We start from the raw sequence: 115,343 nt of genomic DNA on the forward strand, positions 1-115,343 counted from the left end.
GTGAGAATTTCACGGGTGATACCAAAGAGTTTGAAATCAATACATATCACAACAATCTTGGTACATGGGATAATAGCATCCGCTCGTTCAAGCTTAAGAAGGGTTATATGGCAACACTTGCCAATAATGCTAACGGTACGGGCTACAGTCGCGTATTTATTGCTGCTGATGAAGACCTTGAAGTTCCAGTAATGCCAGAGGGAATGGAGAAGTTTGTGTCGTTTGTTCGTGTATTCCGCTGGAACTATACTTCTAAGAAGGGTAAAGCCAATGGTTATGGTGAGAAAGATATACTTAATATCACTTGCAACTACGATTGGAACGTAGGTGGTAAGAGTGATGATCCCGATGTGGAGTATTCGCCTATTCGACAGAATCTCGGATGGCCGTCATGGAACGACATTAACTCAAAGTCTGGTGTAACCCATTTGCTTGGCTGTAACGAACCTGACCGTCCTGACCAAGCCAATGCATCAGTAGATGCTGTGATTGAGATGTGGCCAGAGATGCTTAAGAGTGGATTGCGTCTTGGCTCACCGGCTCCATCGTCTGTTTGGGTATGGAATGGTGATTTCTTCAATCTCATCGAACAGTTGGGATATCGTTGCGACTTTGCTGTAGCACATATCTATGAAGAAAATAAGAACGGTGCTTCGCTTGTAGACCGTATAAAGACACTCTCAAACAAAGGTAAGGGGCGTCCGGTATGGATTACTGAATGGAATAATGGTGCAAACTGGACCAATGAGTATTGGCCTACAGCTAAGGGACCGAAATGTGATGCCAATTCCAACATTATATATAATGAGGATGGTTCAACTACAGAAATAACTCGTCCGCTCTCTAAAGCGAATGCAGAAAAACAGCGTCAGTTTATGGCTGAAGCATTACCTGCACTTGATAAGTGCGACTTGCTTGAGCGTTACTTCGAATACGATTGGGTGCAGGATTGTCGTGCTCTTGTTCTTGGTGGTGAGTTGACTCCTGCAGGTAAGGTCTATGGCGATCATAAGGCAGCCCTCTCTTATCACAAGATGGAGCGTCCGTGGGAGGAATGGAAAATATGTCCTCCGTTCCCAATTATGGATATAGATAATGACTACCGTAATATTACTGTACGCTGGTACGACCACAATGGTGAGACTGGTAAGAAGTACATCCTTGAGCGTCGAATGGACGACGAGACAGATTTCACTACATGCCGTGAGTTTATTCTCGGTACCGACTATGAAGCAGGTGCAACTGTCAAGTTTACTGAAGCTATACCATGCATTTCAAAAGTGGAATATCGTATCAAGGCTATTTCGTACAAGGATACAGAGTCTATCTATTCTCGTGTAAAGACATTTGTACGTGATGCAGCCATCGCTGCTCCTACACTTAAAGGCGAGGCAATCTCTACAAAGATTATAAAACTCACTTGGAACAATGTGGATGGAGCTAAGGCATATCGTATAGAACGTTCTGTAAAGAATACAGAAGGATTTGAGGTTGTTGCTGACAATCTCAATAAAACAGAATGGCAAGACGTTAATCTGCAGCCCAATACAACATACTTCTATCGTGCCTATTCACTTAACTCGGCTGCTGAGCGTCCTGTTTCTGAAGTTGTTGAAGTTAAGACAAAGGCCTTCGGTATACCAGAAGATATGTATCAAGTGCGTATTTCGGCTGGTTCGGGTAGTGCGTCATTGCGTTGGGCATTTGCTTATGATACGTTTTACCGCATAATGCGTGCTGACAAATCTGATGGCGAATTTAATGTGATAGCCGAGAAGGTAGATGCCACAAGTTTTATAGACAGCAACCTAAAGAATGGACAGACGTACTTTTATAAGGTGCAGCCGTGGAATGAAGCAGGTTCGGGTAATGAGACAACTGTACTTGAAGCTACTCCACAGGCTGGCAAATATTTGCACCTCGCATTCGATGAAAATGAAGGTAGTGTTTCTTACGACGAGTGGGGACCATATGATGGAACTTTCCTCAACTCGACAGTATTTACAGAAGGACGCAATAGTGGTTATGCTGCTAAACTAACAAAGAACAGTAAGGCATACATCGACCTTGGAAAGGGAACGGTGAGTCGCCTTGAAGACTTTACTATTGCCACATGGATAAAGCTACCTGGTGGTAAAGGACGTGTATTCGACTTTGGTTCTGGTACTGGTATATTCATGATTGCCGCAGCTGGTGGTTCAAATATGAAGTATAAGATAACATGTGCTAAGGGTGCATTCGACTTTACTGTACCAATGAAATGGTCGACAACTGAATGGAATCATGTAGTCATTACACAGCAAGGTGCCGAGATGAAAGTTTATCTCAATGGAGAACTTGCTGGTGAGGGTGATAACGCAAAACTTATTTACCCGAAGGATATGGGTGAGACAACTCAAAACTGGCTTGGACGTTCGCAGTGGGCACAGGATGCATATTGTGATCATGTTTATGACGACTTCCGTATATATGACCGTGCTATTTCTAGTGACGATGTAAAGACTCTCTATGCCGATGGCGAGTTGACGTTCAACGATTCTTCGACTGGTATCGAAAGCTTTAAGAAAGAAACATCTTCAGTGAAGGGTATTTACAATCTTAGTGGAATGAAGGTGAATAAGCCTGGCAAGGGTCTCTATATCATTGATGGAAAGAAAAAACTTTTGCGTTCCAAATAGGAATCTTATCCTCTTTTGAATTTTTTATAGCAACAAGAACAATATTGATTTACACAAGATATTTGTAAATCAATATTGTTTTTGTTTTCTGTTTCTCATTCATGTTCACATGCTAAAATATTGTTCAAATGATGTTATGTATGTTCGGTTTGGGCATATGTCGTTCACACTCTGTGGCGAATGTAGAGCAGTTGGTGGTCCCTTCGTTCGATAAGTTCGAATGAAGGGACGCTTATTATATTGTCTGTAAGTAATAATGAATATTTCTTACATCATGACCAAATAATAAATGTATTTTATACAAACTTTAGATATTCAGCTAATGTCCTTAGATTATTTCGTCAGGCCAAGGACAAGGCTTACCAGTTTTCTTAAATGATGGACGCTGAGCGTCAACTTTTCTTAAATAATCGCCCAACTCTTTTGACAGGCGTTTAACTATATCAGGATGTGAGCTTGCCACATTGTGTTCCTCGCTTATGTCGTTAGGTATGTTATATAGTTCCTTCTTGCCAGTATCGTAGTTGTATACAAGTTTCCATTCGTCCTTTCGGATGGCACAGTTTAGATTGATACCAGGACCATTATTACCCCAGATGTTAGGGAAGTTCCATATCAATGCTCGACCCTTAGATGTATCCCCAGTCTGTCTAAGCATTGGAACCATAGAAATACCATCGATAGGATTAACTGTTTTATACTTTCTTATACCAGCCATCTCAAGGATAGTAGGATAGAAATCCTCAATCATAGTGTACTTATCGCATTTAGATGAAGGTTCAGTAACACCAGGCCAATCTACAATCATCGGTTCACGAATACCTCCCTCGTACAGTGAGCATTTGCCACTATTCAAAGGATAGTTCTGATGATACAATTCCCCATCGCGCCATTTAGGGTTGGTTGCCAATCCGCCGTTGTCACTCATAAAAATAATTATAGTATTATCAGCCTCTCCACTTTTATCAACCCAGTCCATTAAGTCGCCCAAACTCTTGTCCATGCCTTCGATAAGCGAAGCGTATGCAGCCTCCTTGTCCGATAATCCCTTGCGTACATATTTAGAGAAGAAGCGTTCGTCGCGATCTACAGGGATATGTATTGCGTAGTGTGACATATATAGGAAGAATGGCTGGTTGTATTTCTTAGCCTTGTTAAGAGCCCCGATAGCCTCTTTTGTAAGAGCCTCAGTTACGAAAGTTCCGGTACCCCAATACTTCTCCAGTCCTGGGATAGACATCAAAGAGGTAGGTGTTCCGTCCTTCTTATGGCCGTAGTTAAGTTCGCTAAGATATGTAGCAAGACCTCCAGCTGCATGTCCAGCGATATTAACCTCAAATCCCCAGTGTGTTGGATTTTCTCCTGGAGTGTCCATTGCACCAAAGTGAGCCTTTCCGCAATGTATTGTATGATACCCATTCTGTCTTAACAAGTCGACGAAAGATGTAGCCACATAAGTATTAGGAGTGCCTTCAACCTGCGACACGCCATTTATATTCCAGTCGGGACAATTCACTACATCACTTGGAAAGTCAACCGACTTGTCTCTTTCCAAAGTCCAGTTGGTAACTCTGTGTCGAGCATTATTGGCGCCAGTAATTAAGCTGCAACGTGATGGCGAACTAACACTTGCCGCATAGGCCTGAGTGAACATCATGCCCCTCTTTGCAAGTCGCTCCATGTTTGGCGTTTCGTACACCTCATTATAGTGAGTTTTTTGTGTCCAGAAAGGCAGCGAAGTATCCTGCCAACCCATATCATCCACAAGAAAGAAGATGATGTTAGGTCGTTTGTTCTGTTGTGTTGAGTTTTGTTGGCCAGTGCCGTTAGCAGCATCTACGTTAGATGCCACAGCCATCATTGTGGCAAGACTTAAAATTGATTTGTTCATAGGTATATAGGTTTTGTTTGTTTATTATTCTTCTGAATTTACAGATGTAGTTGTTCGTTGCAGTATTGCAGAACCGCAGGTCTGTGAGTGATGAATATCACAGTACGACTGTTATTGTCAAGTATGTTTCCAAGCAGCCTACATTCCGTATCACCGTCAAGAGCCGATGTCGCCTCGTCGAATACCATAATATGTTTGTCTCGTAGCAATGCCCTTGCAATGGCAATGCGTTGAGCTTGTCCTTCCGACAATCCGCCGCCTTGTTCTCCGCATTTAGTAGACAGACCATCAGGTAGTGAGAATACAAAGTCGGCACAACTCATCAACAATGCCTCCTTCATTTCCTCATCAGTAGCCGAAGGTTTACCCAGCCTAAGATTTTCTCGTATTGTTCCGCTCATAAGTGTATTGCCTTGAGGCACATATACAAAGTTGCAGCGCATTCGTGGCGACAGCGTATGTTCTTCCATGTCATTATATAATACTATTCTGCCCTCTTTAGGTTTCATCAGAGCCAATAGCATACGCACAAGCGTAGTCTTGCCAGCCCCCGTTTCTCCAAGGATTGCCGTACACGAACCAGGTCGGAAGTCGAACGACAAATTGGATATAACATTCTTTGTTCCGTCTTCGTATTTATATGTTACGTTTTCTAGGCGTATGCCGCAAGGAGCACCAACCGTTATGGGTTCGCCTTGCTCCTCAAGAGGTTCAGCTGCCAATTCCATAAGACGTTCAGCTGCAGTGAATACGCTCACGAAAGCAGGAGCAAGTTTAGTAAGATTTCTTGCCGGACTCTGTATCTTGTTTACCAATTGCAGAAAAGCAGTCATTCCACCAAATGTAAGTGTGCCAGCCGACATTCTTAGTGCAGCCCAAAGGAAAGCAATGAGATATCCCAATGCAAAACCGAAGTTGATAATAAAGTTGGAGAAGATAGAGAACGATGTGCGTCTCACCACATTCTCTCTAAGTTTTGCCTGAGTGTTCTCAAGCCGTTGCACCATATCGTTGCAAGCCTCAAGTGTCTTTATAACCATACGGTGTTGTATAGTCTCTTGCATCACAGCCTGAACTCTACTGTCCGAGTCTCGTACCTCGCGTGTAAGGCGTCGCATCTGTTGCATATATATCTTGCTTACTGCAAGAAACAATGGAATTATAGCCACGAGAATCACAGCCAGTGTCTTGTCCATTGCGAACAGACAGAAAAAGGCGCCGATGAACATCATCAGTACCGAGAGTGTGTTAGGTATGGTCTCTGTCAGGAATGTCACAACGTTCGACACGTCAATCTCAAGTCGGTTAAGTATATCTCCCGAGTGATGGTGAGCCTTGCTATGCCATTCCGACTGCATGATACGGTTTAGCATTTGTTGTTGCATACGGTTTTGCGCGCGTATGCCAAGAATGTTTCTCACCCAAACACCAGAAATATTAATAGCAAAATTGCCCAGAATAAGAGCAGCCATAATACCTACTGCCCAGTATATAGAGCCTGTGTCGGCACCCGACGCCACATCAATGGCATGCTTTACCGCCCACACCTGAGCCAGACTCAACACCACATCGGCCACACCGATAAGAGCGTTGAGCACAGCTTGCAACCGATTGCCTCGCCAAGCCTCCCACAGCCAAGCAAGTATAGTGCGTGTGGGATATTTGGTTTTTGGTATTTTAAGTAGCGTGTTTAGTTTTATCATAATATGGGTCAGTTTTAGGTTTAGTGGCAGAATACTAAAAGACGAGATGTCGCTTTATCTCTTGTCGGCCCCCCACATCATCTTGTCTCTAAGTGATGAGAAGTAGCGTCTACCGTTTGGCTTTACAATTCTTGTCACAAATGGAGCCTTGCTTATTGTTACAGTCGATCCCTCGTGCATAGTGTAGCTTCTGCCGTCCACCGCAACAAGATAGTTGTGCGATCTTGACTCTACCTCAAGAGTCACCGTCGACGAGTCGCTTATCACGATAGGTCTAATGTTTAGGCTATGCGGCGCCACAGGTGTAAGACACAAAGTACGGGTTTGCGGTACGATGATAGGACCTCCGTTAGATAGCGAATAGGCTGTCGACCCTGTAGGTGTTGATACAATCAGTCCGTCGGCCTGATAGTTTACAAGGAAACTGCCGTCAATACTTGTATGTATGCCAATCATCGATGCGATGTCTCTTTTCAGCACAGCAATGTCGTTCAATGCATAGTGGCATCCGTCAAAGTCGCCTCCATTTGTAGATATCTGTATGGCTGTGTGCTCCTCTATGTTATAGTTGCCTTCAAGTACAGCCTGCAATGCCGTCTCCACTTCTCCAGGCAACACATCGGCAAGAAATCCGAGACGTCCCATATTTATGCCTATAAGTGGAATCGACTTAATGCCAACCCTCACTGCCGCTTTAAGAAAGGTTCCATCGCCTCCCATTGATATCACGTAGTCGGCATTGAAGTCATCGCCTTCGAATGTGCCTACCTCGCCAAGTTCCTGATTCTGTTCAGCAGTAAGGAAGTCGTAGAATGTGCGGTCGAATATAATGCTTGCTCCCTTGCTGCGAAGGAAGTCGAGCACACGCATCAGCGATTGCGACTTGCGTGGCTGGAACGAATTGCCGAATATGGCGAATGTCAGATGCTTATTTGTCATTACAGATATGTCTATTGTTTGTTATCTAATTACAAAAGTACAGAATTTATAGCATATTTGAAAAAAAATGAGTAAGTTTGCAATAGTTAAAACAATAAAATTGCAAACTTATGGCACGATTCTATTCTTTGAAGAAGAAAGACGAGGACAATGACAAGATAGCCGATCCGTTCAACGTTCTTCGTCCCAAGGTAAAAGAAAAGGAGAAACCAACAATTAAAAAACACGATATGGCAAAGGTATACGAATTTCTTGCCAACGGCTTCGAGGATATCGAGGCGTTGGGCCCAGTAGACGTATTGCGTCGCGGAGGATTGGATGTTAAGACTGTTAGCGTCAGTGGCGATTTGATGGTATCATCGGCCCACGGTGTACAGGTCAAGGCTGATATGCTGTTTGAGGATGTCAACTTCGATGATGCCGACCTTCTGCTTATTCCTGGCGGTATGCCAGGAGCTAAGAACATCGACGAGCACGACGGTGTGCGTCGTGCATTGGTGGCACATGCTGCTAATGAAAAGTTGATAGGTGCCATTTGTGCAGGTCCTATGGTGTTGGGTCATTTAGGGTTGTTGCGTGGCAAGAAAGCCACATGCTATCCTGGTTTCGAGGATCAACTCGACGGTGCCGTATATACTGCTGCTCCATTCACTATTGACGGCAACATCATTACTGGCAAGGGCCCTGGTGCCACACTTGCCTATGCCTACGCATTGCTTGGTCAGTTCAAGGGTGAGCGTGTAGTGGAGGAGATGAAGAAGGGTATGATGTATTATTAACGACAAAATTCTTAGTAAGGTGGATTATATAATAATAGTAGCTGGTGGCAAGGGCTTGCGTATGGGCGGCGACCTTCCCAAGCAGTTCTTGCCTATTGCAGGCAAACCAGTGCTTATGCACACCATAGAGCGTTTCTACCATTACAATCCCGAGTTGGGTATCATCCTTGTTCTGCCACGCGAGCAGCAAGACTATTGGCGCCAACTATGTGTCAAGTACCATTTTTCAATCAATCATAAGGTAGTTGATGGTGGAGCCACACGCTTTCATTCTTCGCAGAATGGAGTATCAGCATTGCCCGATGATGCCAATGGTGTTGTTGGCATACACGATGGTGTTCGTCCGTTTGTGTCCGAAGAAACTATTGCCCGTTGCTTCGAGGCTGCCCGCAAGCACGGAGCTGCTCTTCCCGTATTGCCTGTTACAGATACTCTTCGACGTGTAACCGATGACGGAGGCTATAATGTTCAGCGCAACAATTTCCGCACCGTGCAGACTCCACAGGCTTTCGATATACAGTTGCTTAAGCAAGCCTTTCGTCAGCCTTATAGCGATGCCTTTACCGACGACGCATCTGTAGTAGAGGCAATGGGACTTAAGGTTACAATGGTGGATGGCAATCGCGAGAATATCAAGCTTACAACTCCGTTCGACTTGCTTCTTGCAGATATAATCAGCAAGAAGAATTAGGAATTACGAATTAGGAATTAGGAATTGTCGGCTACGCCGATTAGGAATTATTCAATTAGGAATTAAGAATTCGCAACTCAACAATTCATAATTCAAAACTCAATAATTCAAAATGCGCAAAGCGCACAATTCAAAACTCAAAACTCACAATTCAAAAATACCAAAGGCAATAACTCACAATTCAAAACTCAACATTCACAATTCAAAACTCCCAAACTTGGACATTCTCTCTCAAGACATAATGTTTCTGCCTGGCGTCGGACCGCAACGTAAGGAGATATTCAACCGCGAGCTCAACGTGCGCACATGGGCCGATTTGCTCGAGTACTATCCATATAAATATGTGGATAGAAGTCGCATTTATGCCATACACGAACTGACAAGCGATATGCCGTTTGTACAGATACGTGGTAAGATACTGTCGTTTGAGGAGTTTGAGATGTCGGCACGCAAGAAGCGTGTTGTTGCTCATTTTACAGATGGTCGTGGTGTGGTAGACCTTGTGTGGTTCTCCGGAGCGCAGTATGTGTACAAGACGTATAAGGTCAACGAGGATTATATAGTCTTCGGACGTCCTACTGTGTATGGTGGACGTTTCCAGTTCTCTCATCCCGAGATAGATCGTGCCTCCGACCTTAAGCTTTCCGAGATGGGCATGCAGCCATATTATACCACAACCGAGCTTATGAAGAAGCGCGGACTCACATCACGCTCGCTCGAGAAGGTAGTCAAGGCTATGCTTCAGAAGATAACCACACCTCTTGCCGAGACTCTACCCGATTTCATCACACGTCGCCTTCATCTTATGTCGCGCGATGCAGCCATGCGTTGTGTTCATTATCCCAAGAATGCCATAGAGATGAAGCAAGCGCGCGAGCGTCTCAAGTTTGAAGAACTCTTCTACGTACAACTCAACATTCTGCGTTATGCCAGCGACCACCGCCGCAAGTATCGTGGCTACATATTCAATAGGGTAGGTGCCGACTTCAACCGTTTTTATTCCGACAACCTCAAGTTCGAGCTTACCGGAGCCCAGAAACGTGTTATGCACGAGATACGCAACGACATGTGCTCGGGCCGTCAGATGAATCGCCTGTTGCAGGGCGATGTAGGTTCGGGCAAGACACTCGTGGCTCTAATGACTATGCTTATAGCCTTGGGCAATGGATTTCAAGCCTGCATCATGGCGCCTACCGAGATTCTTGCCGAGCAACATCTCGACACCATACAGGCTTTTCTTAAGGGCATGGACATACGTGTTGAGTTGCTCACAGGTGTAGTAAAGGGCAAAAGGCGCCGCGAGGTGCTTGAGGGATTGCTCTCGGGCGATGTAAAGATACTTGTAGGCACGCATGCCATACTCGAGGATACTGTGCGTTTTCAGCGACTTGGCGTAGCAGTTATCGACGAGCAGCACCGTTTTGGTGTTGCCCAACGTGCACGCCTATGGGCCAAAAGCGAGAATCCTCCACATATACTCGTGATGACAGCTACGCCTATACCGCGCACTCTTGCCATGACCATATATGGCGACCTCGACGTTAGTGTGATAGACGAGTTGCCGCCAGGACGCAAGCCCGTGCAAACCATACACCGATACGACAACCAGATGACTACTCTATACAACGGTATTCGTCAGCAGATACGTCTTGGTCGACAGGTATACGTGGTTTATCCGCTTATAACCGAGAGCGAGAAGAGCGATCTGAAGAATCTTGAGGAAGGTTATGCCGCCCTGTGCGATATATTTCCCGAGTTTCATATCAGTAAGGTGCACGGCAAGATGAAGTCTGCCGAGAAAGATGCCGAGATGCAGAAGTTTGTCAGCGGCGAAACACAGATACTTGTAGCAACCACCGTTATCGAGGTAGGCGTAAATGTGCCCAACGCATCTGTTATGGTTATACTCGATGCCCAACGCTTTGGCCTCTCCCAGCTACATCAGCTGCGTGGACGTGTAGGCCGTGGAGCCGAGCAAAGCTATTGCATACTTGTTACAACATATAAATTGTCCGATATAACGCGCAAGCGCATCGACATAATGTGCGATACCAACGACGGGTTCCGCATAGCCGAGGCCGACCTCAAGCTGCGAGGTCCAGGCGATCTCGAAGGTACACAGCAGAGCGGTATTGCCTTCGACCTTAAGATAGCCGACATAGCACGCGACGGCCAGCTTGTTGCACTTGCACGCCAGGAGGCACAAAAGATAATAGATGCCGACCCAACATGCACCTCAAACGAGTATGCCATGCTGTGGCGACGCCTGCGCCAACTGCGCGACACCAACATCAATTGGGCTGCCATATCCTAACGTTAAAAACGCTAATTCATTAAGAATGAACTCGTTTAATTGTTAAATCTGTTACAAAAACTGTTAACGTACCATTGTTTTTGCAATAATGTGCAATATTTTCTGTAATTTTGCATTGCAATTACAAAAATGCTATCCTGGCATTACAAATGATGTTGAACTTTTATTCTTGTTCAACGACCACCTTTTGAAGGAATGATATACTTGTTCCAATTAAAAAAGAAGTCTAACGAAATGAATTTGAAGAAAACTATTAAAACATTTGCAATATCTCTCATGTTGGCTGTTGCTGCAGTGCCCGCACATGGACAAGACCTTCTTGCCAGACAAGCACCAGTTGACCGCAAGATGGCAGCCGTCGACACTATTATGCTTCGCAGCATATCTGTGAGAGAAGAATCAGAATCACCAGCATCCGAGCTTTATGCCAATTGGGACAACCGTTACGCTCATCGCGCTACCGAGCTGCCCGAGAATTACCGCATAGACCTACGTCATTTCTGCATGCCCACCACGAGCCGTGTAATAACCAGTAATTTTGGTTCGCGCTGGGGACGTCAGCACAAAGGTCTTGACATCAAGGTATATATCGGCGACACTATCCGCGCTGCATTCTCAGGCAAGGTTCGTATTGTGCGTTACGAGGGTGGAGGTTATGGCAAGTACATTGTCATCCGTCACAACAATGGTCTTGAGACTATATACGGCCATCTATCCAAGCAGTTGGTTCAGGAGAACCAAGAGGTTCGCGCTGGCGATGTTATAGGTCTTGGTGGCAACACAGGACGAAGCACAGGTTCTCACCTACATTTCGAGACACGTCTTTGCGGCGTAGCTCTTAACCCAGCTCTTATGTTCGACTTCCGCGAGCAAGATGTAACGGGCGATTATTATGCATTCAGTCGTTCCACATACGATGCCGAATCGGCTACAGCCACACGTTTGCGTGGCAAGCAAGACGGTTCTACTATGGCTCGTGAGAATTCCGACAACGACTTTGCCACAAACAAGCGCATGACATCAGGTCTTACCGACCAGGTGCAGTATCACAAGGTTGCCAAGGGCGAAACGCTTGAGGCTATATCCAAAAAGCGCGGTGTGTCTATCGAGAAGATTTGCAAGCTCAACCATATCACAAAGACAATGCGTCTGCGTCCAGGTCAAATCCTGCGCTACTCGTAACCTCTTGAGGCCTAGCGTCGATATGGTTCGTGCAATAACGATTTTACCATTTGTATTAGAATCTGGCATCAGACGAGAAGCGTGAGCTCCTTTCTGATGCCTTTTCTTTATCCATTTCGCGGGTTAAAAGCGTAAAACATGGCGAAAAACTTTGCTAATTCACAAATAATCAGTAACTTTGCACCCGCAATTACGGCATGGTGCCGTTTTTACGAAATTATTGTATAACCAAATAAATAAAAAGAAAACAAAATGATTATTGTACCAGTTAAAGATGGTGAGAACATCGAAAGAGCTCTCAAGAAGTTCAAGAGAAAATTCGAAAAGACAGGTGTTGTTAAGGAGTTGCGCGCACGCCAGCAGTACAACAAGCCTTCTGTTTTGAAGAGACTCAAGATGGAGCACGCTATCTATGTTCAGCAGCTCCGCGCTAACGAGGAATAATATATATTCCTTTTAGCTATTGTTCAACAACTAACAGACCATGCGTCGCTCCCTCTCTAACAAAGGCGTCGCATCGTGTCGGATGGACCAGGAGGTGTACAAACACTTAGACATATAATCATTTATAGATATTAAGTCCAGCATGCGACACGTCGTGTGCATGGTATCAGCGAGATGGCAAAAGATGCTTTCCCCTCTCTAAGGGTGCGTCTTTTGCCATCTTTTTTTTTCATACGTACCCCACACCGATTTATCTTGCACGCATTAGCCTATAGAAGCCTTTACCGTGTTGTAAATAAGGTGTAAGATGGAGTGTTAAGGGTTGGGTGTTATTGACAGCAAGCAAAGGTTCGTTTGCTAGCAAGCATAGATACGTTTGATAGCAAGCAAAGATACGTTTGACAGCAAGCAAAGGTTCGTTTGATAGCAAGCATAGATCGAATTTATATGTTATCAACGTCTTATACTGTCATTTAAAACGCTGCAATAATACATTTTTTGGGGTTCATCCGATATTTGGAGTGACACAAGCTGGAGGTTATCGTGGAGGTTGGCGTCTTGATGTTCGTATAATAGACGTATAATTTATAGCTCGTATAATGAACGTATAATTTATAGCTCGTATAATGAACGTATAATTTTACTTGTAGTTCTTTTGTATGTAGTTCCCACAGAATGCACAGACCACACAGAAGCCTACGGGCTTAAGCTCTTCGAATCCACAGAATGGTCTACGCTTCGCGAGACAAGAATCCACAGAAATGATCGCTTGCGCCGCCATAGGCGGCGAACCATGCTTAACCTCGGCGACGCTACACAAGCAATCAATTCTGTGCCTTCTGTCGTATGACGCGCAGCGTCTATACGCTCTGTGGATTCCAAAACCTTAAGCCCGTAGCCTTCTGCTTTCTATGTTAAAATCCAAATGTTTTGACCATTATTTTCATTTTAAGCTGAGATTTTATATTCTGGGGTATAAAGCTGGCGGTTTCTGGCCATGGCAGTGACCAAATGCACGAGTTTGTTCTTCACATTGTTCAGTGCAACCTGCTTCTTCTTTCCACGTTCCACGAGACGCATATAGTACCTTGCAATAACAGGATTGAAGTTCACGGCAGCCAGTGCAGCCTGCGTCAGCATGGACTTTATCTGACGGTTCGCCATATAGTGCACACGAGGATCTGAATGCACGCTGGTGCCCGAATCCTTGCCGAATGGGGCTATGCCGTAGTAGCAGGCAATCTTCCTTGAATCGTAGTTGAAACGACGGAAGTTGTCGGTGTATACCATCAGACAGACAGCATTCTGCGTTCCTATACCAGGCACCGAGGTCACGATTGTGAACACCTCGGTGAGTTCCTCGTCTGACTTGATGAGCTCGGCGATTCGCTTGTCTATTTTCTCTACTTCCTTGTTGAGTTCAGACACGATATGCCTTCCGCTCTGCGAGATCATTGTCTTGACAGGAGACTTCTCCATTGTGAGTTTCTTCTCGCCTCTGCGCACTTGAAAGCTGCATCTGTGTCTTATAACCATCTGACGATACAGAAACAGTTCGCGCAGTTGTGCAAGTGACTCGCTAAGTGGCTCGTACATAATGGCTCTGTCGTAATTCCTCATTGCGTATTCGGCAATCATCGAGGCGTCGGCGCGGTCCGACTTCAATCGTCTGAGACCTGATGCATCCTTGATGCTCTTGGCATTCTCAAGCCACATGTCGTAGCCTTTACCATAGAGAAAGTTGCACAGTCCCTTGCTGTAGTCGCCCGTATTCTCTCCACAGAAGAGCCACAGGGAAGAGTCGATGCCGTAGGAATTCTGCTCCACCCACTTGACCAGTTGCTTGTAGCCAGACACAGTTGTCTTGAACTCGTTAAACATTCGTGCAGCTGTTTCTGTCAGTCCATCTGCAAAAATGATAGCCACATCAACTTTTTCTTTCGAAAAATCAACTCCAATAAATAAATTCTTCATATCTTTGTACGATTTTAGTTATGTAGAATTGGTCAATAGTTGTATGGACTAACACTCTAACAAGGCTCAGAGCCGATAACTTTCTATCTGGTCTTTGCAACTATGTCGATGAGGTCCGAAACAGAACATAGTCTTCAGACTTGTGCGATCTTTGGTTTACCTCTTCGACAGACCGATTCTACCTTTTTACAACAAAGGTACGAAACTGTCTTTAGCAATCATAGTTTTACCTTGATTATTTAGCCTAATTGCTTTCTTCTGCAAACTTAGAGTGTGNCTTGTGCGATCTTTGGTTTACCTCTTCGACAGACCGATTCTACCTTTTTACAACAAAGGTACGAAACTGTCTTTAGCAATCATAGTTTTACCTTGATTATTTAGCCTAATTGCTTTCTTCTGCAAACTTAGAGTGTGGTCTGTGCATTCTGTGGGAATTACAAGCAAAGGAGATACAAGTACAAGAGCCTATCCCCGATAAACTGCAATTTACAATTCTATCACTCCAAATTCCGGATGAACCTTATTTAATTATTGTGGTTGTTTGGCTTTTAGTATAAGTGAAAGCAAAAAAAACCGAGCCTCGCAAACAGCGAGACCCGGCTATATTTGTTCGAGTTTTTTTAACTCTCTTGTTATTAGAGGTTAGGGTTCAACTCGTTCCACTTCTCAACAGCAGGAACGATGCCAAGCTCTACAATCTCATCGCGCATCTTGCAGAGGTGCTCGTACGACTTAGCGAGGCTTGCCATCTCCTCCTCAGTGCCAGCAGGCTCTGTGAAGTGAACACCAGTCTTGTCGATAGTAGAAGGCATAGCCATCATTACGTTCTTGAAGCCGCACTTGTCGCAGTTTACATAGCAACCTGCTGGCAATGTGAACTTCTCGCCACCCATAGCAGCCTCAATCATCTTAACAGCGTTGTAGGCAGGGCTCTGGAATGAAGAGCGGCCACGAAGCTTGATGATGTTAGAGCCACCCTGTACTGTGTGGTGCTTGATCTCCTCCCAACGCTCGTCAGAAAGACCCATCTCTGAGAGAGGTTTGCCGTCTACCTTAACCTGCGAAGCAAATACAGCCATCTGCTCGCCGTGGCCACCGTATGTGTGAGCGCCAGTTACCTTGTCCTGCTGTACGCCGAACTCAAGGGCGAGAGCCTGCTGCAAACGTGTAGAGTCAAGAGCAGCAAGTGATGTGAGCTGGTTTGGCTTCAAACCAGAGTGGATAAGGGCTGTAAGGGCTGTAACGTCAGCCGGGTTGAAGATAACAACAACGTGCTCTACGTCCGGGCAGTACTTCTTGATGTTGTCGCCGAACTCGGCAGCGATCTTGCAGTTACCCTTCAAGAGGTCCTCACGTGTCATGCCGTCCTTACGAGGAGCACCGCCAGAAGAGATGATGTACTTAGCGCCTGTGAAAGCCTCCTTAGGATCTACTGTATAAGAGAGGTTAGCACCAGGGAATGCGCATTGCTGCATCTCGTCGAATACACCGTGTACACCCGGCTCGTAGATGTCGTAAAGACAAATGTTAGGAGTAAGACCGAGCATAAGAGCGCTCTGTACCATGTTTGAACCAATCATGCCGCCTGCACCGACGATCAAGAGTTTTTCGTTACTTAAAAATGCCATAATAAATAAGCTTTAATTATTTATGTTTATATAAATTATGATATACTTTTTTAGCCATGCCTCTTGTTTGAGGTTGGCACTGCAAAGATACATTTTTTTTTATTTACTGCAAACGATATACCGTTTTTAAAGTGTTGTTAAATCTTAATTTTTGATACCTTTTTATCGTTTTGTAATGTCAAGTTAGCACAATCTTGCCGTCGTGGGCTTCTGCCTTTGTCTTTCCGCCTTTGCGCAACTTGCCAAATAGTATCTCGCGCATAAGCAGAGGTTTGAGCATAGAGTCGACAGTACGATCTATCTGACGTGCTCCGTATTCGCGTGTGAAACCCTTTTCGAGCAACAACTCTTTGGCACTGTCTGCCACTGTAAGCTCCACATTCTTTTGTTGCAGTTTGTCGGTTAGTCGGCGTAACGACTTGTCGAGTATAAGTTGTGCCATATGGTTGTCCATATCGTTGAATACCACGATGTCGGTAAGGCGGTTGATGAATTCGGGCTTGAATGTCTTCTTCACCTGCGACATCATAGCCTCGCCTTTTGATGTGTTGCTGGCAAAGCCTATGTTGGCTTGCGACGCATGCTGTGCACCAGCATTTGATGTGAGTATGATAACCACGTTGCGGAAGTCGGCTTTCTGGCCACGGTTGTCCGTAAGCGATGCATAGTCCATTATCTGTAAAAAGATGTTGTATATATCGCTATGTGCCTTTTCAATCTCGTCGAACAGCAGCACGCAGTTGGGTGTCTTGCGTATGGCATCGGTAAGCAATCCGCCATCCTCGTAGCCCACATATCCGGCAGGCGAGCCTATTAGCTTGGATACGGCATGCTTCTCGGCATATTCGCTCATATCAAACCTAACGAGCTTAACGCCCAGTTGTGCAGCCAACTGGCGTGCCACTTCGGTTTTGCCTACACCAGTAGGTCCTACAAACAGCAGACTTGCCATAGGTTTAAGCTCGTCGCCAAGTCCGGCTTTAGCCATTTGCACAGCTTCCACAACGCTGTCTATAGCCTTGTCTTGTCCGTATATCTGTGCTCGCATATTGTCGGCAAGCGTCAGCAATGTGTCGTTCTGTTGGGTGCGAAGCGCCTCGGCGTCAATCTTGCACATTTTTGCAAGAATGTTGTTAAGCAGGTTGTTGTCAACAGTTTGTCGTTTCTGTGTAGTTAGAGGATGAGTTTCGCGGTAGGCTCCAGCCTCGTCGATAAGGTCAATAGCCTTGTCGGGCAGAAAGCGGTCGCTAATGTGTTTGGCTGTAAGCTCCACTGCGTGCTCTATGCAACCCTTACTATACTTTACGCCATGAAACTTCTCGTAGCTGCCTTTAAGACCATTGAGTATTGCCACAGCCTCGTTGAGCGAAGGCTCAGGAATATCTATCTGTTGGAATCGGCGTACAAGCGACTTCTGCTTGGCAATGTAGCGGTTGTATTCCTCGTATGTGGTAGAGCCAATAAAGCGTATGGCACCATTTTCGAGATAAGGTTTGAGCATATTCGAAGCATCGAGAGCCGAGTCGCCATTGCGTCCGGCTCCAACAAGGTTGTGAATCTCGTCTATATATAATATGGCGTTGCCCTCGGCAGAAAGGCCGTCCATTACCTGCTTGATGCGCTTTTCGAAATCGCCTCTAAACTGTGTGCCCGCCACCATAGTGCCCATATCCATCATATATACCTTGGCACCTTTAAGTCGTTGGGGCACATCGCCACGCTCAATCATCGCAGTAAGTCCGTATACAAGAGCAGTCTTGCCCACTCCAGCCTCGCCAACGTGTAGTGGATTGTTCTTGTCTTTGCGGCACAACACTTGTATTGTTCGCTCCAGTTCGTTGTTTCGTCCTATTAGCGGATTGTGCTGAGTATATGTATCGTTAAGGCAAGTAACGAGCTGTCGCCAAGGAGCGTTGTTGAAGTCAAGTTCCTCTGTTTCGTCAATAGGCTCGTCAGTAGACACGTTGTCATCGTAATAGCACAGCATGGCTTCAAATAATTGTGCTTGCGATGAGCCAATCATGTCGTGCAAGATATATGCGGCAGAAGAGTCGTCGAGCATAAGCATAGCCGCCACGATATGTGGAATGTCTATGGTGTCTACCTCGGCATTCTGCGCCTGCTTCATTGCCAACGACATCATCTGTGTAAACTGTTCGGATCCCTCTATGGAATAATGTGCGTCGTCGGGCACTCTCTCCATCTGTTCTAATGTCTTTTGCAGATAGTTCTGCATGTCTTGTATCTGTACGTTAACCTCGGATAATGAGTAGAAGAAGGGCAGTTGTTCGGTTATGGCATATAGCACGTGTTCGGGTGTAAGGAACTCGTGTCGCATTGTACCGCACAACTCTATTGCTCGCTTAATGGCTGAGGCTGTGAAATTGCTATTTTTCAAAGTCTTGTGTGTGTTATGTCGTGTTAGTGTATATTCTTATTAAAATAATGGTTCCCTATGCTATTCGGGCTTGCATTCAAGTCGCAAAGGAAAGTTGGCCTCGCGGGCCATAATTGTAGCCTTGCGCACCTTAGACTTGGCTATATCGTAGCTGTATACGCCAACGGTTGCGCTGCCATGATGGTGAACATCCAGCATTAAGGTCTCGGCTTCGGTAGTAGACTTAAAAAACACCGACTTGAGAATGTGCACAACAAAGTCCATTGTGGTGAAGTCGTCGTTGTATATTATCACCTTGAATCGTTGTGGCTCTCGTATTTTTGTGTCGGTGCGGTCGCGTAGTGATGTCTGTTGGTTTGACATATCTTAGTGTATATTTGTTATAAATAATAAGACGATGATATATTTGTGCATTAATAGTCGGACGACACAATCTTCATGTATTCGTCGTAGCTGATGTGTCGGCCACCCATTGACTTAAGATGTGGTGTCTCAAACTGGCAGTCTATAAGTTTGCCGCCATTCTGCTGCATAAACCTTGCAAGATGTATAAGGGCTATCTTGCTGCCGTTAGGCACGAGCGAGAACATACTCTCGCCGAAGAAGCTTGAGCCTATAGCCACACCGTATAGTCCACCTACCAGTTGGTCGGTATGCTCATCCCACACCTCCACACTGTGTGCAAATCCTTGTTGGTGTAGTCTGGTGTAAGCCTCAATCATGTCTTTGCCCAACCATGCACCCTGCTCGTTGTAGCGCAGTTGTGAACAATTGTGTATTACGCCATCAAAATCGTTGTCGATAGTACATGTGTATTGTTCGGCATGCTGGTTGAGGAAGGTTCGCATAGAATGCGACACGTGTATCTCGTCTGGGAATATTACAAAGCGGTTCATAGGGCAATACCAATGTATCTCGCGACAGTCGCGAAAGGAATACCATGGAAATATACCGTTGGAGTAGGCAAGCAGCAAACGGTCTGTGCTCAAGTCGCCTCCTACGGCAAATAGTCCATCCGAATCGCCAAGCCTTGGATTAGGAAAAACTAAGCGTTTTTTGTCGAGTCTGTATATCATACTGCAAATTTATAAAAAAACGACATCTTATTATTGTTTTATTCGTAGAAATCAACCTCATTACGTCGGGCAAGATAGACAAGGCACGCAACTCTTTTACTATTCGTTCAATGTCCAGCGTGTTCCGGGATTATCAGACAATACACGCATGCTTAGCTTGCCTTTACGGCAAGTGAGCACTGCCACTGTGGCATCCTTCTTATTGTATCCGCCTCCTACATATACCGGATAGCGGCATCCGTCAACACCATTTGGATAGAACTTGGCATTATGGGTGTGTGCGGCAAGTGCCACATTGAATGGTGCATGGCTAAGCATAGGACCCCATAAATCTGTGCAAGGACGATAGTTGTCGGTATTGCCGAATATGGGTATATGGCTTATAAGTACGTGATTGCGTGCCGACTTGAACTCACGACTCGACAATTCCTTCTTGATAAACTGCACTTGGTCGAGTCTTAGTTGAGTAAAGTCGTTCAGTCCGCCATATACAGGTATTATTACTTCCAGAACAATTGGTCCATAATCTCGTAACGCTTCTCCATGTTAGGGTCTTCCTTAACAAATGTGTTGGCGTCGATCTGCAGAACCGGAGCTATAGCTTTGCCGTTGGTTGTAGGTCATTCGATGAGGCCAAGACCATTAGGGTTGCCATTCTTAACGAAGTTGACGTAGTAGTTGCTGAAGATATCTGATATTGTGTAATCCTCAGGTTGCCAGTCGTACACGCGGTTAGTTGGCAGTGTACCCATGGCATACTCAATATCGGCAGAGTGAACTGCGCCAATATTCTTTGGAGCGGCAGGTGTGTCTGAGGTCTTATCCTGAACACCGCCAGCAAGACCTGCAACCTTGTCCTTCAATACCATGTCAGGACGTGGGTGACAATAACGGTAGCGATATACTGGCTGTCCTCCAGTAAGCTTGTGCATATTGCCCCACTTCCATGTAGAATAGTCGAGGAAGATGTCACCGGCAAGATTGTTGCCTGGTTGTCCCATAACGTCGGCATCTGTGTTGAGGCCATAGAGCTTGAACAGTTCGTCGGTAGCATCGCCATAGATAGCGCGTGCTGCTTCTTTCATATTCTCGATTGTGGCTGGCTTGCCACGCAGAATGAACATGGCATTCATCTCCTGATTGTTGCCACCTATAAGCAATGGCACCTTAGTCTGCTCGCCATTGGCAAATACATCGTAGGGCTGCTTTGTCCAGAAGTATCCGTCGATGTTGTATGTAGGTACACTCTTTACACCTGCCTTCTTCATAAGCTCCTCGGCAGAGAGCGAACGCAATTCCTTAATATTCTTGCAGCCAATTTTTTTCGTCATTTCTAAGCCCTGGGTCTCAGCCTCCTTAAGTGTGGCAACCTTCTTTGTTCCAATAACCGAACCGCTTGAACCCATTGCCTGGGCGAACAATCCTTTGCACAAAGGTGATGCCATAAGCGAGCTAACCGACATTGAGCCTGCCGACTCGCCTACGATAGTGATACGGTTAGGGTCGCCACCGAATGCTGCTATATTATCTTTTATCCATTTGATGGCAGCCACCTGATCGAGGAATCCATAATTGCCCGAACCCTTATACGATGTCTCCTTAGAGAGTTGCGGATGTGCAAAGAATCCGAATATGCCCTCGCGATAGTTGGCTGTAACTGATATGATGCCCTTGCGTGCCATAGCATCGCCTGCATATCTTGGCTCACTGCCGCTACCGCACATCAGACCACCACCATTGAAGTATATAAGTACAGGCAGATGCTCGTTCATTGTCTTTGCTGGTGTCCATACGTTAAGGTACAGACAGTCCTCACTCATCTTCTTAGTACCAAAGTTCATGTCGCCGAATAAATTCTCCTGCATAGGGTTTGGCCCATATTCTTTAGCTTGGCGTATGCCTTGCCATTTCTCTACTGGCTGTGGAGCCTTCCAGCGAAGATTGCCTACTGGAGGTGCTGCAAAGGGAATGCCCTTGAATGTTTTTATACCCGACTCGTTGATGCCCTCAAGTGTGCCTTCGGCAACGTTTACTCTTGTGGGTTGTTGTGCAAACAATACTCCTGTGAGCAATGTAAGCATAAATGTCAGAAATGATTTTCTCATACGTATAATGACTTTTATGTTTAAATTATATCTTTTCGTAGTTATCTGTTCAACTCTCAAATACTGCTTATTTAGTTACAATCTACAAATTTACTCTTTTTCTGTTACAATCTACTATTTTATCCTTCTTCAGTTACAATTTACCTATACCTTATATATTTTTTAAATTAAAATTGTCTTTAGTTTTTTAGAAGGGTGTGCCAAAACTTGCATATTGCTTATTTCGGCACTCCCTTATTTGTGCTTTATTATTTCTGCTCAGGCAAGAGGCTTGGACGTACTGCCTCTGTAACCTTGCCCTCAATATTTACTGTTGATGTAAGAGGCTTCATGTCGGCTGCGTTTTTGGCAACCATAACTGTGTACTGACCGCCCTCAACCTGCCATTGGCTTGCTGTTTCGTTGAACGAAGCAAGACTTTCGTAAGGGATTGTCATTGTTATCATCTCACTCTCGCCTGGGTTCAGCTTGCGTGTCTTGGCAAATGCCTTAAGCTCGCGTACTGGCTTGTCCATATCCTTGCCAGGTGCCGATACGTAGGTCTGAACAACTTCCTTGCCGGCTACCTTGCCTGTGTTCTTTACTTCTACCTTTACGGTGATGTCGCCCTTGGTGTCGGTTGTTACCGATGGCTTGCCATACTTGAAGTTGGTGTAGCTGAGGCCATAACCGAAAGGATAAGATACTGGCACATTCTTCACATTGCTCTTGATAGGAAGCGTATTTTTGAGGTTCTTAAGCAAAACCATTCCCTCAAGGGCTGCGTTGCGTGTTACTACTGCATGAGCTTTAAGGTCTGGATTGTTGTCGGCTACATATCCTTTAAAGCGTGGTGTCTTAAGGATGTATTCGAGGATGTGCTTAACGTTGCGGTCGATAATCTCCATTGAGAGATGACCGTTGAGCACAGCCTTCTTTAGTTCTTCGCGCTGCGATAGTTTGCCAGGCATAAGCAAGTCGTTGCCTGCCTCCATCTGCAAGGTAGCACCTTATTATAAGATGTCATGACTGTCCAGGGCTGTGCTTCCTTTACAACAATCTCGAATGGCTTGAGATATATTTCGCGGAATGTACGCGGAGTACCGATAACGTTGTTGCTTGTACGGTTGGTCTCCTGGTTGTTAAGGGCAAAGTGCTTTAGCGATGTGCCTACACCATTGCTCTGTACTCCATTTACCATTGCTGCACAAATTTTGCCTGATAGTAGTTGATCTTCAGAGTAGTACTCAAAGTTTCTTCCGTTCAATGGATTGCGGTGGATGTTGGTGGCTGGTGCAAGCAATACGTCTACACCATAGTGTTTTACCTCATCACCCATGGCTGCGCCAATCTGTCCTACAAGATCTACATTCCAAGTAGAACTCATAACTGTCTCTATAGGAAAATGGGTGCAGTAGAAGGTCTTGAATGTGCCTTCGCGTGTAGGTTTGATACGGAGTCCGGCAGGACCGTCGGCAACAACAGTTGCGGGTATTCCCAATCGTGGAATTGCGTTAAGCTGACCGGCTGCACCTGGAACAAGTTCGGCTGAAGAACCGATTGTCGCTGTGGCATCGCTCTTTACGTTGCCTGCCGATCCGATGAGAACGTTTAGCTTCTCGTCGAGAGTCATAGCGTTAATCACTTTTTCAATTGGGTCGACTCCAAGCTTGGGAGTTTGAGCGCTTGCACTTATAAATAATGTGGATGCGCATAGGGTTAAAAATTTTGCCTTTAGCATAGGTTTGGGTTTTGTTTTTTGTCTGGTGCAAAGTTACGAACAATATCGACTCACTTTACCTTTGTGTAAGTGCTAAAGTAAACTTTCTTGAAAGTTAAAATATTGATAACCAAACTGTTAGCAAAAACAGATTAATAATAAAAGTAAACTCCTGAACCTCCAATATTATACTCGAAAACTACAAAAAATATCCGCACACTCAACCTATAGCCTGAATTTGATAATAGGTAAGCATGATTTTAATGGTCGTATATAATATTTAAAAGTTCTATTCCGTGACACGGAACGGCCGTTCCGTGTCACGGAATGCGCGTTCCACGTCACGGAATGGCCATTCCGTGTCACGGAATAGAGATTTTAATTGTGGTTTAACGATTTTAGTTGACCACTCTAAGTATTATTGATAATACAAGTTGACTCAGTTATTACTTATTTATAATTCACGTTGACTTATTTAATTTTAGTCATACTTATAGTTGACTACTTATGCCTATAGTCACAAATAAAATTACCCTTCATATCTCCGCAAAGAAACATGTTGGGGGATAATGTGTTTATTCCAATAATCTATGTGGTTTAATTGTTTTAGCCTATCACTTTATGTGTGGTTTAACGATTTTAGTTGACCACTCTAAGTATTATTGATAATACAAGTTGACTCAGTTATTACTTATTTATAATTCACGTTGACTTATTTAATTTTAGTCATACTTATAGTTGACTACTTATGCCTATAGTCANGCGAACGAACTTTAGGCGGTTATTGCGGCGGTGTCCCACCTCTTCCCATTCCGAACAGAGAAGTTAAGCCCGCTTGCGCCGATGGTACTGCAATGCAATGCGGGAGAGTAGGTGGCTGCCTTCTTTAGTTGAGGTCTTCAAGGTCTAACGACTTTGGAGACCTTTTTTTTATGTCCTTATTCTTCCTTTTACACGCGTTACACATTATTATATACGTACCTTATATTATATATATAGTATGCGTTCTTTGTATGCGTTCTTTTAATTGTCTTTTTAATCATGTAATTTATATGACTTGTGACATGTAATGAAACATCTTATTGCTTTTTTATAGGCTCTTACTTGGTACAGCAACTTGCAGTATTATATCCAAATGCTAACAATTCCTTTGTCAAACAGCTTTTTTAATGTTTTTGTTTTGTTCTTTGCTATTTTTAGCGTATTTTTGCATATTCATATTAGATTGCGTAATTGCAACCATATAAAAACAAATCACTATGCAAACAAGATGTCATCTTTCGGTTCTCGCCCAAAAGCAGGCAGAGAAGTATGGAGAGCGCGAAGCCTTTACATATAAGGACTTTGGTGGCTCTGCGTGGAAAACCATGAGCTACAATAGTTTCTCTCAGTTGGTGAAGCAAGCAAGTAACGCTTTGCTCAACCTGGGTGCTAAGCCGCAGGAGACAATTGGCGTATTCTCTCAGAACGCCATACAGTATCTCATAACCGACTTTGGTGCATACGGTGTGCGTGTTACATCGATACCGTTCTATGCTACTTCTTCTGAACAGCAGATTCAGTATATGATAAACGATGCTCAGATACGATTCCTATTTGTTGGTGAACAAGAACAGTATGACAAGGCTCATCGTGTATTTGGACTATGTCATTCGCTCGAGCGTATTATTATTTTTGATCGTTCTGTACGAATCTCCACACATGATCCTGCAGCTCTATACTTCGATGACTTTTTGAAGTTGGGTGAAGGATTGCCACGTCAAAGTGAAGTGGAGAAACTTTATCAAGAATCCAATGACTCTGATCTCTGTAATATCCTATACACTTCAGGTACTACTGGTGACCCGAAAGGTGTTATGCTGACTTACGGACAGTATTCAGCAGCTTTAAAGGCTAATGATGAGGTTGTGCCTATATCTGAGAAAGACCGAATAATAGAGTTTTTACCAATCACTCATATCTTTGAGCGTGGTTGGTCGTATCTGGCCTTCTCTGAGGGTGCACATATTATTATTAATACAGATCCTCATGAGATACAGCAGTCAATGCGCGAAACTCATCCAACATCAATGTCGTCGGTACCCCGTTTCTGGGAGAAGGTATACCAAGCTGTAAAAGACAAGATAGATCGTTCCAACCCTATGCAGCAGAAATTATTCCGTCATGCTTTGGAAATTGGCCGTAAGTATAACCTAGAGTGCAAGAGCCGCTGCAAGCGTCCGTCTCCAATGCTTGCTATGGAGTATAAGGTGTTTGATAAGATGGTATTACGTCTTGTACGCAAGCAGTTGGGTTTGGAGAATGCCAATATATTCCCGACAGCCGGAGCTGCTGTTTCGCCTGAGGTAGAGCGTTTTGCTCATTCCGTTGGTTTGAACATGGTTGTTGGTTATGGTTTGACCGAGAGTCTTGCCACAGTAAGTTGCGACCGCGAGAATATGCCTTACACAATTGGTTCGGTGGGACGTCCAATTAATGGAATTGATGTGAAGATTGGAGATAACGACGAGATTCTGCTTAAGGGTCCTACTATTACAGTTGGTTACTATCGACGCGATGCTGCTAATAAAGAAGCGTTTACAGAGGACGGTTACTTCCGTACTGGTGATGCAGGCTATATTAAAAACGGTGAACTATTCTTGACCGACCGTATAAAGGACCTGTTCAAGACCAGCAATGGCAAGTATATCGCTCCGCAAATGATAGAATCGCTGTTATTGGTTGATAAGTTTATAGATCAAGTTGTGGTGATAGCCAACGAGCGCAAGTTCGTTTCGGCTCTTATAGTTCCAGAGTTCCGTCTTGTCGAGGAGTGGGCAAAGGACCACGGTGTAACTGCAGACAGTCGCGAAGCATTGTGTGCAGATCCTAAGGTGCACAAGATGATGATGGAGCGTATACAAACATTGCAACAGCAGCTTGCAAGCTATGAGCAGATTAAGCGATTCACGCTTATTGCTCATCACTTCTCTTTGGAGTCGGGCGAGCTTACAAACACGTTGAAGATACGTCGTCCGGTAATTTACAAAAACTTCAAGGACGTAATCGACAAAATGTACGAATAGTAGTTTTATATGATAACAGCCGATCAACTAAAAGATGTAATTGAGCGTGCCGATGCGCTCAACCATTATCTTAATATAGACCAAAAGAAGGTAGAATTTGAAGAGGAGCAGTTGCGCACACAGGCTCCCGACTTCTGGGACGATCCAAAGCTTGCAGAAGAGCAAATGAAGAAGGTAAAGTCTATTGAGAAGTGGATAAAGGGCTATGAGCAGGTGCGCCGTCTTGCCGACGAATTACAGCTTGCCTTCGATTATCACAAGGAGGAACTTGTGACAGAAGAAGAGGTGGATGCAGACTATAATGCTGCAATTACTGCTATAGAGAACCTCGAATTGATGAACATGTTGCGCCAGAAGGAAGACCTTATGGACTGTGTGTTAAAGATAAACTCTGGCGCAGGTGGTACCGAGAGTCAAGACTGGGCACAGATGCTTATGCGTATGTATATGCGTTGGGCAGAGGCGCATGGCCATAAGGTTACAATTTCCAACCTTCAGGAAGGCGATGAAGCCGGAATAAAGAGTGTGACAATGGAGATAGAGGGTGGCGAATATGCCTACGGCTATCTCAAGAGCGAGAATGGAGTACACCGTCTTGTGCGTGTGTCTCCCTTTAATGCGCAAGGCAAGCGAATGACATCGTTTGCTTCGGTTTTCGTTTCGCCACTTGTAGATGATACTATAGAGGTATATGTAGATCCTTCAAAGGTATCATGGGACCTTTTCCGTTCGGGTGGCGCCGGTGGACAGAATGTCAATAAGGTTGAGACTGGTGTTCGTTTGCGCTATCAATATACTGATCCTGATACAGGCGAGGAAGAAGAGATTCTCATTGAGAATACCGAAAGTCGTAAGCAGCTTGAGAACCGCAATAATGCTATGCGATTGCTCAAATCTCAACTCTACGATCGTGCTATGAAGAAGCGTCTTGAGGCCCAGGCCAAGATAGAGGCAGGCAAGAAAAAGATAGAGTGGGGCAGTCAGATACGCAGCTATGTGTTTGACGACCGCCGCGTTAAGGATCACCGTACTGGTTATCAGACTGCAGATGTGGACGGTGTTATGGACGGTAAGATAGACGGATTCATAAAGGCATACCTTATGGAGTTTCCAGTTGTCGATGCTTAAGCGTCGACAACTCATAATTCACAACTCAATAATTCAAAATGCGCAAAGCGCACAATTCAAAACTCAAAATTTATATAACTATGAGCCAAAACAGTAGAATAAAGCGTGAAAGATACGCTAAGAAGCAAGAAAAAGAAGGAAAGAAAGTAGTGGAGTACATCGTATGGGGTCTTATAATCCTCGGTGTGGCATTTGCTGTTTGGACCTTCACACAGGCATAAAACACACACTTTTCATTTCAACATTAATAAAAAGACACACATTATTTAATATATAAATAATATGAGTGGATTAGAAATTGAACGTAAGTTCCTTATAAAGAAAGGCGGCTCCTGGAAAGAAGCCGCCTTTTCTTCAAGCCATATCAAGCAAGGCTATATGCCGTGCGAGTCGGCTACAGTAAGAGTTCGTACTCGTGACGACCGTTCGTGGCTTACCATTAAGAGCCATAGCGACCGTACTGGATTATCGCGTTATGAGTTTGAAAAGGAGATAACCAACGACGAGGCCAAGCATCTCTTTGAGCTTTGTCGTGGTGGTGTTATAGACAAGCGTCGTTGGTTGGTAAAGAGTTCTGACGGACATCACACGTTTGAGGTAGACGAGTTCTTCGGCGACAACGAAGGACTTGTGATAGCCGAGGTTGAGCTTTCGTCCAAAGACGAGCCGTATACAAAGCCGTCTTTCATTGGTGATGAAGTTACAGGCGACCGCCGTTACTATAATTCGCAGCTCCTTCGCAATCCGTATAAGAACTGGAAGTAATTTTCCAGTGTATGCACAATCGTTTAATTGACGTTAATATATTGTTCGTGTAATGTTCGTTATTAGCCCGTTCATTACACGAACAATTCTCGTTTTACAGCAAAGCCTTAATCTCCGCGTCAATATCCTTTATCTGTACGTCGCGCTTAACAACGTTGCAGTTCTTGTCGAGCAAGAAGAAGGTTGGAATCTGTCCCACATTATACAATTGCAGCACCTTCTGTGTATTTTCGTCCACACGTGTAGACACCCAAGGCAAGGCTGCTGTCTGAGTTTTCCAGAAATGCTCGTCCGGGTCAACCGAAACCTGATATATCTCGAATCCTGCAGCGTGATACTTGTTGTAAAGTTCGCGCAACATCATAATGCGCTGCATCGACTTCTCGTTGGCAAAGAGATGGAAGTCGAGCAAAACAACATTGCCCTTCAACGACGACAAGCTGCGTTGCACACCCTTGTTGTCGGCAAGTGTAAAGTCGACAATGCCAGTTGTCTGAACCTTAGAGGCATCTATAGTAGTGCCTGCCATTCGGCTTTGTAAAAGGCGCACGTCCTTCATTCCCTCAATAGCTATGTTGTGTAGATTCTCGCCACGCTCCTCGTTAGGATAGAAAGTGTCCCAACTTGTAGCCACAGCAGCAAATACCTTTACATCTTCTGCCGACGAGCGCGGATTGAAGATAAGCAGCGACTGTCCACCAGCATACAGAGTTTGGAACAATGCAAAGTAAGACGAGGCCTTCATTGGTTCCTTGAAGATATACTGTGTCTTGACAATGCCCTTATAATTCTCTATCACTTTGTTTATGCTGTCGTTCACGGCATCAGCGCCAAGCTGCGGATTGTTGGCAATCATATTTATCTGGCTCTGCAATTGCATCTGCATAATAGCCAACTCTTTAATGCGGGTACAGTCGTCCGAACCGCTCACCTCATACTGCGAAGCCATGCTTGGATACTGTGCCTTTACATTTACAGTCTCGGTAGAGTCGATAGCGATGTTGATAATTTGTCCTGCAATACGCAGACGATAGAACTCAGGAGCAGAAGGAGCTTTGCCGTCGAACGAGAAAGATCCATCGGCAGACAATTTTACCGAGTCTACCTTAACAGGTCCGTTAAGACTCATGTTCTCAAAATAAAGAGTAGAGTCGGCAGCGTTCTCGATTGTTCCGTCTACATGAAACTTGCGTTCGTTGCATGCCGTAGTTCCAATGATTGCCAATGCCGCAACGACAAGGGCAACGTGATGTTTGATTGATTTGATATTCATCTTGTTTTATTGTTTTTCTTCTTAGTTCACTTTCAACTTGCAAAGATACTGCTTTTTCCTATATACTTTATTAAGTATAACCAATAAAATTGGTATTATAAGATGTTTTGTTAAATGTACACAACAGTCTAATCCCTCACACTCTCTCCGCTATCCAATATCCCACAGCCACGGCCACAAATCCAAGCATCACGCTGCCACCCGTATATAGTAATGTGGCAAAGGCGTGTCCGCCACGCATAAGCGAAAGGTTCTCGTTGCAGAATGTGGAGAAGGTAGTGAAGCCTCCGCAAAGTCCAGTAGTAAGCAAAAGCTTAACCGAGTCGTTGCCAATATTGCCACGTGCCGACATGCCATAGAACAAGCCTATGAGCAGACAACCTAAGAGATTGACCGTCAGCGTGGGATAAGGAAAGATGCCTGGCATATTGTCCTGAACCAATTTGGATACAATAAAGCGCAATGCAGAACCCAGTCCGCCGCCCAGCGCCACAAAAATAATAGACCGTATCATTAAACAAATTTGTAGTTTTATAATTCAGCCTGCAAAGTTAAGTAGAAATTTAAACAAAAAAACAAAAATATCACGGCATTGTTCGTTTATCCCATTGAAAATGACTAACTTTGCTACCATATTTAATTTTTTGATGTTATTATAACGATTTAGATGAACGTAATTACAAAGACAGTATCATTGCCTGATGGCAGAACCATCAGCATTGAGACCGGGAAAGTGGCAAAGCAGACCGACGGAAGTGTTGTACTGCGTATGGGCAACACCGTACTTCTCGCCACTGTTTGTGCCGCAAAAGATGCAGTTCCCGGAACAGATTTCATGCCTTTGCAGGTAGACTACAAAGAGCAGTATGCAGCAGCAGGCCGTTTCCCTGGCGGTTTCACAAAGCGTGAAGGCAAGTCAGGTGACAACGAGATCCTTACATCGCGTCTTGTTGACCGTGTGCTCCGTCCGCTCTTCCCGTCTAACTACCATGCAGAGGTATATGTGCAGATCATGCTTCTCAGCGCCGATGGCGTTGATCAGCCTGATGCTCTCGCAGGATTTGCAGCTTCAGCCGCAATGGCTTGTTCAGATATCCCATTCGAATGCCCCATCTCTGAGGTGCGCGTAGCACGCATCAACGGTGAGTATGTTATCAACCCAACCTTCGAGCAGATGAAGGAAGCCGACATGGACATCATGGTAGGCGCTTCTGCCGAAAATATCATGATGGTTGAGGGCGAGATGAAGGAAGTTTCAGAGCAGGATATGATTGGCGCCCTCAAGGCTGCCATGGCTGCTATCAAGCCTATGTGCGAGCTCCAGACCGAGCTTTCTAAGGAACTTGGTACTGATGTTAAGCGCGAGTACTGCCATGAGGTTAACGACGAGGAGTTGCGTGAGCAGATTCGCAAGGAGACTTACGACAAGTGCTACGCTATTGCTGAGGCTGGCGACCACGACAAGAAGTCGCGTGAGGAAGCTTTCGATAAGATTCTCTCTGACTTCCAGGAGGCTTATGATGCAGCTCATACAGAGCTTACACCTGAGGAGCTTGACGAGAAGCACGCAGAGATGGTGCGCTATTATGCCGACGTTATGCGCGACTCTATGCGCCGTTGCATCCTCGACGAGGGCAAGCGTCTCGATGGTCGTAAGACTACGGACATCCGTCCTATTTGGTGTGAGGTTTCTCCATTACCAATGCCTCACGGAAGTTCTATCTTCACACGTGGCGAGACACAGAGCCTCACTACATGTACTCTCGGTACAAAGATGGACGAGAAGCTTGTTGACGATGTATTGGAGAAGGGCTATCAGCGCTTCCTACTTCATTATAACTTCCCTCCGTTCTGTACTGGCGAGGCTAAGGCTCAGCGTGGTGTTGGACGTCGCGAGATAGGTCACGGCCACTTGGCATGGCGCGGACTTAAGGGTCAGATTCCTGAGGATTTCCCTTACACAGTACGTTTGGTAAGCCAGATTCTTGAGTCAAACGGCTCATCATCTATGGCTACTGTATGTGCCGGCACACTTGCTCTTATGGATGCTGGTGTACCTATGAAGGCTCCTGTATCAGGTATCGCTATGGGTCTTATCAAGAACCCAGGCGAGGAGAAGTATGCTGTGCTTAGCGATATCCTCGGCGACGAGGACCACCTTGGCGACATGGACTTCAAGACCACCGGTACACCCAAGGGCTTGACCGCAACACAGATGGATATCAAGTGCGACGGTTTGAGCTTCGAGATTCTTGAGAAGGCTCTTATGCAGGCTAAGGCTGGCCGCGAGCACATCCTCAACTGCATGCTGGAGACTATCTCTGAGCCACGTGCCGAGATGAAGCCACAGGTTCCACGCATCATTCAGATTGAGATTCCTAAGGAGTTCATCGGTGCTGTTATCGGCCCTGGTGGCAAGATTATCCAGCAGATGCAAGAAGATACTGGAGCTACAATCACTATCGACGAGGCAGATGGTGTAGGCAAGGTACAGATATCTGCTCCTAACAAGGACGCTATCGATGCTGCTCTTGGCAAGATCAAGGCTATCGTTGCTATCCCTGAGGTAGGCGAGGTTTACGAGGGTACAGTACGTTCTATCATGCCTTACGGTTGCTTTGTTGAGATTATGCCTGGCAAGGACGGATTGCTCCACATCTCTGAGATTGACTGGAAGCGTCTTGAGACAGTTGAAGAGGCTGGCATCAAGGAAGGCGACAAGATCAAGGTTAAGCTTATGGAGATTGACCCGAAGACTGGCAAGTACAAGCTCTCTCATCGTATCTTGCTCCCGAAACCAGAAGGGTACGTAGAGCGTGAGCGTCGTCCTCGTGGCGAAAGAGGTGATAGAGGCGAGCGTCGCCCACGTGGCGAAAGAGGCGAACGTCGTGACGGACGTCGCGAAAACCGTGAGCATCGTGAACCTAAGGACTTCAACGACTCACTCGACCACAACAACGACATCTAATCTAACTGATTAGAGCACATATAAAAATAAAGAATCCCTGCATTGCAGCTCATAGGTTGCGATGCAGGGATTTTTTATGCTATTATTTTACTAAAGTATTACCTGAAGTCAGCATAATATATTAAATGCTCAAGTAATATATATTAAATGACCAAATATATTCAACGGCACAAAGTAAATTATATTAAATTGGCAAGTAAATTGTATTAAATGGCAAAGTAAATTATATTAAATTGGCAAGTAAATTATATTAAATTGGCAAGTAAATTATATTAAATGGCAAAGTAATATATATTACTCTTTTCCCGCTAATTGCCTTGTGCCTTTCCGTGTACAAGGTGGCGCATTTCGTGTCCACCCCACATAGCATCATTCTTATATACAAACCCCAGTGATGTATAAAGTCTTTCGGCATTAGGATTGTTCTTGTCTACAAGCAGAGCAGCAGGCAAACCAAGCTCGGCAGCATACTCTACAAAATGCTTTAGCAGCTTAGAGGCAATGCCACGCTTGCGATATTCAGAGTAGACAGCAAGCGAGTCGAGGTAAAACTCGCCCTCCTGTGTCTCGTCATCCATATTGGTGTAGTCCATATTAAGACAGCTTAGAGCCTCCTCCTGAAAACGTCGGCGCAGACGTCGCAAGTCCTTACCATCGTAACCTACAATGGCACCGGCAACCGGAGCATAGTCAAGGTTGCCATTAGTAGCCTCGTCGTCAAGCGCAACAAAGGCGTTGCGCCAGCTGTACTGCGAGTCGTCCATAAGCACAAGCTTTACCATCATCTGATAGAAATCGTCAAGAGTGTGGTCCTTGCCTGCCAGAAACTGGCAGCAGTCTTCTGTCATTGCCGTCATTATCAGTTGCGCAATGTCGGCTGCATGTGCCGGAGTAGCTTTTGTAATAGTCATAATAAATAATGTAATATTAATTTGTTGTTGTTATAGTTTGACGTGCCTAAGCCAGGCGTTAGTTCTTCATATTCTAAATACTTGCAACGGCTCATTCAATATTTATCAAGAATCTTCTTTATCTTGCCCGCTCTCGATTGTGCCTTAGCCTTGGCCGATGGCATTATTAGTTTGAACAGGCCAAGCAGATTAAATCCATCCGAAGGTTTGGGCAGTCGTGCCACCTCCATCTCCTTCTGCATAGCCTTCTTCATATCAAAGCTCATTCCAGGCGCCGTAACCACCACATCATTAAGCACCACCTCTTGCGGAATAAGGAACAATGTGTCTTGCTGTAGTTCGGTAGCGTTCACGCGGCGTTGCATATAATGCTTCTTCGAAACCGTTGCGCTGCTGAAAGGCAACTGCGTATGAAAGCGTCCTGTATAATCGGTAACAACACGCTGCCCGTTGTTGGTGCTTACAACGACACCCGCAATAGGCACACGTGTGTCCATGTCGGCTACAACCGGCATCTTCTGTGCTCTTGCCGCTAAGCAGCAACACATCATGGTGTATATGGCGATTATCCTATTCATACTGCAAAAATAACGAGAAACCCCAACACGGCAAAGCCCTTTATTCTTTATTAATATCGTTTCCGATAGTTTCACCTATACAAGTCCATCCTATATGTATTTAAGCCTTGCTATCCGGCTTAGGCAATAAGTAAACACTCATAAACCACTGAAAAAGAGAAAAAAGCGTGCAAAACTTGTTTATATGGATTTAAATCCTTAACTTTGCAAAAGAAATAAATTTTATTGGCACGAGAGAATGAGGATTTCGACACTAAGACCAATGTCGGAATTCTTGTTTTTTTTATTGCCTAAGCGAAAAAACAATAACTAACAAAAACAAGTATTTTATTATGGCTTACATGTCACAAGAAGGCTACGACAAGCTCGTTGCCGAACTCAAGCAGCTCGAATCAGTAGAGCGCCCTAAGGCATCGGCAGCCATCGCTGAAGCCCGTGACAAGGGCGACTTAAGCGAGAATGCCGAATATGATGCTGCCAAGGAAGCACAGGCTCATCTCGAAGAGAAGATAAACCGTATCAAGCTTGCTATAGCCGAGGCAAAAATTGTAGACACATCACGTCTGAGCACAGACAGTGTACAGATTCTCTCTAAGGTGGAGATGACCAATCTTACCAACAAGGCTAAGATGACATACACAATCGTAAGCGAGAGCGAGGCCAATCTGCGTGAAGGCAAGATTTCTATCACTACTCCTATTGCACAGGGTTTGCTCAACCACAAGGTGGGCGACGAGGTAGAGATTAAGATTCCGCGTGGCACAATCCACTTGCGCATCGATAAGATCACTATTGAATAATAACTAAAAGAAGGAGGAACCAATCATGGACATTTTCTCTAAAATTGCTGCGGGCGAAATTCCCAGCTACAAGTGTGCCGAGAGCGACAAGTTCTACGCTTTCCTCGACATCAATCCGTTGGTAAAGGGTCATACCCTGGTTATACCACGTCGTGAGGTAGACTATATCTTCGATATGGAAGACGACGAGCTCGCCGAGTATCACGTCTTTGCAAAGAAGGTAGCTATAGCCATCAAGCGCGCATTCCCGTGCATTAAGGTGGGCGAGGCTGTGCTCGGACTTGAGGTGCCGCATGCGCACATACATCTTGTGCCAATGCAGTCGGAGAAAGACATGATTTTCTCTAATCCTAAACTCAAACTCTCTGAAGAGGAGTTTAAGGAGATAGCCGATAAGATTTACAGCGAGTTCAAGAAGCTGTAAACACTTCAATAAAACACCAAATAGGGTGTATCAAACCGTAAGCATATGGTTCTGATACACCCTATTTTTTATATATACCATACTCAGAATTACTAATTGTAAGTTTCTTTTCAAAAAAAATAGACGATTGTTTCGTTCTTTTAAATTTATTTCCATACATTTGCATATTGTTAAGTTCTTATGGGGTTAAGTGCCCTTTTAATACCTTAATATATAGAGAGTGGTCTTTTGTCAGTACTTTAAAGATTATCTTATCAAAACGTTACAACCATAAACAATAATAAAATGAAGAGAAAAAAATTACTAATTGCAGCAGGCTTGGCACTAAGTGCCGCTTGTTATGCTCAAGACAATGTTACCGTGAACACAGCTTCGGGGCAAAAGGTCTACAAGATGGACGACATCGAGTCAATCACGTTTGATGGCGCTACCATGAAGGTAAACAAGAACTCGAAGGAGACAGAGACCATTAACATTGCCGAAATTACCAACATCAGCTTTGATGTGTCTACAGGCGTAAACGGACTTAAGGTTAAGGACGAGAATCTCTTGATAAGCGTAAAGGCTGGCAGCAACATTATTGAGATTGGCGGCTACGACAACTCAAAGAACTATTCTGTTGATATTTTCAACACAGCCGGTGCCAAAGTGTTAGGCTATGCCAATTGGCGTGGCGAGCAACTTAACATCTCATCTTTGTCGAAGGGTGTCTATGTGCTCAAGATTAACAACACAACTTTAAAATTCAGCAAGTAAACATGAAGAAATATCTACTCCTTTTGTTAGCCGCCTGCCAGGGTATGGCGGCAATGGCGCAGTCGCCTGCATACAAGCTTAAGATTAACATGAAGAACGGCACCAAGCTTAGCGTAATTACCGACGAGGTTGAGGCCATCAAGTTTGCAAAGCTTGGAAAGGTTCAAGCCAAGCTTAGCCAGAGATACGTCACGTCTACATCTCTTGGTGTAAATATCGATATCGAAGCCAATGCCAGCAAGGTGAAGGCAGTTTGCGTTCCAGCAAGCCAGACCATTGAGGATCCTAAGGCTTACATTGAGGCCAATGCTACGGTAGAGGCTTACGATTCGTACAAGAAGGCTTTCGATTTCCTTACCCCAGAGACCGATTATGTTGTTTATGCCTTGGCTTACGACGACAACGGCATTGCAAGCGAGGTGTCTTCATTGAAACTTACAACTGGCAAGACAGCCGACGATCCGTTTGTTGTCAATGCCAAGAATATTACTACCACAACGCTCGACTATGTTGTTACACCCAAGGATGACAATGTGCAGTATGTAGTGCAGACCACAGGTATGGACATGTACAACACATGGTGTAATGAAGGCGAGAACAACGGCGACGTGTTCCAGCACTTTGTTAAATACTGGAAGGCTATGGGCAATATGTATGGCGAGACATGGCAGCAGCAGATAAAATATGATGCCAAGAAAGGTACATACGATTCGGAGGTCGACTATAATACACAGAAGACATTGCTGTGGGATGCCGACCAGGTTATCATTACTTTCGGTGTGACAAAGGATGGCGAACTAGTTACACCTATACAGACAACAAAGGTAAGAACCCTTGCTCCTGTTCCTTCAGACAACAAGATTAAGCTTACATTGAAGACCAATGCTTGGCGCAATGTTGTCATTACTGCCGATGTAAGCAATAGCGACAAGTATATTGTGAATGTGCAGAGCGCGGCTGGTGCCGATGCGCATATCCAGTCAGGCGACCTTGTAAAGTGGTTGCTCAATAGTGGTACCGACTACTCTAACTATGGCAAGAGTGGCAGCCAGGATTGGGAGTTCTCGCCAAACAAGGGCGGACAGAAATATTATGCCATTGGCATAGGCATCGATGATAATGGAGCGCCTACTACCGAGCCTACAATAATCGACTTCGTGTTGCCTGAAGGCGGTTTCTAAGCCTATACAGCGACACTTATCATAAACAATAAATATACAACGAAAAAGTTAATATGAAGAAATTGCTATTGTTGACGATTGCCGCACTTATGTCGGTAATGTCGTTTGCGCAGGAAGTCAGCGACAACGTCATAAAGATATTTACATCCGACGGTATTACAACACCTATTCTCAGCAAGGATATCAAGGACATCACATTCGAGGAGATTACACCGCTGAGCATGGATATAGAGATAAGCAACGTGCAGCAGAACTCTCTGGATGTGGCTTTTGATATGCCTGATGGTTGCAAGTACTGGCTTATGTGTGTAACCAAAGAGGAACTTAAAGGTACTGATAAAGAGGTGCGCATGGCTATCAAGTCTAAGTACAACGACGAGTTTGACGAGTCAAAGTTCTTGCGTATCCCTAACCTCGATGCTGGTACAACCTATTATTTCTACGCATTGTTGTTTGACAAGGATGGTGTGCCTGCTGGCATCTCCAAGGCTTCTGCCACAACTAAATCGGCTGCCAAGGACCTCTTTACCATCAATGTTACCGATGTAACCAAGACATCTGCTACCGTAACCTTCACACCGAAGGACAACACCATGACCTACTACTATTTTGTGGTACCAGAGTCAAGTCGTGAGCAGATGATCGACCAGTATGGCAGCATACAGAAGTCGGACCTTGAGTATCTTAAGTATTGCGCCGAGTCGGCTGACTATGACCTCGACTTCTTCCTCGGTCAGATTCTTGTAAAGGGTACTGTCTCTAAGGATGCTCGAGACATCACTCAGGGCAATCTTACGCCTAACACCGTATACTATGCTTATTGCTATGGCATGAATGCCGACGGCAATTGCACTACCGACGTGTATGAGATTAAATTCACAACCGACGACGTAACCCCTTCGGACAATGTTCTTTCTTGCGAGGTGGTAAAAACCTACTCGAATGGTTGCGATGTTAAGGTTACAGCATCCAACAACGACCCTTACATTGTTGAGGCTCAGCCTAAGGCAGCATGGGACAAGTCCCTTAGCAATAACGACAACGATGCTGTAAAGGCTGCCGGCGAGATTCTGCGTGTGTCGTATAGCGGTTATGCCGACAACTATACTGTTACTGGCAGCTATGAGGGCAAGAAGGAAGTTGGCAGTTCCAACACCGAATACGTCCTCATTGTATGTGGCTACGATTCAGGTGTAACCACAGATGTGCAGGTTGTTCCGTTCAAGACACTTGCCGAATAAATAAAAAAATAACGGAGTTAAAAGGTTTATTCTACAACAAACCTTTTAACTCCGTTATACGTATTAGCTTGTATTTCCACTATGTCGGCATCAAGCTTTGTTAGGTCAATGCTGGCATATTGCTGTACGGTGTAGTATTGTGGCACGCTTCCTTGGTCGTGATATACCTGCAATACCACCCTTTTTCTATTGTCTGCATCTACCGAGCGCGACAGCTCAACAAGACCAATCGATTGACGGTTGTCGCTCTCTGTTGTGCCCGACTTAAGCAACAGCGACAAATTGATGAATGTCTTGTTTTTGGCTATCCACACACTCTCGATACCAAGAGGATCGGTACACATATTCTTTACATCTTCTTGTTTTACTACACCTATTACTGGCACTTGTGTCACGCCACGTGCTTTGACTGTTGTGCTGCCGTCAAGAGCCTTGTCATAGTAGAGTAGGGCACGATACACTGTGTCTGCCTTGTCAGTCCACTTGGTTGTGAATTTGCTTGCAAACTGCAAGCTTGATCCATCGTCGAGTGTGGCATATGCCACAGCCTTGTTGCTGTTGGTGTGCAGCAAAGCCAGTTCGGCTGTTATGTACGAGTATTCACTATCGCCCGTGTCGTAGCCCTCGTTTTGGCACGAAGCCATGCCTATTAAGGCCATCAAGAGTAAAGCCTTAAACGCGAATCGCGTCGCAGAAGTAGATAGGCTTCTGTGGCGCGATTCCTTGTATAAAGTATTGTCCATTCTATACATATTTATATATATAGGGTATTATTGTTGGAAATATCTTTCATTAGATAACGCTCATCTGGTTGATAGCCGGGTTGGCATACATCTCCAGCATACGCTCACGTAAGAAAGCAGTGTCGGCATTTGGCAGATCATTGATTTTAGCCAACTGACCTTTCAAATATTTCTCGAATGCCATGCGGTCGGCTTCTGTATAATGGCTTGCCATATTGTTGTTGCCACGCAGAAGGTCGAGAGCCACATAGTTGGATGGATACAAGTGGTAGCCACGCCATATCTCGTGGTCGATGTGTTTAGCCACGGCAGCATAGAAATCGTTCTTGGACATATCAGCTGGCAGCGAGTCAATCCACTCGTCAATACATGGAGCGCATTGGTAGTGTATATGTCCCTTATAGCCCATAATACCAGTCTTCATGCTGATAACATCGTCCATAGATCCCTTCTTCCAGTTAGCCACATCACGTCTCAACTGCATCTCGCGTGCTTTTAGCCAGTCGCACGGATCAAACTCGTAGCTTATAGCAAGTGGCACAATGTGTAAGGCCTTAAGGCGTTCGGCTATATTGCCTTCGCCACCCATTGTCATCATCTTTAGTATAGCTTCCTGTGTACGGTCGTCTGAGTTCTTGGCACGTCCCTCACGTTGTGCAATCCATATATTGTCGTTTTTCTCGGCAATTACGAAGTGCATATAGTCGGACAGTCGCTTTGAAGACATGAGCATTTGTCGCATAGGCAGGCTGCGTTCTACGATGAACGACTTGTTTAGGCGTACTATGTCCTTAACCCATGGCAATTTAAGCAAGTTGTCGCCAATGGCAATCTCGGTTGTAGTATCGCTGCCCGCGTCAATCAACTCAACATGCAGCAATGCCGAGTCGAGTACAATGTCTCGGTGATTGCTCACGAAGGTATGGCGCTTCTTAATGTCTATGCTGCTGAAGTCGGAACTGATACCAAGGCTTGCCTTAGCCAACAGATTCTTAAGGAAATCATAGCAGAAAGCCTTTTGGAAGTCAAGGTTTGTGCGACACTGATGCATCTTCATGCCTATTGCCTCCTTGGGCACTCCAGGATAAAGATAGGCAAGAACCTGCAAGAACTGTTCGTTCTGCAACAATCGGTCGAACACTTCGGGCAACTCTGTTGACTCGAAAGGTCGAATGGCGTCAAACTGATGAATATCCATGTTCTGAATTACGAATTAGGAGTTAGGAATTACGAATTAGGAGTTACGAGTTAGGAATTAGGAATTGGAGATTGTGCGCTTTGCGCATTTTGAATTCATGAATTTTGAGTTGATAAACCAACTCCTAATTCTTAATTTTTAATTCAACATTGCGGCTCTGCCGCAACAATTCCTAATTCCTAATTCTTAACTCCTAATTCTTTAAAACTGGTTCTCAACGATGTCTGTCATTACATCCTTGATGTCGAGACCTGCTGCGCGCACCTGCTGTGGTATAAAGCTTGTAGGCGTCATACCCGGTGTGGTGTTAATCTCAAGCATGTTTAGCACATCGTTGCCCTCATTATCCTTGGTAATGATGAAGTCGATACGGATGATGCCGTTGCAGTGAAGAATGTCGTATATGCGGCTAACTTCCTCGGCAACACGCTTTGCGGTGTCTGGGTTTATGCGAGCCGGGGTTATCTCTTGTACCTGTCCGTTGTACTTGGCATTGTAGTCGAAGAACTCGTTCTCGGTAACAACCTCAGTAGCAGGGAACACCACGCTCTTGGTCTTAGTCTTGTAGCAACCAATTGAAATCTCTGTACCCTTAAGATACTTCTCAATCATCACCTCGTCGCTTTCCATAAATGCAACACGCAAGGCAGGAGCCAACTGGTCGGCATTCTTAACCTTAGACACTCCGAAGCTTGAACCATCGGCAGCAGGCTTTACAAAGCAAGGCATGCCAATCTCTTTCTCGATAAACTCTTCGCTATACTTTTCTTCCTCGCCACGGCGCAAGAGCAAGCTCTTGGCAACGTTTATGCCCCAACCACGCAGGTAGTTGTTTAGCACATACTTGTCGAAGGTCATAGCCTCTACAAGTACACCCGATGTGCTGTAAGGAATGTGCAACAGCTCGAAGTAGCCTTGCATAACACCGTTTTCGCCCGGTGTGCCATGTATGGTAATATAGGCATAGTCGAAGACTACAGCCTTGCCGTCATGTACGAACGAAAAGTCGTTCTTGTCAATCTTGGCGGTATTTCCGTCAGGAAGGTTTACGTGCCAGTCTTGTCCGGTTTTTACCACTACAAGATAAACGTTGTAGCGCTCCTTGTCGAAGAAAGAGTAGATACCCTGTGCCGAGCGTATAGACACGTCATGTTCTGATGAATCGCCACCGCATACGATGGCAATGTTACGTTTTAATGTTTCCATTATCTTATTATATAATGAGTATATATTATTCATTGTTGAATGTGTCGCGGGTTGTTCCGCCTATATATCCGCGCCATTTCTCAACAAGCTTGGTAAGGTCTTCAGGCCAATCGCTTGTAAAGTCCATCTGCTTCTTTGTTGTAGGATGTACAAAGCCCAGTGTGCGTGCGTGCAGAGCCTGGCGCGGGCATATCTTGAAGCAGTTTTGTATGAAAGCCTTGTATGTGGCAGATCGTTCGCCACGCAATATCTCCATGCCTCCGTATCTTTCGTCGCCAAATAGCGGATGTCCGATATGCTTCATATGTGCACGTATTTGGTGTGTGCGTCCGGTCTCGAGTCTACATTCAATAAGTGTTACATAGCCAAAACGCTCAAGCACACGCCAATGGGTTACAGCCTCCTTGCCAATACCCGAGTCGGGCGACATTACAGTCATGCGCAATCTGTCTTTAGGATCGCGTGCAATATTGCCCTCTATGCGTCCTTCGTCTTCGGATAGGTTGCCCCAAACAAGAGCGTTATACGATCGGTGTGTAGTCTTATTAAAGAACTGCAATCCAAGCTCGCTCTTTGCATGTGGAGTCTTTGCTATTACGAGCAGTCCGCTTGTGTCTTTGTCGATGCGGTGAACCAAGCCCACTTCAGGGTCGTTAGGATCGTAACTCTTTAGGTCGCGCAGATGCCATGCAATGGCATTAACAAGAGTACCAGTAAAGTTGCCTGCACCTGGATGCACCACCATGCCAGCCTCCTTGTTTACTACCATAAGGTCGTTGTCCTCGTATACAATATTAATAGGTATATCCTCTGCCACAATACTTGTATCGTGTCGTGGTCGGTCGAGCATAAGTGTAACCACATCTCCAGGTCGCACCTTATAGTTGCTCTTTACCGGTCGGCCTCCAACATGTACAAATCCCGAGTCGGCAGCTGTCTGTATACGGTTGCGTGACGAGTGTGGCAACTTCTCGCACATAAACTTGTCTACACGCAAAGGAGCCATGCCTGGGTCGGCTACAAAGCGGAAATGCTCGTATAGTTGGCCGTTCTCATCGGCATCGTTCAGTTCGGCTGTATCCAGCTCGTTGTCAAATTCTTCTATATCCTGTATCTGTTCTGTCATAATTCGATAATCTATTGGTCATTAATCGGGCCTTGCACCTCTTTGAATTCATCCACATCACCACCCTCATTCTCTATTATGCCTTCCTCGGCAGGGTAGGGTGTGTCTATGTAGTCGATGTCTTCTGTAGAGTCGCGCTGTCCGTTGCCTACTTGTATCGTAACCCAATCATCTATCGATACCTTATTGCCTGCTACTAAGTGCCTGCCCTTAACAGTTATGCCGTATACCCAGTCTTTCTCACCGTCGATATATTCGGGTTGTGTAAGTTTGAAGCCCATAGCCGACAATTTGGCCATAGCCTCACGCAGTGAACTGTTGTCAATAATGTCGGGTATAGTTAGTGTAGGCGTGTGCGAAGCATTGACAATAACATATACAATATGTCCCGACTTCACATGGTCGCCTGGCTCGGGTGTCTGCTCAAGAATGCAGCCCGGCTGAAGATTGCGTACGTATCCCGTATCGCTTACCACTATTTGCAGTCCCGACTGCTCAAGCAGGTAGCGGGCATCCTCAAATGTCTTTTTGCGCACGTCGGGAATAGATATGGACTCACCGTGGTGAGTGTATATGTCAAGGCCGTATTTAACGCCGATACATGCCACTACCACTACCGCTATCATGGCGCATATATTGCCAATGAGGTAGCGGCTTTTGAATTTCCTGAAGAAATCAGATAGATTCATACTTTGGGTTTTCGTATTTTGCTATCTTGCAAAGTTACGATTAACATCGGAATATACAAAAAAATAGGATAAAAAAGCGTCGCCGTAACGATATATTTTGTAATTTCGCACGAAAATGCAAAGGCTTACTACATTATGAAATATATAGGCAAGAAAATATTTATAGGCATCCTGCTGTTTGTTGTGCTGCTGATTGTTGGCTTTGTGGTATGGATGCTTGTACCACCATCTGCCAGCTCATTGCTTCGCAGCACTGTGGTTGTAGAACAGAAGGTATGGCATGAGGTGTGTGTAGACGGCAAACCTCTGCTCTACTTTGAAGGTGCCCAGGGCGATACTGTGTTGCTTGGGGTTACTGCCAATCGCGATTCGGCAGTGCATAGACATCGTATGGCAGGCTGTTGGCTTAATGGTTATACAGCCATACCTTGGTGCAGAGGGCGTATTGTCACCGCTTACCATGCAGTGCAACAGCTGCCTAAGGTTAAGGACGATTCTACCATTGTGCTACTATGCCGTGCCTCAATAGTCGATCAGGCTAATAGGTTGCGCTCGCAACAATCCGAACTAAACTATTATCTGCGTGTGCACGGAGTGCAAGACAATGGCTATCAGACCATAGCCGGTATAGCTTCTCGCGTTGGTACGTCATACAATGACGTGTTGCGTGCAAGACATTTGCTCGACAGCATTACGTCGGTAGGCAAACATCATTTGGCACTGCGTACAGTTGTAAGCTATACGGCAGTCTACCGCAACGATAGCGGACATGTAGTGCGCACTCCACTCAACATTGTTTCAACAGGAAAGAAACATCACACAATGACGTTACAGACAGTCGATACGTCTACTCCCGACGGTGTAACACCTCTACATATGTTGCCTTGGAGCTGCGACAAAGAGCGCGATATACGTGCTGTTGGTTATCCTGGTTTGGGCGAAAGCGGACTCGATTGTGACACTATTCAGCCTCTTGTTATTCCAGGTAGACGTATAAGCGGATTTAGACACGATTTGCCGAGGGTGCTTGTGTCAGATGGGTCGCCAGTTTTCACAACTAAGGGACAGTTTGTGGGTATTGTGGCAGGTGGCTCGATTGTTAGAGATTGGTAAACAAAAAACAAACCTATCATTAAAATGAAATTCTTAAAAACAACATACTTATTAGTCTTACTGCTCGCTATAACCGCTTGCCGCGACATTGCAACCGATGGTCAAGCCGTGGTGCGCAACGGCAACACTACATATCGTGGCGGTATAAAGGATGGTAAGTATGACGGTTACGGACAACTGTCTATAGGCGACAGCATAGTTTATGCAGGCGAGTGGCGTATGGGCAAGCGTTGTGGCAAGGGTGTAAGTCACGACTCTTTGCATCATCGCATTGTAGGAATATGGCGTGCAGACACACTTGTAAGTGGAACATGGACCGACTCTACTGGTACCTATTCGGGTGAGATGAACCAAGATGCTATAGCACAAGGACATGGTTCGTTTGCCGATCCCAACCGCAATCTGTATGTTGGAAGCTGGAAGGATGGCAAGCGCACTGGTTTTGGCTTTGACATAACAAGCAAGCGACATGTGCGTGCTGGCGAATGGCGTGCCGACCGATTCCTTGGCGAACGACTTGAATATACCGCAGACCGTATATACGGTATCGATATATCACGCTTTCAGCATGACAAAGGTCGCCGACACTATCCAATTGACTGGAGCAAGATACGTATATCGCATTTAGGCAACATATCGCGCAAGCATGTTACAGGAAAGGTAGACTATCCTGTGTCGTTCTGTTATATCAAGTCGACCGAGGGTACATCAATCCGCAACCGCTACTATCGGGCCGACTACCTTTCAGCACGTGGACGTGGAATAAAGGTTGGAGCCTATCACTTTTTCTCTACACGCACACCGGCATCGGCACAAGCAAGATTCTTTATTAAGAACTCCATATTCCGTAAGGGCGACCTTCCACCCGTGCTTGATGTGGAACCTACGCATCAGCAGATAAAGGCAATGGGTGGACCTGATGCTCTATTTCGTGCTGTGCGCACATGGCTGCGTATGGTAGGCGAGCATACAGGCACTAAGCCAGTGCTTTACATATCACAGAGTTTCGTTAACCGTTACCTGTCTTTGGCTCCCGACTTGAAGCGCGACTACAACATTTGGATAGCCCGTTACGGCGAGTACAAGCCCGATGTACACTTGGTGTATTGGCAGCTATGTCCTGATGGACGAGTCAGTGGTATACGTCTTGAGGTAGACATTAACGTGTTCAACGGTTACCGCAACGAGTACAACGAATTCTTGTCAAGAGAGTGCATAAAGTAAAACATATAAACAAAATACATATGAAAAAAAGACTAACCTTTCTTGTGGCTTTGCTCATAGCAGCAGCCACCTCTTTCGCTGCTCCGGTGATGCCGGGATTTAAGAAGACCTTACCTACAACCAATGGCAATGTTATAACTGCTGAGTTGCAGGGTGATGAGTTCTTGAGTTGGTGGGAGACTGCCGACGGCAAGCGATATACTCTATCTGATGATGGCAAGTGTTTTGTTGATGCCAACTTTGATACTCTTCAACACAAAGCCAGCATAATGCGTGCACCATTGGTTAAGGGTGGCATAGGTGGCGACCACATCACTTATACAGGAACGAAGAAAGGCCTTATCATTCTTGTCGAGTTTGCCGACAAGAAGTTTGACAAGGCTCACGACCATGCCTACTACGATGCTATTGCTAATCAGTCGGGTTTTACAAACGACGAGGGGTACATAGGTTCTGTTCACGATTATTACAATGCTCAAAGCAATGGGCAGTTCGACCTTACCTTCGATGTAATAGGTCCAGTTTGCGTAAGCAAGGGATATGCCTATTATGGTGCCAACACATCATCGACAAAAGATGTCAAGATGGGCGAGATGCTTAAAGAGGCTTCGGATATGGCAGCTCCAAAAGTAAACCTTGCCGACTATGATTGGGATGGCGACGGTATTGCCGACCAAGTGTTCTATCTATATGCAGGATTGGGCGAGAATGCATCTGATGACCCTAATACCATTTGGGCGCATATGTACTATATGCGCAATCGTGGCGGCAAACTTACTTACAGCACTGGCTCGATAGACCGATATGCATGTGCCAGTGAATTGCTGGGTGTACTAAACAAGGATGGATATACGGGTGATACACGTGCATCAGGCATTGGTACTATATGCCATGAGTTCTCTCACTGTCTTGGATTTCCCGATACCTACGACACTAACGGACAGAAGCAGTATGGTATGGGTTATTACGACCTATTGTCGAACGGCAACTACCTTGGCGAAGGATTCACACCGCCCAACTTCACTGCATGGGAGCGTATATATGCTGGATGGGTAGAGCCTATAGTTCTTGACAAGGCTGCTACGATAAAGTCAATGCAGTCGTCTACCGACTATGGACGTCCATTTATTATGTATAATGATAACAATCCCGATGAGTACTATCTCTTTGAGAACCGTCAAAAGACAGGTTGGGACTGCAAACTCTTTGGCAAGGGATTGATGATAACGCATGTAGATTATCTCAAGAGCCGCTGGACATCAAATAATGTAAATGCCACCGGAAAAGACCATCAGCGCATGACGATATTCCATGCCGACAATGAGGCTACTAACAATGTGGTGTCTAAGATACGTGGCGACCTTTATCCTTATGTCAATACAAAGACTGGCTCGGTAATAAATAATAAATTGACCGATACGTCTGCACCAGCAGCAATGCTGTGGAACAGTAACGACTCGAAGAAGGGAACCTCGTTCATGGGTAAGCCCATTACCGAGATAACACGTAATGATGATGGCACTGTAAGTTTTCTTGTAAAGGGTGGCGACGACAACAATATCGTTGACAATAGGAACCTGACAGGTATAGTGTCGTTGAGAACAATCGACAACAAGACTGCCGACAGTCGTGTTTTCTCTATTGATGGAACATTGCTTGGCACCGACATCAATGATATGCCGCACGGCTTGTACATTGTTGGAGGACGTAAGGTTGTGAAGTGATATTAGCGTGGTACGGCTACAAGCCGTACCACTTAACTGTTGACTCTATAAGTAGCTATTTAGTACAGACTTACCTATATAATTGTTGTTTTTTTTAGCCTTATATGCAAACGTTTTCATCGAAATTCGTTATTTTGCATCTTGATTTATAACACGAAAGCAATTTTTTTCCTAATTTTGTATCCGAAATACAATAAAAACTCCTAATAACGTATACGCACAATGGTGCGTAGATATTTAATTTACAATCTAAAAATACTCAATATATCTATATGAACATTAAATTCAAATTGCCATACCATACCACGTATGGTGACGAACTATTGCTGAATATCGCCCCATCGCCTGAGGACGATAATTTGGCACTAGACATGAGTCAGTTTAAGGTGCTTGCCATGACCACACACGACGGCGCAACATGGACATTAGACACAACTCTTGATTCGAAGGATGCCTCACGCTACGACTATTTCTATAGTGTGCGTGGTATTCGTGGAATAAAGTGTTCGGAGTGGAAAACCGTGATGCATCGTCTTGACCTTACTGCAGCCAAGGCAAACACGTACGAAGTGAATGACAGATGGACCGACTTCCCAGGCGATACTTATATGTACAGCTCGGCATTTACCGACTGTGTAAACCGTCGTGCCCAAATACCAGCACAGTCTACAAACTATGCCACAACCTTACGTCTTGTGGTGCGTGCTCCGCAGTTGCGCTCTGGTATGCGCTTGCATCTTGTTGGAGCACAGGCAGCATTAGGAGACTGGGATTTATCCAAGTCGTTGCCTATGACAGAGCATAGCCACAACGAGTGGTATGTCGACATAGATGCATCGCTTCTGTTTGCCACATCTAAGCGTGGCAGCAAGAAGGCTTATGATGATAGTTCAGAAATTGAGTTTAAGTTTGTTGCCATTGGCGACAAGAACGAGATAGAGTGGGAAACTTGCAACAACCGTATTCTCGCCGTTGAGCCTTTAAAGCAAGGCGAACTTCGCAGCATTGCTCTTGATCAAGCCTTCTTTGCCCTTTACGACGAGAAGGTAGCCGGAACACTTATTCCAGTGTTCTCGCTCCGTTCGGAAGGTAGCTTTGGTGTAGGCGACTTTGGTGACCTTAAGCTGATGATTGACTGGGTGGCAAAGACACACCAGCGTTTGCTTCAGGTATTGCCTATCAACGACTCTACATCCACACATACATGGACAGATTCGTATCCATATTCTTGCATCAGCGTCTTTGCATTGCATCCGCAGTACTGTGACCTACGCCAGTTGCCAGCTATAGATGACAAGGTTGAGGCTGACCGTTTTGAGATGTTGCGCGAGGAACTTAATGCCTTGCCACAGATTGACTATGAGCGTGTGAACAACGCTAAGATAAAATACCTGCAAATGTTGTTCAAGCAGGAAGGCAAGAAGGTTCTTGAATCTGAGGATTTTAAGTCGTTCTTCAAAGCTACAAACCATTGGCTTGTACCCTATGCACAGTATTGCTATCTGCGCGACAAGAACGGCACATGCGAATTTGATAAGTGGGAGGACCACAACCAGTGGAATGAAGCCGATCGCGATGCTTTGTCTAATCCGCAAAATAAGGCATTCGAGGATGTTGCGTTCTTCTATTATGTGCAGTATGTGCTCGACCGCCAGATGCGCTCTGCTCATGATTATGCACGTGCACGTGGCGTAATACTTAAGGGCGATATTCCTATCGGTGTAAACCGCAACGGTTGTGATGTATGGCACGAGCCAGAATACTTCCATCTCGACTCGCAAGCCGGTGCTCCACCAGATGCATTCTCGGTAAATGGACAGAACTGGGGATTTCCTACATACAACTGGGAGCGCATGATTGCAGACGGTTGTCAGTGGTGGGTGCGTCGCTTCCAGAATATGCAGCAATACTTTGATGCCTACCGCATCGACCATGTGCTTGGATTCTTCCGTATATGGGCAATACCTACCGATTGTGTACACGGATTGCTTGGCCAGTTCCAACCGGCTCTTGCCATGAGCCGTGATGAGATACAGGGCTATGGGCTCAACTTCCAGGAGGAGTTGTTTACCAAGCCGTTCATAGCCGACTGGGTGATTGACCGTGTGTTTAAGGAACATGCCGAAGAGGTGAAGGAGAAATATTTGCAGCATGATCACGACAACATATTCTCTTTGAAACCTGAGTATGACACCGAGCGCAAGATAGAGGCTGCCTTTGAGGGTAAGACCACAGACAAGGACATATGGTTGCGCGACGGACTCTATGCAATGGTTGAGGATGTGCTCTTTGTGCGCGACCGCCAGAATCCTAATATGTTCCATCCACGCATCACAGCCCAGCTCAACTTTATGTATGAGGCTTTGTGGCAGAACGACAAGGATGCATTCAACCGCCTGTACAACGACTACTTCTATCGTCGCAACAACGACTTCTGGTATCGTGAGGCTATGAAGAAACTTCCATTGCTCTCGCAAGCTACACGCATGCTTGTATGCGCCGAAGACCTTGGTATGGTGCCCGACTGTGTACAATGGGTAATGAACGAATTGCGCATACTAAGTCTTGAGCTTCAGTCGATGCCTAAGGATCCAAGTGTAGAGTTTGGACATCTCTCGCGCAATCCATACCGCTCGGTATGTACATTGTCAACCCACGATATGCCTACGCTGCGTCAGTGGTGGGACGAGGACTATGACCGCACGCAGAAGTATTACAACAGCATGCTCTATCGTGGTGGCGCCGCTCCTCATCCGCTGCCGGGTTGGCTTGCACGCGATATAGTGTCGCGTCAGCTTACATCGCCATCAATGCTGTGCATCTTATCATTACAAGATTGGTTTGCAATTGACGAGCGTATACGCCTTGCCGATGCCAACGCCGAACGTATAAACATTCCAGCCAATCCTAAACATTACTGGCGCTATCGCATGCACATGACGATAGAGCAGCTTCTTGCCGACCGCGACTACAACGACCAGGTTAAGGAACTTGTGGATGAGGCAGGAAGAAAGTAATATATAATCAATTAGTTAATAAATAAATCATAGCCTTTTCCTCAATCCACAAAACATACAGCTCCCCTCCATATGGGGAGGGGTTGAGGGTGAGGCTTTTTTGTAATTTATGAAATTTCGTACACTCCTTCTATCCCTTCTTACTACTTGTACAGGTAATAGTGCCTTGGCGCAAACCTTTAATGAAGTGGTTTATTCGCCCAAGTCAACAACCTTCTCGCTTACAACATCGCCCGATGTAAAGAAGGTGGATGTTGTAATCTCTGATAATGACAGCGACACCGCACAGCAACTTGTAAAATCGATGAAGCGTGTGGGTGCTGGCAAGTGGAAACTTACGGTTAAGAACGATCTCAAGGGTAAGTATTATGTATTCAGCGTATATAATCAAGCTCAACCCGACCATACTCCAGGTGTATTTGCCAAAGCTGTAGGTGTTAATGGTAAGCGTGGAGTCATTGTTGACCTAAAAGACACCGACCCTGATGGTTGGGCTGATGATGTGCGTCCAGAACTGAAGAACCCTTGCGACCTTATTATCTATGAGATGCATCATCGCGATTTCTCTATGGATATGTCGTCGGGCATAAAGAACAAAGGTAAATTCCTTGCCCTTACCGAACCGGCTGCAATCAGTCATCTGCGTCGACTTGGTGTTAATGCCGTGCATATTCTGCCCTCGTTCGACTTTGCTTCAATAGACGAGTCGAAGCCTGATGTGGCACAATACAACTGGGGCTACGATCCTCTCAACTACAATGTTCCAGAAGGATCATATTCTACTAATGCTGCCGACCCTAAGGCACGCATACGCGAGTTTAAGCAGATGGTACAGGCATTGCATAAAGCTGGCATTCGTGTAATATTGGATGTTGTGTACAACCATACATTCGACATAAATGGCTCAAACTTCCAAAAGACTTATCCCGACTATTTCTTCCGCAAGAATGCCGAAGGCAAGTATAGCGACGGCTCAGGTTGTGGCAACGAGACTGCATCTGATAAAGAGTTGATGCGCGAGTTTATGAAGGAGAGTGTGGCTTATTGGGTTAACGAATACCATATCGATGGTTTCCGTTTCGATCTTATGGGCGTTCACGATATAGAGACAATGAACGAGATACATGATGTGGTTGCCCAAATCGATCCTACCATATATATATATGGTGAGGGTTGGAGCGCCGGCTCATGCGCCTATCCGCAAGACAAGCTTGCAACGAAGGCCAATACATGCGAGCTTAATGGCATTGGAGCCTTTAGCGATGATATGCGTGACGCTTTGCGTGGACCTTTCTCTGATGATACTAAGGGCGAATTCCTTGCTGGTGTTCCTGGTCAGGAGGAGAGCATAAAGTTTGGTATTGCTGGAGCTATAAGTCATCCGCAGATAGACATGACAAAGGTGAACTACTCTAAGGTGCCTTGGACCAACGAGCCGTCGCAAATGGTAGCCTATGTCAGTTGCCACGACGACATGTGTCTTACCGACCGTCTGCGTTCAAGCATACCGTATATAGGCGACGACGAACTGATACGTCTCGACCTACTTGCACAGACAGCCGTGCTCACATCGCAAGGTGTTCCGTTCATTCTTTCTGGCGAAGAGATGCTTCGCGATAAAAAGGGTGTGCACAACTCATACCGCTCTCCAGACTCTATCAATCGTCTCGACTGGAACAACCTAAAGCGTTATCCGCAAGTGTTCGACTATTATGCTGGTCTTATATCTCTACGCAAGCAGCACCCAGCATTCCGTATGGGCTCTGCCGATGAGGTGAGAAAGAACCTTTGTTTCCTTGAGGCTCCTGAAGGAGTGGTGGCCTATCAGCTTAAGAACAATGCTGGAGGCGACTCATGGAAGAACATTATCGTAGTGCTTAACTCGCAGAAGACTCCACAGACTGTAGATGTTCCTGAGAATACATACACTATGGTAGTAGCCAATGGCAAGGTAGATGCCAACGGTATAGGGTTGTTAAGTGGCAAGACACTAACAGTGGCACCGCAGTCTGCACTGATTGTGCACGATTAAGCAAACTCTCCCATGCAGCAAATCGACTTTCCCTCCCCGTAGGAGAGGGGAAAGCGAAATGCTCTATAGGGTGGAATTATTAGTTGTACTACATTTATACTTAAATGATATAATTGTTAGTATGCTATATTATAAATTAATTAATATCCATATTTAATCAATCTCTCAATTACTTTTATATGAATATCAAGAACATACAGCTTTCCTCCTTAAGTAGGAGGGGTAAGGGAGTAGGACTTCTCTTCTCCTTATTTCTTACAACTCTTTCTATGAATGCAGCCAATAAAATAGATCGCATCGAACCTGCTAACTGGTTTGTTGGCATGAAGAATCCGCAGGTGCAGCTCATGGTGTATGGCAAGGATATACGCTCGGCAGAGGTGTCGACCGATTATCCAGGTGTGCGTATTGACTCGCTTGTACGCCTTGACAGTCCTAACTACCTATTAGTATATATGAACGTAAAGGATGCCCAGCCAGGAACGATGAATTTGCAATTCCGTGCAGCTAAGGGCAAGACCAACGTCAAGTACGAGTTGAAGACACGCGACATGAGTGGTGAGGACCGTAAGGGATTTACCAATGCCGACGTTCTTTACATGCTTATGCCCGACCGTTTTGCTTCGAGTGGTAAAAACCTCAATGTAAAGGGGCTGAACGCATATACCGTAAATCGCAATGAGCCATCATTGCGACATGGAGGCGACCTTGAGGGTATACGCCAGCATCTTGACTACTTTGTAGACCTTGGAGTTACAGCCCTTTGGTTTACACCAGTATTGGAGAACAACTCGCCCGATCACGGCAAGCAGAGTACCTATCATGGTTATGCTACAACCGACTATTATCGTGTAGACCCACGCTTTGGCTCAAATGCCGATTATCGTAAACTTGTTGATGAGGCTCACAAGAAGGGACTAAAGGTAGTGATGGATATGATTTTCAACCATTGTGGCTTTGAGCATCCTTGGGTTAAGGATATGCCGTCGAAGGATTGGCTTAACACCCCCGAATGGCTTTATCCCGAGAATCAGAAGAATGCCGTTAAGACAAAGACAATGGATGGCGACCAAATGACCAACGACAAGTATCTGCAGACAAGCTATAAGCTCACACCAGTGCTCGACCCATATGCATCCAAGGTGGATATGCACGAGACTGTGGATGGATGGTTTGTACCTACAATGCCCGACCTTAACCAGCGCAACCAGCATCTTATGACTTATCTCATACAGAACTCGGAGTGGTGGATTGAGACAGTGGGTATCGACGGCATACGTATGGACACCTATCCATATGCCGACCGCAAGGGTATGGCACGCTGGATGGAAGTACTCAACGATGAGTATCCTAACTTTAATACAGTAGGCGAGACTTGGGTAACAGAGCCTGCCTATACAGCAGCATGGCAGAAGGATTCGCCACTTGCTGAGATAAACTCCAACCTCAAGACTGTCATGGACTTCTCCTTCTTCGACAAGCTCAATCAAGCTAAGCGTGAGGAGACAGACGACTGGTGGAATGGATTCAACCGCATATACAACTCGCTATGCTACGACTATTTGTATGTAGATCCATCGTACGTAATGGCGTTTATAGAGAACCACGATACCGACCGCTTCCTTGGTGAGGGTCAGGACTCGCTCGCTCTCAAGCAGGCACTCGCCTTGCTCCTTACCGTAAACCGCATACCACAGCTCTACTATGGTACTGAGATAATGATGAACGGTACAAAGCAGGTAACAGATGGTAATGTACGTCGCGATTTCCCTGGTGGCTTCCCCGGTGATACCCGCAATGCTTTCAACAAGGCTGAGCGCACAAAGGCAGAGCAGGATATGTACCGCTGGACCAGTCGTTTGTTGCATTGGCGTCAGGGCAACGATGTTATAACAAAGGGCAAGCAAACCCAGTTTATCCCAGTCAAGGGCGTATATGTTGTGGCACGTACACTTGGCGACAAGGCTGTTATGACCGTAATCAATGGCACATCTAAGGCTGCCACTATGCCTGTTGAACGTTATGCCGAGATTATAGGCGATAGAAAGGAAGCTACCAACATACTTACTGGTCACAAGATAGACCTCACTAAAGACGTTAAGTTACAGCCAAGAGGTGTAATGGTGTTGAGTATGTAGGTATGAGATAATGAGAATAGAATTATAAGTTGTCAATACAATTATGAGCATTATAAAGAAAACAATTGTAAGTGCTGTATGCGGAATGGCATTATTGCCTCTCGCCGCATCTGCCCAGGGATGGCCTTCGCAGTATAAAGGTGTTATGTTGCAGGGGTTCTATTGGGATAGTTTTGAGGATTCGCAGTGGACAAAGCTCGAAAATCAGGCCGATGAGTTGGCTCCATACTTCAAGTTGGTATGGATACCGCAAAGTGCCTATTGTGGAGGCAAGTCAATGGGCTATAATCCCCTCTATTGGTTCAGTAATTATAACTCATCGTTCGGTACAGAGGCTCAGCTTCGCTCTATGATAGGCACATTCAAGCAGAAAGGCATAGGTACAATAGCCGACGTGGTTATAAACCACCGTGGTACGCTGAAGAATTGGTTCGACTTTCCCGTAGAGACTTACAACGGCAAGACCTATCAGATGTATTCTACCGATGTGTGTGCTAACGATGATAGTGGCAAGGCTGCTACTCAAGCCCAAAAGCAGGGGGTAAGTCTTAGTCAGAACAATGATTCGGGCGAAGACTGGAGTGGTATGCGCGATCTCGACCACAATTCTGCCAATGTGCAGAGTTGTGTGAAGGATTATCTGCATATGTTGCTCAACGACTTTGGCTATGCTGGTTTCCGTTATGATATGACAAAAGGCTATTCGGCAAAGTTTACTGGTATATACAATACTGATGCCAAGCCAGAATATTCGGTAGGCGAGTATTGGGACGGCAACAAGTCGGTGCTTATGAACTGGCTCAATGGTACTAAGGTTGACGGCAAGATACAGTCGGCCACGTTCGACTTTGCTATACGCTATACCATTCGCGATGCAGCCAACAATGGCAATTGGGCTAAACTGGCAAATGGAGGATTGGCAACCAATGATACATACAAGCGTTATGCTGTGACCTTCATCGAGAACCACGACACAGAGAAACGTTCGGATAGTGCACAAGACCCTATACGTAAGGATACGCTTGCTGCCTACGGTTATCTGCTTGCGGCATCGGGCACTCCTTGTGTTTTCTATAAACACTGGATTGACCATAAGGCCGACCTAAAGAATATGATTCTATTGCGCAACCGTGCAGGAATTCATAACGAGAGCAAGATGTCGAAGATAAAGGCAGAGACAGGTCTTTACGTTTTCTCGTCTACTGGTACAGATGGTGAGTTGTGCGTGGCTGTAGGTTCTAAAGCCAACAAGTATACAGCTCCAGCTGGATATGCGTTAGCAGCCGAGGGCTATCATTGGCGCTACTTTCTCGATACAAAGCAGGAAACAGCATGGCCATCGCTGCCATCGGGCGTCTATTACAATGAGCCTGAGGTTACGTTGCGTGCCATTTCTGCCGCATCAGATGCACGTGTAGTATACACACTTGACGGTTCGGAACCTACGGTTTCAAGCGCACAGGTGGCTAATGGCGATAAGGTGATATTGCCTTCTGGTAACATCACTCTTAAGGTAGGTGTGCTTGCTGGTGGCAGAGTGTCGGGTGTTGTGACACGTACATACGAAATTCGCAAGTTCTCGCCATATCAGATGACTGTATATGTCAATACAGACAAAGTAGGTTGGAACAATTGTTACTTCTGGACATGGGGTGGCGATGGTACACATGGAGCGGCTTCGGGCAAGTGGCCTGGCGACAATCATACTACAACAACCGAGGTTAATGGTAAGAAATGGTATAGTCATTTGTACAGCATCAACTCGGCTAATGACTGTGTAAGCTTTGTGTTCGCACAGAAGGATAAGGTGCAGACTGTTGATGTGTCAGGCATTACCAGTACGTCTTATTTTGAGGTTCTTGCAGATAAGGACAGTGAGGGACACTATCTTGTTAAGGATGTGACAAAGGATTATAACACCGCCATTGCTGGCATAACTGTAAATAATACCAACCTTCGTCCTACAACAGTAGTGTCGCTTGACGGTCGCACGCTGCGCCGTTTCTGCGAACATAAGTCTACAGCCGATGCCTTGAATGGACTGGGCAAAGGCATATACATTGTTAATGGTAAGAAGGTTGTTGTTAAGTAATATAGCATTGCTTAAACACAAAAAAAACTCTTGTGGCTAATGACCTTCGGGTCTTATAAAAGGTTTGACGGATGAATATCGAGAACAATAAATCGACATTCATCCGTCAAACCTTTTGTGCTTTAATTTGTAAAATCTTAATGTTGTACTTATACGACACACAAAGCATTCTTCACGATGGAAAAATACTAACTAACTATGATGAAAAATGAATATGTATTCTTCGACCATCGATAACGTTATCATAAGCCAACGATAGCATATTCGTAAAATTATGGAGGTAGATAACATTGCTTAGAATCGAGTCTTATCCCAAAAAAACAATTTATTTTCTACAATAATAATATAAAAGCTGCGTTATACTAACGTGTTTAAACGCTTAAGAATAATATTGACAATGATGCTTACGCTTGTCTCTGTGTGGAGCCATGCGCAGTACGACGTGTCTTTTAGCCATTACTTCGACTTGGAACCTTCGTACAACGCTGCCGCTGTGGGCAAGCAGTCTAAGCTCAATGTGGCAGCTGCCTATGCCATGGATCTTGCTGGGTTCAAGCGCAATCCGCAGACAATGTATGTCGGAGCGGATTTGCCGTTCTATTTTCTCAAGTCGTATCATGGAGCGGGTATACAATTGATGAATGACAAGTTGGGACTATTTACCCATCAGCGCCTTGCGTTGCAATATGCTTTTAAGGTCAAGCTATTTGGCGGAACTTTGTCAACGGGTGTTAGTGCCGGATTGTTGAGCGAAAGCTTTGATGGAACAAAGGTCGACCTCGAAGACTCAAGCGACCCGGCTTTCTCGTCTTCCAAACTCGACGGCAACTCAATAGACCTTGGTGCCGGACTGTATTACACACGCGGTCCGCTATATGTAGGACTGTCGGCACAGCATCTCAACTCGCCGCTTATCAAGTTGGGCGAGACCAACGAGCTGAAGGTGGATGCTACATATTATCTTACCGGTGGCTACGACATACGTCTGCGCAACCCATACCTCACAATCAAGCCATCCTTCCTCGTGAGGACAGATGGAGTGGCATGGAGAGGCGACATAACCGGACGCCTTGTCTACACCAACGACAAGAAGATGATGTATCTCGGTGTAGGCTGCTCGCCAACCAACTCGGTAACGGTACTTATCGGCGGCAACGTTCATGGCGTGATTATGGGCTATTCGTACGAAATGTACACGTCGGCAATAAATCCAGGCAACGGCAGCCATGAGCTATTTATAGGTTATCAGATGGATCTCAATCTGACCAAGAAGGGCCGTAACCTTCACAAGAGTGTAAGAACATTATAACATAAATATAGATGAAAACAAGTAAATGCATATTATCTCTAAGCCTTATGATGGTGGCAATGCTGCTTACCGGATGCTTCGGCGGAAAGATGGCTTCGTCGGCAAGTCGTGGCGGCGAGGTGGTAGGCGTGGGCGGACGCTCGTTTGTGGAGCCTACACCATACGGTATGGTGAGGGTTAACCGTGGCTATCTGCACATGGGTATAGACAAGCAAGACTCGCTTTGGGGTAAACAGACGCCAGTTAAGGATGTGTCAGTAGACGGATTTTGGATGGACGAAACCGAGGTGACCAATTCTAAGTATAAGCAGTTTGTTACATGGGTGCGCGACAGTATAGTACGCACTCGACTCGCCGACCCTAAGTATGGAGGCGATGAGACATATATGATAACAGAAGACAAGAATGGCGACCCTATCACTCCTCAAATCAACTGGAAGAAGCCTCTACCGCGCAAGCCCAATGAGGACGAGTTGCGAGCTATCGAAAGTGTGTACACACGCAACCCTATTACAGGCGAGAAGATGCTCGACTACCGTCAGATGAACTATCGCTATGAGGTGTACGACTATAAGGCAGCTGCCTTGCGCCGCAACCGACTGAACCCAGAGGAACGCAATCTTAATACCGACATCAAGGTTAATCCTGATGAGGTGGTTATGATTTCAAAGGATACTGCTTATGTGGACGATGAGGGTCGTGTGGTGCGCGAGACCATAAACCGACAGCTGAGTGGTCCGTGGGATTTCCTCAACACTTACATTGTGAATATCTATCCTGACACGACATGCTGGGTAAACGACTTCCAAAATGCCGAGAACGAGACTTACCTGCGCAACTACTTCTCAAACCCTGCCTACAACGATTATCCAGTGGTTGGTGTGACATGGGAACAGGCTAATGCCTTCTGCGCATGGCGTACCGACTATCTGTTGAAGGGACTTGGCCCAGAGGCACGATACGTGCAACGCTACCGTCTGCCAACGGAAGCCGAATGGGAATATGCTGCAAGAGGAAAGTCGGGAGCCGAATTTCCATGGGAAAACCCAAGTGTAAAGAGTGGGGAAGGATGTTTCTTTGCCAACTTCAAGCCTGCGAGAGGCAACTATACCAAGGATGGCAACCTAATAACGTCAAAGGTAGGTATATATGGGGCCAACAGTAATGGCCTGTTTGACATGGCAGGCAATGTGGCAGAGTGGACAAGCACTGTATACACAGAAGCTGGAGTTGAGGCTATGAACGATCTCAACCCTACTTTGCAGTACAATGCGGCACTTGAGGACCCTTATAGATTGAAGAAGAAGAGCGTGCGTGGAGGTTCGTGGAAGGACCCTGAGTCGTTTATACGTTCGGCATGGCGCACATGGGAGTATCAAAACCAGCCGCGTTGTTATATCGGATTCCGCTGTGTGCGCAGTCTTGCAAGCACATCGAGCGAGAAGGTAAAGGCAAGAAAGAACAAAAAATAAATAATAAGCAAAACCAACTATGACAGTTTATAGTAAGTTCAACATAGTCTATCATCTGCAGAAGTGGATGGATAGCGTTCCTGGACAGACATTCCTCAACTACGCTTATAGCTGGGGTGCTTCGGTCGTGATTCTCGGTACACTCTTCAAACTTACCCACCTTCCAGGTGCTAACATCATGCTGTTTGCCGGAATGGGTACTGAGGTGTTGGTGTTCTTCCTGTCGGCATTCGACCGTCCATTTGATAAGACTCAGGATGGTAGAGATCTGCCTACCCATATCGATGAGGAAGAGATAGACCACGAGGAAGCTGAGGCTGAAGCCGAGTATAACGCTAGACACAATGGCGCCACAACTCAAGGTGGTGTGGCTGTTGGTGGTACTATAATAATAGGTGGTGCCGCAAGCAATGGTGGCGGAGTATCACAATCGACCGATGCTGCAAATGCACAGCAAGGCATAACGGCTATTGATACTGGAGCAACAGTTTCGGTACAGGCAGCAGCTCAGATGGCAGCAGGTCAGGAAACAGCTGCACAGCTTGCAGATGCCCAGGCTGCTTATCTTGAGCAACTGAAGAATCTGACCGAGACCTTGCAGAAGGTGTCAGAGCAGAGCGTACGTCTTACACGCGACAGCGAGGAGATGGAAAACCTCAACCGCACGCTTACCGGAATATGTAAGGTGTACGAGATGCAGCTTAAGGGTGCAAGCCAGCAGATTGGTACTATAGACCAGATTAACGACCAGAGTCGCAAGATGGCTCAGCAGATAGAACAGCTCAATAGCATCTATGCACGCATGATAGAGGCTATGACTGTTAACATGAACTTGAAAGTGAAAGAGTAAATGGCAATAAAGAAAAGACCGGTTTCTCCTCGCCAAAAGATGATAAACCTCATGTATGTGGTGCTTATGGCGATGCTTGCGCTGAACATCTCGTCTGAGGTGCTCAACGGATTTTCTATTGTCGAGGAGAGCCTGAACCGTACTACAGCCAACTCGTCGAAAGAGAACGAGGTTCTGTACGACAACTTTGCCGAGCAGATGAAGGCTAATCCGGCAAAGGTGAAGGAGTGGTTTGACAAGGCTACGGCTGTTAAGCGCATGAGCGACTCGTTATACAACTATGCGCAAGAGCTTAAACTTAAGATTGTGCTTGAGGCTGACGGTAAGGACGGAAACGTGCTTAACATAAAGAACAAGGACAATCTTGAGGCGGCAAGTCACGTAATGCTGGCACCAGGCACGGGGCAGGGACACAAGCTTTTCAAAGCCATCAACTCCTTCCGTAACCGTATTCTTGCTATGGTGAGCGACCCTCATCAGCGTAGCATTATCGAAAGCAACTTAACAACAAAACTTCCTAAGAATGCCCATACTATGGGCAAGAACTGGGAGGAGTATATGTTTGAGGATATGCCGGTGGCAGGTGCCGTGACGCTTCTGTCCAAGTTGCAGAGCGATGTGCGTTATGCCGAGGGCGAGGTGTTGCATACATTAGTGTCCAATATAGACATGAAGGACATACGTGTAAACAAGCTTTCGGCTTTCGTAATACCCGAATCGCGTACTGTGATTAGTGGCGACCAGTTCTCTGCGCAGATTGTAATGGCAGCTGTAGACACAACCCAGCAGCCCGAGATATACGTTGGCGGACAGCGCATTAACAATGGATTGTACCGATTTACAGCAGGAACTGTGGGCGAGCATCAGTTTGGCGGATACATAACAATGCGCGATGGTGCGGGCAACGTTATACGCCGTGACTTCACTCAGAAGTATACTGTAGTGGCACCAAGTGCCACAGTATCTGCCGATCTTATGAATGTGCTGTACGCTGGATACGACAATCCTATCAGTGTAAGTATACCAGGTGTTCCGCTCAATGCAGTACAGGCTTCTATGTCAGGAGGCTCGTTCCGCAGTATAGGTATGGGCAAGTATATAGCTCGTCCGTCTACTGTTGGCAGCGACGTAACCATAAACGTTGCAAGCAACGATAACGGCAAATCGCGACAAATGGGTAAGTTTACGTTCCATGTGCGCAAGTTGCCTGATCCTGCTGCTTATATAACAGTAGGTACCGACCGCTTCCGTGGTGGTGGCTTGGCAAAAGCATCGCTTATGGGTGCACATGGTATAAAGGCTGCTATTGATGACGGTATACTTGATATACAGTTTAAGGTGGTTAGCTTCGAGACCGTATTCTTCGACAATATGGGTAACGCTGTGCCAATGGCTTCGGCAGGTGACAACTTCTCAGAGCGTCAGCGTGACACATTCCGTAAGTTGTCAAGAGGCAAGCGCTTCTATATATCGCGCATTACGGCTGTAGGTCCTGATGGCATAACACGCAAGCTCAATGGCTCGATGGAAGTGATAGTGAAGTAGATTTACAATATATAAATAGGAAGACAAATGAAAAAAATACTGACAATACTGCTTGCCGCATTTCTTTGCGCTGACGTGGCTACGGCACAGCCGGCTGCGCGTCGTCGTGAGCAGGCACAGCAGCAACAGCAAAAGGATCAGGGGCTGAGTGTGCGTGCGCAGATATCTTTTCCAACACAGAAAGCAATGGACGAGGATGTAACATGGCGTCGCGACCTGTACCGTGAGATAAGTCTGACAGATGATGCCAATGCTGGTCTCTACTATCCTGTGGAGCCTGTTGGTTCGCAGATGAACCTCTTCACCTATATCTTTAAGTTGGTGTTGCGACGTGCCATTCCTGCCTACGAGTATCGACTTGATGGCAGCGAAGTATTTGATGAAGCATCGAAGATAAATCTTAAGTCGTTCCTCGACAATTATCATATATTTTACGAGCGTACCGACCGCGGTATACGTATTGACGACAGCGACATACCATCACGTGAGGTTACTGCTTATTATGTAAAGGAGTCGGCTTATTTTGACGACCGCAATGCAGCATTCCACACAAAGGTGTTGGCTCTCTGTCCGATACTCAAACGCGATGATGACTTTGGTGATGGTGGTACATCCTATCCTCTGTTTTGGATTAAATACAACGACCTTGCACCGTTCCTTACCAAGCAGACAATCATGACGTCTAATCTCAACAACGCTGCTGTGATGTCAATGGACGACTTCTTTACGAAGAATATGTACAAGGGTAAGATTTATAAGACTACAAATATGCTTGGCAAGACCCTTGCACAATATTGTCCAAACGACTCGGCTATGGCAAAGGAGCAAAAGCGTATTGAGAAGCAGCTCGTAGACTTTGAGCAGAATGTTTGGGGTAAACCCGAACCCAAGGACTCGCTTGACAGTATAGCACGTATGGACAAGAAGGCTGCAAAGGCATTGGCTAAGAAGAATCGTCGTGCTGGTGGCTCTAAATCGAAGACATCTACAACAAAGGTTAGAAAATCGCGTCCTCAGGGCGGCTCGTCTTCATCGCCATCAGGTTCGGCACGTGTAACGGTTCGTCGTCAACGTCATTAAGTTGGATTATTAATATAAAAACTAAAAAGGTATGAGAAAAATTTTTACTGCAGCTATTGTTGCTGCGACAATGCTGTTCTCAACAAGCAGTGCACAAGCACAGGTTAAGTTTGGTTTGAAGGGCGGTCTTAACGTAACCAACATGAGTCTTAACTCAGAGGTGTTCGATGCCGACAACCAGACAGGTTTCTTTATAGGTCCTACTGTTAAGTTTACACTCCCAATCGTAGGCCTTGGTATCGACGCGTCTGCTCTGTACGACCAGCGTGACGCAAAGATTACTGTTGAGGATAACGGCGCATCGGTTGAGAGTAAGATTAAGAATCAGTCCATCAATATTCCAATCAACCTTCGCTATGGTGTTGGACTTGGCAGTACAGCCAGTGTTTACCTCTTTGCTGGTCCGCAGTTCGGCTTCAACGTAGGCGATAAGAACCAGTCGCTCTTCAAGGACATGGGTGAGTGGCGCCTTAAGTCATCTACATTTAGCGTTAATGTAGGTTTGGGTGCAATGTTGCTTAGCCATCTTCAGATCTCAGCCAACTACAACATTGCTTGTGGCAAGACTGGTGAGACAACCGTATCGAGTGCTCTTGGCGAGCTAGCACAAAGTGCAGCAAAGAAGAGAGGCCGTGCCAATGCTTGGCAGATAGGTTTGGCTTACTATTTCTAAACAAATCAAAAGCTATTAGTGGAGGTCGGACGCCATATCGTCAGACCTCCTTTTTGTATATACATATTATATATTATGCACTATGTAGACGTCATATTGCCCCTGCCTCTTGAGGGTACCTTTACATACAGCTTGCCGGAAGCAATGGCCGACAAGGTGTGTCTTGGCGTGCGTGTTTTGGTACCTTTGGGCAAGTCGAAGACGTACACGGCTATGGTTGTGCGTGTGCATGAGGATGCGCCCGAATTTAAAACACGCGATATATTGCAGGTTATAGACACCGAACCCGTAATGCTTGAACGCCAGATGAGGCTATGGCAATGGATTGCCACATATTATATGTCGACACTGGGAGATGTGTTTAAGGCGGCATTGCCTGCCGGACTGAAGGCTGAGGAAAACTATAGACCAAAGACAGTACGTTGCGTTACGCTACCTGCTAATCTGCGTTCGGAGCAGTCGTTGCATCTGGTTATTAGTATATTGTCGAAAGCTATAAAGCAACAGCAGACGTTTAACACGTATCTACAGCTGTCGCATTGGGACAATATCGATGGCGAAACATCGCCAGAACATATACAGGAGGTGGCTTGTGATGAATTGCAAAATGCTGCAGGAGCATCGGATGCCGTGTTGAGGCAACTCATCAACCGCAAGTTTCTTGAGGTCTATCATCGTGAGGTAGGGCGTATTGGTGGTGGAGGAGAGGCTCATCCTGAGAATATACAACCACTTAGTGAGGCACAGCAGGATGCTATGAACCAGATAAGGACACAGTTTATGGCAAAGAATGTGGTGCTATTGCACGGTGTGACGTCGAGTGGTAAGACCGAGATATACATTCATCTTATTCAGAAGGCTATAGACGAGGGCAAGCAGGTGCTGTATCTACTGCCCGAGATAGCCTTGACTGTGCAGATGACACGACGCTTGCAGCAGGTGTTTGGGTCGCGACTCGGCATATACCATTCCAAATACAGCGACGCCGAGCGTGTGGAGATATGGAAGAAGCAACTGTCTGACGAGCCATACGATGTTGTGCTTGGCGCACGTTCGGCTGTGTTTTTGCCATTTACACGACTTGGGTTGGTAATTGTTGACGAGGAACATGAAACCTCCTTCAAACAGCAAGATCCAGCACCGCGATATCATGCCCGTTCGGCTGCTATCGTATTGGCGCGAATGTGTGATGGCGCAAAGGTTCTCTTAGGCACAGCAACTCCGTCAATGGAAAGCTATTATAACGCAAGCATGGGCAAGTACGGATATGTTAGGCTTACAACCAGATACCGTGATGTTGCTATGCCCGAGATAAGGGTGGTAGACACAAAGGATTTGTATCGTCGCAAGATGATGCAAGGAATGTTCTCACCTGATTTGCTTGTTGCCATACGAGCAGCCCTGAAGGACAAGAAGCAGGTTATACTGTTTCAGAATAGGCGTGGATTTGCTCCAATGGTAGAGTGCAAGATGTGCGGATGGGTGCCCAAATGTAAGAATTGTGACGTGTCGTTGACGTATCACAGGTCGATGAATCTCCTTACGTGCCATTATTGCGGATATACTTATGCCGTGCCAAAGCAATGTCCCAACTGCGAGAGTACTGAACTGCTTGGGCGTGGATATGGTACGGAGAAGATAGAAGACAGGGTGCACGAGTTTTTCCCCGAGGCACGTATTGCACGAATGGATCTTGACACCACACGTTCGGCAGGAGCGTACAGTCGTATCATTAACGACTTTTCGGCAGGACGTACGGATATACTTATAGGTACTCAGATGGTATCGAAGGGACTCGATTTCTCTGGGGTCACGGTTGTGGGTATACTCAATGCAGACACAATGCTCAATTATCCTGACTTCAGAGCATATGAGCATGCTTTCCAAATGTTGTCGCAAGTTAGTGGCAGAGCAGGTAGAAGAGATGAACGTGGACTTGTCATATTACAAACAAAAAGTGCCGATTTGCCCGTGATACGTCAGGTGGTGGACGGTGACTTTGCATCTTTTGCTCGTGACTTGCTTGAGGAACGACGTATGTTCCGTTATCCGCCCTATTGGCATTTGGTGTATGTATATCTGCGACATCGCACCGAGCAATTAGTAGAGAGCGCCGCTATAGAATTGGCTTCGAGATTAAGACAGGTGTTTGCCGACCGTGTATTGGGCCCAGACAAGCCTTCGGTTGCAAGAGTCAAGACCGAGTCGATAAGAAAGATAGTGCTTAAGCTAGAACTCGGTATCGATCTTCAGCTTGCACGGCGTTGCATGTATGAGGCTCGAGCGGCACTTATGCAAGACAAGCGTTATGCCACAATGACGATATACTTTGATGTAGACCCGCTGTAATGCGTTAAGAATTGCTAACAAATAGCAATCGTGTGTAGTAAAATGCGTAATTTAGCAGTCCAATTAAAGCTATGTCTTAATAACTGTAAGCAAATAAACAATAAGTATCATATAATAATGAACGTAAAGACAATTATTTTTGCACTCTCGCTGACTGCAGCTATGTCGGCAAGTGCACAGACTTCAAAGGGCATCGATCTTGCCAACATGAACAAGGCGGTTAAGCCCGGCAACGATTTCTACGAGTATGCCATTGGTGGTTGGCGTAAGGCTCATCCACTTGATGCCGAGCATGCACGCAATGGTTCATTCATCGACCTTGAGGAGATGAATCAGAAACGTATTCTCGGACTTATCAACGAGTATTCGTCTAAACCGCAGACTAAGGGTACACTTGGTCAGAAGATAGGTACACTCTACAACTTGGCTATGGACAGTGTTCGTCTTAACAATGATGGTGCAGCTCCACTAAAGCCAATTCTGAAGAAGATAGCCGATATTTCAGACCGTCGCGAGTATCAGCTTGTTGTTGCTCAGCTTGATGCACGTGGTATTGGTTGTGCGATGTTTGGTGTTGGTGTAGGTGCCGATATGAAGGATGCTGCCAATAACCTCGTTGGTGTTGGCCAGGGCGGATTGGGTCTTGGCGAGCGTGACTACTATCTGTCTGATGATGCTCAGGTTAAGGCTGTGCGCGAGGCTTATGCTAAGTACTTGAAGCAGATTTTGGTTTTGGCTGGCAACGACGAGGCTACTGCACAGAAGAAGGCTGACGCCACTATGCGTATAGAGACTCGCCTGGCTAAGGCAAGCAAGAGCACTGTTGAGATGCGCGATGTTCAGAGCAACTACCACAAAATGACATACAATGCACTTGTAAAGGATTTTCCTGGAATAGACTGGGGCAACTACTTCTTGATTCAAGGTTTCCCGGCATTCTCTCACGTCGATGTTGGTCAGATAGAACCAATACATGAGGTAGAGAAGATTCTTGCAGAGGAATCGCTCGACGACCTTAAGGCATATGCCGAGGCTCATGCAGTATCGTCATCTTCTGCTTATCTTGATGACAACTTCCGTAAGGCAGACTTCGAGTTGAGCCGTGTTATGTCGGGTGTTCAGCAGGACCGTCCACGCTGGAAGCGTGCTACAAGTCTTGTTAGCGGCGTACTTGGCGAGGCTATCGGTAAACTGTATGTTGAGAAGTATTTCCCTGCAACAAGCAAGGAGATGATGCTTAAGCTTGTTAAGAACTTGCAGATTGCTCTAGGTCAGCGTATTGACGAGTCTACATGGATGTCGGCTGCTACAAAGGCACAGGCTAAGGACAAGCTCGACAACTTTATTGTGAAGATAGGCTATCCTGACAAGTGGCGCGACTACAGCGGTCTTAATGTAGATGAGTCGCTCTCTTTGCTTGAGAATATGGGTAATATTTCAGAGTTTATGTCTAAGGACTACATCTCTCGTAAGGTGAATAAGCCTGTAGACAAGGCAGAATGGCAAATGACACCTCAGACTGTTAATGCCTACTACAACCCTACAACTAATGAGATTTGCTTCCCGGCCGCTATCCTTCAGCCACCTTTCTTCGATCCTAATGTAGACGAGGCTGTAAACTATGGAGGTATTGGTGGCGTTATAGGACACGAGATGTCGCATGGCTTTGACGACCAGGGTTCACAGTTTGATAAGTATGGCAACCAGAAAGACTGGTGGACTGCTGTTGACAAGAAGAACTTTGAGGCTCGCACAAAGGTGCTTGCAGACTACTTCTCTAATGTGGAGGCTCTGCCTGGAAAGAAAATCAATGGCAAGCTTACTCTTGGTGAGAACATTGGTGACAACGGTGGCTTGAATATCTCATTGCGTGCTCTTGAGAATGTGCTCAAGGATAATCCTGCTGCAGCAAAGACAATTGATGGATTTACCCCAGAGCAGCGTTTCTTCCTATCATGGGCTACTGTATGGGCTGGCAATGCTCGTCCTGAGTTTATCGACCGTCAGATAAAGACCGATCCTCACTCTCCAGCAGAGGCTCGTGTCAATGCAGCTTTGCCGATGATTGATGCTTGGTACAAGGCTTTCAATGTTAAAAAGGGCGACAAGCTTTTTGTTGACAAGAAGAAGCGAGCACACATTTGGTAATATATACAAAAGAAGGTTTGTAAATATAAAATAACTAAAAACTCGTAGTACATCCCCACATAACGTACAACGAGTTTTTAGTTTTTTTTTAATGGTTGTAGTTTTGAACATGTGCAACACATGTTGAGCAGCCAAGCCACCTGCAACCACAGTATGCACCACAGCAATGCACCAAATCAGTCGATGTCCTTGAGCGGAATTATTTGCGGCATAGCATGGAAAGGGCGCGTAAGCAGAGCCTACACAAGCAATACGCCCAACATCAGCGCAATGACAAGCCAGTAGCTTTTAGGTCCAGTGCATGTCGAAGGCAAACCATGCGGCGAGATAGGCTGCCACCTCAATGGAGCTAAGTGGATCCAAAAGTAGAGATTTATTTGTTCATCAAATATTTGAAGATATGCATACCGGAACTAAAGAGGAGTTCTTGCTTACTTCTGAACTAATGTTATTGCAGCATCTCAGATGATAATATAAGGCGTTGACAATATATTAATTTGTATCTTTGCTTGCTATCAAACGAGTCTTTGCTTGCTATCAAACGAGTCTTTGCTTGCTATCAAATGAGTCTTTGCTTGCTATCAAACGGGTCTTTGCTTGCTATCCCATCTATCATAGCGTTTCGCCTTGTAAAGAATGTTGTAGCCTTTGCATGGTATAGCTTGCATGTTTGTGAATTTTTCAGAAACATGTGCCTCTTGTATTGATATGATTCCTGATACTGTATCCATTTATATGCAAAAGTATAATAATTTACATAAAACAATAGCTGTATTTGCCTATAAAACCCCAATATGGTTGATTTATCTCAATTATAGAGTAAAAAATCATCTTTTATAAAACTTTTTCTTCAAAACTCTTGCACGGTTGAATTATTTGTTATACCTTTGCATCCGCTTTCGAGAACGAACGAAACCTCAAGCTAAACGAGTTAAGTTCGTGTTAAGATTGCATTAAGAAAGAGTTCTTTGAAAAGATTTACATAAACAGACAAGTAGTACAAGAAGCAAATATGATAAACTTTGGTTTTGATTATTTGGGTAAAATACGAACCGTTAATCTTTATAATAAGGTTAAAACTTCAATAAAAATGGAAGCTCGTTCTGGACAGATACAAACAAACAACACTTGCTTCGGCAAGGGTTGGTAAAAGATATTTTACAATGTAGAGTTTGATCCTGGCTCAGGATGAACGCTAGCTACAGGCTTAACACATGCAAGTCGAGGGGCAGCATGACGATAGCTTGCTATTGTTGATGGCGACCGGCGCACGGGNTGCGCCGATGGTACTGCAATGCAATGCGGGAGAGTAGGTGGCTGCCTTCTTTACTTGAGGTCTTCAAGGTCTAACGACTTTGGAGACCTTTTTTTATGTACTTATATATCGAATTGAATGTAAATAGAAATAAAACCATTATCTTTGCAATGTGTTTTGTTTTCAACAGACATGAATTTATTTAGTCATCACTATTTTAAACGATGTAATATGAAAAAAACTCTACTTATGATTTTCGCGCTTGCTGGCACAATAGCTGCGAGTGCACAGACAATTAATTTTGAGATAGATGGTTTGAAGTATGAAACAACATCTGCAAATACTGCACGTGTGACAGAAGTTGCAACGTCGGAGTTTACAGTTGATGTTCCTGCTACAGTTGAACATGATGGCACTACCTATACTGTAAACAGTATTGGTGAGGAAGCTTTCTATTATAGCAAAATAACAAAATTGACATTGCCAGAGACTGTAGATTCTATCTATAAAAGAGCATTTGCCACAACACAGTTTGCTGAAATCAAGCTGCCATCAAAACTTGTTTATATTGCTGACTACGCATTTAACTCATCAAATATAGAGAATCTTGTAATTCCTGCCTCTGTCGATCACATCGGTTATGGAGCCTTCTTCACATGCAAGAAGTTGAACACTGTGAAATTTGAAGGCAATGTGAAAACAATGGATTCCTCGATATTCTATCACACTCCTGTGACTAAGGTAATATTGGCTGATGACATGACTAAGATTCCAACCAAGATGTTCCTGAAGTGTGACAAGCTCGCTGAAATCAATTGGCCTGCAAATCTTGAGAGTATTGGTTCTGGAGCTTTCTACGATTGTGTAGCCCTTAAAACTTCAGCTTTGCCAGCAACTGTCAAGGAGATTGGCGACGAAGCTTTCCTTAACTGCTCAAGCATCACTTCTGTTAACTTGCCTGCTGCACTTGAAAAGCTTGGCTCTTGCGCTTTTTCAATGACTTCAATCAATGATTTGACTATAGACAGCAATAATGCCAATTTCAAGCTTGTTGACGGTGTTCTCTATTCTAAGGATGGTCGTCTACTCTACCTTGTTCAGATGAAGGGCTTGAAGAATGTGAATGTTGCAAGCCAGTGTATCGGTATCAATGGCGGTGCATTCTGGGGTAGCGAAGTTGAGACTGTAACTTTGCCTAAGAGCATGCTTGCCATCGACGACTATGCTTTCTGTCAGTCGGCTTTGAAAAGCATCAATTTCCCAAGTTCGTTGGTGTTTGTTGGTGAGCAGGGTTTTGCCTCTACAAAACTTGCTGGTGAATTGCGTCTGCCAGTTAACATGCCTATCGTAAGTGATGGGGCGTTTTCAGGAAACAAGGGCATTACATCTGTCGTGATTCCTTCGCTTGTAAAGTATGTTTACGCTCATGCTTTCCACAACTGCAACAATCTTGCTACCATCACTTGCGAGGGCTCTAAGGCTCCTGAATTTGTAAATGTGTATGAAGACTATGACAGTCCATTCTACAATATTATGGCGACAGAGGTTAACATACCTAAGGGTTCTGCTGATAGCTATAGAAGCGAGTACTGGACCGACTATCTTGCATTGAATGAGAGTGACAATGCTGTACTTGCAGTTGTGTCAACAAGTCCTGAGAGCGGAGCCACTTTCTCAGAGAAAGATTTCACTGCTGCCTTTGACATTACCTTCGGGGAGCCTGTGACCATCGTTGAGGAGCATCCTGATGCATATCTTCGTGTGAGTGCAATTGGTGGTAATCCACTTTTGTCGGGTAATGTTCTTCAGCCAGATGATGTCTGGTATGTCACCTATCCTTTGGCAAGCAAGGAAACTGTACGTATTTGGGCAGCTGATAACGATTCTTACACTATGTCTTATGCAAGTGAGGCAGACAAGGAGTATACACTCGTTGTGCCTGCTGGCATCGTTAAGAATGCTGCTGGCGAACTTAACGAGCAGATTGTTATCAGCGTGAAGGGATATGACCCAAGTACTGGTATTGCCGACGCTACAGTTGCTCCTTCAGTTGCAACAGAGGTTTCGCGCTATAATGTTAATGGCATGAAGATTGGTAAGAACCAGAAGGGTATTGCTATCGTCAAGATGTCTGACGGTTCTGTAAAGAAAGTATTGGTTAAGTAATAAGAAATTATATATTTATTTTAAGGCGGTGTAAGGGCTAAGGTTCTTACACCGCCTTTTTTATCCTTAACTAATTTTTGTTAATTAATATCCTTGATATTTTGTCATTAAAATTAATCGTATTACATTTGCGGTGTATTACTATAGTAGTACACTAATAAGTATATTATTGTTTAATAACAATCAAAACATAATGTTATGATAGAATTAAAGAATGTGACGTTCGGTTATCCAGGAACAATGCGTGATATCTATGAGGATTTTAGTATTTCGCTTTCAGAAAACAAAATATATGGACTTCTTGGGAAGAATGGTATGGGCAAGTCTACGCTGCTATATCTTATTTGTGGACTTCTGCGTGCATCATCTGGCAAGATAACTGTAGATGGATATGATGCGCAGTTGCGTCGTCCAGAGATGTTGAGTGAGATAATGATTGTGCCTGAGGAATTTGAGCTTCCTAAAGTGACGCTTGATGAATATGTCATGATAAATGCTCCGTTCTATCCACGTTTCTCGAAGGATGTGCTCGTAAATTGCCTGCAAAACTTTGAGTTGCCTCTTTCGCTTCGTCTTGACCAACTCTCAATGGGACAAAAGAAGAAAGTGTATATGTCGTTTGCACTTGCTGCAAATACGAAGTATCTGCTTATGGATGAACCTACCAATGGATTGGATATTCCCTCAAAGAGTCAGTTTCGCAAGGTTGTGACAAGCTGCATGAGTGAAGACCGTACTATAATAATCTCCACTCATCAAGTGCATGATGTAGAGCAGTTGCTCGACCATGTTCTTATTGTAGGCACAGACAAAATCTTGCTCAATGCCTCTACAGCCGATATAGCCGATGGCTATGTGTTTGAGACACGCCGTCAAGGAGAGGACATGTCAGATGTAATCTATTCGGAATACGGTGTGCAAGGCACTCAAGTGATAGCCAAACGTGGTGACAAGGAAGAGACTCCTATAAATCTTGAGATGTTGTTCAATGCTGTGGTAGGAGGTAAGTTATAGTATGTGTATATCTTAGCATTAATCATTTAAAACAAATATCATTATGTATAAATCATTTAAGTTCAACAATATGTGGCGCACTTTCCAGTGGATGCTTTTCAGCAACAGGCGTCAGCTTATTACATATTTTATAGGTATCATTATAGCAACATTTGTAGGTGGAGAGTTACTGGTCTTGGATTTCAATCATTCCAATATTGCCGCTCGTGATTTTTATTTTCAAGAAAACTATAATGCTGCAAGTCTATATCTTGTTTATTTGTTTGCATACGGTTTGTGGATGTTGTATGGAGCGAATCAGATGTTTGACTTTATGGAGAGTAAGCAGTCAGCGATAACTTATTTGATGCATCCAGCAACAGTAGCAGAGAAATATGTAGCCCGTTTAGTATATGTCTCACTTTTGTGGGCGATGATAGGTGGAGTAGGATTGCTTGTGGGTGATTTTCTGCGTTGGATTATTAATGTTGTGACATTAGGTAGTCATACACAGATGGCAATAGTGTATTTCTGGGAACAAATACTAAAACCACTTGCTTTGGAATTATGTGGTGATAGCAGTGTGCGGGTAGGAATTTCTTTGGTAAGTATCATTTGTGTATGGATGTATACATTCTATATTCTTGGCAGTGCTGTGTTTAGACGCTATCGTTTGTTGTTGACCACTGCAACACTCGTGTTTGTAATGGTATGCCTTATAAATAGTGATATTATTAATGAAGGAAGGGTTGCATTAACTTATGTCATATTTATTGTATTGTCGATAGCCAATATCGTAGGTTCTTATATGCTTTTCAAGCGGATGCAGGTTATCAACAACAAGTGGTTAAATATATAAAGTGTATCATTATGCAGTTCAACAACGACAAACCAATATACCTCCAACTTGCCGACCGTCTTTCCGATGACATTGTTGACGGAAAATACAATGACGATGACCGTGTGCCGAGTGTGCGCGAGTTTGGCATGTGTTTTGAAGTGAATACTAATACAGCGATGAAGGCATACGATATGCTTTCGCGCGACAATGTTATATACAACCGTCGCGGTCTTGGCTATTTTGTCACTCCTGGCGCCCGCGAGAAGATAATGGAGTCGCGTCGCAATGAGTTTATGACCTCTGTGTTGCCCGATGTTTTTCGCCAGATGCGTATGCTCGGCATTGGCATTGAAGAATTTACTAAGAAATGGAGTGAAAGTAGTAAGTAATGAATAAGGTTTATAAGTAGACTAAATAAGTTGAATATGGAAATAGAGAATCAGTATGTAAAGCAATATCCCGACCTCATGTCGGGCAAGAAGATAATGTATGTACACGGTTTTGGTTCGTCGGCACAGTCGGGTACAGTGGCAATGTTGCGCACTTTGCTGCCCAACGCAACCGTTGTGTCTCGTGATATCCCGCTTCATCCACAGGAGGGAATTGAGATGTTGCGACAGATGTGCGAGGAGGAAAAGCCCGACTTGATAATAGGCACATCGATGGGCGGAATGTATACAGAGATGCTTTATGGTTACGACCGCATTGTGGTGAATCCTGCGTTTAAGATGGGCGATACAATGTCGAAGTTTACTGGCAAGCAGGTGTTTCAGAATCCGCGCCAGGATGGAGTGCAGGAATTTATGGTGACCAAGGGACTGATAAAGGAGTATCAGGAGATGACAACGCATAATTTCGCTTCGGTCACTGATGAAGAACGAGGACGTGTGGTTGGATTGTTTGGCGATGCAGATCCCATTGTTAATACATTCGACTTGTTTTTGGAGCATTATCCCACAGCGATACGTTTTCATGGTGAACATCGTTTGACAGACAAGATAGCAATGCATTATCTTGTACCTATAATAAGATATATCGACGATCGTCAAAGTGGCAAAGAGCGTCCAGTGGTATATATCGATATTGAGACATTGCGCGACAGCTATGGCAAGGCAACTGCATCAATGCACAAGGCATACGAGATGCTTATAGAGAATTATAATGTGTATGTGCTTGCTCCGCAGTCTACCAACAATCCGCAAGCTATGGTAGACGATGTTAAGTGGGTGGAGGAATATCTTAATGCACCAGCTTGGGGACGTGTGATATTCTCTAACGAACGCCAGTTGCAGTATGGTGACTATCTTATAGCTCCCGAAGCTCAGCCTGAATTTATGGGTACAACAATAGAGTGGGGAAGCGATGAATTTAAAACTTGGGAAGAGATAATCACGTTCTTTGAACGACTTTGTGGTCAATAAACCATGGTTTAAACGAAAAACCGTGTAATGGTCGTACTATTGTATCTACCATTACACGGTTTTTATGTATTCTTATTTAGCGCGGAAACGTTCTGCCTGCTGTTTTATAAGCTCAACATCGTTGAAGTAGTCAATCTGCATAGCCTTGCGTACCTCATCCATAGTTTGAGCAGCAGTCTCACGTGCAGCCTCTGTGCCCTTCTTCAGAATATTATAGATTTCGGGTATATCCTGCTCGAATTCATGGCGACGTTGGCGCATAGGCTCAAGCATCTTGTTGAGTACATTGTTAAGGAACTTCTTTGTTGTTCCGTCGCCAATGCCACCATGCACATAATGCTCTTTCAGTTCGTCGAGAGTCTTGTATTCAGGCCAGAACTCAGCGAAGTCGTCGGGAGTGCTGAATGCCTCAAGATAAGTGAACACAGCATTACCCTCAAGATTGCCCGGTTCGTCCATGCTCATGCGTGGTGCACCGTTCGACATCTTCTTTACTTTCTTCCATACATCGGCAGCCGAGTCGGAAAGATAGATGCAGTTGCCAAGCGACTTCGACATCTTCTCCTTGCCATCGGTTCCTGGCAGACGACGTGCTGTGGCAATCTCAGGAAGCATAATCTCTGGCTCTACAAGCACCTCTCCGTAAGTCTGGTTGAAACGGCGCACAAGCTCACGAGTAACCTCAATCATCGGTTCCTGGTCTTCGCCAGCAGGCACTGTTGTAGCCTTGAACAGAGTGATGTCGGCAGCCTGGCTCACGGGATAGCAGAAGAATCCGAGCGGAATGTTAGCCTCGAAGTTGCGCATCTTGATTTCGGTCTTCACTGTAGGGTTGCGCTGAACGCGTGATACAGTGATGAGGTTCATCAGATAAGTTGTGAGCTCGGCAAGTTCTGGTATCTGGCTCTGTATGAACAGGGTGCATTTTGAAGGGTCCAAACCTGCAGATAAGTAGTCGAGAGCCACCTCAATAATATTTTGGCGTATTTTTTCAGGATTATCTGCATTGTCAGTCAAGGCCTGAACGTCAGCCATGAATACAAACATGCGGTCGAAATCGCCAGCGTTCTGCAGTTCAACGCGGCGTCGCAGTGAGCCAACATAGTGGCCAAGGTGGAGCTTACCGGTAGGACGGTCGCCCGTAAGAATAACTTTTCCCATATATGTTTTTTTAGTTTACAAGTTGATGAGTAGACAGTTGAATGCTTGATAATACTTCAAGCTATTTTGTCTTATTGTTCTCTATTTTATGCAAAGGTACTGCAAATAGTGTGAATATCAAAGAAAAAGTGTCTTTAACTTGTGTCCACTCCGCATGCTGTTAAAGCTTTTTTGTATATATATTTTGTACGTTTCTCTATAATCACTACCTTTGCAGTAGAAAAATATTGTAAGTGTGGCGCATTAGTACTTATCTACAAAACAAATTTATGAACTGGGTATTGCTTAAGACAAAATGGAAAAACATATATGTCATGCTGATATTTCTCGGTATGGCGTTTTCTGTTAGTGCCCAAAACAATCCACAGAAAATCAATGATAAGCTTTATCCTCTTTATATTAAAGCCTATAATATGCGCAAGCAAGCTTGCTTCCCAACCTCTTGCTGATAGTCTGCGCCAAGCTGCAATAGCCATTGGCGATCGTTATGGCGAGTGCTTTGCCTTGCAGGTAAAATTCTTGTACGAATATTATAAACCCAACAACTTCAGACATTTCGACCAATCTTTGCAGGCATATATGGACAAAGTTCTGTCTTACGGAATGGACCGATTCTACTTTTATGCCGTATCTATGAAGACATTTTATTATACCCGAGAGAAGCGCTACCTTGAGGGATTCCTCTATCTTCAAGAGCAGACCAAAATAGCCGAGAGCAAAAATAACCATTATAGAATATGTATGTTACACCGTATGACAGGTGTTATACAGCATTCTCGTGGCGAATTATGGCAGAACAAAGATCACGCACCGCCAACAATGGTGATTTACAAACTGTATAAAAGCAATGAGCAATAAGATGCGACATAAATTGACAACACTCTTTGTGGCAATAATAATCTTTATAGCTACCACTTTTCCAGTGGCTGCACATATCCAGCATGCCATATCTTGTGTCGCATCCAATAATTTCGTACATACTCCCAAACATATATGCTCTTTTGATACCATCCCAAACTATGTCATCCCCTATAATGTGCCGCTTGTCGACAAAGCCCCCGTTACAGCAGTAGACGCTAATCTTAGCCAGTTGCTTGTGCCCGTTAAGCATTATTGTCTTCATACTCACGACCTTGCAGCCGTCGACCGTGCCCTTAAGCCCTATATGCTCTATGCCAAGGAGCACAACAGGATAGAGCATTTCTACACCGAAGTGTCATTACGTACAACATTCCTTGTCAATTCTTCTGCCAATTATGCGGCGGCTATCGACTATCAAACCAAGATGCTCGATTATGCCAAGAAGCACAATCATCTGTACGGCATAATGACCGGACTGGTGTCTCTCGGCAATATGCACCGCTCGTGCTTTCAGCTGGTGCAGGCTATTGACGCCTACAAACAGGCTCTTGAACTTAACAAGAAGTATCCGTCACGTTTTCATGATATAGGCATCGACTACAAACGCATAGCCGAGTGTTATTTTATTGCCATCAACTTCGAGAAGACTCTTGAGATGGCTAACCTCGGTTTGGCTTTGTCAAAGTCGGAAGTTAGCATTGGCGGACTACAGTGCATAAAGGCCTTAGCCCTCTTTATGCTCGACCGAGATGCAGAATTTATCAAGGCATACAATGCCTATAAGTCGTATACCAATGTTGCTTTAGGTGTATCGCCTCATATGGCAAACTGCGTGGAGGTAATGAAGAAGATATACGATGCTGACTATGCAGCCGTCGACAAAATGCTTACTCATGAAAATATCGGAGGGTACATCACTTATATAGATGTAGCTTACAACAAGCGTCTCAAGAACTATCCGCGTGTGTTGGATGCCATGCGCCGCTACAACATTCTTGCCTATGGCGAGAGCAACGGAGCCTTTGCCCCTGGTTTTATGCAGATGGGCAGTGTCGTAACTAATAACCTCGCCGAGCTCGACCGCCGTCGTGCCGCCAATGAGAACTCGCGTCTTGAGCTTACTCGCATTAACTTGGAACTGACAAAGACCCAACTCGAGCTTTATCTCTCTCGCGACTCGCAGCTCATAGCAAATACAGCTGCCGAGTCGCAGCGTCTTACGTACAACAATCAGCGTTTGCTTGCTCGCCAGTTGTCCGACTCGCTTGCCACACAGCGTCTTCTGCGCAAGGCAAGCCTGGAAAAGGCAGAGTCGGACCGCATACGTTTTGTTATGAGTCTTGGTGCCATATTGGTAGTGATGGCATTCTGCATAATGTACATTATCCGCAACAACAGGATAGCCAAACAACTCAAGCGTACAAACATCAACCTGCATCGCACTCACCACAGCCTCAGCATAGCCACAGCCGAGGCAATGGAGGCCGACCGTAATAAGACCGAGTTTATGCAGAATATGAGTCACGAGATACGCACACCGCTCAACGCTATAGTAGGATTTACGCAAGTGCTTGTTGGCGACGACACCCCGCTCTCGACCGAAGAGCGCCTCAATATGACGAAGATTGTTAGCTCAAATACCGAAGTGCTCAACAATCTTGTCAATGAGATACTCGACCTCACAAGCATCGAAACCGACAAGTACGTATTCAAGAAGGACAATGTGTCAATCAACAGTATATGCCATCGTGCGCTCAGTGCTGCCAGCCATCTCAAGCCAAAGGATGTAAGCCTGCTTTTCGAGGAGCAGCTACCCAACTCGTTCTGTCTTGCTACTGATGCCGACCGTGTAAGCCAGGTATTGTACAATCTTCTTACCAATGCCTTGAAAAATACCACCCAAGGCAGCGTTGTGCTTGATTGCACAGCCGATGGCAATTCAAAGAAGCTCACCTTAAGCGTTACCGATACAGGTATAGGTGTGCCAAAGGATAAGCAAAAGTATATATTCGAGCGTTTTAGTAAGCTCGACACCTTCAAGCAAGGTGTGGGTCTGGGTCTTGACATCTGCCGTATTATAGCCCAAAAGCTGGGCGGAACCATAGATATCGACCCCACATACACCAATGGAGCCCGCTTTGTATTCACCCTTCCGCTCGTCAGTTGCAGCTGACGAGTGGCGCTAATGACGTTAATTTGCTTTAATCATATAAATAAAGTCGGCCCAAATTGCGCCTGATTGGATTTTTATTGCTAAATTTGCACGCAATAAATTTTTAAGTTATATGTCATCATTTGTTGCTGATAAAATTGTAATGGACGGTCTCACATACGACGACGTCCTTCTTATCCCCGCTTATTCAGAGGTACTGCCCAAGACGGTAGAGTTGAAAACCAAGTTCTCTCGTAACATCAGCCTGAATGTGCCCTTTGTCACAGCAGCCATGGACACCGTAACGGAGTCGGCTATGGCTATTGCCATTGCGCGCGAAGGTGGTATTGGTGTTATCCACAAGAACATGTCTATCGAAGATCAGGCTCGTCAGGTAGCTACAGTTAAGCGTGCTGAGAATGGTATGATCTACGCTCCGGTCACAATCCGCCGCGGCAAGACAGTGAAAGACGCTCTCGACATGATGGCAGAGTATCACATCGGTGGTATTCCTGTCGTTGACGATGAAAATCATCTCGTGGGCATCGTAACCAACCGTGACCTTCGTTTCGAACGTCATCTCGACAAGCTTATCGACGATGTGATGACACACGAGAATCTTGTGACAACTCATATCAAGACCGACCTTGCTGCTGCCGCTGACATTCTTCAGTCCAATAAGATTGAGAAGTTGCCGGTAGTTGACAACGAGAACCATCTCGTAGGTCTTATCACTTATAAGGACATCACCAAGGCCAAGGACAAGCCAATGGCTTGCAAGGACGACAAGGGACGTTTGCGTGTTGCTGCCGGTGTTGGTGTTACTGTCGACACTCTCGACCGCATGAATGCTCTTGTAGAGGCAGGTGCTGATGCTATTGTTATCGATACAGCTCATGGTCACTCTAAGTTCGTTATTGAGAAGCTCCGCGAGGCAAAGGCTTCGTTCCCCAATGTGGATATCGTAGTTGGTAATGTTGCCACAGGTGCTGCTGCTCGTATGCTTGTAGATAATGGTGCCGATGCCGTAAAGGTGGGTATAGGTCCTGGTTCTATCTGTACAACACGTGTTGTTGCAGGTGTAGGTGTACCGCAGCTTAGCGCTATTTATGATGTATACTCAGCCCTTAAGGGTACAGGTGTTCCTTTGATTGCTGACGGTGGCCTGCGCTATTCAGGCGACGTTGTAAAGGCTCTTGCTGCAGGTGGAAGCTCTGTAATGATTGGCTCGCTTGTTGCCGGTACTGAGGAGAGTCCTGGTGATACTATCATCTTCAACGGACGTAAGTTTAAGAGCTATCGTGGTATGGGTTCTCTCGAGGCTATGGAGAATGGTTCAAAGGACCGCTACTTCCAGGCTGGTACCAAGGACGTTAAGAAGCTTGTACCAGAAGGCATTGCCGGCCGTGTGCCTTATAAGGGAACTGTTCAGGAGGTTATCTACCAGCTTATTGGTGGCTTGCGCTCAGGTATGGGCTACATCGGAGCAGGTACAGTTGAGGGTATGCACGATGCCAAGTTCACACGCATCACCAATGCTGGTGTGCTTGAGAGCCATCCGCACGACATTACTATCACAAGCGAGGCTCCTAACTATTCGCGCCCGCAGTAAGCATTCACTGTGCCATGCGGTTTTTGCAAGTCATGCCGCTGGCAATAGCAATATCAAAGCAATGGCCCGGACTGTTACCACGTGTGACATCCGCACCATTGCTTAACGCGTTTTAAATATAAACAAGTATTTCGCACACAAAAATGAAGTTTAAATCACTGTTGGCTGCCATGCTCATTGTTGCAAGCAGCGCTAGTGCACAGACCGCCGATCCCGTTGTTATGACCATAAACGGAAAGCCTGTCTTGCGCTCAGAATTTGAGTATTCGTACAACAAGAACAACTCCGAGACAGTTGTCGACAAGAAAAATGTCGCCGACTACGTGCCCTTGTTTGTCAACTACAAGCTTAAGGTGCTTGCCGCCGAGGCTGCTGGCATCGACACAACAAGTGCTTTTCGCAAGGAGTTTCTTACCTATCGCGACCAACAGGTGCGTCCCTCGTTCATCAACGATGATGATGTAGAAACCGAGGCTTACAGAATATATAAGGAGATACAGACACGCATCGACAGCAATGGCGGATTGGTACGTCCAGCGCACATTCTTGTCATGCTCAAGCAGAACGCCACGCAAGCAGAGCAAGATGCTGCCAAATTGCGTGCCGATTCGATATATAAGGCACTTGTAAATGGTGCCAACTTTGCCGATCTTGCCCGCCGCGTTTCCGACGACAAAGGTTCGGCTGCCCGTGGAGGAGATGTTTCATGGGTTCAGAAGGGACAAACCGTCAAGGAGTTTGAGGACGTGGTGTTCGCAATGAAGAAGGGCGAACTCTCCAAGCCGTTCCTCTCGCCTTTTGGATATCACATTGTAAAACTTACAGACAAGCAAAACTTCTTCCCATACGACTCGCTTCGTACTGATATACGCCGCTTTATTGACCAGCGCGGACTGCGTGAACGCATTATCTCGCAGAAACTCGACTCTCTAGCAAAGGCTGCCAAGCCTGCCACAACAGTTCAGGCTCTGCTCGACCAACGTGTCAAAGAGATGTCTGCCAAGGATTCAGGGCTGCGTAATCTTATACGCGAGTATCACGACGGTCTGCTTCTTTACGAAATCTCTAACCGTTTGGTATGGGATAAGGCAGCCAAGGACGAAGCAGGACTTGCCGCTTTCTTTAAGAAGAACCGCAAGCGCTATGCCTGGACCGAGCCACGCTTTAAGGGCATTGCCTACAACTGTAAGGATGCTGCCGACGTTGAGGCTGTAAAGCGTTCTATTAAAAAGGTCGACTTTGCCGACTGGGCAGAAACTCTTCGCAAGCAGTTCAACGACTCAACATTGCGCATTAAGGTAGTCAAGGGTGTGTTCAAGAAGGGCGATAATGCTCTGGTTGACCGTGAAGTCTTCCATAAGGACACAACCTATACAGCACCTAAGGGATACGAGCATGTAGCCGTATTTGGCAAGACTCTCAAGGCTCCTAAGACTTACGACGATGTTCGCGAACTCGTGGTTGCCGACTATCAGGAGTATCTTGAGAAACAGTGGATAGCCGACCTCCGCAAGCAATATCATGTAGTACTGAACGAGGAGGTACTTGCAACAGTCAATAAGCATTAAGCCTTGCGGTCGGTTGCTGATAAAGTATTCACCCTCTATTATACATTAATATATATAGTAACAAGACATAAATGCACAAACAGAACAAATTGATTATAGCCATTCTGGCGCTCCTTGTCTGCGCCGGTACAATGGCAAATGCTGGACATCCTTCTGCCAAGAAGCATGTGGTTGTGGCTGATACAACCGATATGGCTGTGTCTCTGCCCGACACAACCGAGAGCCGTCCGGTTGTCGACAATGATATTCCGACACATAGCATAGCCGATGAGGTTATATGGGTTGTGGGCGATGAGCCTATACTTAAGTCGGACGTGGAGATTATGCGACTCCAAGGAGAGGCCGAAGGTGTAGAGTGGCATGGCGATCCCGAATGTGTTATTCCTGAGCAGATAGCCGTACAGAAGCTCTTCCTTCATCAGGCCGAAATAGATTCGCTAACAGTTACCGAGAGCGAGATTGCCCAAAACATCGACATGCAGATTAATCGTTGGATACAACAGGCTGGCTCACGCGAGAAACTGGAAGAATATAAGAAGATGAGCATTACACAACTCCGCTCGCAGCTCCACGACGACTTCCGCAACAATCAGCTCATTCAGCAGATGAAGGAGAAACTGGTTCAGGACATAACCGTTACACCATCCGATGTGCGCAACTATTTCCGCAATATGCCAGAGGATAGTATTCCGTTTGTGCCTACTGAGGTAGAGGTCGAAATCATAACCCGTCAGCCTAAGATTGAGCAAGATGAGATAAACCGCATTAAGAACGAACTGCGCGAGTATACCGAGCGTGTCAATAGTGGCGAGACATCGTTTGCCACTCTCGCACGTCTCTACTCCGAGGATCCTGGATCTGCACGTCAGGGTGGCGAGATGGACTATGTTGGTCGTGGTATGCTCGACCCTGCCTTTGCAGCTGTAGCCTTCAACCTTACCGACCCTAAGAAGATTTCAAAGATTGTAGAGTCGGAGTATGGCTACCACATTATACAGCTCATCGACAAGCGTGGCGATAAAATTAAGGTACGTCACATACTTCGTATACCGCGTGTGTCTGAGGCGGCAACCGACTCCATGCGCTTGCGTCTCGACTCGCTTGCTACCGAAATTCGTGCCGATAAGTTCTCGTTTGAGGAGGCAGCGTCTTTTGCATCCGACGATAAGGATACCCGCAACAACCACGGCTTGATGTCGTTCAACGGTGAAGATGGTCGCACATCCAAGTTCCAAATGAAGGATCTGCCAACAGAGGTGGCTCGCGAGGTAGAGAAAATGGAGGTTGGCGATGTCTCCAACGCTTTCCGAATGATTAACGAGAAGGGCAAGACTGTTGTTGCAATCGTCAAACTTAAGAGTCGCACCCCAGCCCACCGTGCAACAATAACCGAAGACTTCCAGGTGATGAAGAACCTCGTGCTACAAAAGGAGCGCGCCGACTTCCTACACCAGTGGGTAGTAAACAAGATTAAGACCACGTACGTGCGAATGAAGGATCGCTACAAGTCGTGCAATTTCGAGTATGAAGGTTGGGTAAAGTAATCCTCCAACCTCCCCACACAAATGTGGAAGGAGAGTAATATTATAGAAATGAAGAAACAAAATCCTATAAAATTCAATTGGCATAGAACGGTTTTGCTGACCGTTCTATGCCTTTTTGTATTTTCTCTGTTCTCGGCATTAGCCGCACCATACAAGCAAAAGAAGCGCAAGAAGACCGACGAGCGTGTGTATCTTGTGCATGCCGACGAACTTAGTTATGATGTTTACAGTGCCGTGCCCGATGCTCAGATTCTACGTGGCAAGGTACACTTTACGCATGCCGGTTCGCAGCTTACATGCGATAGTGCCTACTTCTATCAAGAGTCCAACTCGGTTGAGGCTTTCGGACATGTACACTTCCGTCAGGGTGACACGCTGTCGCTTACATGCGACTATGCCGACTATAACGGAGCCGACCAGATGATGCATGCACGCCATAAGGTGGTGCTAAAGCATCGCACGCAGACATTGTACACTGATTCGCTCGACTACGACCGTATATACGACCTTGCCTACTTCTTCGAGGGTGGCAAGTTGGTAGATGGCAAGGACCGCCTTGTTTCCGATTGGGGTGCTTATAGCACAGCCACACGTCAGGCTTCGTTCTATTATGGTGTCGAGATGTATTCCGGTAAGAACCATATCACCACCGACACCCTGCACTACGACACACGTACATCGATAGCTCATATTGTAGGTCCTTCTACCGTAACGTCTAAAGGAAGCATCATTCACACCACTAATGCATATCTCAACTCGCGTACCGACCAGTCACAACTCTTTGGTCGTTCTACAATTGTCGACAAGGACAAATCGATAACTGGCGACTCGCTTTTCCATAACAGTAAGACTGGTCTTAATGAGGGCTTTGGTAATGTGATATATATCGACAAGGAGAACAAGAACGAGCTTCGTGCCGAGCATGTGTTATACAACGAACATACGGGTTATGGCTATGCCACCAAACGAGCCCTGATGCTCGACTACTCGCAGAAGGACACCCTTTGGATGCATGCCGACTCGCTTAAAATATATACCTTCAACATGGGCACCGACTCTGTATATCGCAAGGTACACGCATTCCCACATGTGCGTGCCTACCGTCAAGACCTTCAGGCTGTGTGCGACTCGCTTGTGTTCAATTCGCAAGACTCATGCATGACCATGTATCGCGACCCTATAGCATGGAACATAAACCGACAGCTACTGGGCGAGGTAATGAAGGTATATATGAACGATTCCACCATACGCAAGGCCGAAATAATAGGTCAGGCCCTATCTGTTGAGCAGGTTGATGACAAGAACCACTTCAACCAAGTGTCATCTACACGTATGGATGCTTATTTCATTGATGGTGCCATGCGCCGTGCCGATGCCGTGGGCAATGTCAAGACAGTGTTCTACAACACCGACCAAAAGGATTCTGTGCTTACCGAGCTCAATTATCTCGAGACCGACACCATGCGCATGTATATGTCGCCCACACGTCAGCTCGAAAAGATATGGGCATCTAAGTCGGTTGGTACAATGTATCCCGTAACCCAGATACCGCCCGACAAGTATCGACTATCCGAATTCGCTTGGTTCGACTATGTTCGCCCAACCGATAAGGACGACGTCTTTAATTGGCGTGGCAAGAAGGCGGGGTCGGAGCTTAAGGCAGTAAGAAGACGCGAAGCGCCGATTAGGAATTTTGAATTTTGAGTTTTGAATTATGAGTTGTTGAGTTGCGAATTCATAATTCCTAATTGAATAATTCCTAATCGGCGTAGCCGACAATTCAAAACTCACAATTCAAAACTCACAACTCAAAATGCGCATAGCGCATAATTCAAAATTCACAACTCAAAATTCACAACTCAAATATGCCTTACTTCTTCAATCGTCGTCCTCGTGGTTTCCATTACACTCCGCGCTTCAGCAATGAGCGTCGCGATATTCTTGACAGTCTGCGTCGTGGAGTAAGTCCCGAGCAACTTGCACATCAGTCGGCCGAGGAGGCAGCTGCCTATCAGCGACATAGATGCCGTGCGTCGGCATTGCCTGGTTGCATTATAGCGTTGGCGGTAGTGCTGCTTGGCGTTCTGTTTATGATGTTGATGTATTAAAAGCAAATCAATAATAATATATTCGATAATATGAGCGATATAATACAACTTCTTCCCGATTCTGTGGCCAATCAGATAGCTGCAGGCGAGGTTATACAGCGCCCGGCAAGCGTTATAAAGGAGTTGGTGGAGAACTCTATAGATGCCGGTGCCACTTCTATTAATGTGGTGTGCACCGACTCTGGTCGCACATCCATACAGGTTGTCGACAATGGTAAGGGTATGTCCGAGACTGATGCACGTCTCTCTTTTGAGCGACATGCCACGTCTAAGATACGCCAGGCCGACGACCTCTTCAATCTTCACACCATGGGTTTCCGTGGCGAGGCGCTTGCATCTATAGCTGCTGTGGCACAGATTACGCTCAAAACCCGACTCAAAGGCGACGACGTTGGCACACAATTGTCTATAGCAGGCTCGCGTTTCGTGTCGCAAGACCCTTGCTCTTGTCCCGTGGGCAGCAATTTCCTTATCGAGAATTTGTTTTATAATGTGCCCGTTCGTCGCAAGTTTCTCAAGTCCAACGCCACCGAACTCAACAACATCATAACCGCATTTGAACGTATGGTGCTTGTCAATCCCGATGTGGCTTTCACGCTATACAACAACCAGAACGAGCTGTACAACCTAAAAGCGGGTTCCTTGCGCCAGCGCATAGTGGATGTCTTTGGCAAGAAAATCAACCAACATCTCCTTACGCTCGACATCGATACCACTATGTGCAAGATTAATGGCTACGTGGGCAAGCCAGAATCGGCACGCAAGAAGGGCGCACGCCAGTTCTTCTTCGTTAACGGACGTTATATGAAGCATCCTTATTTCCATAAGGCTGTTATGTCTGCTTACGAGCGACTCATACCCGAAGGCGACCAGGTGCCTTACTTTATCTACTTCACCGTCAAGCCCCAAGATATCGACGTCAATATCCATCCTACCAAGACCGAGATAAAATTTGAGAACGAGTCTACTATATGGCAGATTCTTGCGGCAGCCGTTAAGGATGCGGTTGGCATGTTTAAGGATGTCACAGCTATCGAGTTCGACACCGAGGGACAACCCGATATACCTGCTCTTGGCGATGCCGCCGACGAGGTTAAGGCGCCCAAACTACAATACAATCCTTCGTACAATCCCTTCAACGAGTCATCACCACGCAGGCATGATACCGTGCCTGGGCAGTGGGAGCGCCTATACGACGGACTTGCTGGTAGTTCCACACACCAACCATCGTTATTCCCATCGGCTAATGATGGTATAGTAAAGTCGAAAGCCAGTGCCATTCCGGTTGATGGCATAATGCAGTCACGCCGATTTGCACAACCAGAGACACCTGACGAGGTGGCAACCGAAATGCCAGATAGCGATATGCCAGAAACTGTTCTGGAGAGTCCGATAGAAGAGAAGTCGCCCGTACACTATCAGTATAAAGGCCAGTATATTATGACTGCCGTCAAGTCGGGACTGATGATTATCGACCAGCATAGAGCCCATACACGCATACTATACGAACGCTATCTTGCACAGACAGCCGACCGTAAGGCATACAGCCAGAAGTTGCTCTTCCCTGAGACTATACACTTCGCCACTGCCGACGACACAACCATGCGTGCTATATTGCCCGAGTTGCAGTCTATAGGCTTTGAGATATCAGAGCAGTCCGACTGTACCTACACCATCAATTCTGTTCCAGCAGGGCTCGACGGGCTTAATTACGTAACACTTGTGCAAGACCTCGTGGCTACAGCTGCCGACAAACCATCATCACCGGCTCAGGATATATGCCATGCCGTAGCCCTCGAACTTGCCCGTAATGCTGCTGTAGCCTACGGACAGGTGCTAACCAATTCGGAGATGGAGAACATCGTGAACGACCTCTTTGCCTGTTCCAACTTCAATTACACCCCCGACGGCAAGCGTGTGCTTACGTTGTTAAGACAAACCGAGATGGAAAGGCTACTTGGGTGAAAAAAGGCGCCTAAAATGTTCAATTTATAAGATATTTTAGACATTTAGGCAACATTTTTATCAAAAACGTATGCCGATTTAGTTTTTATTAGTACCTTTGTGGCGAATTAAAGGGGGCAGTATGCCCTTTCGAAACAGATAAATATTGATTGTTAAATAAAAAAGGTTATGAAAAAGTTATTAATTGTTTTGGCAATGTGTGGCTTGACAATGGGTGCTAGCGCTCAGGAGACAACCACAGATCCTGTACAGAAGTACAGCGTTGCAACTAATTCATTCTGGAGCAATTGGTTTATTCAGGTAGGTGCTGATTGGAATGCTTATTATTCTAACGAGGAGCACGGACAGGGTCTTTCACACAGCCCATTCAAGGGTTTCCGCGCCGTTCCTGGTTTCTCTGTAGCAGTAGGTAAGTGGTTCACACCAGGTCTCGGTCTTCGTACCAAGTTCCAGGGTGTTTGGGGCCGTCAGGTATACGATGACGTTAAGCACACACGTAAAATGTGGACACTTAACGAGAACGTTCTCTTCAACCTCAGCAATATGCTTTATGGCTACAACCCTGAGCGTGTTTGGAACTTTGTTCCTTTCCTCGGTGGTGGTATCAACCGTAACTGCAGCGACAACAACTACGCTATGAACCTCTCGTTCGGTATTCTCAACACATTCCGCGTAAGCAACAAGGTTGGCATCAACTTCGAGCTTGGTTGGAACTATGCTGAGGAGGACTTCGACGGTATCTCAGCTGGCAAGGGTAGCCGCATATGGGAAGGCAAGGACAATCGCCTCTATGCTGAGGTAGGTCTTACATTCAACCTTGGCAAGGCTACATGGGAGAAGACTCCAGACGTAGACGCTATCAAGGCCCTCTCACAGAGCCAGATCGATGCTCTTAACGCACAGCTCAACGATGCTAACTCAGAGAACGCTCGCCTTAAGAACCTCCTTGCAGAGAAGAAGAATGAGGCTCCTGCATCTGTTAAGAACTACAGCAACGCTCCTATGTCAGTATTCTTCAACATCAACAAGGCTAAAGTTGCTTCTCGCAAGGACCTCGTAAATGTTAAGGGTCTTGCCGATTACGCTAAGGAGAACAACGTTAACCTCGTAGTTACTGGCTACGCTGATAGCGCTACTGGTTCTGCTGCTTACAACCAGAAGCTTTCTGAGCGTCGTGCAGAGACTGTTGCCAACGAGCTTGTTAAGATGGGCGTTAGCCGCGACCAGATCACAACCGAGGGCAAGGGTGGTGTTAAGGACCTCTCACCAGTTTCTTACAACCGTCGCGCTACTGTTAAGATCGCTGACTAATAACATGCGCTCGGTCTGCCTTCTAAGGCAGATAGCATAAAAAAATAATGATGGCACACTTCCATGTATTGGAAGTGTGCCATCTTTTTTTTATATATTATTCCAAGCCAATGCCAAAAATTTGGAATTGTCAGCATTTTGCATTACTTTTGCGGAATAATTTTAATTCATGTGCTTTTGACCAACGTCGCAAAACTATAAGATATGAGAATACGTCATAATGCAATACGGTTTGCCCTTACAGCCGTTTTGCTTTGCATTGCTCTTTTTGCCAATGCGTATAGATACATTTTCAAGCCAGTAGACAAGCAATTTGATGAAATAGCAGCCCGTGTCGACCGTCTTGATTATGACAACAAACGTGAGCATATCAATGTGGCTTGGATAGACTCACTGTGTCATATTGCATCTCAAAGAGGCGACACCCAATTACAATGCCGTGCATTGTATTGGCGTGTGCGTGCCATGCAGATGGCTGCAGATAGTAAGGAATGTATAAGGTTGCTCGAGCAGGCTCGGGCAAAGTGTGATGCCCAATACGACTACGACCTTGCACGTATAGATTACCAACTTGCTGGCAACTACGAGCGACAATGCCAGTATCTTAAGGCCTACAACTTGCTGAAGTCCACCATATCTGTGTTCGAGAAATACGACGATGCCTATTTCCTTGGCAATGCCTATCTGCTTATGGTGCAACTGTTCAGCGACATTAACGACCCAGACAATGCACGCCTTATGCTCAAACCGGCACGCGAGAATTATCAGAAGGCAGGTTTCACCCTCAACCGCATCTATTTCTTTATGGCCCAGCTTTCAGATTCGTCTCACGACAAACTAAAGTACTATGAGCTATCCACAAATAGTGGTGGAGCCAACGATTGGGGAATGACAGTACAAGCCTTCAATGCACTTGGCAATATATGTATCAATAGTGGCAAGCTTCAAAAGGCAGAGTATTATTTAGGTCAAGCATTTGGCATATTGAAGGATAAAGCTCCCAATAATTTTGTGTTTCACACTCTTGTGAATATTGATTATGCCAAATTGCTCTATCATAAGAAGCAGTATATCGAGGCAAAGGCGTTGCTCGACAATATTCTCGCCAAGGCAGATATGCTCAAGGGAGAGAAGTTTCTTGCCGATATATATAATATAATGTGGCAAATTAACGAGAGCCTTGGCAATAAGGCCGAAAGCTATCGCTACCTACGCTTATACATGGAGGAGTATCAGCGCAATGTAAACGAGGTGATGAAGCAGGAGGTGCCAAAGACACGTGCACGCGAGGCCATTGCACGTCAGAACGACACAATGAAACTTCTTGAGCAAGATGCCGAGCTTAGCCGACGTATGGTGTATGTTGCCGTGTTGCTGCTGGTGGTGCTCTTGCTTGTGGCTGCCGTAGTGTTTGTCTATTTTTGGCAGAGATATAAGATACGCCGCATAGAGAATCGCGAATTGCGCAACTCTCTGCGTCAGGAGGCATTGATATATAGTGTGAACCGCAAGAATTTTGAGCACGATATCAAGCAGAAGGATTGCGAGATAAGCTCGTCAACCTTGCTTCTTGCCAATAAAAACGAGGTGTTGCAGCAGATTAGTGCCATTGCCAAGAACTATTACGACGAGGGTAAGCTACCGTCTGAGTTTGTTACACAGGTGAATGCCGTTATTGGCGACAGCCTTAAAAACGACGACGAGTGGCAGCGCTTTAAGCTGCATTTCGATAACGTACATCCCAATTTCTTTGTTAAGCTTAAGGAGCAGAACAATAAGTTAACCGAGAATGAGTTGCGCCTTTGCGCGTATATCAGCATCGGTATGCGAGCCAAGCAGATTGCCGAGATGCTGTCTGTCAGTCCTGAGAGTATAAATACAAATCGCTATCGCCTGCGCAAGAAGCTTGGCTTGCAGCGAGGCGATAGCTTAGATGAATATTTAAGAAGAATATAAAAGAGGCTTACTTGTTGATACACTTCTTTCCAGAGTGTATCAGCAGGCCTTTGGTACCCTTTGCCACACGCATACCTTGAAGGTTGTAGTAGGCATTGGTGTCAATTGTATTATTGTTGGCCACTTCCTCAATGCCAGTCTCAATACCCTCGATTTTCACTTTGTCAGCATTTACAATAATACCGTTCTTCTCAAGAAGTAGCACAATAACCTCGGTGTTGGCGCTGTTCAGCACATTTGTAGGAATGTCCAATGAAACTTCGTTCGAGAAGTGGTCGCCTTCGGCTATATCTGCAGGAATGATGCCTTCCTCTCCTTGTGGGGTAGGATATATGGAGCGGGCCACATCATTATACCATATCTGCTCAGCTCTAACCGTTGATCCCATCTTCTCGTAACCGCCCATTTCTACACCTTGTGCATTGTTGCCATAGTAGTTGTTCTGGTCGTAGCCAGATGGCTCATTTTCTGCAAGTCCAAGTTCAGCATGAGTGCGGTGTACATTGTTTTCTACAATAACGTATGCCAGTTTATAGTTGGTGTTGCTTTGTTTCTTGGCAAAGTAGATATCGGTGTTGGTGTCTATCTTGCCTGTATTCTTGTTGTATTGAGCCTTCAGCTCTATACCCGTATAGTTGTCTGCCTCACTCATTATGGCTGTATAGCATTTTTCCATATATTGTGGGTCTATAGAATAGTTCGGATTGCGGCTGAATACGCAGTGTGGATAACCGGTGATACCACACGAATTGTATATATAGTCGTGATAGTCTTCCACACCTGCAGCCATAGCGTCAGGCCATTTTTTGTTGCTGTCGTTGTGTATGGCTATTCCTATAAAGGTGTCGGGATATTTCTCGTTCATCGTCTTCATACCTACAATGCCCCTGATGCAATAACCGCACCATGTTCCGGTCACTTCTTCAGACACAAGTTTCAGCGGATATGCCGATACTTTAGAACTGATACCAGTACTGTCACCGTCGCACTTTATCCATGCGTCGTAGTCGAGAGTTTGGTTACGTTCGATATGCAGCGGAGTGTCTAGTGTAAAGGCGGTCTTTCCATCAGCCGTAATTGTTTGATCAAATTTCTGTTCCACAGTCTTGCCGTTGACACGATAGCCCACGCTGAACCCTTTATGGCTCTGTTTGTCTGTGGCAAAGGCATTGCCCGATACTACGATGTCGCCGTATGTCTTGCTCACTCTTGCCAGGTCAAGTGATATATTTACTTTAGAAGGCACGCCTACAAATATGTCGTCCACATACAGACAGTTGGCGTCGGTCGAGTTATTAACAAAGGCAATGTATACTTTTTTGCCTTTATATGCACCGAGGTCTACTGTGTGTTCGATCCACGTATAGTTTTCTTTCTTTGCTTGATACACTGGTGTCGATGTGTCAAAGTCGTCCACATTGGTGCCTTTTTCAGATACATACACCGCCATGCCGTCGCGATAATCCTTGTCACTGGCGCGCGAGCGCCAGCGCAGTACGGTTTTCTCCGACTTTATCTCAATACCTTCAGTCACCATCCAGTCGTTCGATTTACCGGCGTTCTTATACCATGATGTACTGCAGGCTATATGGTTGCCGTTGCCGTCAGGCTCCAGGATGTCAATCCATGGAGTGCCTACGGCAAAGCCTATTTTCTGCATATCGCTAGAAGGAGTGCGCTGGTCCACATCGTGAAGTGTGAACGATGATGGTATGCCGTCTTCAAACGATGTTGCAAAATACGTATCCTGTGCATTCACATTGCTTGCTGTGAGCAATGTCGCGAGTGCAAAAATAACCTTCTTTTCCATAATGTTGTGTTTTTATTATCTTACAATAATCTTTCTTGTCGTTCCGTTCTCTTTAATGATGTACACACCTGGACGGTCGAGGCTGTTGGTGCGTATGCCGTCAATGCTGAATATTGCCTTGTCGCCTTGATATGTATTAGTCTCCACATTCTTGATGGCTGTAACCTCTGCTGTGTTGAAAACGAGGTCGTCCGAATACTTAGACGATCCGTTGTCGCCATTAGCCTTCACCGCAACGGCATAGAATGTGTTTGGCAGCAGATTCTCGAACGTGTATTTGTAGTTGCCCACATTCTCAAATGTCTTTGTTTCTGCTGTTACAAATTCGTTGTCCTCTACATCTCCTTCTGTTTGTGCCGGCACTCCGCTTACTGCCACTTCCTTGGCTCCTGTTGCAATATCCTTAGCGTCTCCTCTGCAGATATCAATGCGGTCTATCAATGCACGCTCGCTGTTTGTCGATATGGTGATGTCTGTCTTGGATATTCCACCCTTAAATTTAAATAGATACGTGCGCACAACACTGTTGATACGTGTCTTGCCTGTCTGTCCGTTAGAGCTTACGCTTAGCACTGGTTGCTTGCCGGTAGGTGCCTTCACTGTTATGGCAACGGCATATTCGCCGTTGTATCTCTTCATGTTGAATGTGGGTGTAGTAAGACTTCCGCCTTGACCTTCTTTTCCTATCTGGCACCATCCGCCTGCCTGATACACGTTGTTTCCGGTATAGCCCTTTGTGTCCATATAGTCGTCCAGTTGGTTGTCGATGGCTGTTCTGTCTGCAATGGCATCTGTTCCGGCTGTCATGCGGTCAAAGTTCTCGCGGTCGGCATATTGCTGTTCCGATTTATACTCCAGGCGTTTCAGCATAACGTCATAGCTCATAGCCTCCTCATCGTCATTCCATGACGCGCAGAAGTTCATTCCTCCTACATTCTCTATCTTCAGTCCTTCTGGCTTTGCAAGTTGGTTTGCCATGAAGTTGAAGCTCACAATGCCGTCCTTGTTCTCTATATTAGTCACCCATTTGTTAAGTGTCTCGCCCGTATAAGGCTTGGCGGCAGGAATGGTATTGTCGGTAAAACTGTCGTGAGTGCCATAGGGGAATAAGTCGCCCTTCTCCGTTTCCTTTTCAAGTAGGACGTCGTATCCCTTCTCGTTGTCTGCCTCTACCAGATAGAAGTGTGGATGACTGCTGTCTGTGTTCAGAGTATTGTTAAGCCACGTCTTTTCATTAAAGTCCACATGTGTTATCATCAGTCCGCTACTCATTATATACGAGTCCCATCCGGTTTGCTGTCTGTTTTCCAGCAGATAGAATTCGTCCGGGTTCGATGTCTTTATCATATAGGCCTTATTGCTTGTGGCAATATTCTCGAGTGTAACACCAGCGGTGCGCTCGTCTATCTCGTCTGGAGTCATCCATCCCAGTGTCGTGCGCTCAAAGGCATTATAGCTTGGCGGTGTATTGCCGTCGTTGTTGTATGGACCGTAGTCCATTATGTCGTAGCGTCCTAGTTGGTAGTTGGTGGCATCTGTTGTGTCGTAATGGTCGGCAAGCCCAAGCACATGTCCAAACTCATGGCACAATGTACCGATACCTGATGAAACGGCTCCCGTGTAGCCAAATAGTTCCGACGAGCATGCGTATGTGTCGATAAGCTTATCGTCGAGTGTCAGTCTCTCGCCATACGATGTCAGCTGGTACTTGTGTGGCCATATAGTGTTGTCGCCTCCACCTGCATGCTGTCCGTAGCCTGCAAAGATAACGTACACCATATCCACTTTGCCGTCGTTGTCGCCGTCATACTGCGAGAAGTCTACGTCATACTTTTCTTTTGCAAGTTTGCAGGCTTCGCTTATCATCTTGCTTACGTTGACGTCTTTGCCTTGTATAACATCGTCTTGGCCATAGTAGCGTTCAGAACGTGTAAGGGTTATTGGTCCTACAACGTCAAATGTTGGCTTAAACTTACCTCCCGATTGTGCCATATAGTAGTCGCGTGCACTGCCTGTTGCTCCATTGTCACTGAATCCCTCTTCATTGAGCATACGCGAATGGTAGTCTTTGTCGTATGTAAACTTAACATCGCTAAACTCTACAAGCAACACCAGACACTTGCCTTCGCCTATAGTAGGATAATTGCCAACTTGATAGCGTGACATGGTTCCCATACCTATTTTTCTTTGCGAAGGCGATTTGCAAATCTTATATTTTGTTGTGTTCGCATTAGGCATGTCCTTTGCTAATGTCAGTGTGCCTACATATTTAGTTTCGCTTGCTTTGCGGTCTATTGGGTTGTGTGCTATTGGCGAATTGGCACAAGTAAGCGTATTGTCGCTGTTCAGACTGGCATAACGATAGGCACCTTGGGCGTCTTGTATTAGCTGATAGCCATCCACCGACACGCACTTATGGCTGTATTCATCGCCCTGCATATATAATGTAATGGTAGTGCCGTCGGGCTGTTTGGCCTTTATCGCACCTCGATAGGCAGGTACTGCCTGCATTGACATCGCTCCCAATAGTAGGGAAGCAGCAAGAGTAGTAAACTTTTTCATATCGATTGATTTTATCTTGTTTTTACGATTGCAAAGTTACACATTGTTATTATTATAGACTTTATAATTTTTGACAAAATCACACTGATATGTCTTAAAATAGTATAGACAAAAACTAACAACGTGTATTTTTGTGTCAATATGTTACTTATAACATCTTTTTATTTATAAATTTGCAATCGAAAACATAAAGTAAACAACACATTATTAATCTTAAAAAATTAAAGTATGAGGTACAAATTACATTCATCTCTGCTGGCATTCAGTCTTGCCCTTACGACGTTAGGCACCACAGCCTACGCCTTTGACGACAAGACTGGCTATGCCGTTAGCGACAATCAGGAGTTGGGTATTGGTCTCTACTCGTTCGAATTGGGCGACACCATCAAGAACTTCAACCTTGTGCAGTCCCTTAATGCCGACCGCATCTCCACCGGCTACCTGCTTGGCGACACCTATTATTATATAGACTACTCGCAGGTGTACAACGGCTATAAGGTGAACGCTCTGTATGCCTACGACATGGAATCGAAAAACACAAGAATGATTGCCGACTATGGAGCCACGTTCAAGGGAGCCATAGCCGGTAGCATGGCTTACGACTATCAGTCGCAGACTATGTATGGTCTCGATTTCTTCAACGGTGGTAGCTCGCTTGTAACCGTAGACCTCGACAACGGTACCATCAAGACCACACAACGGCTAACCTTCGACACCTATTGCGAGGCTGCCAAGGCCAACAGCAAGAGCGAGAATATACACGTAATGACAAGCAACTACGACGGCGACTTTTATGGCGTGAGCTATTGGGGTGCCCTCTACAAGATTAACCAGCACACTGGCTTGTGCCAGTACATAGGCACGCTCGACTACAATCCAGGCTCTGCCTTTATGTATACTGGCGACGACCTCTTCTTCGACGAGGACACCAATCGCCTCTTTATGCGTTTCACCTATTACAATTGGGGTACAAGCCAGTGGGGCTACGAGCTTGTGCAGATAGATACCAAGACGGCTCACGTCACCAAGTTTGCCGCTCTTACATCTGCCTACAACGCTATCCATGGCATAAATGTTCCCTTTACTGTAGCAGCTGCCAGCGCCCCTGCCAAGGTGCAGAACCTTGCCATCAACCGCGGCATGGCAGGAGCTTTAAGCGCAACACTAAATTGGGACAACCCTGCCAAGACATACGGACGTGACGGCACCCTTGAAGACCTCGATTATGTGCTGGTATATCGCGACGGTGTGAAGGTTGACTCTATTGTCAATCCTGCCATTGGCGGACATCAGACATGGACCGACAACAGTATTACCGAGCGTGGATATTATACATACAAGATTGTGCCAGGCAACGATATGGGCCGTGGCGACCGTGCCAGCACCAGTGCATACATTGGCAATGGCGACCCGCTTGGCGTTAGCGACTTTAAGGCAGCGGTCAATGGCGATGGCACCTCGTTGTCGTGGACAGCTCCTACAAAGGGCAAGCTCGATTCGTATATCAATACCGATGCCCTTACCTACGACGTAATACGCTTTGCCAACAGCGACACCCAGGGCACAAGGATAGCCCAAGGCATCATGGCAAACAGCTATGCCGACAACAGCCTTGACAAGATTGCCAAGTACAAGTATGCTGTTGTGGCACATACAGAGAAGTATGCTAGCGACTCTATCTGGACCGAGCCCATTGTGGCTGGACCAGCTATTGAGGTTCCTTCTACAATAGGTTTTGCCGACAACGACCAGTTCAATCTTTGGACTGTAATAGATGCCAACGGCAACAATAGCACCTGGGCATATCAGCCTGCACAATGGAACAGCATGGCTGGAGCCTACGTAAGCTACAACTACGACAATATGGCTGCTGCCGACTGGCTTATATCTCCGCGTGTGCGCCTTGAGGCTGGCAAACATTATAAGCTAACGTTCGATGCCCAGCCTGGCAGCAAGAAGGTGGTAGAGACTATTGCCGTGTCTATGGGACAGGGCAGCGACATCAACGCTCAGGACAGCATCGACCAGTTTGACATTGTGTCGGATGCCGTGGTAAGCCTTCGCACCAATCTTCCGATGGTAAAGACCACTGGCGACTATAACCTTGGCCTGTTCTACCGCTCGTATATGAGTGCCAACTACATGCTAACGGTAAACAATGTAAGGGTGGACGAAGACCACGAAGGCTACGTCAGTGGCAAGGCTCTCAACACCGATGGCTCGCCTATAGCGGGTGCTGCTGTGTATGCTGATGCAGGTGCCTTTGCTGCTACTACCGATGCCAATGGAGCTTATACGCTGAAGTATCTGCCCCAGGGCAAGCATACTGTCAACATCATAGCAAAGGGATATGAGGACCAGCAGCAGGATGTGGATGTTGAGGAATTGGCCACCACCACGCTCAACTTCAACCTTAAGGCTTTGCCTACATACACCATAAAGGGCGTGGTAAAGGATGTTGCAGGCGATCCAGTTGCTGGTGCCGACGTTGCCCTTAGCGGTTACGACGAGAAGGAAGCCACTACCGATGCCGAGGGTATATTCTCTATAGTCTCTGTATACAAGAATGCCAACTACTCTGTTGCCGTAAACAAGAACAAGTATGTTGAGGCTAAGCACAACTTTGGTGTTGATGCCGATGTGGATCTTGGCATAATAACTCTTGATGACAACGTGAAGCCTGTGCAGAAGGTAAAGGTTGATGCTGCTGCCGACAAGGCTGAGGTTTCGTGGACTGCTCCTGCCAACGACCCCGTTGTACAGCGCATCGACGACGGTACATTGACTACTGCCGTTGGTGTTAATGGCGGCAACTCAAACACTATGTTTGGTGTCGTTAAGCGCGAGCCTTCTATTGTTAGCGGCGTGCAGTTCTATATCGACGGCACGTCAACTGTTACCCACTACAGTGTGCAGCTTACAATCTTCGACCTTGACGAGAATGGCGAGCCTACAACCAAGGAATTGTATAAGAATACTTATGTGCCGGCAACAGACGGTCAGTGGAACTCGTACACGCTGCCTGCTCCGGTAGATGCTCCTAATGGATACTATATTGCCCTGTCTTACTACGACTATCTGCTCGTAGGTATCGACGGCGACGGCGACAGCCAGCGCTATCCGTTCGTTAAGCGCACCAATTGCTTTACACCCGATTATACAACAGGCAAGTTCTACTATCTCGACGACCAATCTACGGCTAAGTATCATCACAACTTCCTTATCCGTCCTGTTGCGGCTCCTGTTACAGTGGCCGAGGATGCTACCGAGTTTACCGCTCCACGCTTTATGAAGCATGTGGAGAGCAATGGCGCACAGCCACAGCTTGAGAGCAAGCAATATGCAGGCACCAAGATAGCCCAGCCTGCCACATCTGCCATGCTTAAGACTATCCAGAGCCGTATACGCTACAATGTATACCGCATGAAGTCTACCGAGATTGGCAATCAGGGTGCATGGCAGCTTGTATCCGAGAAGCAGCAGCTACGCTCGTTCACCGATACTGATTGGGCTTCGCTTGCACAGGGCTCTTACGCATATGCCGTTAAGGCTGTATATACCGGCGACAAGGTGGCCAATGCAGTAGTGTCTGACACTATTGGTAACAAGATGCTCACTACGGTTAAGCTTCACGTAACAACCAACACTCCTGACAACGAGTCGTATGGTGCGCATGTACAGCTTGTAGCTGGTGGTGGTATGCACGTGTCGGATGGTACGGTAGACGAGAATGGCGACGTGGAGATAGAGAATGTATGGAAGGCCAACTACAACCTTAGCATCTCGCTCGATGGATTTGTACAGAAGACCGACGTGGTGGATCTAAGCAGTAAGGACAGCTATTCGTTAAGCTATGCCTTGGACGAGGACCGCAAGCAGCCACGCAACCTATATGTGGAGGATGGCAAGACTGCCGACAGCAAGGTATTTGCTTGGAACTATCCGGATGTCTTCTTCGACGACTTTGAGAATCATGCCGATTTTGCCATTAATTCTCCCGGTTCTATCGGATGGCAGTATATAGATGGTGATGGTGCCGAGACTGGTGCTGTGTACAGTTATACATGGGCTGGTGCTGGTTCGCCAATGGCTTATATGGTATTCAATGCAAGCGCCACAAATCCTTCGGTTAAGAATCAGGGCTTTAATCTTGAGGCTTACAGCGGCGAGAAATGTCTTACCGATTGGGCTGCCTATCAGGTGGCAAACGACGACTGGATTATCACTCCGCTGCTGCACTTCAAGAGCGACTTCAAGTTCTCGTTCTATGCGGCAGGTTTGGACTACCAGTATCCTGAGACCTTTGAGGTGATGTATTCTACCACCGATGCACGTCCGGAGAGCTTCGTGGCTGTAGGCGACGCTCGCCAGACATCAAGCTATTACATGCAGTATAGCTACGATATACCTAAGGAGGCCAAGTATGTGGCCATCCATTGTACTTCCGACCAGATGCGTGTCTTGCGTATTGACGATGTCAAGTTTGGTTTGCCCGAGGCAATGCAGGCTCCGTTCTATCTCAGCCCTTATGCAGGTGTGGCACGCAAGCCAATGCGCTCGCCGTCTCTCGATGGATTGTACGAGGTATATCTTGACGGCAAACTGGTGGCACAGCAGGACGAAACCTCTTATCTGTTTGAGGGACTTGCCAATGGCACTCATACAGCAGGTGTTCTTGCTTCTTACACATCAGGCAAGACCGAGATGAGCACAATCGACTTTACTGTTGATGTTGCTTCGGGTGTAGATGCCATCAGCGGCAACCAGCTTAAGGTGACTGTAGACAATGGTATTGTCAGCATCAATGGCAATTATACCGACCTGCATGTCTTTGCTGCCGACGGCAAGAGTCTGCCTCTTACACGCATCGCCTCGAATGCTTACCGCATCAATGGTGCATCGGGTGTTGTGGTTGTAAAGGTTGACACCGTGAATGGCGAAAAGACTATGAAGGTGAATGTGAAGTAAATCGACGCAACGTGTTTAAATGATGAAGCCGACCTCGTCTACGGATGAGGCCGGCTTTTGTGTATGTATGCTCGGCAAGAGCATTGAACGGGTGCAAGTCCCGAGTAAACCCTAATAGCGGGAATTAGTGTTTACCTCCTACTCTATTATATTCATGTTATAATTATAGTTGTCCGATGAATACGTATTCATCGGTTTACGAATACGTTATCGTTTTTAGAACAGAAGTTTATCGGTGAAATGACATTCTAATTAGAATGTTAAAAGTAGGAGGTACGGTCTCCCCTCCCTATTGGGGAGGGGTTGGGTGTGAGGCTTTTTCTATTTCTTCTTCTCCCTCCACTCCGTAGGATTCATTCCAAAGTGTTTCTTAAAGCATTGTGAGAAGTAGCGTGGCGTGCCAAAGCCAAATAGGTATGCAGTATCGGCTATGGAAGCCGAGGCGTTATTGCATAGATGTTCGGCGGCTCCCGATAGGCGTCTGCTTAGTATATACTCGTTAGGTGTCATGCCTGTTATAGCCTTAAACTTGGTGTAGAAGTTGGTGCGACTCATAAGCAGCATGCGTGCAATATTGTCTACCGACAGCTCCGAGTCGGCAATGTGAGCACTTACAATCTCGTCGCACTTCTGCATAAACTCCCTGTCGAGATTGTTTGTGGCAAACTGCTGGGCATCCTTCATTTGCAGACCATCTGCCGATATGCGCTGCTGCAACATAGAGCGCATGCGCATAAGGGCAGCAACACGAGCCAATAGCACCGAAGGGTTGAAGGGCTTGGCCACATAATCGTCGGCACCGCAACGCAATCCCTCTACCTCGTGCTCGGCAGCACTCATGGCTGTAAGCAGCAATATCGGGGTATGACTTATCGACATGTCGCCCTTTATAGCCTTGCACATCTCCCTGCCATCCATTACCGGCATCATAACATCGCTTACAATAATGTCGGGATTCTCGGCACGTGTCATGTCGAGACCCTCCTTGCCGTTGTGCGCTGTTATAACCGTGTATAGCGGACTGAATATGTCGCGCAGCGTGTCGAGCAATTCGTTGTTGTCCTCCACAATCAATACCTTTGCCGTGCCCTCGCTCTTGGTAGGCTCATTATTGGCAGTTTTGGTTTCCGGTTGAGACAATACCTCGGCTATCTCGTCCTTGCTGAACAGCTTATTGCTCTTAGGTAGCTCCACAACAAACATAGATCCGTATCCCTCAGAGCTAAGCACGTTTATCGAACCGTGATGACGCTCCACAATGTTTTTTACAAGAGCCAGTCCGATACCCGTTCCACGTTTTGTGGCAGCGCTGTTGTTATCGTTGTTGGCTTGGTAGAAACGTTCAAAGATATGTTCAATGTCGGCAGAAGCAATGCCAATGCCATTGTCTATAACACGTATTATGGTATGCTCGTCGGTCTGGTCGAGCCTTACCTCAATCATGCCCTTTTGCTGGTTTACGTATTTAAAGGCATTGGCTATTAGGTTGTACACCACCTTCTGCATCTGTCGTTGGTCGTACCAACACTCTATCTTGTCGGATGTAGCCGAGAAGCTGAAGTCGATAGCCTTGGTGCGTGCCATATCCTCAAAGCCTATTGTTATGTCCTTTACCAGTTCCACAAGGTTGTGTTTGCCCACACTAAGACGTGTATAGCCCTGTTCCATCTTGCGGAAGTCGAGCAACTCGTTTACCAAACCCAGCATCATGCCGGCATTTTGGTTTACACTCTTAAGACTCTTTGCTATAAGCGAGTTGTGCTGCACGTTCTGCATAACATAGTCGAGTTTGGCAATGATGAGAGTCAAAGGTGTGCGGAACTCATGTGATATACTTGTAAAGAATTGCAGTTTGGCTTTGTTCAATGCTTCTTCGTTCTGTCGGTCCTTCTTCTCCATGGCAAGCGAGGTTTCAAGCAACAGTTGCGACCGCTTGAAATAGTAGAATGCGCATATCAACGCCACTATAATACCTATATATATAATGTAGGCAAAGGTGGAAAGATATAGCGGTGGCGACACCTTGACACACATGCTAAGCATAGCCACATCGCCTCCCGACTGCCATGCCGACGGCTTCTTTCTTATCTCCAATGTATATTTTCCGGCAGGAAGCTTAGGGAAGGCAATGCTCTTGCCATCTGTCTGATACCATCTGTCGTCATATCCTCGCAGTCGATACTCGTATATCGAACGGCTAATGCTGTTGGCATAACCGTCGGTAGCAAATCGAAATGCAATGTTGTTCTGGTCGTATTTCAGGTGAATATGGTCGGTAAGGTATATTGCCTTGTCTATAATTCCGGTGCCGTCGTCGGGCAGACAAATCTTGCCGTTAACCTCAAGTTGCGATAGGTAGATTCGGCTGTTCGACTTCTGTGCAAATATCTTGCTTATGTCCATTACAACCATACCGCCGATGCCCCCTACATACAGATTGTTGCCCACAGCCAACAATCCACAACCACGGTTGATACCTGCCAACTGGAAGTCGTGCGCAAACTCCATGTTGCGAAAACTATCGTCCATTGTGTTGAACAATCCAACGCCACGTTCGGTGCTATACACAATATAGTTGCCTATATTGGCAAAGGCATAGCAGAAGTTGCTCATTACGTCGCTGTTGTCTGTATTGAAAGCCTTGAAAGCTTGCTGACTCTCATTAAGTCGATAGAAGCCTGCTCCCGACGATGCTACATATATGCGTCCTCGGTTGTCCTCGCCGATGTATTTAAAGTTGTTTATGCCCAGTCCGGCACGTCCCGCCTTGTAATAGTGCTCAATATGGTGTGTCTTGATGGATATCTTGTATATGCCCTTTAAGTCGGCAACCCACAGGTAGCCTTTACGGTCGATATGCAGATACATCTCGCTCGTGTTCCTAAGGGTGGAGTTCACTTCCTCTATTTTGTATGTGTCGACGTTCATCGTCCACAAACCGTTTTGGGTTGTGAAGAACAGTTGGTTGTTGTACAGTTTTAGGTCGATGATGCGGTTGCCTATCTTTTCAGCCAATTTAGGGTTAAGGTTCTGCAGATTACAGAATTTTCCAGTCTTTATATCCAGCACCGATAGGCTTCCCATATACGTACCTATGTATAGTTGGTCGCGTATAGGGTCGTAGTCTATAGCCTTCAGGTTGTATTGTGGCAGCGAGTTGGCAGTATTGTTTGCCATATATCGCTTTACAAGATGTGTGTTGTGGTCTATACAGTTCAGTCCGCCTCCTTCAGTACACACCCATAAGTCGCCTCGTTTGTCGGTAGTCATATTGCCAATAAAGGCATTGGATAGGCAATAAGGGTTGTTGATGTCGGCAGCCACAAATCTGAACGACTCGTTATTGGGCGTAAAATAGTTCACGCCACCATAGTATGTACCCAGCCACAGCGTGCCCTGGTTGTCCTTTACAACTGGGAACACCGATTGATGGCTTAGGCTTTGCTGACTGTTGGTATGGCTATAAACGGTAAATTTGCCAGTATGGATATCGAGTCGGTTAAGTCCGAAAAAGGTACCCATCCATATATTGCCTTGGTTGTCCTCGGCAATCTGTCGTACATTATTGCTGCTTATATGGTCTTGCACACGTGTGTCTATATTGTTAAGCACGGCATTGTTGTTCTCTTCCTTAGCCTTATCCTCGTCTGTATAATAATGTGTGCAGTTGCCCTTTGGCGATATGCGGTAGCAACCCTTGTCGCGCGACGATACCCATATATTTCCTTTCGTGTCCTGAAAAATTGCCTCAACGTATACCCCTTTGATTGATAGAGTGGTGCGTCGGGTTTTCTTGTTGAAGTAGAATAGGCCGTTATGTGTGCCAAACCATAATGTGCCACGACTGTCTATATGCAGCACCTTGATATTGTCTTTTGTAAGTTGCCCCATGCAGTGTGTAGATTGCTTGGCAATATTGTATATGTATACGCTGCCACGACTTGCGTAATAAATCTTGCCCGAATGGTGGCATAGTGTGGTAACACCTTTTTTCACCAGCACCGTGTTGCTTTGAGTGGCAAAGTCGATGCATACAATAGAGGTGCCCAATTGGAAATATATATTGCCTTTCTCGTCGCCGCAAATCCATCTCACTTCAAGATTCCGGGGGGGAATGTTTCTTAAAGTCTTTATAGCAGTGAGATTGTTGCCGTCGAACACATGATACCCTCCTCTGTGCCAAACCACATACGTCCTAATTTATCTTGGTATATGGACAGCACAGATAGCTGCGACAGTCCGTCCTTAATAGACAGATGTCTGAACTGTATGGCGCATATGTTTGTGGTTATTGCGCAGGCTATTAGTATTAGAAATATTCGTTTCGTGAACTTCATGTGTAATAAGTAGATGTCTTTATTAGTTGTAGTGGTTGTAAAAGTACATATTTTATGTTAAATGAGCAAAAAAACAAGTGAAAATACATTGTTAATCGGTGCTAACGGCCTTATTTTTTATAAATGCCATAACATTCGCAAAGTGTGTTATCGCAAACACTTTAATAGGTATGCTTAATAAGTTAAAAAACAAATCGCGTACAATTACTACATACCGACTGTACAATTGCAAGCGATAGGAGTGTTTAATTTAATCTAAATTTGCAATCGAAAATCAAAATATGTAAATATTTACTACTGCTAAATGGAACCTCAAATCCGCAACCTATAGGGTTTAGTGGGATTTTGCTTGCAAAGCGACAAAATTCATTTTATTGTACATATTTCGGCTCAGTGGAAAAGTACTGTGGATGTTTTTTTTGTTTCATAGTATTTTGTATCTTTGCATTATGAACATGCTTGAACAATTAGCCCGTATAGTTCTTCCCAAAGAAATACTGGACAATTTCGATATCGTCAAGATAGAAACAGATGAGTCTGATATTGACTCAATGAGTATGACCATCTATCTAGACGAGCGTATGAATGCTTATCTCCAAAAATCTGAGGACTACGAAGCCAAAGGTTTTATGGATGCTGTACGCATAACTGATTTTCCGATTCGTGACCATAAAGTGATTCTTGTACTTCGTCGTCGTAGATGGAGAAACAAGGAAACAGGAGAGACATTTGTCGACCGTATTAGTGTTACCGAATCAGGAGCCCGCTACTCGAAAGAGTTTGCGGCTTTTTTAAAAGAGACGTATGGACATATCCCCGACGACCTGCCGTACGCTTGAGCAATACTACCATGTAAACTCCAATACGTTGGATAAACAATACAAGGATGTCTTGAGTGACTATCGTACCTGGTCAGAACTAGAACATGCCGATGAATGGCTTGTCTTTCCTGACAACGTAGGTCGTAATTTGGCAATAGACGAGACCTCTATGTCTAACGGTGAATTGCGCACAATCGTCACCAACAGGGACAGACACGGAAAAGATCAATGTCTGGTTGCAATTGTCAAGGGTGTTAAGTCAGAGGACGTTATCAATGCCTTGAAGCATATACCGGAAGCACTTCTGAATATCGTTGAGGAGGTTACATTAGATTTGTCAGACTCCATGAGAAAGATTGTTCGCACATGCTTTCCAAAAGCAATGAGAGTAATTGATAGATTTCACATACAGAAGCTTGCTTGCGATGCTGTGCAAGAAATGCGCATTAAGCATCGTTGGGATGCTATACAAGAGGCCAATGACGACATGGAGAATGCAAAACTTGAAGGACGCGAATACGTGCCTTTTCGATATGAGAACGGAGATACGAGAAAGGAATTGCTAGCAAGGAGTAGGTATCTTCTTTTCAAATCAGGAGAGAAATGGACGCTGTCACAAAGCAAGAGAGCAGAGATCCTATTTAGAGAATATCCAGATTTGAAGACAGCTTATGGACTCTCGCATTCTTTGAGAATGATTTTCTCAAAAAATACTGTTAAGGATGCCGCAAGACTTTCTATGGCTAAATGGTACAACAAAGTGGAAGAAGCTGGCTTCCGTTCTTTCAATGTTATTGCTGCAACATTCTATGAACATTACGATGATATTCTTAACTTTTATAAAAATAGATCATCTAATGCTGCAGCTGAATCCTTTAATGCGAAAATCAAAGCCTTCAGAGCATCACTAAGGGGTATCGTTGATGAAAAGTTCTTTCTGTATCGACTTGCAAAGATTTATGCTTATCCCCACTAAATTTCCACTGACCCCATATTTCTTGCACAACAGAAATGTCGCAGACACAAAATCCCCTTACCCCATAAAGCGACTTGAGGTAATACGCTGGTTTAACCAGAAAAGCATGGTCTTTAACCAAAGTCTGTCTTGAACAGGTTGGCATAAGCATTGTTGTCTGAGTAAATGTTCAATACATGCCTACGTGATGTCTTAATCCATTTCGCAGGAACAGAGATGAACTTGAAAACAAAGGTCTTGATTCTGCTGGTGGCACGCAATCCAAATTCATGGGTTTTCAATCTCTGCATAATAGCTTTGTAGAAGTTTCTGATGAGAGCTGTCATAAGCAGGAATACAGTATTCTGTGCCATGAACGATTTTGGCAATCGATTCCAGCCAAAGCCATTGTTCATGTCATCGAAGATGCGTTCCTTGCCACCACGAAGATTGTAGAATTCCACGATGTCTCTTGCACTCGACTTGTAATCGTTAGCCAGTATACATCTGTAGGTATATTCGCCTTCCCAAATGTCAAGGTCTCCATCTATTCGCCTTTGTCTCTGTATGACAAGACGATACGGTTTTCCTTTCCATTTCTCAACAAGGATAGAATTCAACTCAAACTCAATACCGTTGATTTCAACAGTTTTCCATCCAGTTAAGGCAAACATGGAATCGTAGAAAGAAGAGCATCTGTTGGCACGAATATAAAAATGCCTGCAATGAGCCTCTACCATATCTACGATTTCCTCCGAACATGAGCCGCAATCCATGCGGGCACGAGAAATATATATTTCCGAAGCCTCCAATCGCTTGAAGATTCTTTCCAAAGTTTCTTTTTGGTTGAAGCGTACGTTTGTGTTGCCGTCTCTATTTTCAATACCAACAATCATGTCGTTAATGACAGCTACGCCTGGACTATAGCCCAAGAACTTCTTGTAGGTTGGTTTTGCATCATACTTCTCTGTTTCAATGAACTGATGGTCAAAGTCAAAATCATACTCTTGACCGGATTTCAATTGACCAGTAGCAAGCAGGGCATTGACCAGTAAGCAGTTCATCTTGTCTGCAGTATTGAAATCATAGGATTTGCCAGAAGCAGACTTATAGGTGATGCTCTTAAATGTCAGTTCTTCGATAGCACGTAATATGGTGTCTGCGCTGCAAGTGCGAAGAGTTGGATGAAGAGACAAATGTTTCATCAGGTGAGTTGTAACATCCTCAATGCATGAGCCACCACAAAGATATACGCACATCAGAGAGCGTAGAATCTCGCTATATTGATAACCAAACATAGTGCATCTCAATCCCAAGGTGGAATCTATGGTTTGAGCTAAAAGAGCATCAAATTGCTCCATAATCGAAAAAATTCCCCCAAAAGGAGTGAGTTTCTCTGATTTAATTTGTATCTTTGCCATGTCATATTAGAGTTTTGCTTGTCTTCTTTTCGCAACACTAAGGTAAGTGAAAATTCTGACATGGCAAAATCCTGGGTAACTTTTTGTTGCTCAGGCACTTATAAATAATGTTAAACTATAGTGTTGCGGAATTAAGGGTGTTTTTGTTTTTGTAATTATAAATTGGTTAGTTATTATTTGCATTCCAACGTTATCGTGCCCATATCCGATGTCTCCTTGGTTATAGAGCGCGGATAAGTCTCGCCGTCAAAGTAGATGTACTCTACGGGTTTAGGCAGATAGAAGTCGAATGTACCGTCGGCTTTTACCGCTCCAAGACGCATGCGCTTGGTGGAGCTTTTAACCTCTTTGGGACTGTCTACGGCAAAGATGCCAATTCCATGTAGGTCGCGAATGAAGTTCTCGCCCTTTACGGCACGTCCAGTTATGTGCTGGCGATGTCTTGTAATTGTTACCTGCTCTGCATTGGTTCCGAGAGGATGGCTCTTCATCTGCTCAAGCACCTCGGCACGCATCTTGTCTACACCCTCTACTTCGGGGAATCGGTCGTTAACCATACTTAATGCACGATATCGGCCACCAAGAAACTTGTACACTTGTTCGGAGTCTTTGCCATACTGAGCCTTGGCACGCTCAATTTCCTGACTGAATCGCTCGGCCATGAACAAGTCCTTGCGTATCGACTTAACCATGTCAAGCTCAAACTTCAAATCATCAAGCTTGTCCTTGGGCGCATCCTTATGACTTATCGCCTTCTCGTATATTTCGCATATCTTGGCATAGAAGGCAGGATCGGTATGCTGTGAGCGCTGGTCCCACATATCCTTAGCCTGCTGTATCAGACCTTCGTAGCTATCGGTAAGAGCAATAACTGGATAGCGTCGCTTCTCCTTAGCCTTGATGCCGGCAAGCTGAATGTCTACACCCTTAATGCCATTGTCTCCAAGATGAATAACGGCATAGCGGTCGAGCTGTTCCTGAAGACTTTGTATCTTATTGTCGAGTTCGTCCATCTTAGGGTTGAGATAGTCGTCGCCCAAGGCCTCGAGCTCCTTTTGTGCATTGGCAAGGTCGGCAGACATCTTGTCAAGCTGTGCCACATCGATAACAAACGACACAATACGTGCACCCGTAGCCGAAGCCTTCTCGGTCTTAGGCCAAGCCGACTCGATATTAAGGTCTTTAATAGAAGTAGAGAATTCTACGTAAGCCTTGCCTTCAACAAAGTAGCCACCGGGGCTATCGTCGTGTTGCACCTCAATACGGCGCAATGTGTCGGCAATCTCCTCAAGCTCGAATGTTGTGCGAAATCCCGAGCGCAAGCCTTTGGCAACGCATCGTTCGGTAATAGCACTGCCCTTGCGTCCCATTTGGAAAGAGCTCTCACGATTGGCTGTAAGCTGTGTGCTGAAATCGTAAATGTACTTGTTGCCCTTGCGTGTAACGGGCTGAGCCTTATCGTTGGTCTCGGGAGTAATAACCCAATCGCCCTGTGTAGACACAAAGCGCACGGCAGCCGTACCAGATTGAACGTCGGCAGCACTTGCTGCCCCTTGTTTCTTACATTCTATGGTTTGAGCCTGAATGGCAGATGCAGATAGGAGTGTAACGATTGATACAAAAAGATGTCTGTTCATTATCTACTGTTAAGTTGTGCTATATCCAGTGTGTGATGTAATGCAGGGTTATTTAACCTGCATAATGTCGTTGTTGAAGTCGCCCAACGAGAATACCTCATCGGTATCGAGCTTCTTGCCATTAAGCATATCTGGTTGCCATGTGCGAACCTCAATCTGCGGTTTGTCGTTGTTGGTGAAGTTCCACAACAAGAAGATATAGCCATCGTCGCTATAGTTGCTTGAACGCCACTTCTGATGCAAGCGCACGCCATAGAAGTTCTTGTTTACATCCGAACGTGTAACAGTGCCGCATCCACCGTCCATACCGTCGATGCCAACCTCGTCGAACTGTACGTCAATCCATTTGTTGTTCTTAAAGCAATTGGCAAGGTTGCGCATATACTGGCGCTTGTTCTGCTTGCTGTATACAATCTTCTGAGTGCTTGTACCAAACTCTCTGTTGGTTTCCTCCACCACGCGTCCGGTAATGATAAGAGCCTTGTCGGAGAATATCTTCTGCATAAACGGCAAGTTGTGCTCGTTGTAAGCTGTGCGCAAGCGGTCGCACCAAGACAATATCTCAAGTTTGCGCTCGGTGTCAACTGGGTCGCCCTTAGAACATTTTTCAAGAGTTTCGCCAAGTTGCGAGCCAAAAGAGAAACGGAAGTCGGATATATTGCCAGTCTTGTCAAACTCTACAACAGCCTCCTGATATGTGCCGTCGCCATAGGCACCGTCTGTAGCGATGATAAGAGGAATGCTGCGCACCATATAACTCTTGCGGAAGTTCCATAGGCGGTCGGTAACCTCGTCGTCGCAACAATAGAAGTGTGCCACAACCCATAGGGTGTTGAGGGTTTCCTTAGCCGCAGCACTAACATTCAGACCTTCATAGCTAAGCGGTCGGTCGGCATCCTTGGCGCTGTTAATCTCGGTAAGCAGCGCAGAGAGATTATGCTCTATACGGCTTATAACAGCCTTGTCGTTGATGCCAGGGTCGGCGTTAACCTTAACATTTATGGCTGATGCCGGTGTGGAGAACACTGCCAAGGCAAGCAGTATTGTCATAAAGAAGTGTTTCATATCGCGATATCGTTGTTATTGTTATTATGTATACTATATTTATTTGTTGGCAAACTTAACACAGAGAGCAGCGCAGTTGGGATAGTTGCGCTCGTGGTCGGGCTTCTGTGTGGCAGCATTTCTACGCTGCTTGCCATCTGTAAGCACCGCAGCTATGTCGCCATGCGAATCGTATATAACGAGCCAATAAGCCTCCTTGTCAGCTACAGCGTTATACTTATTATATTCGGTTACAGTGCCGTTGGCTTTCATGTCCTTGAGCCATACAGCAGCTGTCTTTACATTAGTGAAGGTAGCCATCTTCTTGGCTGCTTCGGGTATGGCTTGCGGCTTCTCCGGTATAATCTTTTCTAATGTTGAGGCTGCAACCTCAGTTGTCGTGGCTTTGGTTTCAGCTTTAACTTCGGCTTTTGGTTCAGCTTTAGCTTCGGCAACCTCAGTTTTAGGTTCGGTAATCTTAGTCTTAGGTTGGGCAGACTCAGCTTTTACCTCGGCAACATCGGCCTTCGGAGTTGTTATATCGGCTGTTGGTGTGGCAACCTTAGCAGTTTCGGTATTGGTAACATTAGTCTTCGGCTCATTCGTCTTTGGTTTAGGAGCTTCTGTCTTAGTGTTTGCCTTAGGTGCCGGAGTCTCGATCTTAGCCACTTCCTCCTTAGATAGAACAACCGAGTTGTCGGCAGGAATGATGTCGTTTTTCTTTACATACATAAAAACGCGGTGCATATTTGAACCACGTGGCATAGTTACGGTTTGCTGCAATCCCTTTTGGTTGTTAACCACAATATTGTTTGCACCACGCAGTTTCTTTTGTGAGGCAACATACTCGTTGATGTTCTGTAGGAAAACATCCTCGGCTATGCTCTTGGCTTCTTCCTCTGTACGGCATGTAGCCTCTGCATATACGTATGTGCCAGGTGAGCGTTTAACCTTTGTAATAAGAGCCTTTTCGGCTGCATAATCCTTTTGGGCAAAGCCCGCAGTAGGGCAAAGTATAGCAAACAAAGCTATGACGAGTTTAGCGTAATGTTTCATATTCGGTGAGATTTAAATATTCTTGTTTAACATTGTGCATAGGGATGTAGGCAGTAAGTCGGGCTTTGAAGGTGCCCTTGCCTTTGTCGGTTATGATGTCGGGCGTAATGCTTACTGAAATCATATGCATGTATCCGCCGTTTTTGTTGGCAAGCAACAGCAGTCCTTCTATATTGTCGCCTTGCTTCTTCTTAATGGCAAAGAAAGGAGTGCAGTGCTCAACATTGCGGAAATAGTTGAGAACGTCGCGCCATTTAAGCGTGATATTTGTTGGAGTGTTGTCGTATAGACTGAATGTAATGTCGGCGTAGGCCTCGTTGGGCATATCGTCGGCAAGCATAAGATTTGCCACAGAGTGTGGCATTTGTTTCTTGTTGAACACATATTGGCGTGTGTTGCCGTCTTTATTGTTCTCAAGATAGAGGTTGTTGTTGAAAGCCGGACCAATGATGTAGGTTCCCGATTCGGGCAGAGGATTGAATGTAGATGCCTTATGACGCTTAAGATTGCGTATAAGGTTCTGTTCAAGTTCGCGTGTATCGCATCCGCTCATCATGCGCCAGTCGAGATCGTATACAATCTCAAGCAGTTTCTTGCCGTTCTTGTTCCACGTTACACGACTTTTATGATATTCAATCTCGTTGATGTTGAAGTCGCACAGACTGTCTATATTGAGAGCAGTGCGTGGACTACCTACATTATAATATACAGGCTTTTGCGCAAGAATAAGAGCGTTCTCGGTACCGCTTGTAAGGTTAACCTCAAGCAAGTAGCGTTCGAGAAAGTCGCACGAAGGGCGCAGCTCGTAAGGCAGACTGGTAGGAAATAGTGCCAGTCCGATGTGTTCCACTTCACCGTAGCTGTTGTATCTTCGGTGTATATGGTAGTTCTTTTTAGTCAGCTTCAACGTCTGGTCTATTGTTTGCAGCCGTCGAGTTGTATAGTTTTCGGCATGCGCCGTTATGCTGCTCGTTACGAGCAGCATAACGGTTAGCAACCTATAGAAGATATTGAAGTGTCTATTCATACGGAGTGTTTGTAAAGTTAAGTATTACTCTTTGTTGGGAGATGGGAGTCTTACTCGTGTGTAAGAGTCTCGCTCGGTGAACCATCGGCATGATACCAACGTACGAGATTAACCTCACCGTCAACCCATTTGCCTTGCACCTTGTCGCCAGGCTGAGCTACACGGCTTGTACCAGGAATACGGTGAGCCTTCTTGAATGTCATAGTTGAGCCGTCGAATGAAGCATAGCTTGACCATGGCTTAGGCGTAGGAGGTTTGGGACCTGGCTTAGGTTCTGGCTTAGGCTCTGGTTTAGGCTCATTAACTGTAGGCTCTGCTTTAACAGAATCTTTAGCAACAGGCTTGATAGTGTCGACAGGCTGAGTGGCAACAGTATCCTTGGCAACAGCCTTCTTAGAGTTATCGCCACCAGAAGACAGCCCAAAGTAGGCTCCGCCACCAATAGCAGCAATAGCTACAGCTGCAATGGCAATCTTCTTCCATGTGTTTCCTGGAGGAGGTGGTGGCGGTGTTGTTGGCACCAATTCCATCTCTTCGCCACACTCAGGACACTTAAGTTCCTGGTCGTCGTCTGTAATTATTTGTACTTTGTTGGCGCGTGAACACACGCCAACATTTTTACACATAGCTCTTCTTTCCATTTCTAAGTGCTTTTTATATGTTTTGCTATAATGTTTTATTTCAGAGAGTTTACATCATCATTGGAGGTGGCGGTGGGGGAGGAGTACCTGTCATGAAGATGCAAGCAAGCTCGGGCACAGTACCAGCTGCAGCCCATCCTGCCATACCATCCTTCCATACGTATGTCTGCTTGTTAAGAGTGCCGGCAGCAACTTGCTGTTTAAGCTGAGCAACATCAAACGGACCCGACTGCTGGTTGTTGGCATATACATAGTATTGCTGTGTTGGTGGTGGAGGAGGTGGGCATCCGCCACCAGTTGTAGGACCAACATTCTGTGTAGTCTGCGTTGTTGTGGCAGTTTGCTGACCTGCAGGGTGCTCCAAAGCCTCAAGCATTTGGTTTATTTCAACTTTCTCCGCGTCAGTTGCTACATAAAGCGAAGGCAAGTATCCCAGTTTCTCGCATGTTTGCTTATTGGCAGGGAGGAATCCCTTATAGTCCTCAAGCTGAGTTTCGAATCGAGCAACCTTGCCTTGTTTAGAAGCCATGAGCTTGTCGTAGTTCTGCTTGAGTGTGTATACCGATTGTAAATAGCGTGGGGTAAGCATTGTCTCGAGAGTGATAACTACAATCTCGTTGCTGTTTCCACCCCTTGATACCTTGATGCTGCCTTCAGGCGTGAGACTCTTAATAAGGTCTTCAACCTTCTGGAGGAAAGCCTTGTCGACATCATAGTCAGGCAAGATGACAAACATAGTAGAACGAACCTTAGGACCGTTGTTAACCTCTACATCGCGGTGCTTGTTAAGTATCGCTGCATGACGTACAAGGCGACCGAGTTTCTCGCGTAGACCTTCGTCGTTGCCACTAAACTCATCGTGCAGTTTCTGTATGATGTTAACGCCAATAAGCTTTTCATATCCCGGTATGTAGTCGCGACCAATCTCGTTGGTGAAGAAGTTGGAAGCCTCGCGCAGACCCTCGTTCTCAAGCATGCTGATTATGTTGCCCGTCTTAAGTTTCTCGGATACCTCGCGGAAGTTGGGCTTGTCAGGGTTAAGAATGCCCATGATGCCTGCAGTAGTTATCTTGATACGCTCGTCGTTGTCATGCTCGTTGGCAATACAACCCTGCTGTATTGTGTGAACCTTTTGCGGGTCATAGTTCTTGATGACAACACCCTTGAGGCTTTGGTTCTCCTCAGTCTCTGCAATGCAGCGGCTGTTAATGGCACCAGAGAGAGTCTCGTAAGCATTCTTGAACTGTGCAATAGTATTGTCGATATCGCTCTTTGTAACCATAAGAGCATTGATAAGGTCGTCTATCAACAGTTTGGCAAAGCCATAGCTCTCCTTCCAGGTCATAAGGATGTATTTCTCCTTAACGGCAGCGGTGAACTTCTGCGAAAGAACGTTCTTGTTGTTGCCACCCATAGCAGCAATAAGCTTACCACCAAGACCTATGTCGCACCAATCCTTGTTGAGCTGTTCCATAGCAACATTGCGACGCTTAATCTCGTCGTCGGCAGAAGCAGCAAGCTTAACAAGGTTGGCTTTCTCCTCTTCCAGGTAACCAAGTAATGTCTGTACTATACCACTTAGCTGTACGAGTGAACGTTCGCCGCTCTCCCAAAGCTGAAGCAAGTCTTTGTTGATGTTTTCAATAATAGCCTGCACAATAGCTTCGCGACCAAATCGAGCCTTCTTTTCATAGAAAGTAGTAACACCATTCTGTCCTACCTCTGCTATTGGGCGGAAGTCCTTATCGAAGAAACGCTTAGTCTTGTTGCGTATGGCAACAAACTTATCCTTATGCTCAATCTCGTTGTTGGCAAGAACCTCGCGTGCGAA

At 45.6% G+C, this 115,343-nt stretch carries 83 protein-coding genes and 1 rRNA gene (2 of these 84 cut by a window edge); 51 read left to right on the plus strand and 33 right to left on the minus strand.

What is annotated here, in order from left to right; translation table 11 throughout:
* Nucleotides 1-2,678 carry the 3' portion of a LamG-like jellyroll fold domain-containing protein gene (locus C9991_RS04605; protein WP_106811401.1) on the plus strand. The gene continues 1,447 nt to the left of window position 1, outside the view, so the window shows 2,678 of its 4,125 coding nt (coding positions 1,448-4,125); the start codon falls outside the window, past its left edge; the stop codon is at nt 2,676-2,678.
* Nucleotides 2,679-3,006: 328 nt separating this feature from the next.
* Here C9991_RS04605 and C9991_RS04610 read toward each other — a convergent pair whose 3' ends face one another.
* From C9991_RS04610 to C9991_RS04620, 3 genes are all read right to left on the minus strand, one after another.
* On the minus strand, nt 3,007-4,539 hold the full coding sequence (locus tag C9991_RS04610) for a sulfatase (RefSeq protein ID WP_106811402.1): 1,533 nt from the start codon (nt 4,537-4,539) through the stop codon (nt 3,007-3,009).
* 68 nt (nt 4,540-4,607) lie between these two features.
* A complete protein-coding gene (locus C9991_RS04615) occupies nt 4,608-6,269 on the minus strand; it encodes an ABC transporter ATP-binding protein (protein ID WP_106811748.1) in 1,662 nt (553 codons plus the stop codon).
* A 57-nt stretch (nt 6,270-6,326) separates the two neighbouring features.
* Nucleotides 6,327-7,211 (minus strand): NAD kinase, encoded by an 885-nt coding sequence (locus tag C9991_RS04620; protein ID WP_106811403.1) that lies wholly within the window; start codon nt 7,209-7,211, stop codon nt 6,327-6,329.
* A gap of 230 nt (nt 7,212-7,441) precedes the next feature.
* Between C9991_RS04620 and C9991_RS04625 the strand changes: the two genes are divergently transcribed.
* The 5 genes from C9991_RS04625 (at nt 7,442) to rpsU (ending at nt 12,621) form a co-directional block, all read left to right on the plus strand.
* Nucleotides 7,442-7,990 (plus strand): DJ-1 family glyoxalase III, encoded by a 549-nt coding sequence (locus C9991_RS04625; protein ID WP_106811749.1) that lies wholly within the window; start codon nt 7,442-7,444, stop codon nt 7,988-7,990.
* 19 nt (nt 7,991-8,009) lie between these two features.
* On the plus strand, nt 8,010-8,681 hold the full coding sequence (locus tag C9991_RS04630; RefSeq protein ID WP_106811404.1) for a 2-C-methyl-D-erythritol 4-phosphate cytidylyltransferase: 672 nt from the start codon (nt 8,010-8,012) through the stop codon (nt 8,679-8,681).
* A 112-nt stretch (nt 8,682-8,793) separates the two neighbouring features.
* Nucleotides 8,794-10,995: an ATP-dependent DNA helicase RecG gene (gene recG, locus C9991_RS04635; protein ID WP_106811405.1), complete on the plus strand. Its 2,202-nt coding sequence runs from the start codon at nt 8,794-8,796 to the stop codon at nt 10,993-10,995.
* A 234-nt stretch (nt 10,996-11,229) separates the two neighbouring features.
* On the plus strand, nt 11,230-12,177 hold the full coding sequence (locus C9991_RS04640; protein ID WP_106811750.1) for a peptidoglycan DD-metalloendopeptidase family protein: 948 nt from the start codon (nt 11,230-11,232) through the stop codon (nt 12,175-12,177).
* Between the two features lie 252 nt (nt 12,178-12,429).
* The gene (gene rpsU / locus C9991_RS04645; protein WP_106811406.1) at nt 12,430-12,621 is read left to right on the plus strand and encodes a 30S ribosomal protein S21; all 192 of its coding nucleotides are present in this window, start codon (nt 12,430-12,432) and stop codon (nt 12,619-12,621) included.
* Nucleotides 12,622-13,569: 948 nt separating this feature from the next.
* Here rpsU and C9991_RS04650 read toward each other — a convergent pair.
* From C9991_RS04650 to C9991_RS17245, 9 genes are all read right to left on the minus strand, one after another.
* Nucleotides 13,570-14,595, minus strand: a complete 1,026-nt coding sequence (locus C9991_RS04650) for an IS110 family RNA-guided transposase (protein WP_106810849.1) — start codon at nt 14,593-14,595, stop codon at nt 13,570-13,572.
* A 635-nt stretch (nt 14,596-15,230) separates the two neighbouring features.
* Nucleotides 15,231-16,223, minus strand: coding sequence for a malate dehydrogenase (locus C9991_RS04655; RefSeq protein WP_106811407.1), 993 nt, complete (start codon nt 16,221-16,223; stop codon nt 15,231-15,233).
* Between the two features lie 178 nt (nt 16,224-16,401).
* The gene (locus C9991_RS04660) at nt 16,402-18,621 is read right to left on the minus strand and encodes an AAA family ATPase (RefSeq protein ID WP_232823239.1); all 2,220 of its coding nucleotides are present in this window, start codon (nt 18,619-18,621) and stop codon (nt 16,402-16,404) included.
* 60 nt (nt 18,622-18,681) lie between these two features.
* Nucleotides 18,682-18,984, minus strand: a complete 303-nt coding sequence (locus tag C9991_RS04665; RefSeq protein ID WP_106811408.1) for an ATP-dependent Clp protease adaptor ClpS — start codon at nt 18,982-18,984, stop codon at nt 18,682-18,684.
* A 50-nt stretch (nt 18,985-19,034) separates the two neighbouring features.
* Complete coding sequence (aat, locus tag C9991_RS04670) at nt 19,035-19,697, minus strand: leucyl/phenylalanyl-tRNA--protein transferase (RefSeq protein WP_106811409.1); 663 nt, start codon at nt 19,695-19,697, stop codon at nt 19,035-19,037.
* A 99-nt stretch (nt 19,698-19,796) separates the two neighbouring features.
* Nucleotides 19,797-20,144 (minus strand): hypothetical protein, encoded by a 348-nt coding sequence (locus tag C9991_RS04675; protein ID WP_106811410.1) that lies wholly within the window; start codon nt 20,142-20,144, stop codon nt 19,797-19,799.
* A gap of 173 nt (nt 20,145-20,317) precedes the next feature.
* The gene (locus C9991_RS04680; RefSeq protein ID WP_232823240.1) at nt 20,318-21,802 is read right to left on the minus strand and encodes a carboxylesterase/lipase family protein; all 1,485 of its coding nucleotides are present in this window, start codon (nt 21,800-21,802) and stop codon (nt 20,318-20,320) included.
* 248 nt (nt 21,803-22,050) lie between these two features.
* Nucleotides 22,051-22,776, minus strand: a complete 726-nt coding sequence (locus C9991_RS17240; protein WP_368356629.1) for a fibronectin type III-like domain-contianing protein — start codon at nt 22,774-22,776, stop codon at nt 22,051-22,053.
* Entirely contained in the window at nt 22,719-23,522 is an 804-nt protein-coding gene (locus C9991_RS17245; RefSeq protein ID WP_368356630.1) for a glycoside hydrolase family 3 protein, read from the minus strand. Before C9991_RS17245 ends, C9991_RS17240 begins: the two co-directional genes overlap by 58 nt.
* A gap of 752 nt (nt 23,523-24,274) precedes the next feature.
* Here C9991_RS17245 and rrf point away from each other — a divergent pair.
* From rrf to C9991_RS04710, 5 genes are all read left to right on the plus strand, one after another.
* Nucleotides 24,275-24,387, plus strand: a 5S ribosomal RNA gene (rrf, locus tag C9991_RS04690).
* 373 nt (nt 24,388-24,760) lie between these two features.
* Complete coding sequence (locus C9991_RS04695) at nt 24,761-26,566, plus strand: AMP-dependent synthetase/ligase (RefSeq protein WP_106811411.1); 1,806 nt, start codon at nt 24,761-24,763, stop codon at nt 26,564-26,566.
* 9 nt (nt 26,567-26,575) lie between these two features.
* Nucleotides 26,576-27,694, plus strand: a complete 1,119-nt coding sequence (prfB, locus tag C9991_RS04700; RefSeq protein WP_106811412.1) for a peptide chain release factor 2 — start codon at nt 26,576-26,578, stop codon at nt 27,692-27,694.
* Nucleotides 27,695-27,774: 80 nt separating this feature from the next.
* A complete protein-coding gene (locus C9991_RS16830; protein WP_198643747.1) occupies nt 27,775-27,915 on the plus strand; it encodes a hypothetical protein in 141 nt (46 codons plus the stop codon).
* A 61-nt stretch (nt 27,916-27,976) separates the two neighbouring features.
* Nucleotides 27,977-28,459: a CYTH domain-containing protein gene (locus C9991_RS04710; RefSeq protein WP_106811414.1), complete on the plus strand. Its 483-nt coding sequence runs from the start codon at nt 27,977-27,979 to the stop codon at nt 28,457-28,459.
* Nucleotides 28,460-28,553: 94 nt separating this feature from the next.
* Here the strand turns inward: C9991_RS04710 and C9991_RS04715 are convergent, their stop codons facing one another.
* The gene (locus C9991_RS04715) at nt 28,554-29,732 is read right to left on the minus strand and encodes a thioredoxin-like domain-containing protein (protein WP_106811415.1); all 1,179 of its coding nucleotides are present in this window, start codon (nt 29,730-29,732) and stop codon (nt 28,554-28,556) included.
* Between the two features lie 136 nt (nt 29,733-29,868).
* Entirely contained in the window at nt 29,869-30,246 is a 378-nt protein-coding gene (crcB, locus tag C9991_RS04720) for a fluoride efflux transporter CrcB (RefSeq protein WP_106811416.1), read from the minus strand.
* Between the two features lie 153 nt (nt 30,247-30,399).
* Between crcB and pnp the strand changes: the two genes are divergently transcribed.
* The gene (gene pnp / locus C9991_RS04725; RefSeq protein ID WP_106811417.1) at nt 30,400-32,700 is read left to right on the plus strand and encodes a polyribonucleotide nucleotidyltransferase; all 2,301 of its coding nucleotides are present in this window, start codon (nt 30,400-30,402) and stop codon (nt 32,698-32,700) included.
* Between the two features lie 308 nt (nt 32,701-33,008).
* Here pnp and C9991_RS04730 read toward each other — a convergent pair whose 3' ends face one another.
* Both C9991_RS04730 and C9991_RS04735 read right to left on the minus strand, forming a co-directional pair.
* The gene (locus tag C9991_RS04730) at nt 33,009-33,611 is read right to left on the minus strand and encodes a GNAT family N-acetyltransferase (RefSeq protein WP_106811418.1); all 603 of its coding nucleotides are present in this window, start codon (nt 33,609-33,611) and stop codon (nt 33,009-33,011) included.
* Nucleotides 33,612-33,706: 95 nt separating this feature from the next.
* On the minus strand, nt 33,707-34,189 hold the full coding sequence (locus C9991_RS04735; RefSeq protein ID WP_157949362.1) for a hypothetical protein: 483 nt from the start codon (nt 34,187-34,189) through the stop codon (nt 33,707-33,709).
* Between the two features lie 332 nt (nt 34,190-34,521).
* On the opposite strand from C9991_RS04735, the gene greA reads away from it, so the two are divergent.
* The 5 genes from greA (at nt 34,522) to C9991_RS04760 (ending at nt 38,591) form a co-directional block, all read left to right on the plus strand.
* A complete protein-coding gene (gene greA, locus C9991_RS04740) occupies nt 34,522-34,989 on the plus strand; it encodes a transcription elongation factor GreA (protein WP_106811420.1) in 468 nt (155 codons plus the stop codon).
* A gap of 25 nt (nt 34,990-35,014) precedes the next feature.
* The gene (locus tag C9991_RS04745; RefSeq protein WP_106811421.1) at nt 35,015-35,413 is read left to right on the plus strand and encodes an HIT family protein; all 399 of its coding nucleotides are present in this window, start codon (nt 35,015-35,017) and stop codon (nt 35,411-35,413) included.
* Between the two features lie 285 nt (nt 35,414-35,698).
* A complete protein-coding gene (locus C9991_RS04750) occupies nt 35,699-36,169 on the plus strand; it encodes a T9SS type A sorting domain-containing protein (RefSeq protein ID WP_106811422.1) in 471 nt (156 codons plus the stop codon).
* Between the two features lie 2 nt (nt 36,170-36,171).
* On the plus strand, nt 36,172-37,350 hold the full coding sequence (locus C9991_RS04755; RefSeq protein WP_106811423.1) for a hypothetical protein: 1,179 nt from the start codon (nt 36,172-36,174) through the stop codon (nt 37,348-37,350).
* A 53-nt stretch (nt 37,351-37,403) separates the two neighbouring features.
* Nucleotides 37,404-38,591, plus strand: coding sequence for a hypothetical protein (locus C9991_RS04760; protein WP_106811424.1), 1,188 nt, complete (start codon nt 37,404-37,406; stop codon nt 38,589-38,591).
* 26 nt (nt 38,592-38,617) lie between these two features.
* Here the strand turns inward: C9991_RS04760 and C9991_RS04765 are convergent, their stop codons facing one another.
* From C9991_RS04765 to C9991_RS04785, 5 genes are all read right to left on the minus strand, one after another.
* A complete protein-coding gene (locus tag C9991_RS04765; RefSeq protein WP_157949363.1) occupies nt 38,618-39,334 on the minus strand; it encodes a NigD1/NigD2 family lipoprotein in 717 nt (238 codons plus the stop codon).
* Between the two features lie 49 nt (nt 39,335-39,383).
* The gene (locus C9991_RS04770; protein ID WP_106811426.1) at nt 39,384-40,532 is read right to left on the minus strand and encodes a 1-acyl-sn-glycerol-3-phosphate acyltransferase; all 1,149 of its coding nucleotides are present in this window, start codon (nt 40,530-40,532) and stop codon (nt 39,384-39,386) included.
* A 201-nt stretch (nt 40,533-40,733) separates the two neighbouring features.
* Nucleotides 40,734-41,738 (minus strand): D-alanine--D-alanine ligase, encoded by a 1,005-nt coding sequence (locus tag C9991_RS04775; RefSeq protein WP_106811752.1) that lies wholly within the window; start codon nt 41,736-41,738, stop codon nt 40,734-40,736.
* A 25-nt stretch (nt 41,739-41,763) separates the two neighbouring features.
* The gene (locus C9991_RS04780) at nt 41,764-42,864 is read right to left on the minus strand and encodes an RluA family pseudouridine synthase (protein WP_106811427.1); all 1,101 of its coding nucleotides are present in this window, start codon (nt 42,862-42,864) and stop codon (nt 41,764-41,766) included.
* Nucleotides 42,865-42,875: 11 nt separating this feature from the next.
* Complete coding sequence (locus C9991_RS04785) at nt 42,876-43,553, minus strand: PASTA domain-containing protein (protein ID WP_106811428.1); 678 nt, start codon at nt 43,551-43,553, stop codon at nt 42,876-42,878.
* 135 nt (nt 43,554-43,688) lie between these two features.
* On the opposite strand from C9991_RS04785, the gene C9991_RS04790 reads away from it, so the two are divergent.
* The 21 genes from C9991_RS04790 (at nt 43,689) to C9991_RS04885 (ending at nt 74,995) form a co-directional block, all read left to right on the plus strand.
* A complete protein-coding gene (locus C9991_RS04790; protein WP_106811429.1) occupies nt 43,689-44,666 on the plus strand; it encodes a hypothetical protein in 978 nt (325 codons plus the stop codon).
* Nucleotides 44,667-44,690: 24 nt separating this feature from the next.
* A complete protein-coding gene (locus C9991_RS04795) occupies nt 44,691-45,890 on the plus strand; it encodes a GH25 family lysozyme (RefSeq protein WP_106811430.1) in 1,200 nt (399 codons plus the stop codon).
* Nucleotides 45,891-45,910: 20 nt separating this feature from the next.
* Nucleotides 45,911-47,614 (plus strand): M6 family metalloprotease domain-containing protein, encoded by a 1,704-nt coding sequence (locus tag C9991_RS04800; protein WP_106811431.1) that lies wholly within the window; start codon nt 45,911-45,913, stop codon nt 47,612-47,614.
* 272 nt (nt 47,615-47,886) lie between these two features.
* Complete coding sequence (locus C9991_RS04805) at nt 47,887-50,631, plus strand: 4-alpha-glucanotransferase (RefSeq protein ID WP_106811432.1); 2,745 nt, start codon at nt 47,887-47,889, stop codon at nt 50,629-50,631.
* A gap of 109 nt (nt 50,632-50,740) precedes the next feature.
* The gene (pulA, locus tag C9991_RS04810; RefSeq protein ID WP_106811433.1) at nt 50,741-52,663 is read left to right on the plus strand and encodes a type I pullulanase; all 1,923 of its coding nucleotides are present in this window, start codon (nt 50,741-50,743) and stop codon (nt 52,661-52,663) included.
* Between the two features lie 179 nt (nt 52,664-52,842).
* Nucleotides 52,843-54,801 (plus strand): alpha-amylase family glycosyl hydrolase, encoded by a 1,959-nt coding sequence (locus C9991_RS04815; RefSeq protein ID WP_106811434.1) that lies wholly within the window; start codon nt 52,843-52,845, stop codon nt 54,799-54,801.
* A 43-nt stretch (nt 54,802-54,844) separates the two neighbouring features.
* Nucleotides 54,845-56,893 (plus strand): alpha-amylase family glycosyl hydrolase, encoded by a 2,049-nt coding sequence (locus C9991_RS04820; RefSeq protein ID WP_198643748.1) that lies wholly within the window; start codon nt 54,845-54,847, stop codon nt 56,891-56,893.
* A gap of 397 nt (nt 56,894-57,290) precedes the next feature.
* Nucleotides 57,291-58,202 carry a PorP/SprF family type IX secretion system membrane protein gene (locus C9991_RS04825; RefSeq protein WP_255414782.1) on the plus strand — a complete coding sequence of 304 codons (912 nt, stop codon included), beginning with the start codon at nt 57,291-57,293 and terminating at the stop codon, nt 58,200-58,202.
* Nucleotides 58,203-58,213: 11 nt separating this feature from the next.
* Nucleotides 58,214-59,674, plus strand: a complete 1,461-nt coding sequence (porK, locus tag C9991_RS04830; protein WP_106811436.1) for a T9SS ring complex lipoprotein PorK/GldK — start codon at nt 58,214-58,216, stop codon at nt 59,672-59,674.
* A gap of 19 nt (nt 59,675-59,693) precedes the next feature.
* The gene (porL, locus tag C9991_RS04835; protein ID WP_106811437.1) at nt 59,694-60,524 is read left to right on the plus strand and encodes a type IX secretion system motor protein PorL/GldL; all 831 of its coding nucleotides are present in this window, start codon (nt 59,694-59,696) and stop codon (nt 60,522-60,524) included.
* Nucleotides 60,525-62,069, plus strand: coding sequence for a type IX secretion system motor protein PorM/GldM (porM, locus tag C9991_RS04840; RefSeq protein WP_106811438.1), 1,545 nt, complete (start codon nt 60,525-60,527; stop codon nt 62,067-62,069).
* Nucleotides 62,070-62,096: 27 nt separating this feature from the next.
* Nucleotides 62,097-63,149, plus strand: coding sequence for a type IX secretion system ring subunit PorN/GldN (gene porN / locus C9991_RS04845; protein WP_106811439.1), 1,053 nt, complete (start codon nt 62,097-62,099; stop codon nt 63,147-63,149).
* Between the two features lie 31 nt (nt 63,150-63,180).
* Nucleotides 63,181-63,822, plus strand: coding sequence for a porin family protein (locus tag C9991_RS04850; RefSeq protein ID WP_106811440.1), 642 nt, complete (start codon nt 63,181-63,183; stop codon nt 63,820-63,822).
* A gap of 75 nt (nt 63,823-63,897) precedes the next feature.
* The gene (priA, locus tag C9991_RS04855) at nt 63,898-66,171 is read left to right on the plus strand and encodes a replication restart helicase PriA (protein WP_106811441.1); all 2,274 of its coding nucleotides are present in this window, start codon (nt 63,898-63,900) and stop codon (nt 66,169-66,171) included.
* Between the two features lie 117 nt (nt 66,172-66,288).
* The gene (locus tag C9991_RS04860; RefSeq protein WP_106811442.1) at nt 66,289-68,319 is read left to right on the plus strand and encodes a M13 family metallopeptidase; all 2,031 of its coding nucleotides are present in this window, start codon (nt 66,289-66,291) and stop codon (nt 68,317-68,319) included.
* Between the two features lie 120 nt (nt 68,320-68,439).
* Nucleotides 68,440-68,604 carry a hypothetical protein gene (locus C9991_RS16630; RefSeq protein WP_157949364.1) on the plus strand — a complete coding sequence of 55 codons (165 nt, stop codon included), beginning with the start codon at nt 68,440-68,442 and terminating at the stop codon, nt 68,602-68,604.
* Between the two features lie 1,201 nt (nt 68,605-69,805).
* Entirely contained in the window at nt 69,806-71,740 is a 1,935-nt protein-coding gene (locus C9991_RS04865) for a leucine-rich repeat domain-containing protein (RefSeq protein WP_198643749.1), read from the plus strand.
* A 198-nt stretch (nt 71,741-71,938) separates the two neighbouring features.
* On the plus strand, nt 71,939-72,754 hold the full coding sequence (locus C9991_RS04870) for an ABC transporter ATP-binding protein (protein ID WP_106811444.1): 816 nt from the start codon (nt 71,939-71,941) through the stop codon (nt 72,752-72,754).
* Nucleotides 72,755-72,797: 43 nt separating this feature from the next.
* A complete protein-coding gene (locus C9991_RS04875) occupies nt 72,798-73,592 on the plus strand; it encodes a hypothetical protein (RefSeq protein WP_106811445.1) in 795 nt (264 codons plus the stop codon).
* A gap of 11 nt (nt 73,593-73,603) precedes the next feature.
* Nucleotides 73,604-73,963, plus strand: coding sequence for a GntR family transcriptional regulator (locus tag C9991_RS04880; RefSeq protein ID WP_106811754.1), 360 nt, complete (start codon nt 73,604-73,606; stop codon nt 73,961-73,963).
* Nucleotides 73,964-74,005: 42 nt separating this feature from the next.
* Nucleotides 74,006-74,995: a YqiA/YcfP family alpha/beta fold hydrolase gene (locus C9991_RS04885; RefSeq protein WP_106811755.1), complete on the plus strand. Its 990-nt coding sequence runs from the start codon at nt 74,006-74,008 to the stop codon at nt 74,993-74,995.
* Between the two features lie 72 nt (nt 74,996-75,067).
* Here C9991_RS04885 and trpS read toward each other — a convergent pair whose 3' ends face one another.
* On the minus strand, nt 75,068-76,156 hold the full coding sequence (gene trpS, locus C9991_RS04890) for a tryptophan--tRNA ligase (RefSeq protein WP_106811446.1): 1,089 nt from the start codon (nt 76,154-76,156) through the stop codon (nt 75,068-75,070).
* Between the two features lie 375 nt (nt 76,157-76,531).
* Here trpS and C9991_RS04895 point away from each other — a divergent pair, with 375 nt between their 5' ends.
* The 10 genes from C9991_RS04895 (at nt 76,532) to C9991_RS04940 (ending at nt 91,233) form a co-directional block, all read left to right on the plus strand.
* Nucleotides 76,532-77,014 (plus strand): hypothetical protein, encoded by a 483-nt coding sequence (locus C9991_RS04895; RefSeq protein WP_106811447.1) that lies wholly within the window; start codon nt 76,532-76,534, stop codon nt 77,012-77,014.
* Entirely contained in the window at nt 77,004-79,190 is a 2,187-nt protein-coding gene (locus C9991_RS04900) for an ATP-binding protein (protein WP_106811448.1), read from the plus strand. The genes C9991_RS04895 and C9991_RS04900 overlap by 11 nt, the downstream gene beginning before the upstream one ends.
* 112 nt (nt 79,191-79,302) lie before the next feature.
* Nucleotides 79,303-80,781 carry an IMP dehydrogenase gene (gene guaB, locus C9991_RS04905; RefSeq protein WP_106811449.1) on the plus strand — a complete coding sequence of 493 codons (1,479 nt, stop codon included), beginning with the start codon at nt 79,303-79,305 and terminating at the stop codon, nt 80,779-80,781.
* Nucleotides 80,782-80,924: 143 nt separating this feature from the next.
* Nucleotides 80,925-82,349, plus strand: coding sequence for a peptidylprolyl isomerase (locus C9991_RS04910; RefSeq protein ID WP_106811450.1), 1,425 nt, complete (start codon nt 80,925-80,927; stop codon nt 82,347-82,349).
* A gap of 71 nt (nt 82,350-82,420) precedes the next feature.
* Nucleotides 82,421-83,893 carry a peptidylprolyl isomerase gene (locus tag C9991_RS04915; protein WP_106811451.1) on the plus strand — a complete coding sequence of 491 codons (1,473 nt, stop codon included), beginning with the start codon at nt 82,421-82,423 and terminating at the stop codon, nt 83,891-83,893.
* 48 nt (nt 83,894-83,941) lie between these two features.
* Nucleotides 83,942-85,597 (plus strand): OstA-like protein, encoded by a 1,656-nt coding sequence (locus C9991_RS04920; protein ID WP_106811452.1) that lies wholly within the window; start codon nt 83,942-83,944, stop codon nt 85,595-85,597.
* A gap of 161 nt (nt 85,598-85,758) precedes the next feature.
* On the plus strand, nt 85,759-86,001 hold the full coding sequence (locus tag C9991_RS04925) for a hypothetical protein (protein ID WP_106811453.1): 243 nt from the start codon (nt 85,759-85,761) through the stop codon (nt 85,999-86,001).
* A gap of 30 nt (nt 86,002-86,031) precedes the next feature.
* A complete protein-coding gene (gene mutL, locus C9991_RS04930; protein WP_106811454.1) occupies nt 86,032-87,966 on the plus strand; it encodes a DNA mismatch repair endonuclease MutL in 1,935 nt (644 codons plus the stop codon).
* Between the two features lie 168 nt (nt 87,967-88,134).
* Entirely contained in the window at nt 88,135-89,277 is a 1,143-nt protein-coding gene (locus C9991_RS04935) for an OmpA family protein (protein ID WP_106811455.1), read from the plus strand.
* A 204-nt stretch (nt 89,278-89,481) separates the two neighbouring features.
* Nucleotides 89,482-91,233, plus strand: coding sequence for a helix-turn-helix transcriptional regulator (locus tag C9991_RS04940; protein WP_106811456.1), 1,752 nt, complete (start codon nt 89,482-89,484; stop codon nt 91,231-91,233).
* Nucleotides 91,234-91,240: 7 nt separating this feature from the next.
* Here the strand turns inward: C9991_RS04940 and C9991_RS04945 are convergent, their stop codons facing one another.
* Both C9991_RS04945 and C9991_RS04950 read right to left on the minus strand, forming a co-directional pair.
* Entirely contained in the window at nt 91,241-93,043 is a 1,803-nt protein-coding gene (locus C9991_RS04945) for a choice-of-anchor J domain-containing protein (RefSeq protein ID WP_106811457.1), read from the minus strand.
* Nucleotides 93,044-93,058: 15 nt separating this feature from the next.
* The gene (locus C9991_RS04950; RefSeq protein ID WP_106811458.1) at nt 93,059-95,605 is read right to left on the minus strand and encodes a M6 family metalloprotease domain-containing protein; all 2,547 of its coding nucleotides are present in this window, start codon (nt 95,603-95,605) and stop codon (nt 93,059-93,061) included.
* 228 nt (nt 95,606-95,833) lie between these two features.
* On the opposite strand from C9991_RS04950, the gene C9991_RS04955 reads away from it, so the two are divergent.
* A complete protein-coding gene (locus C9991_RS04955; protein ID WP_106811459.1) occupies nt 95,834-100,573 on the plus strand; it encodes a carboxypeptidase regulatory-like domain-containing protein in 4,740 nt (1,579 codons plus the stop codon).
* Between the two features lie 321 nt (nt 100,574-100,894).
* Here C9991_RS04955 and C9991_RS04960 read toward each other — a convergent pair whose 3' ends face one another.
* Nucleotides 100,895-104,761: a hybrid sensor histidine kinase/response regulator transcription factor gene (locus C9991_RS04960; protein ID WP_198643750.1), complete on the minus strand. Its 3,867-nt coding sequence runs from the start codon at nt 104,759-104,761 to the stop codon at nt 100,895-100,897.
* Nucleotides 104,704-104,910 carry a two-component regulator propeller domain-containing protein gene (locus C9991_RS17250; protein WP_106811461.1) on the minus strand — a complete coding sequence of 69 codons (207 nt, stop codon included), beginning with the start codon at nt 104,908-104,910 and terminating at the stop codon, nt 104,704-104,706. The genes C9991_RS04960 and C9991_RS17250 overlap by 58 nt, the downstream gene beginning before the upstream one ends.
* Nucleotides 104,911-105,359: 449 nt before the next feature.
* On the opposite strand from C9991_RS17250, the gene C9991_RS04970 reads away from it, so the two are divergent.
* Entirely contained in the window at nt 105,360-105,749 is a 390-nt protein-coding gene (locus C9991_RS04970) for an ISAon1 family transposase N-terminal region protein (RefSeq protein ID WP_106811462.1), read from the plus strand.
* Nucleotides 105,715-106,707, plus strand: a complete 993-nt coding sequence (locus C9991_RS04975; protein WP_106810744.1) for an ISAon1 family transposase — start codon at nt 105,715-105,717, stop codon at nt 106,705-106,707. Before C9991_RS04970 ends, C9991_RS04975 begins: the two co-directional genes overlap by 35 nt.
* Before the next feature lie 113 nt (nt 106,708-106,820).
* Here C9991_RS04975 and C9991_RS04980 read toward each other — a convergent pair whose 3' ends face one another.
* From C9991_RS04980 to C9991_RS05010, 7 genes are all read right to left on the minus strand, one after another.
* Nucleotides 106,821-108,107 carry an IS1380 family transposase gene (locus tag C9991_RS04980; protein ID WP_106811463.1) on the minus strand — a complete coding sequence of 429 codons (1,287 nt, stop codon included), beginning with the start codon at nt 108,105-108,107 and terminating at the stop codon, nt 106,821-106,823.
* 173 nt (nt 108,108-108,280) lie between these two features.
* Nucleotides 108,281-109,744 (minus strand): GumC domain-containing protein, encoded by a 1,464-nt coding sequence (locus C9991_RS04985; protein WP_106811464.1) that lies wholly within the window; start codon nt 109,742-109,744, stop codon nt 108,281-108,283.
* 48 nt (nt 109,745-109,792) lie between these two features.
* Nucleotides 109,793-110,809 (minus strand): hypothetical protein, encoded by a 1,017-nt coding sequence (locus C9991_RS04990; protein WP_106811465.1) that lies wholly within the window; start codon nt 110,807-110,809, stop codon nt 109,793-109,795.
* 39 nt (nt 110,810-110,848) lie between these two features.
* A complete protein-coding gene (locus tag C9991_RS04995; RefSeq protein ID WP_106811466.1) occupies nt 110,849-111,844 on the minus strand; it encodes a hypothetical protein in 996 nt (331 codons plus the stop codon).
* Nucleotides 111,828-112,871: a hypothetical protein gene (locus tag C9991_RS05000; RefSeq protein ID WP_106811467.1), complete on the minus strand. Its 1,044-nt coding sequence runs from the start codon at nt 112,869-112,871 to the stop codon at nt 111,828-111,830. The genes C9991_RS04995 and C9991_RS05000 overlap by 17 nt, the downstream gene beginning before the upstream one ends.
* 50 nt (nt 112,872-112,921) lie before the next feature.
* Nucleotides 112,922-113,512, minus strand: coding sequence for a hypothetical protein (locus C9991_RS05005; RefSeq protein WP_157949365.1), 591 nt, complete (start codon nt 113,510-113,512; stop codon nt 112,922-112,924).
* 49 nt (nt 113,513-113,561) lie between these two features.
* Nucleotides 113,562-115,343, minus strand: partial view of a tubulin-like doman-containing protein gene (locus C9991_RS05010; protein ID WP_106811469.1) — the 3' portion only. Its footprint extends 1,287 nt past the window's final position; only the last 1,782 of its 3,069 coding nucleotides appear in the window; its start codon lies off the right edge, out of view; the stop codon is at nt 113,562-113,564.

This window comes from Prevotella merdae, assembly GCF_900290275.1.
Taxonomy (GTDB): Bacteria; Bacteroidota; Bacteroidia; order Bacteroidales; family Bacteroidaceae; genus Prevotella; species Prevotella merdae.

Coding starts and splice junctions, on each gene's coding strand:
- C9991_RS04610 (WP_106811402.1), bottom strand. CDS start 4,539: ATGATGGCTGTGGCATCTAACGTAGATGCTGCTAACGGCACTGGCCAA.
- C9991_RS04620 (WP_106811403.1), bottom strand. CDS start 7,211: ATGACAAATAAGCATCTGACATTCGCCATATTCGGCAATTCGTTCCAG.
- C9991_RS04625 (WP_106811749.1), top strand. CDS start 7,442: ATGGCAAAGGTATACGAATTTCTTGCCAACGGCTTCGAGGATATCGAG.
- recG (WP_106811405.1), top strand. CDS start 8,794: ATGCGCAAAGCGCACAATTCAAAACTCAAAACTCACAATTCAAAAATA.
- C9991_RS04640 (WP_106811750.1), top strand. CDS start 11,230: ATGAATTTGAAGAAAACTATTAAAACATTTGCAATATCTCTCATGTTG.
- rpsU (WP_106811406.1), top strand. CDS start 12,430: ATGATTATTGTACCAGTTAAAGATGGTGAGAACATCGAAAGAGCTCTC.
- C9991_RS04650 (WP_106810849.1), bottom strand. CDS start 14,595: ATGAAGAATTTATTTATTGGAGTTGATTTTTCGAAAGAAAAAGTTGAT.
- C9991_RS04655 (WP_106811407.1), bottom strand. CDS start 16,223: ATGGCATTTTTAAGTAACGAAAAACTCTTGATCGTCGGTGCAGGCGGC.
- C9991_RS04665 (WP_106811408.1), bottom strand. CDS start 18,984: ATGTCAAACCAACAGACATCACTACGCGACCGCACCGACACAAAAATA.
- aat (WP_106811409.1), bottom strand. CDS start 19,697: ATGATATACAGACTCGACAAAAAACGCTTAGTTTTTCCTAATCCAAGG.
- C9991_RS04680 (WP_232823240.1), bottom strand. CDS start 21,802: ATGAGAAAATCATTTCTGACATTTATGCTTACATTGCTCACAGGAGTA.
- C9991_RS17240 (WP_368356629.1), bottom strand. CDS start 22,776: ATGGAGGCAGGCAACGACTTGCTTATGCCTGGCAAACTATCGCAGCGC.
- C9991_RS17245 (WP_368356630.1), bottom strand. CDS start 23,522: ATGCTAAAGGCAAAATTTTTAACCCTATGCGCATCCACATTATTTATA.
- C9991_RS04695 (WP_106811411.1), top strand. CDS start 24,761: ATGCAAACAAGATGTCATCTTTCGGTTCTCGCCCAAAAGCAGGCAGAG.
- prfB (WP_106811412.1), top strand. CDS start 26,576: ATGATAACAGCCGATCAACTAAAAGATGTAATTGAGCGTGCCGATGCG.
- C9991_RS16830 (WP_198643747.1), top strand. CDS start 27,775: ATGAGCCAAAACAGTAGAATAAAGCGTGAAAGATACGCTAAGAAGCAA.
- C9991_RS04710 (WP_106811414.1), top strand. CDS start 27,977: ATGAGTGGATTAGAAATTGAACGTAAGTTCCTTATAAAGAAAGGCGGC.
- C9991_RS04715 (WP_106811415.1), bottom strand. CDS start 29,732: ATGAATATCAAATCAATCAAACATCACGTTGCCCTTGTCGTTGCGGCA.
- crcB (WP_106811416.1), bottom strand. CDS start 30,246: ATGATACGGTCTATTATTTTTGTGGCGCTGGGCGGCGGACTGGGTTCT.
- pnp (WP_106811417.1), top strand. CDS start 30,400: ATGAACGTAATTACAAAGACAGTATCATTGCCTGATGGCAGAACCATC.
- C9991_RS04730 (WP_106811418.1), bottom strand. CDS start 33,611: ATGACTATTACAAAAGCTACTCCGGCACATGCAGCCGACATTGCGCAA.
- C9991_RS04735 (WP_157949362.1), bottom strand. CDS start 34,189: ATGAATAGGATAATCGCCATATACACCATGATGTGTTGCTGCTTAGCG.
- greA (WP_106811420.1), top strand. CDS start 34,522: ATGGCTTACATGTCACAAGAAGGCTACGACAAGCTCGTTGCCGAACTC.
- C9991_RS04745 (WP_106811421.1), top strand. CDS start 35,015: ATGGACATTTTCTCTAAAATTGCTGCGGGCGAAATTCCCAGCTACAAG.
- C9991_RS04750 (WP_106811422.1), top strand. CDS start 35,699: ATGAAGAGAAAAAAATTACTAATTGCAGCAGGCTTGGCACTAAGTGCC.
- C9991_RS04755 (WP_106811423.1), top strand. CDS start 36,172: ATGAAGAAATATCTACTCCTTTTGTTAGCCGCCTGCCAGGGTATGGCG.
- C9991_RS04760 (WP_106811424.1), top strand. CDS start 37,404: ATGAAGAAATTGCTATTGTTGACGATTGCCGCACTTATGTCGGTAATG.
- C9991_RS04765 (WP_157949363.1), bottom strand. CDS start 39,334: ATGGACAATACTTTATACAAGGAATCGCGCCACAGAAGCCTATCTACT.
- C9991_RS04770 (WP_106811426.1), bottom strand. CDS start 40,532: ATGGATATTCATCAGTTTGACGCCATTCGACCTTTCGAGTCAACAGAG.
- C9991_RS04775 (WP_106811752.1), bottom strand. CDS start 41,738: ATGGAAACATTAAAACGTAACATTGCCATCGTATGCGGTGGCGATTCA.
- C9991_RS04780 (WP_106811427.1), bottom strand. CDS start 42,864: ATGACAGAACAGATACAGGATATAGAAGAATTTGACAACGAGCTGGAT.
- C9991_RS04785 (WP_106811428.1), bottom strand. CDS start 43,553: ATGAATCTATCTGATTTCTTCAGGAAATTCAAAAGCCGCTACCTCATT.
- C9991_RS04790 (WP_106811429.1), top strand. CDS start 43,689: ATGAAATATATAGGCAAGAAAATATTTATAGGCATCCTGCTGTTTGTT.
- C9991_RS04795 (WP_106811430.1), top strand. CDS start 44,691: ATGAAATTCTTAAAAACAACATACTTATTAGTCTTACTGCTCGCTATA.
- C9991_RS04800 (WP_106811431.1), top strand. CDS start 45,911: ATGAAAAAAAGACTAACCTTTCTTGTGGCTTTGCTCATAGCAGCAGCC.
- C9991_RS04805 (WP_106811432.1), top strand. CDS start 47,887: ATGAACATTAAATTCAAATTGCCATACCATACCACGTATGGTGACGAA.
- pulA (WP_106811433.1), top strand. CDS start 50,741: ATGAAATTTCGTACACTCCTTCTATCCCTTCTTACTACTTGTACAGGT.
- C9991_RS04815 (WP_106811434.1), top strand. CDS start 52,843: ATGAATATCAAGAACATACAGCTTTCCTCCTTAAGTAGGAGGGGTAAG.
- C9991_RS04820 (WP_198643748.1), top strand. CDS start 54,845: ATGAGCATTATAAAGAAAACAATTGTAAGTGCTGTATGCGGAATGGCA.
- C9991_RS04825 (WP_255414782.1), top strand. CDS start 57,291: ATGATGCTTACGCTTGTCTCTGTGTGGAGCCATGCGCAGTACGACGTG.
- porK (WP_106811436.1), top strand. CDS start 58,214: ATGAAAACAAGTAAATGCATATTATCTCTAAGCCTTATGATGGTGGCA.
- porL (WP_106811437.1), top strand. CDS start 59,694: ATGACAGTTTATAGTAAGTTCAACATAGTCTATCATCTGCAGAAGTGG.
- porM (WP_106811438.1), top strand. CDS start 60,525: ATGGCAATAAAGAAAAGACCGGTTTCTCCTCGCCAAAAGATGATAAAC.
- porN (WP_106811439.1), top strand. CDS start 62,097: ATGAAAAAAATACTGACAATACTGCTTGCCGCATTTCTTTGCGCTGAC.
- C9991_RS04850 (WP_106811440.1), top strand. CDS start 63,181: ATGAGAAAAATTTTTACTGCAGCTATTGTTGCTGCGACAATGCTGTTC.
- priA (WP_106811441.1), top strand. CDS start 63,898: ATGCACTATGTAGACGTCATATTGCCCCTGCCTCTTGAGGGTACCTTT.
- C9991_RS04860 (WP_106811442.1), top strand. CDS start 66,289: ATGAACGTAAAGACAATTATTTTTGCACTCTCGCTGACTGCAGCTATG.
- C9991_RS16630 (WP_157949364.1), top strand. CDS start 68,440: ATGTTGAGCAGCCAAGCCACCTGCAACCACAGTATGCACCACAGCAAT.
- C9991_RS04865 (WP_198643749.1), top strand. CDS start 69,806: ATGAAAAAAACTCTACTTATGATTTTCGCGCTTGCTGGCACAATAGCT.
- C9991_RS04870 (WP_106811444.1), top strand. CDS start 71,939: ATGATAGAATTAAAGAATGTGACGTTCGGTTATCCAGGAACAATGCGT.
- C9991_RS04875 (WP_106811445.1), top strand. CDS start 72,798: ATGTATAAATCATTTAAGTTCAACAATATGTGGCGCACTTTCCAGTGG.
- C9991_RS04880 (WP_106811754.1), top strand. CDS start 73,604: ATGCAGTTCAACAACGACAAACCAATATACCTCCAACTTGCCGACCGT.
- trpS (WP_106811446.1), bottom strand. CDS start 76,156: ATGGGAAAAGTTATTCTTACGGGCGACCGTCCTACCGGTAAGCTCCAC.
- C9991_RS04895 (WP_106811447.1), top strand. CDS start 76,532: ATGATAAGCTTTATCCTCTTTATATTAAAGCCTATAATATGCGCAAGC.
- C9991_RS04900 (WP_106811448.1), top strand. CDS start 77,004: ATGAGCAATAAGATGCGACATAAATTGACAACACTCTTTGTGGCAATA.
- guaB (WP_106811449.1), top strand. CDS start 79,303: ATGTCATCATTTGTTGCTGATAAAATTGTAATGGACGGTCTCACATAC.
- C9991_RS04910 (WP_106811450.1), top strand. CDS start 80,925: ATGAAGTTTAAATCACTGTTGGCTGCCATGCTCATTGTTGCAAGCAGC.
- C9991_RS04915 (WP_106811451.1), top strand. CDS start 82,421: ATGCACAAACAGAACAAATTGATTATAGCCATTCTGGCGCTCCTTGTC.
- C9991_RS04920 (WP_106811452.1), top strand. CDS start 83,942: ATGAAGAAACAAAATCCTATAAAATTCAATTGGCATAGAACGGTTTTG.
- C9991_RS04925 (WP_106811453.1), top strand. CDS start 85,759: ATGCCTTACTTCTTCAATCGTCGTCCTCGTGGTTTCCATTACACTCCG.
- mutL (WP_106811454.1), top strand. CDS start 86,032: ATGAGCGATATAATACAACTTCTTCCCGATTCTGTGGCCAATCAGATA.
- C9991_RS04935 (WP_106811455.1), top strand. CDS start 88,135: ATGAAAAAGTTATTAATTGTTTTGGCAATGTGTGGCTTGACAATGGGT.
- C9991_RS04940 (WP_106811456.1), top strand. CDS start 89,482: ATGAGAATACGTCATAATGCAATACGGTTTGCCCTTACAGCCGTTTTG.
- C9991_RS04945 (WP_106811457.1), bottom strand. CDS start 93,043: ATGGAAAAGAAGGTTATTTTTGCACTCGCGACATTGCTCACAGCAAGC.
- C9991_RS04950 (WP_106811458.1), bottom strand. CDS start 95,605: ATGAAAAAGTTTACTACTCTTGCTGCTTCCCTACTATTGGGAGCGATG.
- C9991_RS04955 (WP_106811459.1), top strand. CDS start 95,834: ATGAGGTACAAATTACATTCATCTCTGCTGGCATTCAGTCTTGCCCTT.
- C9991_RS17250 (WP_106811461.1), bottom strand. CDS start 104,910: ATGAAGTTCACGAAACGAATATTTCTAATACTAATAGCCTGCGCAATA.
- C9991_RS04970 (WP_106811462.1), top strand. CDS start 105,360: ATGAACATGCTTGAACAATTAGCCCGTATAGTTCTTCCCAAAGAAATA.
- C9991_RS04975 (WP_106810744.1), top strand. CDS start 105,715: ATGGACATATCCCCGACGACCTGCCGTACGCTTGAGCAATACTACCAT.
- C9991_RS04980 (WP_106811463.1), bottom strand. CDS start 108,107: ATGGCAAAGATACAAATTAAATCAGAGAAACTCACTCCTTTTGGGGGA.
- C9991_RS04985 (WP_106811464.1), bottom strand. CDS start 109,744: ATGAACAGACATCTTTTTGTATCAATCGTTACACTCCTATCTGCATCT.
- C9991_RS04990 (WP_106811465.1), bottom strand. CDS start 110,809: ATGAAACACTTCTTTATGACAATACTGCTTGCCTTGGCAGTGTTCTCC.
- C9991_RS04995 (WP_106811466.1), bottom strand. CDS start 111,844: ATGAAACATTACGCTAAACTCGTCATAGCTTTGTTTGCTATACTTTGC.
- C9991_RS05000 (WP_106811467.1), bottom strand. CDS start 112,871: ATGAATAGACACTTCAATATCTTCTATAGGTTGCTAACCGTTATGCTG.
- C9991_RS05005 (WP_157949365.1), bottom strand. CDS start 113,512: ATGGAAAGAAGAGCTATGTGTAAAAATGTTGGCGTGTGTTCACGCGCC.